120 protein-coding genes and 2 pseudogenes (2 of these 122 cut by a window edge) are annotated in these 108,418 nt (G+C 64.1%); 58 read left to right on the forward strand and 64 right to left on the reverse strand.

Going from position 1 to position 108,418, the window contains the following annotated elements; all coding sequences use genetic code 11:
• The 7 genes from ACZ89F_RS07510 to ACZ89F_RS07540 all read right to left on the reverse strand — a co-directional run.
• Positions 1-388, reverse strand: the beginning of a protein-coding gene (locus tag ACZ89F_RS07510) for a 3-methyl-2-oxobutanoate hydroxymethyltransferase (RefSeq protein WP_476091110.1). Its footprint begins 443 nt before the window's first position; the window shows 388 of its 831 coding nt (coding positions 1-388); the start codon lies at positions 386-388; the stop codon falls past the left edge of the window.
• A 1-nt stretch (position 389) separates the two neighbouring features.
• Complete coding sequence (rbsD, locus tag ACZ89F_RS07515; RefSeq protein ID WP_476091111.1) at positions 390-851, reverse strand: D-ribose pyranase; 462 nt, start codon at positions 849-851, stop codon at positions 390-392.
• A gap of 11 nt (positions 852-862) precedes the next feature.
• The gene (locus tag ACZ89F_RS07520; RefSeq protein WP_476091112.1) at positions 863-1,816 is read right to left on the reverse strand and encodes a ribokinase; all 954 of its coding nucleotides are present in this window, start codon (positions 1,814-1,816) and stop codon (positions 863-865) included.
• Positions 1,817-1,827: 11 nt separating this feature from the next.
• Positions 1,828-3,339, reverse strand: coding sequence for a sugar ABC transporter ATP-binding protein (locus tag ACZ89F_RS07525; protein WP_476091113.1), 1,512 nt, complete (start codon positions 3,337-3,339; stop codon positions 1,828-1,830).
• A 59-nt stretch (positions 3,340-3,398) separates the two neighbouring features.
• On the reverse strand, positions 3,399-4,367 hold the full coding sequence (locus tag ACZ89F_RS07530; protein WP_476091114.1) for a sugar ABC transporter substrate-binding protein: 969 nt from the start codon (positions 4,365-4,367) through the stop codon (positions 3,399-3,401).
• Positions 4,368-4,412: 45 nt separating this feature from the next.
• Positions 4,413-5,435: an ABC transporter permease gene (locus ACZ89F_RS07535; RefSeq protein ID WP_476091115.1), complete on the reverse strand. Its 1,023-nt coding sequence runs from the start codon at positions 5,433-5,435 to the stop codon at positions 4,413-4,415.
• A gap of 230 nt (positions 5,436-5,665) precedes the next feature.
• On the reverse strand, positions 5,666-6,421 hold the full coding sequence (locus ACZ89F_RS07540; protein WP_476091116.1) for a phytanoyl-CoA dioxygenase family protein: 756 nt from the start codon (positions 6,419-6,421) through the stop codon (positions 5,666-5,668).
• A 188-nt stretch (positions 6,422-6,609) separates the two neighbouring features.
• Here ACZ89F_RS07540 and ACZ89F_RS07545 point away from each other — a divergent pair, with 188 nt between their 5' ends.
• The 3 genes from ACZ89F_RS07545 (at position 6,610) to ACZ89F_RS07555 (ending at position 9,654) form a co-directional block, all read left to right on the forward strand.
• On the forward strand, positions 6,610-7,461 hold the full coding sequence (locus ACZ89F_RS07545) for an AraC family transcriptional regulator (RefSeq protein WP_476091117.1): 852 nt from the start codon (positions 6,610-6,612) through the stop codon (positions 7,459-7,461).
• A gap of 133 nt (positions 7,462-7,594) precedes the next feature.
• Positions 7,595-8,317 carry a gamma-glutamylcyclotransferase gene (locus ACZ89F_RS07550; RefSeq protein WP_476091118.1) on the forward strand — a complete coding sequence of 241 codons (723 nt, stop codon included), beginning with the start codon at positions 7,595-7,597 and terminating at the stop codon, positions 8,315-8,317.
• Positions 8,318-8,448: 131 nt separating this feature from the next.
• Positions 8,449-9,654, forward strand: a complete 1,206-nt coding sequence (locus ACZ89F_RS07555) for an acyltransferase family protein (protein WP_476091119.1) — start codon at positions 8,449-8,451, stop codon at positions 9,652-9,654.
• Here the strand turns inward: ACZ89F_RS07555 and ACZ89F_RS07560 are convergent.
• The 5 genes from ACZ89F_RS07560 to ACZ89F_RS07580 all read right to left on the reverse strand — a co-directional run bounded on the left by ACZ89F_RS07560 (position 9,594) and on the right by ACZ89F_RS07580 (position 15,934).
• Entirely contained in the window at positions 9,594-11,585 is a 1,992-nt protein-coding gene (locus ACZ89F_RS07560; protein WP_476091120.1) for a glycoside hydrolase family 127 protein, read from the reverse strand. The two genes, ACZ89F_RS07555 and ACZ89F_RS07560, sit on opposite strands and share 61 nt — an antisense overlap.
• Before the next feature lie 22 nt (positions 11,586-11,607).
• Positions 11,608-12,465: a carbohydrate ABC transporter permease gene (locus ACZ89F_RS07565; protein ID WP_476091121.1), complete on the reverse strand. Its 858-nt coding sequence runs from the start codon at positions 12,463-12,465 to the stop codon at positions 11,608-11,610.
• Positions 12,465-13,385 (reverse strand): carbohydrate ABC transporter permease, encoded by a 921-nt coding sequence (locus ACZ89F_RS07570; protein WP_476091122.1) that lies wholly within the window; start codon positions 13,383-13,385, stop codon positions 12,465-12,467. Before ACZ89F_RS07570 ends, ACZ89F_RS07565 begins: the two co-directional genes overlap by 1 nt.
• A 176-nt stretch (positions 13,386-13,561) precedes the next feature.
• Complete coding sequence (locus ACZ89F_RS07575; RefSeq protein WP_476091123.1) at positions 13,562-14,809, reverse strand: ABC transporter substrate-binding protein; 1,248 nt, start codon at positions 14,807-14,809, stop codon at positions 13,562-13,564.
• Positions 14,810-14,872: 63 nt separating this feature from the next.
• Positions 14,873-15,934, reverse strand: a complete 1,062-nt coding sequence (locus ACZ89F_RS07580; RefSeq protein WP_476091124.1) for a LacI family DNA-binding transcriptional regulator — start codon at positions 15,932-15,934, stop codon at positions 14,873-14,875.
• Between the two features lie 413 nt (positions 15,935-16,347).
• On the opposite strand from ACZ89F_RS07580, the gene ACZ89F_RS07585 reads away from it, so the two are divergent.
• From ACZ89F_RS07585 to ACZ89F_RS07600, 4 genes are all read left to right on the forward strand, one after another.
• On the forward strand, positions 16,348-17,424 hold the full coding sequence (locus ACZ89F_RS07585) for a diguanylate cyclase domain-containing protein (protein WP_476091125.1): 1,077 nt from the start codon (positions 16,348-16,350) through the stop codon (positions 17,422-17,424).
• A 171-nt stretch (positions 17,425-17,595) separates the two neighbouring features.
• Positions 17,596-17,802 (forward strand): hypothetical protein, encoded by a 207-nt coding sequence (locus ACZ89F_RS07590; RefSeq protein ID WP_476091126.1) that lies wholly within the window; start codon positions 17,596-17,598, stop codon positions 17,800-17,802.
• Positions 17,803-17,807: 5 nt separating this feature from the next.
• Positions 17,808-17,999, forward strand: coding sequence for a hypothetical protein (locus ACZ89F_RS07595; RefSeq protein ID WP_476091127.1), 192 nt, complete (start codon positions 17,808-17,810; stop codon positions 17,997-17,999).
• Between the two features lie 52 nt (positions 18,000-18,051).
• A complete protein-coding gene (locus tag ACZ89F_RS07600; protein ID WP_476091128.1) occupies positions 18,052-18,285 on the forward strand; it encodes a DUF6500 family protein in 234 nt (77 codons plus the stop codon).
• A gap of 19 nt (positions 18,286-18,304) precedes the next feature.
• Here the strand turns inward: ACZ89F_RS07600 and ACZ89F_RS07605 are convergent, their stop codons facing one another.
• Entirely contained in the window at positions 18,305-18,571 is a 267-nt protein-coding gene (locus ACZ89F_RS07605) for a DUF1488 family protein (RefSeq protein WP_183449972.1), read from the reverse strand.
• Positions 18,568-18,822 (reverse strand): hypothetical protein, encoded by a 255-nt coding sequence (locus ACZ89F_RS07610; protein WP_109660335.1) that lies wholly within the window; start codon positions 18,820-18,822, stop codon positions 18,568-18,570. The genes ACZ89F_RS07605 and ACZ89F_RS07610 overlap by 4 nt, the downstream gene beginning before the upstream one ends.
• Positions 18,823-19,071: 249 nt before the next feature.
• On the opposite strand from ACZ89F_RS07610, the gene ACZ89F_RS07615 reads away from it, so the two are divergent.
• The 4 genes from ACZ89F_RS07615 to ACZ89F_RS07630 all read left to right on the forward strand — a co-directional run bounded on the left by ACZ89F_RS07615 (position 19,072) and on the right by ACZ89F_RS07630 (position 22,172).
• Positions 19,072-19,401, forward strand: a complete 330-nt coding sequence (locus ACZ89F_RS07615) for a co-chaperone GroES (RefSeq protein WP_476091129.1) — start codon at positions 19,072-19,074, stop codon at positions 19,399-19,401.
• 95 nt (positions 19,402-19,496) lie between these two features.
• Positions 19,497-21,128, forward strand: a complete 1,632-nt coding sequence (gene groL / locus ACZ89F_RS07620; protein ID WP_476091130.1) for a chaperonin GroEL — start codon at positions 19,497-19,499, stop codon at positions 21,126-21,128.
• A gap of 149 nt (positions 21,129-21,277) precedes the next feature.
• Positions 21,278-21,436: a hypothetical protein gene (locus ACZ89F_RS07625; RefSeq protein ID WP_476091131.1), complete on the forward strand. Its 159-nt coding sequence runs from the start codon at positions 21,278-21,280 to the stop codon at positions 21,434-21,436.
• Between the two features lie 238 nt (positions 21,437-21,674).
• Positions 21,675-22,172, forward strand: coding sequence for a GAF domain-containing protein (locus ACZ89F_RS07630; RefSeq protein WP_476091132.1), 498 nt, complete (start codon positions 21,675-21,677; stop codon positions 22,170-22,172).
• Between the two features lie 52 nt (positions 22,173-22,224).
• Here ACZ89F_RS07630 and ACZ89F_RS07635 read toward each other — a convergent pair whose 3' ends face one another.
• The 3 genes from ACZ89F_RS07635 to ACZ89F_RS07645 all read right to left on the reverse strand — a co-directional run bounded on the left by ACZ89F_RS07635 (position 22,225) and on the right by ACZ89F_RS07645 (position 24,916).
• On the reverse strand, positions 22,225-23,280 hold the full coding sequence (locus tag ACZ89F_RS07635) for a YeiH family protein (protein ID WP_476091133.1): 1,056 nt from the start codon (positions 23,278-23,280) through the stop codon (positions 22,225-22,227).
• Positions 23,281-23,568: 288 nt separating this feature from the next.
• The gene (locus ACZ89F_RS07640; RefSeq protein WP_476091134.1) at positions 23,569-23,946 is read right to left on the reverse strand and encodes an ester cyclase; all 378 of its coding nucleotides are present in this window, start codon (positions 23,944-23,946) and stop codon (positions 23,569-23,571) included.
• 76 nt (positions 23,947-24,022) lie between these two features.
• The gene (locus ACZ89F_RS07645; RefSeq protein WP_476091135.1) at positions 24,023-24,916 is read right to left on the reverse strand and encodes a LysR family transcriptional regulator; all 894 of its coding nucleotides are present in this window, start codon (positions 24,914-24,916) and stop codon (positions 24,023-24,025) included.
• 150 nt (positions 24,917-25,066) lie between these two features.
• Here ACZ89F_RS07645 and ACZ89F_RS07650 point away from each other — a divergent pair, with 150 nt between their 5' ends.
• The 4 genes from ACZ89F_RS07650 (at position 25,067) to ACZ89F_RS07665 (ending at position 27,886) form a co-directional block, all read left to right on the forward strand.
• Positions 25,067-25,462 carry a (R)-mandelonitrile lyase gene (locus ACZ89F_RS07650; RefSeq protein WP_476091136.1) on the forward strand — a complete coding sequence of 132 codons (396 nt, stop codon included), beginning with the start codon at positions 25,067-25,069 and terminating at the stop codon, positions 25,460-25,462.
• Positions 25,463-25,478: 16 nt separating this feature from the next.
• Complete coding sequence (locus ACZ89F_RS07655; protein ID WP_476091137.1) at positions 25,479-26,462, forward strand: aldo/keto reductase; 984 nt, start codon at positions 25,479-25,481, stop codon at positions 26,460-26,462.
• 54 nt (positions 26,463-26,516) lie between these two features.
• The gene (locus ACZ89F_RS07660) at positions 26,517-27,080 is read left to right on the forward strand and encodes a flavodoxin (RefSeq protein ID WP_476091138.1); all 564 of its coding nucleotides are present in this window, start codon (positions 26,517-26,519) and stop codon (positions 27,078-27,080) included.
• Positions 27,081-27,145: 65 nt separating this feature from the next.
• Positions 27,146-27,886, forward strand: coding sequence for an SDR family oxidoreductase (locus tag ACZ89F_RS07665; RefSeq protein WP_476091139.1), 741 nt, complete (start codon positions 27,146-27,148; stop codon positions 27,884-27,886).
• Between the two features lie 37 nt (positions 27,887-27,923).
• On the opposite strand, the gene ACZ89F_RS07670 is transcribed toward ACZ89F_RS07665, so the two are convergent.
• A complete protein-coding gene (locus ACZ89F_RS07670; protein WP_476091140.1) occupies positions 27,924-28,514 on the reverse strand; it encodes a cation efflux transmembrane domain-containing protein in 591 nt (196 codons plus the stop codon).
• Positions 28,515-28,799: 285 nt separating this feature from the next.
• Between ACZ89F_RS07670 and ACZ89F_RS07675 the strand changes: the two genes are divergently transcribed.
• Positions 28,800-29,267 carry a GNAT family N-acetyltransferase gene (locus ACZ89F_RS07675; RefSeq protein ID WP_476091141.1) on the forward strand — a complete coding sequence of 156 codons (468 nt, stop codon included), beginning with the start codon at positions 28,800-28,802 and terminating at the stop codon, positions 29,265-29,267.
• A 149-nt stretch (positions 29,268-29,416) separates the two neighbouring features.
• Positions 29,417-30,850 carry an aldehyde dehydrogenase family protein gene (locus tag ACZ89F_RS07680; protein ID WP_476091142.1) on the forward strand — a complete coding sequence of 478 codons (1,434 nt, stop codon included), beginning with the start codon at positions 29,417-29,419 and terminating at the stop codon, positions 30,848-30,850.
• 303 nt (positions 30,851-31,153) lie between these two features.
• Here ACZ89F_RS07680 and ACZ89F_RS07685 read toward each other — a convergent pair whose 3' ends face one another.
• Complete coding sequence (locus tag ACZ89F_RS07685; RefSeq protein WP_476091143.1) at positions 31,154-32,092, reverse strand: IS110 family RNA-guided transposase; 939 nt, start codon at positions 32,090-32,092, stop codon at positions 31,154-31,156.
• Positions 32,093-32,432: 340 nt separating this feature from the next.
• On the opposite strand from ACZ89F_RS07685, the gene ACZ89F_RS07690 reads away from it, so the two are divergent.
• The 8 genes from ACZ89F_RS07690 (at position 32,433) to arsK (ending at position 38,594) form a co-directional block, all read left to right on the forward strand.
• The gene (locus ACZ89F_RS07690; protein ID WP_476091144.1) at positions 32,433-32,843 is read left to right on the forward strand and encodes an antitoxin Xre/MbcA/ParS toxin-binding domain-containing protein; all 411 of its coding nucleotides are present in this window, start codon (positions 32,433-32,435) and stop codon (positions 32,841-32,843) included.
• Entirely contained in the window at positions 32,837-33,535 is a 699-nt protein-coding gene (locus tag ACZ89F_RS07695) for an RES family NAD+ phosphorylase (protein ID WP_476091145.1), read from the forward strand. Before ACZ89F_RS07690 ends, ACZ89F_RS07695 begins: the two co-directional genes overlap by 7 nt.
• Positions 33,536-33,601: 66 nt before the next feature.
• Positions 33,602-33,934, forward strand: coding sequence for an ArsR/SmtB family transcription factor (locus ACZ89F_RS07700; protein ID WP_476091146.1), 333 nt, complete (start codon positions 33,602-33,604; stop codon positions 33,932-33,934).
• Positions 33,935-33,971: 37 nt separating this feature from the next.
• On the forward strand, positions 33,972-35,081 hold the full coding sequence (gene arsB / locus ACZ89F_RS07705) for an ACR3 family arsenite efflux transporter (RefSeq protein WP_476091147.1): 1,110 nt from the start codon (positions 33,972-33,974) through the stop codon (positions 35,079-35,081).
• Entirely contained in the window at positions 35,078-35,500 is a 423-nt protein-coding gene (arsC, locus tag ACZ89F_RS07710; RefSeq protein ID WP_476091148.1) for an arsenate reductase (glutaredoxin), read from the forward strand. Before arsB ends, arsC begins: the two co-directional genes overlap by 4 nt.
• Before the next feature lie 63 nt (positions 35,501-35,563).
• Positions 35,564-35,884, forward strand: a complete 321-nt coding sequence (locus tag ACZ89F_RS07715) for an ArsR/SmtB family transcription factor (protein ID WP_476091149.1) — start codon at positions 35,564-35,566, stop codon at positions 35,882-35,884.
• Between the two features lie 45 nt (positions 35,885-35,929).
• Complete coding sequence (locus tag ACZ89F_RS07720) at positions 35,930-37,360, forward strand: NAD(P)-binding domain-containing protein (RefSeq protein ID WP_476091150.1); 1,431 nt, start codon at positions 35,930-35,932, stop codon at positions 37,358-37,360.
• Positions 37,353-38,594, forward strand: a complete 1,242-nt coding sequence (gene arsK / locus ACZ89F_RS07725) for an arsenite efflux MFS transporter ArsK (RefSeq protein WP_476091151.1) — start codon at positions 37,353-37,355, stop codon at positions 38,592-38,594. Before ACZ89F_RS07720 ends, arsK begins: the two co-directional genes overlap by 8 nt.
• Positions 38,595-38,616: 22 nt before the next feature.
• Here the strand turns inward: arsK and ACZ89F_RS07730 are convergent.
• Positions 38,617-38,706 (reverse strand): annotated as a pseudogene (locus ACZ89F_RS07730) (polar amino acid ABC transporter ATP-binding protein); the annotation flags it as partial.
• Positions 38,707-38,786: 80 nt separating this feature from the next.
• On the opposite strand from ACZ89F_RS07730, the gene ACZ89F_RS07735 reads away from it, so the two are divergent.
• On the forward strand, positions 38,787-39,077 hold the full coding sequence (locus tag ACZ89F_RS07735; protein WP_476091152.1) for an ArsR/SmtB family transcription factor: 291 nt from the start codon (positions 38,787-38,789) through the stop codon (positions 39,075-39,077).
• A 38-nt stretch (positions 39,078-39,115) separates the two neighbouring features.
• Positions 39,116-40,231 carry an alkene reductase gene (locus tag ACZ89F_RS07740; RefSeq protein WP_476091153.1) on the forward strand — a complete coding sequence of 372 codons (1,116 nt, stop codon included), beginning with the start codon at positions 39,116-39,118 and terminating at the stop codon, positions 40,229-40,231.
• Between the two features lie 151 nt (positions 40,232-40,382).
• Here ACZ89F_RS07740 and ACZ89F_RS07745 read toward each other — a convergent pair whose 3' ends face one another.
• The 7 genes from ACZ89F_RS07745 to ACZ89F_RS07775 form a co-directional block, all read right to left on the reverse strand.
• Positions 40,383-41,141 (reverse strand): amino acid ABC transporter ATP-binding protein, encoded by a 759-nt coding sequence (locus ACZ89F_RS07745; protein WP_476091154.1) that lies wholly within the window; start codon positions 41,139-41,141, stop codon positions 40,383-40,385.
• 26 nt (positions 41,142-41,167) lie between these two features.
• Positions 41,168-41,842, reverse strand: a complete 675-nt coding sequence (locus ACZ89F_RS07750; protein ID WP_476091155.1) for an amino acid ABC transporter permease — start codon at positions 41,840-41,842, stop codon at positions 41,168-41,170.
• Positions 41,839-42,510 (reverse strand): amino acid ABC transporter permease, encoded by a 672-nt coding sequence (locus tag ACZ89F_RS07755; protein ID WP_127255906.1) that lies wholly within the window; start codon positions 42,508-42,510, stop codon positions 41,839-41,841. The genes ACZ89F_RS07750 and ACZ89F_RS07755 overlap by 4 nt, the downstream gene beginning before the upstream one ends.
• A 106-nt stretch (positions 42,511-42,616) precedes the next feature.
• Positions 42,617-43,405: an ABC transporter substrate-binding protein gene (locus ACZ89F_RS07760; RefSeq protein WP_476091156.1), complete on the reverse strand. Its 789-nt coding sequence runs from the start codon at positions 43,403-43,405 to the stop codon at positions 42,617-42,619.
• Positions 43,406-43,515: 110 nt separating this feature from the next.
• Positions 43,516-44,679 carry a saccharopine dehydrogenase family protein gene (locus tag ACZ89F_RS07765; RefSeq protein ID WP_476091157.1) on the reverse strand — a complete coding sequence of 388 codons (1,164 nt, stop codon included), beginning with the start codon at positions 44,677-44,679 and terminating at the stop codon, positions 43,516-43,518.
• On the reverse strand, positions 44,676-45,176 hold the full coding sequence (locus tag ACZ89F_RS07770) for an Lrp/AsnC family transcriptional regulator (protein ID WP_027035297.1): 501 nt from the start codon (positions 45,174-45,176) through the stop codon (positions 44,676-44,678). Before ACZ89F_RS07770 ends, ACZ89F_RS07765 begins: the two co-directional genes overlap by 4 nt.
• Positions 45,177-45,331: 155 nt before the next feature.
• The gene (locus tag ACZ89F_RS07775) at positions 45,332-46,204 is read right to left on the reverse strand and encodes a LysR substrate-binding domain-containing protein (protein WP_476091158.1); all 873 of its coding nucleotides are present in this window, start codon (positions 46,202-46,204) and stop codon (positions 45,332-45,334) included.
• A gap of 138 nt (positions 46,205-46,342) precedes the next feature.
• On the opposite strand from ACZ89F_RS07775, the gene ACZ89F_RS07780 reads away from it, so the two are divergent.
• Positions 46,343-46,555, forward strand: a complete 213-nt coding sequence (locus ACZ89F_RS07780; protein ID WP_476091159.1) for a hypothetical protein — start codon at positions 46,343-46,345, stop codon at positions 46,553-46,555.
• Positions 46,548-47,315, forward strand: a complete 768-nt coding sequence (locus ACZ89F_RS07785) for a sulfite exporter TauE/SafE family protein (protein ID WP_476091160.1) — start codon at positions 46,548-46,550, stop codon at positions 47,313-47,315. Before ACZ89F_RS07780 ends, ACZ89F_RS07785 begins: the two co-directional genes overlap by 8 nt.
• A 14-nt stretch (positions 47,316-47,329) precedes the next feature.
• On the opposite strand, the gene ACZ89F_RS07790 is transcribed toward ACZ89F_RS07785, so the two are convergent.
• The 3 genes from ACZ89F_RS07790 to ACZ89F_RS07800 all read right to left on the reverse strand — a co-directional run bounded on the left by ACZ89F_RS07790 (position 47,330) and on the right by ACZ89F_RS07800 (position 48,676).
• Positions 47,330-47,848, reverse strand: a complete 519-nt coding sequence (locus ACZ89F_RS07790) for a GNAT family N-acetyltransferase (protein WP_476091161.1) — start codon at positions 47,846-47,848, stop codon at positions 47,330-47,332.
• On the reverse strand, positions 47,845-48,120 hold the full coding sequence (locus ACZ89F_RS07795; protein WP_476091162.1) for a type II toxin-antitoxin system TacA family antitoxin: 276 nt from the start codon (positions 48,118-48,120) through the stop codon (positions 47,845-47,847). The genes ACZ89F_RS07790 and ACZ89F_RS07795 overlap by 4 nt, the downstream gene beginning before the upstream one ends.
• Before the next feature lie 106 nt (positions 48,121-48,226).
• Positions 48,227-48,676 (reverse strand): universal stress protein, encoded by a 450-nt coding sequence (locus ACZ89F_RS07800; protein ID WP_476091163.1) that lies wholly within the window; start codon positions 48,674-48,676, stop codon positions 48,227-48,229.
• A gap of 205 nt (positions 48,677-48,881) precedes the next feature.
• Here ACZ89F_RS07800 and ACZ89F_RS07805 point away from each other — a divergent pair, with 205 nt between their 5' ends.
• A complete protein-coding gene (locus tag ACZ89F_RS07805) occupies positions 48,882-49,463 on the forward strand; it encodes a histidine phosphatase family protein (protein WP_476091164.1) in 582 nt (193 codons plus the stop codon).
• Positions 49,464-49,559: 96 nt separating this feature from the next.
• Here ACZ89F_RS07805 and ACZ89F_RS07810 read toward each other — a convergent pair whose 3' ends face one another.
• On the reverse strand, positions 49,560-49,961 hold the full coding sequence (locus ACZ89F_RS07810; RefSeq protein ID WP_476091165.1) for a VOC family protein: 402 nt from the start codon (positions 49,959-49,961) through the stop codon (positions 49,560-49,562).
• Between the two features lie 436 nt (positions 49,962-50,397).
• On the opposite strand from ACZ89F_RS07810, the gene ACZ89F_RS07815 reads away from it, so the two are divergent.
• Positions 50,398-50,811, forward strand: a complete 414-nt coding sequence (locus ACZ89F_RS07815; RefSeq protein WP_476091166.1) for a hypothetical protein — start codon at positions 50,398-50,400, stop codon at positions 50,809-50,811.
• 39 nt (positions 50,812-50,850) lie between these two features.
• Here the strand turns inward: ACZ89F_RS07815 and ACZ89F_RS07820 are convergent, their stop codons facing one another.
• The 3 genes from ACZ89F_RS07820 to ACZ89F_RS07830 form a co-directional block, all read right to left on the reverse strand.
• Positions 50,851-51,636 carry a pseudouridine synthase gene (locus tag ACZ89F_RS07820; RefSeq protein WP_476091167.1) on the reverse strand — a complete coding sequence of 262 codons (786 nt, stop codon included), beginning with the start codon at positions 51,634-51,636 and terminating at the stop codon, positions 50,851-50,853.
• Positions 51,637-51,770: 134 nt separating this feature from the next.
• Entirely contained in the window at positions 51,771-52,214 is a 444-nt protein-coding gene (locus ACZ89F_RS07825) for a cytidine deaminase (RefSeq protein ID WP_476091168.1), read from the reverse strand.
• Between the two features lie 80 nt (positions 52,215-52,294).
• Positions 52,295-53,674, reverse strand: a complete 1,380-nt coding sequence (locus ACZ89F_RS07830) for a sodium:solute symporter family protein (RefSeq protein WP_476091169.1) — start codon at positions 53,672-53,674, stop codon at positions 52,295-52,297.
• A gap of 169 nt (positions 53,675-53,843) precedes the next feature.
• Here ACZ89F_RS07830 and ACZ89F_RS07835 point away from each other — a divergent pair, with 169 nt between their 5' ends.
• From ACZ89F_RS07835 to ACZ89F_RS07845, 3 genes are all read left to right on the forward strand, one after another.
• Positions 53,844-55,052: an adenosylhomocysteinase gene (locus tag ACZ89F_RS07835; protein ID WP_476091170.1), complete on the forward strand. Its 1,209-nt coding sequence runs from the start codon at positions 53,844-53,846 to the stop codon at positions 55,050-55,052.
• A gap of 105 nt (positions 55,053-55,157) precedes the next feature.
• Positions 55,158-55,943, forward strand: a complete 786-nt coding sequence (locus ACZ89F_RS07840; protein WP_476091171.1) for an IclR family transcriptional regulator — start codon at positions 55,158-55,160, stop codon at positions 55,941-55,943.
• Positions 55,940-56,386, forward strand: coding sequence for an SRPBCC family protein (locus tag ACZ89F_RS07845; RefSeq protein WP_476091172.1), 447 nt, complete (start codon positions 55,940-55,942; stop codon positions 56,384-56,386). Before ACZ89F_RS07840 ends, ACZ89F_RS07845 begins: the two co-directional genes overlap by 4 nt.
• A 41-nt stretch (positions 56,387-56,427) precedes the next feature.
• On the opposite strand, the gene ACZ89F_RS07850 is transcribed toward ACZ89F_RS07845, so the two are convergent.
• Positions 56,428-57,261 carry a helix-turn-helix transcriptional regulator gene (locus ACZ89F_RS07850; RefSeq protein ID WP_476091173.1) on the reverse strand — a complete coding sequence of 278 codons (834 nt, stop codon included), beginning with the start codon at positions 57,259-57,261 and terminating at the stop codon, positions 56,428-56,430.
• Between the two features lie 90 nt (positions 57,262-57,351).
• Here ACZ89F_RS07850 and ACZ89F_RS07855 point away from each other — a divergent pair, with 90 nt between their 5' ends.
• The gene (locus ACZ89F_RS07855; protein ID WP_476091174.1) at positions 57,352-58,242 is read left to right on the forward strand and encodes an SDR family oxidoreductase; all 891 of its coding nucleotides are present in this window, start codon (positions 57,352-57,354) and stop codon (positions 58,240-58,242) included.
• A gap of 89 nt (positions 58,243-58,331) precedes the next feature.
• On the opposite strand, the gene ACZ89F_RS07860 is transcribed toward ACZ89F_RS07855, so the two are convergent.
• The gene (locus tag ACZ89F_RS07860; RefSeq protein WP_476091175.1) at positions 58,332-59,030 is read right to left on the reverse strand and encodes a RibD family protein; all 699 of its coding nucleotides are present in this window, start codon (positions 59,028-59,030) and stop codon (positions 58,332-58,334) included.
• 219 nt (positions 59,031-59,249) lie between these two features.
• Here ACZ89F_RS07860 and ACZ89F_RS07865 point away from each other — a divergent pair, with 219 nt between their 5' ends.
• The 4 genes from ACZ89F_RS07865 to ACZ89F_RS07880 all read left to right on the forward strand — a co-directional run bounded on the left by ACZ89F_RS07865 (position 59,250) and on the right by ACZ89F_RS07880 (position 65,170).
• On the forward strand, positions 59,250-61,169 hold the full coding sequence (locus ACZ89F_RS07865; protein ID WP_476091176.1) for a diguanylate cyclase: 1,920 nt from the start codon (positions 59,250-59,252) through the stop codon (positions 61,167-61,169).
• A 292-nt stretch (positions 61,170-61,461) separates the two neighbouring features.
• Positions 61,462-62,409 carry a substrate-binding domain-containing protein gene (locus ACZ89F_RS07870; RefSeq protein ID WP_109660434.1) on the forward strand — a complete coding sequence of 316 codons (948 nt, stop codon included), beginning with the start codon at positions 61,462-61,464 and terminating at the stop codon, positions 62,407-62,409.
• Positions 62,410-62,597: 188 nt separating this feature from the next.
• Positions 62,598-64,163, forward strand: a complete 1,566-nt coding sequence (locus ACZ89F_RS07875; protein ID WP_476091177.1) for a sugar ABC transporter ATP-binding protein — start codon at positions 62,598-62,600, stop codon at positions 64,161-64,163.
• Positions 64,160-65,170, forward strand: coding sequence for an ABC transporter permease (locus ACZ89F_RS07880; RefSeq protein ID WP_476091178.1), 1,011 nt, complete (start codon positions 64,160-64,162; stop codon positions 65,168-65,170). Before ACZ89F_RS07875 ends, ACZ89F_RS07880 begins: the two co-directional genes overlap by 4 nt.
• Positions 65,171-65,222: 52 nt before the next feature.
• Here the strand turns inward: ACZ89F_RS07880 and ACZ89F_RS07885 are convergent, their stop codons facing one another.
• Positions 65,223-65,585: a hypothetical protein gene (locus ACZ89F_RS07885; protein ID WP_476091179.1), complete on the reverse strand. Its 363-nt coding sequence runs from the start codon at positions 65,583-65,585 to the stop codon at positions 65,223-65,225.
• Between the two features lie 180 nt (positions 65,586-65,765).
• Between ACZ89F_RS07885 and ACZ89F_RS07890 the strand changes: the two genes are divergently transcribed.
• The gene (locus ACZ89F_RS07890; RefSeq protein WP_476091180.1) at positions 65,766-66,068 is read left to right on the forward strand and encodes a hypothetical protein; all 303 of its coding nucleotides are present in this window, start codon (positions 65,766-65,768) and stop codon (positions 66,066-66,068) included.
• Positions 66,069-66,221: 153 nt separating this feature from the next.
• On the opposite strand, the gene ACZ89F_RS07895 is transcribed toward ACZ89F_RS07890, so the two are convergent.
• The gene (locus tag ACZ89F_RS07895; RefSeq protein ID WP_183450084.1) at positions 66,222-66,926 is read right to left on the reverse strand and encodes an XRE family transcriptional regulator; all 705 of its coding nucleotides are present in this window, start codon (positions 66,924-66,926) and stop codon (positions 66,222-66,224) included.
• A 26-nt stretch (positions 66,927-66,952) separates the two neighbouring features.
• Here ACZ89F_RS07895 and ACZ89F_RS07900 point away from each other — a divergent pair, with 26 nt between their 5' ends.
• Positions 66,953-67,417 carry a hypothetical protein gene (locus tag ACZ89F_RS07900; RefSeq protein WP_476091181.1) on the forward strand — a complete coding sequence of 155 codons (465 nt, stop codon included), beginning with the start codon at positions 66,953-66,955 and terminating at the stop codon, positions 67,415-67,417.
• Positions 67,418-67,533: 116 nt separating this feature from the next.
• The gene (locus tag ACZ89F_RS07905; RefSeq protein WP_476091182.1) at positions 67,534-68,220 is read left to right on the forward strand and encodes a GcrA cell cycle regulator; all 687 of its coding nucleotides are present in this window, start codon (positions 67,534-67,536) and stop codon (positions 68,218-68,220) included.
• Between the two features lie 263 nt (positions 68,221-68,483).
• On the opposite strand, the gene ACZ89F_RS07910 is transcribed toward ACZ89F_RS07905, so the two are convergent.
• Positions 68,484-68,792, reverse strand: a complete 309-nt coding sequence (locus tag ACZ89F_RS07910; RefSeq protein ID WP_476097236.1) for a DUF982 domain-containing protein — start codon at positions 68,790-68,792, stop codon at positions 68,484-68,486.
• A gap of 108 nt (positions 68,793-68,900) precedes the next feature.
• Positions 68,901-69,182, reverse strand: coding sequence for a DUF982 domain-containing protein (locus ACZ89F_RS07915; RefSeq protein ID WP_476091183.1), 282 nt, complete (start codon positions 69,180-69,182; stop codon positions 68,901-68,903).
• Between the two features lie 95 nt (positions 69,183-69,277).
• On the opposite strand from ACZ89F_RS07915, the gene ACZ89F_RS07920 reads away from it, so the two are divergent.
• From ACZ89F_RS07920 to ACZ89F_RS07935, 4 genes are all read left to right on the forward strand, one after another.
• Complete coding sequence (locus ACZ89F_RS07920; RefSeq protein WP_476091184.1) at positions 69,278-69,469, forward strand: hypothetical protein; 192 nt, start codon at positions 69,278-69,280, stop codon at positions 69,467-69,469.
• Between the two features lie 200 nt (positions 69,470-69,669).
• On the forward strand, positions 69,670-70,608 hold the full coding sequence (locus ACZ89F_RS07925; protein ID WP_476091143.1) for an IS110 family RNA-guided transposase: 939 nt from the start codon (positions 69,670-69,672) through the stop codon (positions 70,606-70,608).
• Between the two features lie 189 nt (positions 70,609-70,797).
• Positions 70,798-71,391 (forward strand): DUF6456 domain-containing protein, encoded by a 594-nt coding sequence (locus ACZ89F_RS07930; RefSeq protein WP_476091185.1) that lies wholly within the window; start codon positions 70,798-70,800, stop codon positions 71,389-71,391.
• 86 nt (positions 71,392-71,477) lie between these two features.
• Positions 71,478-72,473: an HNH endonuclease gene (locus tag ACZ89F_RS07935; RefSeq protein ID WP_476091186.1), complete on the forward strand. Its 996-nt coding sequence runs from the start codon at positions 71,478-71,480 to the stop codon at positions 72,471-72,473.
• 13 nt (positions 72,474-72,486) lie between these two features.
• On the opposite strand, the gene ACZ89F_RS07940 is transcribed toward ACZ89F_RS07935, so the two are convergent.
• The 10 genes from ACZ89F_RS07940 to ACZ89F_RS07985 all read right to left on the reverse strand — a co-directional run bounded on the left by ACZ89F_RS07940 (position 72,487) and on the right by ACZ89F_RS07985 (position 84,290).
• Positions 72,487-74,457, reverse strand: coding sequence for an acyltransferase family protein (locus ACZ89F_RS07940; RefSeq protein ID WP_476091187.1), 1,971 nt, complete (start codon positions 74,455-74,457; stop codon positions 72,487-72,489).
• Positions 74,458-74,901: 444 nt separating this feature from the next.
• Positions 74,902-75,207 carry a hypothetical protein gene (locus tag ACZ89F_RS07945; protein ID WP_476097237.1) on the reverse strand — a complete coding sequence of 102 codons (306 nt, stop codon included), beginning with the start codon at positions 75,205-75,207 and terminating at the stop codon, positions 74,902-74,904.
• 257 nt (positions 75,208-75,464) lie between these two features.
• Complete coding sequence (locus tag ACZ89F_RS07950; RefSeq protein WP_476091188.1) at positions 75,465-76,541, reverse strand: ABC transporter ATP-binding protein; 1,077 nt, start codon at positions 76,539-76,541, stop codon at positions 75,465-75,467.
• Complete coding sequence (locus ACZ89F_RS07955; protein ID WP_476091189.1) at positions 76,538-77,338, reverse strand: ABC transporter permease; 801 nt, start codon at positions 77,336-77,338, stop codon at positions 76,538-76,540. The genes ACZ89F_RS07950 and ACZ89F_RS07955 overlap by 4 nt, the downstream gene beginning before the upstream one ends.
• 1 nt (position 77,339) lies before the next feature.
• Entirely contained in the window at positions 77,340-78,200 is an 861-nt protein-coding gene (locus tag ACZ89F_RS07960) for an ABC transporter permease (RefSeq protein WP_476091190.1), read from the reverse strand.
• Between the two features lie 66 nt (positions 78,201-78,266).
• Positions 78,267-79,301, reverse strand: coding sequence for an ABC transporter substrate-binding protein (locus tag ACZ89F_RS07965; protein ID WP_476091191.1), 1,035 nt, complete (start codon positions 79,299-79,301; stop codon positions 78,267-78,269).
• Positions 79,302-79,383: 82 nt separating this feature from the next.
• Positions 79,384-80,862, reverse strand: a complete 1,479-nt coding sequence (locus tag ACZ89F_RS07970; protein WP_476091192.1) for an aldehyde dehydrogenase — start codon at positions 80,860-80,862, stop codon at positions 79,384-79,386.
• A complete protein-coding gene (locus ACZ89F_RS07975; protein WP_476091193.1) occupies positions 80,859-81,917 on the reverse strand; it encodes an LLM class flavin-dependent oxidoreductase in 1,059 nt (352 codons plus the stop codon). The genes ACZ89F_RS07970 and ACZ89F_RS07975 overlap by 4 nt, the downstream gene beginning before the upstream one ends.
• Positions 81,918-81,922: 5 nt before the next feature.
• Positions 81,923-83,710: an alpha/beta fold hydrolase gene (locus ACZ89F_RS07980; RefSeq protein WP_476091194.1), complete on the reverse strand. Its 1,788-nt coding sequence runs from the start codon at positions 83,708-83,710 to the stop codon at positions 81,923-81,925.
• Positions 83,703-84,290, reverse strand: coding sequence for an amino acid synthesis family protein (locus ACZ89F_RS07985; RefSeq protein ID WP_126069863.1), 588 nt, complete (start codon positions 84,288-84,290; stop codon positions 83,703-83,705). Before ACZ89F_RS07985 ends, ACZ89F_RS07980 begins: the two co-directional genes overlap by 8 nt.
• Positions 84,291-84,433: 143 nt before the next feature.
• Between ACZ89F_RS07985 and ACZ89F_RS07990 the strand changes: the two genes are divergently transcribed.
• Positions 84,434-85,105 carry a GntR family transcriptional regulator gene (locus tag ACZ89F_RS07990; RefSeq protein WP_476091195.1) on the forward strand — a complete coding sequence of 224 codons (672 nt, stop codon included), beginning with the start codon at positions 84,434-84,436 and terminating at the stop codon, positions 85,103-85,105.
• A gap of 27 nt (positions 85,106-85,132) precedes the next feature.
• On the opposite strand, the gene ACZ89F_RS07995 is transcribed toward ACZ89F_RS07990, so the two are convergent.
• Entirely contained in the window at positions 85,133-85,876 is a 744-nt protein-coding gene (locus ACZ89F_RS07995; RefSeq protein WP_476091196.1) for a helix-turn-helix domain-containing protein, read from the reverse strand.
• A gap of 237 nt (positions 85,877-86,113) precedes the next feature.
• On the opposite strand from ACZ89F_RS07995, the gene ACZ89F_RS08000 reads away from it, so the two are divergent.
• Positions 86,114-86,383 (forward strand): hypothetical protein, encoded by a 270-nt coding sequence (locus tag ACZ89F_RS08000; RefSeq protein WP_476091197.1) that lies wholly within the window; start codon positions 86,114-86,116, stop codon positions 86,381-86,383.
• On the opposite strand, the gene ACZ89F_RS08005 is transcribed toward ACZ89F_RS08000, so the two are convergent.
• Positions 86,384-87,109, reverse strand: a complete 726-nt coding sequence (locus tag ACZ89F_RS08005) for a Crp/Fnr family transcriptional regulator (RefSeq protein WP_476091198.1) — start codon at positions 87,107-87,109, stop codon at positions 86,384-86,386.
• 302 nt (positions 87,110-87,411) lie between these two features.
• Between ACZ89F_RS08005 and ACZ89F_RS08010 the strand changes: the two genes are divergently transcribed.
• Both ACZ89F_RS08010 and ACZ89F_RS08015 read left to right on the forward strand, forming a co-directional pair.
• Positions 87,412-87,777 carry a hypothetical protein gene (locus ACZ89F_RS08010; RefSeq protein WP_476091199.1) on the forward strand — a complete coding sequence of 122 codons (366 nt, stop codon included), beginning with the start codon at positions 87,412-87,414 and terminating at the stop codon, positions 87,775-87,777.
• 138 nt (positions 87,778-87,915) lie between these two features.
• On the forward strand, positions 87,916-88,146 hold the full coding sequence (locus tag ACZ89F_RS08015) for a hypothetical protein (RefSeq protein ID WP_476091200.1): 231 nt from the start codon (positions 87,916-87,918) through the stop codon (positions 88,144-88,146).
• Between the two features lie 48 nt (positions 88,147-88,194).
• Here ACZ89F_RS08015 and ACZ89F_RS08020 read toward each other — a convergent pair.
• Positions 88,195-88,534: pseudogene (locus ACZ89F_RS08020) on the reverse strand (low affinity iron permease family protein).
• Between the two features lie 116 nt (positions 88,535-88,650).
• Here ACZ89F_RS08020 and ACZ89F_RS08025 point away from each other — a divergent pair.
• Complete coding sequence (locus ACZ89F_RS08025; RefSeq protein ID WP_476091201.1) at positions 88,651-88,863, forward strand: hypothetical protein; 213 nt, start codon at positions 88,651-88,653, stop codon at positions 88,861-88,863.
• Between the two features lie 959 nt (positions 88,864-89,822).
• Complete coding sequence (locus ACZ89F_RS08030) at positions 89,823-90,188, forward strand: hypothetical protein (RefSeq protein WP_476091202.1); 366 nt, start codon at positions 89,823-89,825, stop codon at positions 90,186-90,188.
• A gap of 31 nt (positions 90,189-90,219) precedes the next feature.
• On the opposite strand, the gene ACZ89F_RS08035 is transcribed toward ACZ89F_RS08030, so the two are convergent.
• The gene (locus tag ACZ89F_RS08035; protein WP_476091203.1) at positions 90,220-90,462 is read right to left on the reverse strand and encodes a hypothetical protein; all 243 of its coding nucleotides are present in this window, start codon (positions 90,460-90,462) and stop codon (positions 90,220-90,222) included.
• 272 nt (positions 90,463-90,734) lie between these two features.
• On the opposite strand from ACZ89F_RS08035, the gene ACZ89F_RS08040 reads away from it, so the two are divergent.
• Positions 90,735-91,028 (forward strand): hypothetical protein, encoded by a 294-nt coding sequence (locus tag ACZ89F_RS08040; protein ID WP_476091204.1) that lies wholly within the window; start codon positions 90,735-90,737, stop codon positions 91,026-91,028.
• Between the two features lie 4 nt (positions 91,029-91,032).
• Here the strand turns inward: ACZ89F_RS08040 and ACZ89F_RS08045 are convergent, their stop codons facing one another.
• The 4 genes from ACZ89F_RS08045 to ACZ89F_RS08060 all read right to left on the reverse strand — a co-directional run bounded on the left by ACZ89F_RS08045 (position 91,033) and on the right by ACZ89F_RS08060 (position 93,814).
• The gene (locus ACZ89F_RS08045; protein ID WP_476091205.1) at positions 91,033-91,224 is read right to left on the reverse strand and encodes a hypothetical protein; all 192 of its coding nucleotides are present in this window, start codon (positions 91,222-91,224) and stop codon (positions 91,033-91,035) included.
• A gap of 296 nt (positions 91,225-91,520) precedes the next feature.
• The gene (locus ACZ89F_RS08050) at positions 91,521-91,994 is read right to left on the reverse strand and encodes a hypothetical protein (protein WP_476091206.1); all 474 of its coding nucleotides are present in this window, start codon (positions 91,992-91,994) and stop codon (positions 91,521-91,523) included.
• 526 nt (positions 91,995-92,520) lie between these two features.
• On the reverse strand, positions 92,521-93,198 hold the full coding sequence (locus ACZ89F_RS08055) for a Crp/Fnr family transcriptional regulator (RefSeq protein ID WP_476097238.1): 678 nt from the start codon (positions 93,196-93,198) through the stop codon (positions 92,521-92,523).
• Positions 93,199-93,415: 217 nt separating this feature from the next.
• Positions 93,416-93,814, reverse strand: a complete 399-nt coding sequence (locus tag ACZ89F_RS08060; protein ID WP_476091207.1) for a hypothetical protein — start codon at positions 93,812-93,814, stop codon at positions 93,416-93,418.
• Positions 93,815-94,144: 330 nt separating this feature from the next.
• On the opposite strand from ACZ89F_RS08060, the gene ACZ89F_RS08065 reads away from it, so the two are divergent.
• Positions 94,145-94,354, forward strand: a complete 210-nt coding sequence (locus ACZ89F_RS08065; protein WP_476091208.1) for a hypothetical protein — start codon at positions 94,145-94,147, stop codon at positions 94,352-94,354.
• 6 nt (positions 94,355-94,360) lie between these two features.
• Here ACZ89F_RS08065 and katE read toward each other — a convergent pair whose 3' ends face one another.
• The 3 genes from katE to ACZ89F_RS08080 all read right to left on the reverse strand — a co-directional run bounded on the left by katE (position 94,361) and on the right by ACZ89F_RS08080 (position 98,470).
• The gene (gene katE / locus ACZ89F_RS08070; RefSeq protein WP_476091209.1) at positions 94,361-96,472 is read right to left on the reverse strand and encodes a catalase; all 2,112 of its coding nucleotides are present in this window, start codon (positions 96,470-96,472) and stop codon (positions 94,361-94,363) included.
• A gap of 169 nt (positions 96,473-96,641) precedes the next feature.
• A complete protein-coding gene (locus ACZ89F_RS08075; protein WP_019859538.1) occupies positions 96,642-96,857 on the reverse strand; it encodes a CsbD family protein in 216 nt (71 codons plus the stop codon).
• 581 nt (positions 96,858-97,438) lie between these two features.
• The gene (locus tag ACZ89F_RS08080; protein WP_476091210.1) at positions 97,439-98,470 is read right to left on the reverse strand and encodes a hydroxyacid dehydrogenase; all 1,032 of its coding nucleotides are present in this window, start codon (positions 98,468-98,470) and stop codon (positions 97,439-97,441) included.
• A 143-nt stretch (positions 98,471-98,613) separates the two neighbouring features.
• On the opposite strand from ACZ89F_RS08080, the gene ACZ89F_RS08085 reads away from it, so the two are divergent.
• The gene (locus tag ACZ89F_RS08085) at positions 98,614-99,669 is read left to right on the forward strand and encodes a LacI family DNA-binding transcriptional regulator (protein WP_476091211.1); all 1,056 of its coding nucleotides are present in this window, start codon (positions 98,614-98,616) and stop codon (positions 99,667-99,669) included.
• 4 nt (positions 99,670-99,673) lie between these two features.
• Positions 99,674-100,543: a sugar phosphate isomerase/epimerase family protein gene (locus ACZ89F_RS08090; protein WP_476091212.1), complete on the forward strand. Its 870-nt coding sequence runs from the start codon at positions 99,674-99,676 to the stop codon at positions 100,541-100,543.
• 326 nt (positions 100,544-100,869) lie between these two features.
• On the opposite strand, the gene ACZ89F_RS08095 is transcribed toward ACZ89F_RS08090, so the two are convergent.
• Positions 100,870-102,054 carry an FAD-dependent oxidoreductase gene (locus ACZ89F_RS08095; protein ID WP_476091213.1) on the reverse strand — a complete coding sequence of 395 codons (1,185 nt, stop codon included), beginning with the start codon at positions 102,052-102,054 and terminating at the stop codon, positions 100,870-100,872.
• Positions 102,055-102,170: 116 nt separating this feature from the next.
• Positions 102,171-103,670 carry a glucosamine inositolphosphorylceramide transferase family protein gene (locus ACZ89F_RS08100; RefSeq protein WP_476091214.1) on the reverse strand — a complete coding sequence of 500 codons (1,500 nt, stop codon included), beginning with the start codon at positions 103,668-103,670 and terminating at the stop codon, positions 102,171-102,173.
• A 239-nt stretch (positions 103,671-103,909) separates the two neighbouring features.
• Between ACZ89F_RS08100 and ACZ89F_RS08105 the strand changes: the two genes are divergently transcribed.
• Both ACZ89F_RS08105 and ACZ89F_RS08110 read left to right on the forward strand, forming a co-directional pair.
• Positions 103,910-106,009, forward strand: a complete 2,100-nt coding sequence (locus tag ACZ89F_RS08105; protein WP_476091215.1) for a GumC family protein — start codon at positions 103,910-103,912, stop codon at positions 106,007-106,009.
• 1 nt (position 106,010) lies between these two features.
• Positions 106,011-107,327 (forward strand): VpsF family polysaccharide biosynthesis protein, encoded by a 1,317-nt coding sequence (locus ACZ89F_RS08110; RefSeq protein WP_476091216.1) that lies wholly within the window; start codon positions 106,011-106,013, stop codon positions 107,325-107,327.
• A gap of 32 nt (positions 107,328-107,359) precedes the next feature.
• On the opposite strand, the gene ACZ89F_RS08115 is transcribed toward ACZ89F_RS08110, so the two are convergent.
• Positions 107,360-108,418, reverse strand: partial view of a glycoside hydrolase family 5 protein gene (locus ACZ89F_RS08115; protein WP_476091217.1) — the 3' portion only. The gene runs 198 nt beyond the window's last position; the window shows 1,059 of its 1,257 coding nt (coding positions 199-1,257); its start codon lies beyond the right edge, outside the window; the stop codon is at positions 107,360-107,362.

Here is a 108,418-nt window from a genome sequence, read left to right on the forward strand (position 1 = left end):
GCGGCACAAAACCGAGATGGCCCATCACCGGGATCTGTTCGTTGGCGAGCATGCGCACGGTATCGAGACCGCGCCCGGTGATGACCGCGTCGGCGCCCGAAGTAATGGCGGAGAAGGCGGTGCGCAGGATCTCGTCTGAAGTCACCGCGTCGGCAAAGCCGAGCGCGGCGGTGACGAAGACGCGGCGCGATCCCTCCCGCACGCGGGGCACGTTGGCGGCGCGACAGACGACCATTTCGATGCCGGCGGCTTCAGCAGCGGCTGCCTCCTCGGCGGTTTCGGCCGTCACCTGGGCGGCGTGCCGTCCGCTGCCCTTCAGCGCGCGCAAATCCGCAACCGTCACGCTGCGCTCGACCTCGCGGCCGCCGAAGTCGAAGATGCGCGGCATCTCAGCCCTTCAGCTTCTTGGCATAGTAGTCGGGCGCGACGACACCGGGTTTGGAGAACCAGGCCGGCACGTCGACGCCGGAATAGAGCAGGATGTTGCCCCACGGGTCGAAGGCGCCGGTGCGCACGATGACCTTGGCCTTGGCCGCCATCTCGCCAAGGATGGTCTCGTGCGTCGTGGTCTCGAAATCGGCGTCGGGGAACAATTGCTTCAGCTTGGCCAGCAGCGGCGCATTGTGCACCGGCAGCGTGTCGGCATAGCCGACGCGCTCGGCGATCAGGTTGGCGGCGATCGGCGCCAGCACGGTTTCGAGGTCGGGGACGTCGGGCGAGATGGCGAGGTCAATGCGCCAGGCACTCGACGGGATCGGAAAGCCCGCGTCGCAAACGATCATCAAATCGCCATGGCCCATCGAGGCTATGGCGTGCGCCAGTTCGGCGTTGAGCAGCCGGTTCCGGTTCATATCTGTTCCTTTTATGTTGTCTTAGGGGGCCATGTTGTCTTGAGAGCTTCCGCGAACAGCGCGTCGGCCTGAGCGCGTTCGGGCAGGCCGGGAATGACGCCGAGCTGGGTGCAGGCGATGCCGCCGCAGACGACGCCGAAGCGGACCGCGTCGACGATGTCGCGGCCCTCGGCCAGCGCCACCGCGAAGCCGGAGTTGAAGGCGTCGCCGGCGCCGGTGGTGTCGACCACGGCGACGGGCACGGCTGGCACCATGACGTCGAGCTCATCAGTCAGGATCAGGGCGCCGCTGCGGCCGAGCGTCACCACCACGTTGCGCACGCCGCGCCGGCGCAGTTCGCCGGCAAGCTCGCGCGAGGAGCGCGGATCGTCGGCCGGCAGACCGAGCAGGATGCGCAATTCGCTCTCGTTCGGGGTGAGGTAATCGACATTGGTGAAGATCGCGTCGGGAAGCTGGCGCGCGGGTGCGGGATTGAGGATGGTGCGGGCGCCATGCTTGCGGCCAAGCTGCATGGCGCGGGCGGCGGCCGCGATCGGCACTTCAAGCACGGTCATGACGACATCGCTTTGCGCAATGCGCTCTTCGGCCGCGTCGACGGTCGCGGCATCCATCAGCTCATTGGCACCCATGTCGAGGATGATGAAGTTCTCACCCTTGTCGTTGAGGATGATGAAGCCGACGCCGGTGGCACGTTCGGTTCGCGTCGTGACCAGGCTCGCATCGACGCCCTCGGCGGCATAGAGGTCGGTGGCAATGCCGGCGAGCTTGTCGGTGCCGATAATGGCGACCAGCGCCGAGCGCGCGCCGAGCCTTGCGGTGGCCACCGCCTGGTTGGAACCCTTGCCGCCGGCGCCCATGTCGAAATCGGTGCCGAGCATCGTCTCGCCGAAGATCGGCAGTTTTGGCGCCCGCATGGTCAGGCCGACCGCGAAACTGCCGACGATGGTAATTCTGGGTGTGCTCATCAATGCCTCGTTCAGGACGCCATGGCACGCGCCAGGATCGCTTCCTCGTTGATGCCGGCTCCGGTCAGCTCGCCCGATATGCCGCCATTGCGCAGCACCAGAACGCGTTCGGCGTTCATGATCAATTCGGGAATCTCCGACGAGATCATCACCACCGCCACGCCTTCGCCGGCGATGCCGCGCAAAATGGCGTAGATCTCGGCCTTGGCGCCGACATCGACGCCGCGTGTCGGCTCGTGCAGCACCAGCACGCGCGGGTTGGTGACCAGGCTGCGCCCGAGGATGATTTTTTGCTGGTTGCCACCCGACAAGGTGGCTAGCTTTTGGCCGAGATGTGAAATGCGCGCGTCAAGCCGGGCGACCTGCGCGCGGGCCTCGCGGCGCACGGCACCGCGCCGCATGAAGCCGGCCATAGAGAAGCGCGGCAGCGAGGCCGAGACGACATTGTTGGCGACGCTCATCGACAGCAGCGCGCCGGCGCCGCGTCGGTCGGCCGGCACCAGCGCCATGCCGTTGCGGATCGAGGCCTGCGGGTCGGCGGCGCGCAATTCCTTGCCGTCTATGGTGACGCGGCCGCTGCGCTGGCACAGGCCGAACAGCGCCTCACCCAGCATGTCCTTGCCGGAATCCGGCAGGCCGCCAATGCCGAGGATTTCGCCGGCGCGGGCATGAAGGCTCAGCCCGTCCAGCCCCGGCGCGGTCAGCTTCTCGACGGACAGCACGATTGCCGCGTCATCCGACCGCGCTTCAGGCTGCAGCGACCATTGCGCCGCCGTGTCGAGGTCGCGGCCGACCATGGCGCGGATCAGCCGGTCCTCCGACAGGCCGTCACTGTCGATGGTCTCGATGGTGCGGCCGTCGCGCATCACGGTGATGCGGTCGGCAAGATCGAGCACTTCCTTGAGATGATGCGAAACGTAGATGACAGTGACGCCTTCGCCGCGCAATTGCCTGACGATCTCGAACAGCCGCTCGCTCTCGCGCTTGGACAGCGCCGAGTTGGGTTCGTCGAGCACCAGCACGCGGGCGCGCTGACGGATGGCGCCGGCGATCTCGACCAACTGCATCTCGGCCACCGACAGGCGCGAGACCCTGGTGTCGGGGTCGAGCGCGCCCATGCCGAGCCGCGTCAGTGCCGCGCGCGCCTCGCGCCGCATCTGGTCGCGCGGCACGAAGGACAGCGACGAGCGCGCGGCCACGTCCGACATCATGATGTTTTCGGCGATGGTCAGCGTCGGGCAGAGCGCCAGTTCCTGGTAGACCACGGTGATGCCGGCGGCGCGGCTGGCCAGCGGCGAGGCAATGGTGGCGCGGCTGCCGTCGATGCGGATTTCGCCGCCGTCCGGTTGCAGGTCGCCGGCCAGGATGTTCATCAGCGTCGATTTGCCGGCGCCATTCTCGCCGATGACGGCATGTACCTCGCCGGCGCGGAAGTCGACGGAAATACGGTCGAGCGCCAGCACGCCGGGGAACCGCTTGGTCAGGCCGGAGATTTCGACGATGGGGATCTGTTGCTCTGTCATTGGCTGGCTGGCACCGAGCGGCTGCCGGCAAAGGCCGGCAGCCGCTTCACGCGGGCTTGTTACTTCTTGGCCACCTCTGCGATGTTTTCCTTGGTGTAGATGCCGACGCCGGTGTCGACATTGTTGATCGGCTGGCCCTTGAGGAACTGCACGATCAGGTCGACCGCGGCAAAGCCCTGCTTCTCCGGCGCCTGGTCGATCGTGGCGTCGACATTGCCGTCCTGGACCAACTGCACCGTCTGGTCGAGCAGGTCGAAGCCGACCACCTTGACCTTGTCCGCGGCCTTGTTGCGTTCGACCCAGGTGCCGGCGGCCGGCGTCGAGCAGCATTCGAGCGACAAGACACCTGATATCGAAGGATTGGCGAGCATGGCGTTCTCGATCGCCGCGTAGATCTTCTGCGGGTCGGTGCCGGTGTTGAGCGTCGAGACCACCTCGATGCCGGGTTCGGCCTTCAGCGCCTCACGCGCACCCTTCTCGCGGTCGAGTGACCACTGAGCGGCGGCGTCGATGGTGGTGATCATCACCTTGCCCTTGCCGCCCAGCACCTTGGCCATCAGCTTGCCGGCCTCACGGCCGGACTGGACGAGATCCTGGCCGGCGAAGGCCAGGCGCTTGCTCTCCGGATTGTCGGTGTTGAAGGTGACGACCGGGATGCCGGCGGCGATGACGCGGTCGATCACTGGCGCCAGCGCGTCTGTGGAGACGGAGGAGATCGCCAGCCCGTCCATCTTGCCCATCAGCGTCTCGATCTCCGAGATCTGGCCGTCGGCATCGGCGCCGACGGGGCCGATGAACTGGGCGCCGACCTTGTCCTCCTTGGCGGCGCGCTCGACGCCGGCCTTCATGAACGGCGCGAATTCGTTGGAGACGTCATGGTAGGAGACGTAGATGTCGAGCGGCTGCCCGGCATCGATCTTGGCCTTGATGCGCGGCGCCAGCGTGAAATCGGCGAGCTTGGATTCGGCGTGCGCCGACAGCGGAAGCAGGCCGAGCGCGGCTGCGAGAATGACGTGTCTGATGTTCATGGATAGTCCTCCCTTTTTGGTTCTGGTTGCTTCTGTTTTCTGCGACTAACCCGTTCGGCGCGTGCTCCATTTGTCGATGCCGACCGCGATGATGATGACCAGGCCGATCATCAGTTCCTGCACGAAGGGCGATACGCCGAGCAGCACCAGGCCGTTGCGCATGACGCCGATGATCAGCACGCCCAGAATGGTGCCGAGGATGGTGCCTTCGCCGCCCGACAGCGAGGCGCCGCCGACGATGGTGGCGGCGATGACATCGAGCTCCAGGCCGAGCCCGGTGCGCCCGGCCTGGCTGGAGGGCAGGAAGGCGAGGCCCAGAATTCCGGCGAGGGCGGCGAGCAGGCCCATCAGGATGAAGGCTGATATCTTGACCTTGTTGACGGAGATGCCGGAGACACGCGCGGCCTTGGCGCTGCCGCCGACGGCATAGACGCGGAAGCCGAAATTGGAGAAGGACAGCACGATCCAGGCCAGAACGGCGACGATGACGAAGAACACCAGCTGCATCGGGATGATGGTGAACAGGTAGCCCTGGCCGATGAAGGAGAAGGTCTGCAGCACTTCCGGCAACGCGCCGTTGCGGGCGTTGACCGTCACCGGCTGGCCGTTGGTCAGGATGAGGGCCGCGCCACGCACGATGGAGAGCATGCCGAGCGTCGCGATCAGCGAGGGCAGGCGGCCATAGGTGGAAAGCACGCCGTTGATCAGGCCGATGGCGACGCCGGTGAGCAAGCCGACGCCGATCGCCGGCAGCAGCGTCCAGCCGGCAATGATCAGCATGCCGGTGGCGAGGCCTGAGAACGCGTAGGTCGAGCCGACCGACAGGTCGACCTCGCCGGCGATCAACACGAACGTCATGCCGACCGCCATGATCCCGAGCAGGGAGATCTGGCGCCCGACATTGAGCAGGTTCAGCGATGTCAGGAATCCCTCGGTGGCGAAGGACAGGAACAGGCACAGCACGAGCAGCGCGATGAACACGCCTGCCTCGCGCGCCCGCAACAGCCGCGCCATCGTGAATCGGTCCGTGGCTGGCGCGCGCGCGCCGGTCCTGACCGCATCGGCCATACAGCATCCTCCCTGCGCGTGGCCAGCCGGTCCTCACCAGCGTGGCCACTCCTCCGTTTCATCGACCCGAGCCGAGCTCATGCACGGGCCGTTGCTTCAGAGCCGGTCCCAAACTGATTCAGGATCAGGCTCTATCTCCCTGTTCGGCCATGATTTTTCGGGAGTCCGGTTGCGACTCCCTGGATCGTGGCCGGGCGTGGGCTGACCGCCCATACCCTGTGTTCGTGGCGTCAGGACGCCTTGCGGAAGGACCCGGCCGGCACCTTGCGCATCTCGTCGTAATTTCCGTAGTCGCGCACCTTCTTGAAAGGCGCGTTCTCGACGGCGTTGTAGGAGCAGATGTAGCCCCAGCGATAGGTGTCCGAACGGTTGGCATCGGAGCGGTGCAGCAGATTGCCGTCGAAGATCAGCGCGTCGCCGGCTTCCATCTCGACATAGATGTGCTCGAAGCGTTTCAGCGCCGCGTCCAGATGTTCCTGCTCGACATTGGTCTGGTCGTTCTCCCTGATGTGGTTGAGACGGCCGAGCTTGTGCGTGCCTTTCAGCACCTGCAGGCAGCCGTTCTCGCGCGTCGCCTTGTCGAGCGCGACATAGATGCTCATCATCTCGGGCGCCAGGCAGCCGTAATTGTACCAGTAGCCGAAATCCTGGTGCCATTCCCAGGCGCCGCCCTCATTGGGCTGCTTCATCGTCATCTTGTGGCTGTAGAGATAGATCGGCTTGCCGACGGCGGCCTCGGCCAGATCGACCATGCGTTCGTCGCGGGCCAGAAGACCGTATTTGTCGTCCTCGGCCTTGGTCCACATCTTCAGAAGTGTGGTCTTGCCCTCCTTGTCGCCCTTGGCCATCACGGCACCGCTCTTGTTCTCGGCCTCGAGCTGCTTGCGGGCGTGGTTACGGAAATCCTCCACTTCCGCGACGCTCAGTAGCCCCCTGCGGATAATGTACCCGTCGCGGGCGTAGAGCTCGGTTTCCTGCTTGGTCATCGCCAACATCGTCTTGCCTCCCTGGTCCATCGGGGCCGCCGCTGGCGCAAGGCGCCCGGAAAGCCCGCAAAACTTGGGGGATCCGGCCGCTGCCTGCCGAAATCCCGTCCTCTTGAGAGCGACCATAGCGACGCCTGGCAACGAACAAAATGGACAGCAAGGCACTTGTTTTGTATAAAACGCGCATCATGGCAAAGACGTCGGTTTTCGAGAGTTTCCACTATGTGCCGGCCGCCGGGTGGACGCGCACGGCGTTCAGCGTGCTGCGTGCCGGCAAGGTCGCAGCGGCGCCCGATTACCGCATCGAACGGCCCGTCTATCCCGGCCAGGACATCCTCTATTGCCTGTCGGGCCGGGGTTTCGTGGAGACGCTGGGGCAAAGGCTGGAGGTGCGCGCCAACCAGCTGGTGTGGATGGCCAACGAGGCGCCGCACGTGCACGCGGCCGATCCGGCCGATCCCTGGACCTTGCTCTGGTTCAGGCTCGACGGGCCCGATCCGGCCATCTTGCGGCGCAAATTGTTCGGTGAAGGGATATTGCGGACCGTGTTCACGGAAGGAAGCGGCCCGGCGCCATGGTTCGAGCGGCTGTTCGCGGCGTTGCGGCGGCGCGACGCCGGGCTCGACCTGCGCCTCAACCAGCTGGTCGCCGAATTCCTGCTTCTGGTCGACCGCGCGGTGAACGGCGCCGGCAATGACGATCTGCCGAAGCCGCTTGCCGCCGCACTCGACGCCATGCGTGCCGCGCCCGGCTCCGCCTGGACGGCTCCTGATCTCGCCACCGTCACCAGCCTCGGCGCCTCGCAGATAAGGCGGCTGTTCCAGAAGCATCTGCGCACCAGCCCGCACCAATGGCTGATGCGCGAGCGGCTGATGCAGGCGCAGTCGCTGCTGGTGCAGGGCGACCAGCCGCTGGCCGAAGTGGCCGAGGCCTGCGGCTTCTGCGACGTCTACCATTTCGGGCGCGAGTTCAAGCGCTCGGTGGGCATCTCGCCGGCGGCCTGGCGACGCAGCGAACTGAGCGCGGCGCCGGGGCGTTAGGACAGCCGATACTTACGAATCCTTTCAGGCGGTTGGGCGCGGCCGTTCAGATTTTGAGTCGGTGCGTCCGACTGGCCGGCCCTTGAGAATCTGCTTGCCTTGGGCAACATGGTGCGATGCCTGAGGCGCGAACATGAACAAGCCGATTTCTGCCGTATCGCCGCGCAAGGCGCCGATGGCGCTGACCGAAGCGCTTGTGGCGCGCACCATGCGCGCGGTCGAGGATGCAGGGCCGACGCCGGGCATGGTCCACATGACCGATGCCGACTATGCGCGCATCCGCGACGAGGTGCTGGCCACGGCTCCGGCCGGGCCTGTGAAACTGTTTGCCTATGGCTCGCTGCTGTGGAAACCCGCCGGCGAGGTGAGGGGCGGCGAGCGGGCGGTGGCGACCGGCTGGCATCGGTCGTTCTGTTTCACGGTGCGGCGCTTTCGCGGCACGGTCGAGCAGCCCGGCCTGATGATGGCGCTCGATCGCGGCGGCCAGTGCCAGGGCATGGTGTTCGAGATCGCCGAGCCGGTGGCCGCCAACCTCGAAGCGCTGCTGCGCCGGGAGATGACCATCCTGCCAGCCGTCAACGTGCCGCGCTGGCTGCAGGTCAGGACCGAAGGCGGCGCATGCCGTGCGCTCGGTTTCGTCGTCGATCCCGCCAATCCGCGCTATGCCGGCAAGCTCGACAAGCGGGCGATCGCGGCGACGCTGGCGACAGCCGTCGGCCATTGGGGGTCGGGTGCGGAATATCTGTTCGAGACCATCCGCCACCTCGAAGCCTGCGGCATCCGTGACCGCAATCTGTGGGCGTTGCAGGTGTTGGTGGCCGAGGAGATTCGAGGCATGCAGGCCAAGGATGCTTGAGGCCAAAGCATTTTGCGAAGCAAAGCTTTGATTTCGGAAGTCGAAGTAGCGAGAATTTAATGAATCGAAAATAGTCCTGTCCCAACGATGACTTGAACACCGGCGCCAGACTCGGTGCGCGTGGGCCAACTATGAAATCCTCCACCGGAGAGCATTATCCAGCGCTTGACCACATTCGAGGGCTTGCGGCCTTTCTGGTCTTCACCTGGCATTTTCTGATCCAGGCGCCAGAGGCGCCAGCTACCTATGACTTCGTACCGGCCTTACCCATGTTCAGCATTCTGGATGAAGGGCACACCGGCGTTTCCTTGTTCATGGCGCTCTCCGGCTATCTGTTTGCCAAGCTCCTCGACGGAAAACAGGTCAGATATCTGCCCTTCTTTGCCAACAGGGCGCTCAGGCTGCTGCCATTGCTGCTGGTCGTCCTGGGCATCGAGGCCTACCGCAGATATCTGGTCGGCCAGTCCCTGGATGAGTATGTCACGGATATCGCCAAGGGATTCATCTTCCCAACGCTTCCGAATGGAGGCTGGTCGATAACCGTCGAAGCCCATTTCTATATATTGCTGCCGTTTTTGCTGATGGCATCCAGGTGGTCCGTGTTCGCGCCCCTGCTGTTCATCGCGGCAGCCATTCTGCTGAGGTCCGCGCTGTATGTGGAAGTCGGCGAGGTGCAGTCGGTAGCGTACTGGACCATCATAGGACATGTGGATCAGTTTCTGGCCGGCATACTTGCCTTCCACCTGCGTGCCCACGCGAAGAACCGGCACTGGCTGGCGCTGGCCGTTCTCATAGCATTTTCGGGATTCTTCTCGTGGCTCGATGCCGCCGGCGGATTCTACCGGCTGGAGGGCTATCCGTCGCCTCATTGGATATGGATCATCCTGCCAACCCTGGAGGCGGCGGCCTATTCATTCGGCATCGCCTACTACGACATGAGCTTTTCCAAGAAGCGAACAAGTCTGCCGTTCAAGATCCTGGAGAAGGCGGGGGCCTACAGCTATTCGATCTATCTTCTGCACCTGTTCTTCATCGGGCCGTTGACTGCGTTCATAGACACGAATGTCATGAGCATCAGCAATTTCTACATTGCATGCCTCTGGTCCGCACTCTGCTTCGTGGCGGCAATTCCGATCGGCTATTTCAGCTACACATGGGTCGAAGCGCCATTCCTGCGCCTGCGAATGCGCTACGTGGACCACAAGCCGGAAACCGCGGAAACAGTCGAGCCCGGGATTCGATCGGTCGTCGCCGCCGCCGATACACCAAACATCGTTCACCCGTCCCTGAGCCACACCAGCATTTCGCCGGCCTCGCGGTTGTCCCAGGCGAAATAGGGAATGGCGGTCAGCCGCGTCTCGGCGGTGGCCGGCGGCTCGGGCCGGTAGAGCCCGCTTTGCCAGCCGTCGGCGGCGTCGGCAAGTGCTGTAGCCGACAGCGTCACCACGCCGCCGAGAAGCTCCGGCTGGTGCTGGGCTTCGACGCTGGCCGTCCTCGGCAGGGACAGGCGATGCAGCTGGCTGTCATTGTCGGTCGCCTCGACACAGTAGATCAGCGGACCGCGCGATAGCGCGACGCGGCCGGCATCCTGGCGAACCTGCGGGTTGGCGTAGAGCCGCTCGATCGGCATTTCGAGATCGAGCCGCACCTGGTCGCCTTTTTTCCATGTCCGCCGGATCGCGGCGTAGCCGTCGCTGGTGATTTCAGCCAGCTTGACCGCCTCGCCATTGATCTTCAACTCGGCGCCGGTGCTCCAGGCCGGGATGCGCAGGTGCAGCGTGAACGCTACCGGCGCCTGCGGTTCAACCGTGATCTCGACGTCGCCGTCCCAAGGATAGCGGCTTGCCTGCGTCAAGCTCACCGGTGTGCCTGATATATCGAAGCGAGCTGTCGAATCGCCATAGAGATGAACGGCCAGCGCATCGTCGGCCAGGCTGTAGAAATAGCTGCCGATCGAGGCGACCATGCGCCCGATATTGGGTGGGCAGCAGGGGCAGCGGTGCCATTTCCACCTGTTGTGCTTGCCGCGGCTTTCCAGCGGGTTTTCATAGAAGAACAGCGAACCGTCGAGCGACAGGCCCGAGATCGAGCCATTGTAGAGGGCGCGTTCCATCATGTCGGCGTAGCGGGTGTTCGGCCCCATGCCGAGCATGCGGCTGGCCCAGAACACCAGGCCGACGGCGGCACAGGTCTCGGCATAGGCGCTCTCATTGGGCAGGTCGTAATCGCTGGTGAAACCCTCATTGTGCGCCGACGGTCCCAGTCCGCCGGTGATGTAGAGGCTCTTGGTGGTGAGATCGTCCCACAACCGGTCGAGCGCTGTCCGCAGCGTGTCGTCGCCATATTCGGTGGCGATGTCGGCCATGCCCGAATAGAGATACATCGCCCTGACCGCATGGCCGACGACCTTGTCCTGCTCGCGCACCGGCCTGTGCGACTGGCTGTATTCATAGGTCTTGAAATGATAGGCCTTCGGGTCTGCGCCACGGGCACGCGCCTCCTCGTCGAAATAATGCGGTTGTTGGCCGCGCTGGTCGATGAAGTACTTCGCCAGATCCATGTACTTCTGCTCGCCGGTCACCCGCGCCAGCTTGACCAGCGCCAGCTCGATCTCCTCATGGCCGCAATAGCCTTTCTTCTTGCCAGGCTCCGGCCCCAGCACCGAGGCGATGTGGTCGGCATAGCGGCTCATTATGTCGAGCAGCTTGCGTTTTCCCGTCGCCTGGTAGTAGGCGACCGCGCCCTCGATCAGATGGCCGGCGCAATAGAGCTCGTGGCAGTCGCGCAGATTGGTCCAGCGCTTGCCCGGCTGGATGCGCTGGTACCAGCTGGAGAGATAGCCGTCCTCCTGCTGCAACTTCTCATACATGTCGATGACGGCATCGATCTTCTGTTCCAGTTCGGGGTTCTTGCGCCGGTAGAGCGAATAGGCCGCGGTCTCGATCGTCTTGCCGAGATCGGAATCCCAGAACATCTGCGTGGTCACCGTCGAGCCGGTGAATTCGGCGCCCTGGCGGTCGGCTTCGTCGGGAGAGGGCGAGTGGAACGGGATGACGATTCCGGGCGAGGGGCGGTCCGGATCGATCTGCTCCAGCATGCGGGACTCGACGCAGCGCTCGTAGAGGATGTCGGCGGTGCGCGCGGCGACGGCGTCGGCACGGTCGCCCCAGAAGCCGTGCACGTCGACCTGCGGCACCGGCAGCGGACGGAAGGCGAGTTTCGGCTTGGCTTCCGGCTTGGCCTTTTTTGCGGTTTGCGATGCGGTCATGAAACTTACTCCATTCGGTCGATTACTTAACGGCCCCGGCCATCAGGCCGCGGATGTAGAAGCGCTGCAAAGCGAGGAACAGGATCAGGCACGGCACCATCATCACGGTGACGCCGGCCTGTACCGCGCCCCAGTCGATGGCGCCGAAGCGGCCCGACTGCAGTGCGGTCATCATCACCGGCAGCGTAAATTTGGACTGGTCGGTCATCAGCACGAGAGCGGCGAGGAATTCGTTCCAGGCGCCGAGGAAGGCAAACAGCGCGATGGTGACGACGCCCGGCCAGACCAGCGGCAGCATTACTTTCACAAGCATGGTGAGATTGCTGGCGCCGTCCATGCGGGCGGCTTCCTCGATCTCGCGCGGCACCGCATCGAAGGCGTTGCGCATCATGAAGATGGAGAACGGCAGTTGCAGCGTCACATAGACGCCGACCAGGCCGGTCAGCGTGTTGTGCAGGCCGAGCTTGGTCAGCACCAGGAAGATCGGCGTCAGGATCGACTGGAACGGGATCATGATCGTCGACAGGATGAGGATGAAGAACAGGTCCTTGAACGGAAACCGGAAGCGCGAAAAGCCGTAGCCGGCCAGCACGCTGACGGCGACCGACAGCACCACGGTCATCACCGAGACATAGATGCTGTTTTGCGCCGAGACCCACAGACCGTCGCCGAAGCTGTTGAGCGTGGCATAGTTCTCCAGCGAGAAGCCCGATGTCGGCCAGGGCGGCAGCGGCGGCTGGCGCGCTTCCTGCGCCGGCTTGAAGGCTGACAGCATCGCCCACACGATCGGCGCCGCAAACAGCACCGAAGCGATGATGCCGGTAGAATGCTCGCCGATGCGGGCGGCGAGCTTGCGGTTGCGGGAGGCGGCCTGCGCCATCAGTCGAGCCCCTCCGGCTTGCGCAACAGCCACAGCTGGACGAGGCTGAGCGCCACCAGGACGACGAGCAGCACCATGGACAGCGCCGCGCCATAGCCGAGCTTGAACGACACGAAGGACTGGTTGAAGATCCAGTAGACCGCCGTCAGCGTCTGGTTGCGCGGGCCGCCGCGCAGGATGATGTAGAACTGGTCGAAGGCAAGGATCGAGCCGGCGACCGACAGGATCAGCGCCAGGGCGAGCGTACGGCGCATCAGCGGCAGGGTGATCGCCCTGAACCTGGCGAAAGGACCGGCACCGTCGATGACGGCCGCCTCCTGCAGGTCCTGCGGGATCGATTGCAGGCCGGCCATCAGGATGATCATGGTGAAGCCGGCGACCTTCCAGACGACCATGGCGATGATCGACCAGAAGGCCGGCTGGAAGGTGGCCAAAAGGTTGAACTTCTTGTCGATCAGCCCGAGGTCGTAGGCGGCCGGGCTGAACAGGCCGGAATCGACGTTCAAGAGCCACGACCAGAGCAGGCTGGCTGAGGCGAAACCGACAACCGCCGGCATGAAGAACATCGTCCGGTAGAGATTGGTCAGCGGCCGCGGCCGTTCGACGAACAGCGCCAGCGGAAACGCCACCACGAAGATCGCGATGGTGACGATCACGGTGTAGTAGGCGGTGAAGCGCAGCGCGTTCCAGAACCTGGTGTCGCGCAGGATGGCGACATAGTTGCCGAGGCCGATATAGCTGTGCTCGCCCATCAAGGGCCAATTGTGCAGCGACATCCACGCCGTCATGCCGAGCGGGATCAGGAAGAAGACGACGACCAGCGCGACAGCCGGCGCGACATAGAGCAGGCCGATCCACTGCCGGCGGCTAGCGAGTTTGCGGGCGCGGGGCGGGGCGGTGGCTGCTGCGATGGAGGTCATGGCTGTTCCCTTGGCGCTGCGTCCCCCTCCCCTCGAGGGGAGGGCCCGGCCGAAGGCCGGGGGTGGGGTCCTCTGCGAAGCATGCCGACGAAAAAGGAACGTCGAGCGCTGCCGAGACGACGACCCCACCCGGACCTGCGGTCCGACCTCCCCTCGAGGGGCAGGTGGGTTGGCGCTTATTTCTGCGGCGCCTGGTCGATGATCGACTGCATCGTCTCCTGCGCATTGGCGATCGCGCCGTCGACATCGTCGCCGAAGAAGACCTCGTTGATCATCTGCGTCCACGGCCCGTTGGCGGAGTTGATCAGGTCGTTGAACACCACCGAATAGGGCGTGCGGCCCTTGGCCATGGCCTCGGCGGCGATCTGGTAGCGCGGGTCGAGATCCTTCAGCGCCTCCTTGGCGATGTCGCCGCGCACCGGCAGGCTGCCGTATTTGGCGAGGATCGTCTGGCCTTCGAGCGAATAGGCGAAATCGAGGAACTCCTTCACCACGGGCAGTTTCGTGGTGCCCTTGGTGACGACGAAATTGTCGCCGCCGGCAAAGGACGACCAGCCGCTATCCTTGCCCGGCAGGAAGGTGACACCGTAATCGATACCGGGGTACTGGGTGTTGAGCGCGCCGATGGCGAAGGCGCCGGACGGCGAGATGCCGATATTGCCGGCGGCGAAGGCGGCAAAGAAGTTGGCGCCGGTGTCGGTCTGCGCGCCTGCCGGCACCAGATCCTTCTTGACCATCGAGCGGTAGAGATCGATGGCGCCGCGCAGCTGCGGGCTGTCCAGCGTCGCCTTCGAGCCGTCCTCCGAGAGGATGTCGCCGCCAGACGCCCAGATCAGCGGCGTGAAGGTGAAGATGTTGCAGCCGCCGCAATTGCCGGAGAAATAGAAGCCCTTGATGTTCCCGCCGAGCGCGTTGACCTTCTCGGCGTCGGCCGCGATCTCGGCCCAGTTGGCCGGGCCTTTTTCGGGGTCGAGGCCGGCCTGCTTGAACAGTTTCTTGTTCCAGATCAGCACCGAGGCGTCGGCGGAGAAGGGCAGGCCGTAGATGTGGTCCTTGTAGGTGCCGGTCTTCACATGCGCCGGCGACAGGCTGGCGAAATAGGGCAGGGACTTGGCCCAGTCGGTGATGTCCTCCAGCTGGCCGGCGGCGGCGAAGGAGGGCGTGTAGATCAGGTCGAGCGACAGCGCGTCGGGCGCGGTGCCGCCGGCGGCCGCGGCACCGTATTTCGGGATGATCTCGGCATTGGGGATGATGTCCAGCTTGACCTGGTTGGTGTGCGCCTTGTTGTAGGCGTCGACGATCCTCGGCATGAAATTCGAGCCGTCGGCGCGCACCCAGATGTTGGCCGTCTCGGCGGCGGCAGTGCCGAGACCGCTACCCAGAACGGCAGCGGCCAGGGCCAGTTTGGCAATCAGGTTCCTCATGTTCTCCTCCTCCAGGGTTGGCCGCGCTCCGCGGCTTGGCGCCGATCACGCGGCGCTTCGTCTTCAGCCATCCAGCGGATGGCCGCATGACTGTCGCACCACCAGCCGGCACGGCAGTTTTCGAATGCCCGGCGCGGCGGGCTTGCCGCCGACCAGCGAAAGCAGGGTCAGCCCGGCCTCGCGCCCGAGTGCGACCAGGTTCATGTCGACAGAGGTCAGCGGCGGGCGCGTCGCCTCGGCCACGATCTCCCAATTGTCGAAACCAATGACGCCGACATCGCCGGGAACGCTCAAGCCACGCTCGCGCAAGGCATCGATGACGCCGCGCGCGATCTGGTCGTTGCCGCAGAAGACGGCGTCCGGCCTCTCGCTCTTGCCGCCGTGAAGTCCTGGGCCGTCGAACAGCTGCGCCACCGCTTCGTGGCCCCAGGCTTCCGACCAGGAGCCGAGCAGCGGCTCGGTGACCGGCAGGCCGGTTTCGATCAGCACGTCGCGGTAAGCCTGGGCGCGGGCGTGCACCACTGCAAAGCTTGCCGGCCCGGTGACATGCGCAATGCGCTTCCAGCCCAGCCGGCACAGATGCTCGACGGCCAGCCGGGCGCCGTCGGCGTCGTCCGAAACGAAGGCGATGGCGTCGGGATCGGGCTGCGTGAAGGCATAGATCACGGGGACGCGCAGATTGGAGAGGTCGACGGGCAGATGGCGGTCGATGCGCTTGCCGGTGGCGATGATGCCGTCGACGCGCTTGTCGAGCATGGCGTCCACATGCATCTGGCCAAGACGCGGATCCTCCTCGACATTGCACAGGAACACCGAGACGCCATTGTCGACCAGCGCGTCCGAAATGCCCGACATCAGCGGCAGCGAGAAGCGGCCATAAGTATCGTTGGTGAGCAGGCCGACGGTGAAGCTGCGCCGCCTGAGCAGGCTCTGCGCCAGGCTGTTGGGCCGGAAGCCGAGACGCCGGGCCGTCTCGCGGATGCGCTCGCGCGTCTCGGCGGTCATGCGCCCCTGGTCGTTGAGCGCCTTGGAGGCGGTGGCGACGCTGACGCCGGCCTGCGCGGCCACGTCACGCAAGGTGACTGGCTTGGAAAAGACCGGGACAGGCAGATCGTCCGATGGCATGGCGCCGAGAATCCTTGGTTGGGAAAAGGTTTTCTCTTAAGGCCCGAAAAAGACCCAGCACAGCTAAACCCGATCGGAACTGTTTGGAAAAACCTTTTCTCAATCCAAGGCTAGGCCAGATCAGATGGTCGTTCAAGGGGAAAAGTGGTTGGAGCTCCATCGGCAGGACGAAGGCCTGAGGTAGCAGGGCCTGGGGTTCCTCGCCCGCAAAGCGGGGAAGGTGGCCGCGAAACGAACGGAGAGGGCGGCGTTGGCGTCTCACGCCGAGTTCATGAAAAGTCGAGCCGCTCGCCCTCTCCGTCTCGGCTGCGCCGAGCCACCTCTCCGTGGGGCGAGGAACCCACGGATTGTGAGCGAAGTGTTAATTGCTTGCGGGCCATGGTGGTCTCCCTCCAAGACAGCAGAGCTCCGTCATGTCCGATACGCCCTACAGTCCGAAAGGCCCGGCGCGGCCGAGCGCCGCGCCTCGCGCCGGCGTGACGGCGGCCATGCAAGGCGCTGACGACCGACGCCGTAACGCGGCCACCATCGCCCGGCTCAAGGCGGAACTCGCGGCTCAGGCGGCCCTGATCGCCAGCCAGGAGCTCTCGCTGGTGCACAGCCGCAAGATCTTCGACCGCGCCTCGGTCGCCGCGCGCCTCGGCGTGTGGGAATGCAGCCTGCCCGGCGAGCAACTGGCATGGACCGACGTGGTCTATGATCTGTTCGACCTGCCGCGTGGCTCGGTGCTCGATCGCTCGGAGATCGTCAAGTGCTACCCGGCGGAGTCGCGCAAGGCGCTGGACACGATGCGCGGCCGGGCGATCGCCGAGCGCAGCGGCTTCAATCTCGACGCCGAGATCACGACTTTCGCCGGCCGCAGCCGCTGGATCCGCATCACCGCGACGGTCGAGTGCGAGGCGGGCGTTCCCGTGCGCATCTTCGGTATGAAGCAGGACATCACCGAGGAAAAGATCCTGTCGGACCGGATGCGCTATCTCGCCGAATATGACGTTATGACGGGGCTGGCCAATCGCGGCCGCTTCCAGGCGCGGCTTGCGCATGCGGATGAGGGCCGCCCGCTCGGCGCGCTGCTCCTGGTCGACCTCGACGGCTTCAAGGCCGTCAACGATACGTTCGGCCATGTCGTCGGCGACGAATGCCTGAAGGAAGCAGCGAAACGGCTTGCCGCCGGCTGCGGCGAGGCCGATCTGGTGGCGCGCGTCGGCGGCGATGAGTTCGCGGTGCTGGTTGGGCCGCATCTCGACCGCGGCGCGGTCTCCGGGCTGGCGCGCCGCATCATCGAGGCGATGGGCAAGCCGGTCGCGGCTTGCGGCCAGTCGCTCGGGCTCGGCGCCTCGGTCGGCATCGCCTTCGCCGAAGCCGGCGCGCCCTGCGATCTGTTCGCGCAGGCCGACACCGCGCTCTATGCCGCCAAGGCGGCAGGGCGCAATACGTTCCGCATCTTCAAGGCCGAGGCCAGCGTGAGAGGCCGCAGCGCCGCGGCATGAGAGCTGGCGGCTGTTGTTGTATAGCGCTCGCCGACCTGGCGCGCACATCTTCCAACAATGCAATCGGTGGTGCCTTATTTGCATTTGGCATGCAGGGCGCTTGCGAAAAGAGTGCTATGGAAGGGCCAAGAGCGTCCTTGCTCCACTCTTCCCGACATTCGAGGTCTTTTCGTGCGTGAACCGCCGCTGCTGCCCGTCTTTGGAAAACTTGGCCTCAAGCCGCCTGTCACCTCGATAGCAGCGCCGGTCCGTTCGGCAGGCGTCGTGCCGCGCCTGCGGGAGCTTCTGGCGGTGCATGGCGGCATGGTGCTGAAACTGTCGGTCATCGCCTGGACGGTGCTGATCCTGGGCGCCGTGTTCTTCATGATGCAGGGCTGACCGACATGGCCAACCGCTACACGCTGCGCATGGAGCTTCCCCAGAGCTGGAGCATCATCGACGTCTTCACCGGCCAGCCTGCCGTGGTCCGGCAAAAGGTGATGGTCGGGATGGGCTCGCGTGAGGCCGAGGACATGGTCGTGCAGATGAATGTCCGCGACGTCAAACGCCGCGAGCGGGCTGAGCGCAAGGCCTGATCCGCAGCCGCCGCCGGCAGAAACCCGCCGCACCGCAAATCAAAGGATTCCCGTGAGAGCCAGCCTGAAGCAGAAGATACTGGAGGTCTGCGACCGCAAGATTTCCGAAAAGGGGGCCGGCGTCGGCGTGTCGTTCTATGCGTTCTTCGCCAACAGGAACGACGACCCCGAACTCTTGATGGAAGCCGCCGAATGGTGGATCAGAACGCACCGCCTCGACCATTTTGAAAAGGCCGCGAAGATACGCGCGATGGTCGAGGAGATGGATCTTCAATCTTCGTTTTGAGCGACATGCATTGCGCTGATCAGCCGAAATCGGCTGCCGTCAGCACATACATGCTCTTGTGGGTGCGGTCGTAGGCTTTCGACGCCACCTCGCGGATAGCGCTGCTCTCGGTGTCGAATGTCTGGAGGTAGCCGGCTTCGTCGGCCGCGGTTCCCGGCCGCATCTTGGCCATGGCGTCGGCGGCGACGGAGAAGGAGATCTGGAACATGCCGTCATGGCCGACGAAACGGATGCGCTTGCCAGCTTCGTCATAGCTGCGGCTGCGGTTGGGGAAGGTGAGGCTCATGTCTTGACCTCCGTCGCGGCGGCCTTCTTGGTCACCCGCTTCTTCTTCGGCGTCGGATTGAGGGCCTCGGCGACGCGGTCGGCCTCTTCCTTGGCCAGCCGCAGCTCCCTCAGCCTTGCCGTCTTGATCTCTCGGGCCCTTGCCTCGGACATGTATTCGGCGGTTGCCTTGTTTTTCTCCGCTGTCTTTTTCTGCTTGTCGACAAAGCGGGCTTCAGCTTTTTCCATGATCGTCTGATTGCCTTCGGCCATCGAAGAAATCTCCCTTGTGCCTGAAATCGTGAAAATGAACTTGTCCGATAAATAGGCACTCGATCGGCAAAATTCAATCTTTTGAAATATTTGACACTCTGCGGATAGCACGAAACGGCTGGCCGAAATAATACTTTTGAATATTTAATCTGGCTCGCGAATAATTTTTGGCACTCCTATCTATCGAGTGCCAACGCGTCTATAAAGGACGGGCGTGGCCGCCTGTGCCGGCCCCAGAAAGAAGTTCCCATGAAATTTCGGCCACTCCACGACCGCGTCGTCATTCGTCGCGCTGAAGGCGATATCAAATCCAAGGGCGGCATCATCATTCCCGACAATGCCAAGGAAAAGCCGCAGGAAGGCGAAGTCATCGCCGTCGGACCGGGTGCACGCGACGAGAACGGCGCGCTTGTTCCACTCGACGTCAAGGCCGGCGACTTCATCCTGTTCGGCAAATGGTCGGGCACCGAGGTCAAGATCGACGGCGAGGACCTTCTGATCATGAAGGAAGCCGACATCATGGGCGTTATCGACAAAACCGGCGTCGAGAAGACCGTGCCTGCCAAGAAGGCCGCCTGATTGGAGCGCTGCGTGTCCTTCGGGATGCGCAAGGGACGCTCCGGGCTTTGATCATGGAGGGCTCTGCCTTCCTCAACCGAACTGGATAAAAAATCATGTCTGCCAAGGAAATCAAATTCTCCACCGATGCGCGCGACCGCATGCTGCGCGGCGTCGAGATCCTCACCAATGCGGTGAAGGTCACGCTCGGCCCCAAGGGCCGCAACGTCATCATCGACAAGGCCTATGGCGCGCCGCGCATCACCAAGGACGGCGTCACCGTCGCCAAGGAAATCGAGCTTGCCGACAAGTTCGAGAACATGGGCGCGCAGATGGTGCGCGAAGTGGCCTCGAAGACCAACGACCTCGCCGGTGACGGCACCACCACCGCAACCGTGCTGGCCGCCTCGATCCTGCGCGAAGGCGCCAAGCTCGTCGCCGCTGGCATGAACCCGATGGATCTCAAGCGCGGCATCGACCAGGCGGTTTCCGCCGTGGTCAAGGAAATCCAGGCGCGCGCCAAGAAGGTCAAGTCGTCGGCCGAGATCGCACAGGTCGGCACCATCGCCGCCAATGGCGATGCCAGCGTCGGCGAGATGATCGCCAAGGCGATGGACAAGGTCGGCAATGACGGCGTCATCACCGTTGAGGAAGCCAAGACCGCCGAGACCGAACTCGACGTCGTCGAAGGCATGCAGTTCGACCGCGGCTATCTCAGCCCGTATTTCGTCACCAATGCCGACAAGATGCGCGTCGAGCTGGAAGAGCCCTACATCCTCATCCACGAGAAGAAGCTCGGCAATCTGCAGGCGATGCTGCCGATCCTCGAAGCGGTGGTGCAGAGCGGCAGGCCGTTGCTGATCATCTCCGAGGACGTCGAGGGCGAGGCTCTGGCGACGCTGGTCGTCAACAAGCTGCGCGGCGGCCTCAAGGTCGCGGCCGTCAAGGCGCCTGGCTTCGGCGATCGCCGCAAGGCGATGCTGGAAGACATCGCCGTGCTGACATCGGGCCAGATGATCTCCGAGGACCTCGGCATCAAGCTCGAAAACGTCACCATCGAGATGCTCGGCCGTGCCAAGCGCGTGCTGATCGAGAAGGACACCACCACCATCATCGACGGCGCCGGCACCAAGGCAACGATCCAGGCGCGTGTCGCCCAGATCAAGGGCCAGATCGAAGAGACGACCTCCGACTACGACAAGGAAAAGCTGCAGGAGCGGCTGGCCAAGCTCTCCGGCGGCGTTGCCGTCATCCGCGTCGGTGGGGTCACCGAGTCGGAAGTCAAGGAAAAGAAGGACCGCATCGACGACGCGCTGAACGCAACGCGCGCCGCGGTTGAAGAAGGCATCGTGCCCGGCGGCGGCGTGGCTCTGCTGCGTGCCCGCTCGGTGCTTGGTGGCCTGACCGGCGCCAATGCCGATGTCACGGCCGGCATCACGATCGTGCTGCGCGCGCTCGAAGCGCCGATCCGCCAGATCGCCGAGAATTCCGGCGTCGAAGGTTCGATCGTCGTCGGCAAGCTCACCGACAGCAAGGACCACAATCAGGGTTTTGACGCCCAGAACGAGACCTATGTCGACATGATCAAGGCAGGCATCGTCGATCCGGCTAAAGTGGTGCGCACCGCACTGCAGGATGCCGGCTCGATCGCGGCCCTGCTGATCACCGCCGAAGCGATGATCACCGACATCCCGGCCAAGGATGCCACGCCGGCAGGCGGCGGTGGCGGCGGCATGGGCGGCTACTAGGATTCAGCCGGCCTGCGAAGGTGGCTTCATGGAAGCCACCTTTCAGGCCTGACCTGAATCAGCCACGCCGGCTCTTCATTGGAGCCTGGGACAACTACCGCCGGGGGATTTCTCCCGGCGCGCAGGCCTCTAGCCCAGGAGACGGATCCATGATCACGTTCGTGCGGAAGCCAGAGACGGTCGTCACGACCGAAAAAACCGAGGAAAGCCGCTTCGACCGCATCCGCAGGATTGCCGCCGACAAGCACAAGAAATCCGATTCCGACACGGCAACGCCAGCAAAGAGCGAGCCCAGACGCCCGATGTGAGGCGGCGGCACGTACGTCTCTACTTTCCGCTCAACCTCAGCACCACGTCGCGTGTCAGTGGCGCGAGTTCGATCGCGGGCCGAGCATAGTCCAGCCAGACACCTTCCTGTCGGCGGTATCGGGATGTCTTCTCCCGGCTTTCGCGACGACCGGAATTCACGCTAGTATCGTCCGGTGGTCGTTTGGTGCAGAGAGCTTGCGGAAACGGAACCGCTATTCTCGATACGGAGACAAGTTCATGTTTGCGGCCAAGGCCATCGACACGTCAGACAAAGCCGCATTCTATCGCGACCTCGCCGCGCAACTGAAGGCGCTGCTCGACGGCGAGCGCGATTCGATCGCCAACGCGGCCAACACCGCGGCACTGATCTTCCAGATGGTGCCGGACCTCAACTGGGCCGGTTTCTATTTCCTGCAGTCGGACGAGGAAATGGTGCTCGGACCGTTCCAGGGCAAGCCGGCCTGCGTACGCATCGCCGTCGGCAAGGGCGTGTGCGGAACCGCGGTCGAACTCGGCACCTCGATGCTGATCAAGGACGTACATGATTTTCCCGGCCACATCGCCTGCGACGCCGATTCGCGTTCGGAACTGGTCGTGCTGCTCGAGGACGATGACGGTGTCTTCGGCGTGCTCGATCTCGACAGCCCGCTGCCCGCCCGCTTCGACAAGGCCGACCAGGCCGGTATCGAGACGCTGGCGGCGATCTATGCCGCGGCGAGTTCCTTCGAGGACTGAGCTGCTCGTTAAGGAATGACGGTCGTTCGCCGTAGAGGACTACCTTTGGGTTCTAGGCGAGCTTGACCAGCATCAGGCTGAAGCAGCCGATGAACAGGAAGGCCGAGAAGGCGAGCGCCAGCGGGCGCAGGCCGCGTGAGCGCAACTGCGAAATGTCGGCCTGCAGGCCCATGGCGGCCAGCCCCATGGTCAGCATGATGGTGGTGGCGAGCACCATTGCCGACTTCACCTCGGCTGGCACCGTGACCAGGCTGTTCAGTGCCACCACAGTGACGAAGGCGGCGACGAACCACGGCATGGGCGGCCTTGCGGCCGAGTGGTCTCTCCTCTTGCGGCGGGCCATCAGGCCGAGTGCTACGACCATCGGCGCCAGCATGGCGACGCGGGTCAGCTTGGCGACGGTGGCGATCTCGCCGGACTGGGTGCCGTTCTGGAAACCTGCGCCGATGACTTGCGCCACCTCATGGATCGAAGCACCGGCCCACAGGCCGAAAGCGTGCTGGTCGAGGCCGAGCATGGGCGCCATGAGCGGAAAGCCGAGCATGGCGACGGTGCCGAACAAAGTGATCGAAGCGACGGCGTAGGTGACGTCCTCGTCGCGGGCATCGGTGACGATGTTGGTGGCGACGATGGCCGAGGCGCCACAGATCGAGGTGCCGGCGGCGATCAACTGCGCCAGCTTGGCGTCGACGCCGATCAGCCGGCCGAGCGTGATGGTGAAAACGAAGGTGGCGCCAAGCGTCAGCGCAACAATGCCGACGCCGCCGGCGCCGATCGAGACGACCTGGCCCAGCGTCAGTTGGAAGCCGAGCAGCACGATGGCGAAGCGAAGCAGCCGCTTTTGCGAGAATGCGATGCCGGCCTTGGCATGGGCGTGCGTGCCGAGCACGTTGGAGTAGATCATGCCGGCGACCACGGCGAGGATCATCGGGCTGAACAAGGCGAAGCCGGAGACATTGCGGGCCGAGAAGGCGACGGCAGTGATCATCGTGACAAGGACGATGCCGGGGACGATTCCATTCCAATTGAGGGATTTTCGCCCTTGTGCCAGATCGGCAGGAAACGCGCTTTCCGGAATATCGTTCGCGAAGTGGGAAACGGAAGACAATGCAATGCTCCAGGCGGGTACGCTGGGAGAATGTCATTCCTACACCGATCTTTCCAACGAATTATTCTCGTTAGAACGATCGATTTTTACGAACGATTCCTCGGGCGCTAACGCCGCCCCTCATTGCCCTGCCGGGCATTCTCCCCGCAAACGGGGAGAAAAAAGCTGCGGCAACGACGGCAATTGGCGAAATCGTCGATGATGGCGTCCTTCTCCCCGTTCCACGGGGAGAAGATGGCGGCAGCCAGATGAGGGGCGGCGCAGACGTCGCCTTCTGGCCGATCTGCATCAAAGCTGCGCTTCGATGGCCGCCTTGTCGATGATCGACCAGACGTGCCTGATCCTGCCGTCGAGAAATTCATAGAAGACGTTCTCGCTGAAGGAGACCTTCCGGCCGTTGATGGGCAGGCCGAAGAAGGTTCCCTTCGGCGTGCAGTTGAACTGGAGCCGGCTGGCTATGAACGGCGGTTCGGCGATCAGCAGCTGGATGTCGAAATAGAGATCCGGGATTTCCCGAAAATCGCGCTCCAGCATTTCCTGGTAACCCGACAGCCCGACGCGGTTGCCGTTGTAGTGCACCTCGTCGTGAACGAACCGGTGCAGGTTGCGCCAATCCTGATCGTTGAGGCAGGCGATGTAGCCTCGGTAGAGGTCGGTCACGGTCACGGCGATTGCTCCGGTGCTGGCGTCCTTGGAAAAGACCTCGGTCGCGCAGGAAGATAGAACGACCAGTCCAGACGTTCTAATCCCGGTAGCGCAGCGCGTCGACCAGCAGGGAGAACGCGGGCGTCGCCTGCCGGCGGCTGGGGTAATAGAGGTGGTAGCCGGGGAAGGGCGGGCACCAGTCGGCAAGCACCCGCACCAGTTCGCCACCGGCAAGCCGCGTGCGCGCCTGGTCCTCGGGCAGATAGGCGAGTCCCAATCCGGCGACCACGGCATTCATGCGCAACGCGGCTGTGTTGAACACCAACTGGCCTTCGACCCGCACCTTCAGCTCGCGCCCGGCCTTCTCGAACTCCCAGGCATAGAGCCCGCCATAGGTCGGCAGCCGCAGATTGATGCAATTGTAGTCGGTCAGGTCCTGCGGCACGCGTGGCTTCGGCCGCGTGGCGAAATAGGCCGGCGACCCGACCACCGCCATGCGCATATCGGGGCCGATGCGCACCGCGATCATGTCGCGCGCCACCTGTTCGCCGAGCCGCACGCCGGCGTCGTAGCGCTCGGCGACGATGTCGGTCAGGCTGTAGTCGACGATGATCTCTATCCTGATGTCGGGATAGTCGGGCAGGAATTTCGCCAACGCCGGCCACAGGATCGCATCGGCTGCGTGCTCGCCGGCGGTGATGCGGATGGTGCCGGCGGGTTTTTCCCGCAAGGCGCTGAGCGTGGCGAGCTCAGTCTCGATCTCGTCGAGCCTTGGCCCGATGGTGCGAACCAGGCGCTCGCCGGCTTCGGTCGGTGAGACGCTGCGCGTGGTGCGCGTCAGAAGCCTCACGCCCAGCCGCTCCTCCAGTGCGCGCACCGTATGGCTGAGCGCCGATTGGGAAACGCCGAGCTTGGCCGCCGCCCTGGTGAAGCTCTGTTCGCGCGCGACGGCAAGGAAGGCGGTCAGCTCGTTCAGATTGTCTCGCGGCATTCATGAGCCCTTCTCATAAGTACATGCCGGCTATAGCAGCTAATCATGGGCAATCGCAGGCCCTAGATTGGCATCATCACAATTGGGCGGCTCGGCGACCCTGATGACCGGTCGCAGTGTCCTGCCCGGCGCAGACGAAGGGAAGAAACCATGGACATCAAGCGAAGCGGCTCTCAAGCTTCGGCCAAGGGACCGGGCGACTGGTTCACCGGTACAGTGCGCATCGACCCGCTGTTTGCGGCCATTGCACCAGCCCGTGCGGCCGGCAACGCCGTCACCTTCGAGCCCGGCGCGCGCACCGCCTGGCACACCCATCCGCTCGGCCAGTTGCTGATCGTCACCGCCGGCTGCGGTCGCGTGCAGCGCGAGGGCGGCCCAGTCGAGGAGATCCGGCCCGGCGACGTGGTTCGTTTCGAGCCGGGCGAAAAACACTGGCACGGCGCGGCACCCACCACCGCCATGACCCACATCGCCATCCAGGAAGCGCTCGACGGCAAGGCGGTCGACTGGATGGAGCATGTCAGCGACGCGCAGTACCAAGCCTGAACAAAGGAAGACGACAATGCAAAAGCGCACACTTGGAAACAACGGCCTCGAAGTCTCAGCCATCGGGCTGGGCTGCATGGGGCTGAGCTATGGCTATGGTCCGGCGACCGATAAAAAGCAGGCCGTCGAGCTCATTCGCGCCGCCGTCGACAGCGGCGTCACCTTTTTCGACACAGCGGAGGCCTACGGTCCGTTCGTCAATGAAGAGCTGCTGGGCGAGGCGCTGGCGTTGGTCCGCGACAGGGTCGTCATCGCGACCAAATTCGGCTTTGCCGGCGGCGAGGTGTCGCGCGGCATGGACAGCCGGCCGGAGCACATCAGGGAGGTCGCCGAGGCGGCGCTGAAGCGGCTGAGGACCGATCACATCGATCTGCTCTATCAGCATCGCGTCGACCCCAATGTGCCCATCGAAGATGTGGCGGGTGCGGTGAAGGAACTGATCGCCGAGGGCAAGGTCGGGCATTTCGGCCTCTCGGAGGCCGGCGCGCAGACCATCCGCCGTGCGCATGCCGTGCAGCCGGTCGCGGCCCTGCAGAGCGAATATTCGCTGTGGTGGCGCGAGCCGGAGAAGGAGGTCATTCCGACGCTGGAAGAACTCGGCATCGGCTTCGTGCCGTTCAGCCCGCTGGGCAAGGGGTTTCTGACCGGCGCCATCAGCGAGGCCACCACTTTCGCCAGCGACGATTTCCGCAACATCGTGCCGCGCTTCTCGCCCGAGGCGCGCAAGGCCAACCAGACGCTGGTCGACGTGCTCGGCGCCATTGCAAAGGCCAAGCAGGCGACGCCGGCGCAGATCGCACTGGCCTGGCTGCTGGCGCAGAAGCCGTGGATCGTGCCGATCCCCGGCACCACCAAGATCAGCCGCCTGAGGGAAAACATCGGCGCGGCCAGCGTCGTGCTGAGCGCCGACGAATTGCGCGACATCGAGAGCGCCGTGTCCACGATCACCGTGCAAGGCGACCGCTATCCGGCGCATCTGCAGGCGAGGGTCGGGCGCTAGAGCCAAGCGCAGGAGGGCGAGATGAGCCAACCGGTCTCAAGACGGAGTGCACTGATGACCGCGCTTGCATTTCCACTGGGTGTCGGTGCCGGATCGAGCCTGCCTGCCGCCGCGTCGAACGCGCGGCAGGCGGGTGGCGCAAAAATTCTGGTGGCATACTACACCCGCACCGGCAACACGCGTGTCATCGCGCGCCAGATCAGCCGGGCCCTCGGTGCGGATCTTTTCGAGATCCGGACCGTCGATCCCTACCCGGAAGACTACGAGCAGCAGGTCGCGGTGGCGGAGCAGCAGCGGGTGTCCGGTTTCGAACCGCCGCTCGCCGCCACGGTGCCCGACATCGAATCCTGCGAGACGGTGTTCCTCGGATTTCCGATCTGGGGCATGACCGCGCCTTCGGTGATCCGCTCCTTCCTGGCGACACACGATCTGTCCGGCAAGACATTGGTGCCGTTCATCACCCATGGCGGCTACGGCCTGGGGCAGAGCCTGAAAGCCCTCGCCGACCATGCACCAGCGGCGCGGCTCATCGAAGGTTTTTCCAAACAGTGCGACCAGGAGCGCGAGACGCTTGAAGAGGTCACAGGCTGGCTGGGCAAGATCAAAATGCCCGGCTGAGCCGCCAACTCGAACGCCGAGGGCTGCCGTGGGCAGCGAAGCTGAAGATCGGAAAGGACATCATCATGACCGAGAACATCAAGGGCAAGGTCGTCGTCATCACCGGCGCCAGCAGCGGGCTGGGCGAAGCTGCCGCGCGGCTTCTGGCGAAAGAGGGCGCAAGGCTGGTGCTGGGCGCGCGGCGCCTTGACCGGCTGCAGGCGCTCGCCGGCGAGTTGTCGCTTGGCAAGGACGCCATCCTGGCGACCGACGTGACCGATGTCGGCCAGGTCCGGCGTCTGGTCGACCATGCGGTCAAGATTCATGGCCGCGTCGACGTGATCATCAACAATGCCGGCCTGATGCCGCACTCGCCGCTGGAGCGCGGCAAGGTCGAGGACTGGGACCGGATGATCGACGTCAACATCAAGGGCGTGCTCTACGGCATTGCCGCGGCACTGCCGCACATGAAGACGCAGAAGAGCGGCCACATCATCAACGTATCGTCGGTCGCGGGCCACAAGGTCGGGCCGGGCGGGGCGGTCTATGCCGCCACCAAGCACGCGGTGCGTGTCATCTCGGAGGGCCTGCGGCAGGAAGTAAAACCCTACAACATCCGCACCACCATCATCTCGCCCGGTGCCGTGGCGACCGAGCTGCCCGACAGCGTCACAGAGGCCGATGTCGCCGAAGGCGTGCGCGCGCTCTACGACCGGGTGGCCATCCCCGCCGATTCCTTCGCCAAGACGGTGGTGTTCGCCATGAGCCAGCCCGACGAGGTCGACATCAACGAGATCCTGTTTAGGCCGACGGCGCAGGAGTATTGAAGCCGCAAGGATCGTGCCCGGATCGGGCGGTCGTGTCTCAGTTTGAAATTTGGCTTTCTGCGAACTCGCGTCTTGCGGCCGTGAAAACCTCGCGGGCAGCGTCCGCATTCATGACGGCGATTGCAAGGCCAATGACAATATCTGGCCAGGCCGAGTTCCACACAAATGCCGTGACCAGGCCGGCGGCAATGATTGCGACATTGGCCAGGACATCGTTGCGCGCCGACAAGAATGCTGCGTGGGTAAGGCTGCCGCTGTGATGGCGATAGCGAGCGAGCATCAGCGCGCACGACAGGTTGACGAGGATCGCGCCAGCCGCGGTAAGCGTTAGCGGAACGGGCGCTGGCGGGATTGGAACGTTGAACTTCTCCCAAGCCGTCCAAAGGGTCGCCAAAGCCGGGATCAGAAGTACCCCGGCCAGCGCCATTCCAAGCCGCGCTCGATTACGGATAGTCCAGCCCAGCGCAACCATGATCAGCAGGTTGACGGATGCATCCTCGAGAAAATCGATGCTGTCCGCGAACAGCGATACAGATCCGATCCAAACGGCGACGGCAAACTCGATACCGAAATAGCCAAGGTTCAGGATGGCGACCATCCGCACCGCCTTGCCTAGCGTTCCGGTCATATCCTGTCCTCATCAATTGCCGCTGCCGCAAGGCATATAGGGTTTCCATGACATGAGACATTTCCGATTTCAGCGGTCGCCTTGACAACGCTGCGTTTCCTGCTCCAGCTTGGCGCCATGTTCGTCTTTGCACCCGTCATCACCAAGCGACGCCGCACCTGCACAGTGCGGAGCGGCAAGCTGATTGCGCGACGAAAAAGACCGGCAGGATAGGCACGGTTCATTCGTTTCCAGCCCCGCTCACCTCAAACAGGTCGGCGGGGTTTTCATGTCTGGAGCACTTTGATGACCATCGTTTCTTCCATCCGGCTTCGGCCGGCCGCGGCGTCGGATGCCGCCGCGATCAGGGATATCGTTCGGGCGGCCTATGCCAAATGGGTGCCGGTGATCGGCCGCGAGCCGCTGCCGATGCGCGCCGACTACGACAAGGCCGTTGCCGAGCATCCGTTCGATCTCGCCGTCGAGGGCGATCAGATCGTCGGGATGATCGAAACCATCCTGGCCGACGACCACCTCTGGATCGAGAATCTCTGCGTCGTCCCGCAGGCGCAGGGCAGGGGGATCGGCCGGCTGTTGCTGGAGCTGGCCGAGCGCAAGGCGATCGAAGCAGGACGTCCCGAGCTTCGCCTGCTGACCAATGGAGCGTTCGAAGCGAATGTGTCGCTCTACAAGAGGCATGGCTATAGCGTGGATCGGGAAGAGCCGTTCCTGAATGGTGTGACGGTCTATATGAGCAAACGATTGGCTGGCTAACGCACATAGATCGCCGCTGGCCGCTCTGGCTCAACGACTGCCGCGCTGGCTTAACCACTTCGGGGGTTGCGTTTGACAGCGGCGTTTGTGCATCGTTATCTCCAGCCAGATATGACGGCCGGCACGGCCATGCGGCCAAGGAGAAAACCATGTCACACAATCTGCAGTTCTATATCGATGGCGCGTGGGTCGATCCTGTTGTGCCCAACACGCTCGACGTCATCGATCCCTCGAACGAGGATGCCTTCGCCCAGATTTCGCTCGGCTCCAAGGCCGATGTCGACAAGGCGGTGGCCGCCGCCAAGCGCGCCTTCAACAGCTTTGGTTTCACCGAGGTTGGCGATCGGCTCGAACTGTTGAACCGCATCATCGCGGTCTACAAGAAGCGCAGCGCCGATCTTGCTGTCGCCGTGTCGCGCGAGATGGGCGCGCCGCGCCAGATGGCGTTGGACAGCCAGGTCGGCATCGGCCTTGCGCATCTGCAGAAGATGGCTGACGTGCTGAAGACCTTCGAATTCCGCCACGTCAAGGGCAACCATCTCGTGGTCAAGGAGCCGATCGGCGTCGTCGGCCTGATCACGCCGTGGAACTGGCCGCTCAACCAGATCACCTGCAAGGTTGGTCCGGCGCTCGCCGCCGGCTGCACCATGGTGCTCAAGCCCTCCGAGATCGCGCCGCTCGACGCCATCATCTTCGCCGAGATCCTGGACGAGGCCGGCGTGCCGAAGGGCGTCTTCAACCTCGTCAATGGCGACGGTCCCGGCGTCGGCCAGGCGCTTTCCAGCCACCCTGACATCGACATGATGTCGTTCACCGGTTCGACCCGCGCCGGCATCCTGGTGGCCAAGGCCGCCGCCGACACGGTCAAGCGCGTGCATCAGGAGCTTGGCGGCAAGTCGGCCAACATCCTGTTCGGGGATGTCGACCTCGCAAGCGCCGTCAGCAAGGGCGTCGCCGGCTGCTTCAGCAACAGCGGCCAGTCCTGCAACGCGCCGACGCGCATGTTCGTGCCGCGCGACCGCCACGACGAGGCGGCCGGCTATGCCAAGGCGGCTGCGGAAAAGTTCACCGTCGGCCCCGCCGACGCTGCCGGCACCAAGCTTGGCCCGGTCGTCAGCCAGGTCCAGTTCGACAAGATCCAGGACCTGATCCAGGCCGGCATCGACGAAGGTGCGACGCTGGTCGCCGGCGGCCCCGGCCGTCCGGCCGAACTCAACCGCGGCTATTATGTCCGGCCGACGGTGTTCGCCGACGTCACCCACGACATGCGCATCGCGCGCGAGGAGATCTTTGGGCCGGTACTGGCGATCATGCCCTATGACAGCGTCGACGAGGTGATCAACACCGCCAACGACACCGTCTATGGCCTCGCCTCCTACATCCAGGCCAAGGACATGAAGAAGGCGCGCGAAGTCGCGGCGCGCATGCGCACCGGCAATGTCTACATCAACTATCCCACCTGGGACGCCGGCCTGCCGTTCGGCGGCTACAAGCAGTCGGGCAATGGCCGCGAATACGCCGAATACGGGCTCGAGGATTTCCTCGAGATCAAGGGCATCGCGGGGTATGAGGCGGCGGAGTAAAACTGGTCAGGGGCACGCCACGATACGTGGCGCGCCGTCTGCCCGGTATTGCCGAGGTCCGCGCCGCCCCTCATTGCCCTGCCGGGCGTTCGTCATTCGAAAAGCCAAGCAATTGGCTTTTCGTCCGCTTGGCGGACCATCCCTCAACTCCCCGTATAGTGACGGGGAGAAAGACGCCGTCATGGACGGTCTCGCCAATCTTCAATGTTGCAGAATAGGCGCCAGCGATGCGGCCATCTCCCTTCTCCCCGTCACTATCCGGGGAGGAGGTGCCGGCAGGCGGATGAGCGACTATCTGGGGTGTCAAGTTGCATTTGCGAAATCGATGCGCGCGTCGCGTGCTTTTGCATTGAGAATGACGAGCAGCTTGCGGGCGAGCGCGATGCGGATGACCATCTTCTCCTTTCCCGCGCCCTGCAACCGTTGATGGAAGGCAGCAAGGTGAGGATCGTATCTGGCGACGGTGCGGGCAACGAGGAAGAGAATGGAGCGCGGGCCTTCGCGACCACCGCGCACCGACCGGCGGCCACTGCGCTTGCCACTATCATTGGCGATCGGCGCGAGGCCCGCGAGCTTGGCGATGGCTTTGTTGGAGAGGATGCCGATCTCGGGCAGTTCGGCCATGAGGCGGGCCACGGTGCGCGAGGCGACGCCCTTGAGCGATCGGAAGGCCTGGTCGAGACAGGCCCACAAGGGATCGTCGTCGATCAGCGAGGCGATCTCGCCTTCGAGCCGGCGGCTCTGGCGCTTGAGCAGAGCAATGACCTCGTCGAGGCTGATGATGGTCTCGGCATCGCGAGCCGCGCTACGGCGCTGCTTCTGGATGGTGAGGTCGCCGGTGACCTGGGAAAGCCGGGCGACCAGCGCCTTGAGCCGTTGCTGGGCCACGCTCGGCGGCGGCGTCGGCTGCAACCGCTTGACCTGCCCGTAACGGGCGATGACGGCGGCATCGATCCTGTCGGTCTTCTCCAGATACCCCATCGCCTCGGCGAAGTAGCGAACGCTCCTCGCATTGGCCATGCCGCAGGGTTGCCCCATCTCCCACAACAGCAGGAAGGCCAACCGTTCGTAGCCGCCACTGGCCTCCATGACGACGAGTTCGACGTCATTGGCCTGACACCAGGCGGCCAGATCGGCGATGCCTCCCGCATCGTTGGCGAAACGGCCTGCCGTTCCGATCGGCTCGATATGGACGTCGAGCCAGTCTTTCGAAATATCTATTCCACAGAGGGTCTTGTTCACGGTAACCTGCCTTGTGCGTGCGATTGGAGCCAAGCGACTATTCGGTCGTGCGTGACGAAGGCGAAGATCCCAGGCTCATCCACGGTTGTAGCCGCAGGGGTAACGGGCGACTTCGCCAAGCCTCGGGCCGGACGGCCATCCAGCCCGAGGCTCAGTCGCTTCCATCGCACAAAATCATCCCTGTGCAGATACAAGGGGCAGCGCTGACCTCGGCGATTGGTGGTCTCAATCACGGGTGGGAATTATCGCCGGCTGAAGCGATCGTTTGTGCTGCTTTGGTCTCATTTCTTGCCATTTGGCAAATACATGCTATATCTCTGCCAATAGCGAGGGAGCGAAAATGCAGCTTCAGCCCATAGTCACCACACCGGCCACGGTCGGAGCCGCCATCACTGATGACGAGGCGGGCGCCTTGGCGCGCACCACTGTCAACCTGTTCAAGGCCTGGAACCTCACCGACCTCGAGGCCTGCATCCTGCTCGGCGGCATATCGGCGCGTACCTGGGCCCGCTGGAAAGAAGGCGGCATCGGCAGGATCGACCGCGACCTGCGCACCCGCATGGCGCACCTGATGGGCATCCACAAGGGCCTGCGCTATCTGTTCACGGAGCCGGCGCGCGGCTACGCCTGGATCCGCAAGCCCAATGCCGCCTTCGGCGGCCAGTCGGCTCTCGACCTGATGCTGCGCGGCGAAATCTCCGATCTCTCGGCGATGCGGGAATGGCTCGATGCGGAGCGTGGTGCATGGTGAGTGGGCTTGCGGTCCGTCGCCGCGTCGACTGGCACCAGACCTTCCGCATCATCCGCTCCATCCATCCACCGATCGACCTCTTCGAGGACATTGCCGACCCGCGCGACTGGGAGGCGCTGGCCGCCGTCGAGGCGAAGACCAACCCGCGCATAAGGTTCGAGATAGGCGACCTCGGCAAGGTGTCGGCCGCAAGGCGGGTTTCCGGCCCCGGCGCCAGCTTCGTGATGGCGCCCTTCGTGCATTGTTCGACGCTGCGACCCGGACGCTTCTCGGATGGCAGCTACGGCATCTACTATGCCGGCGACAGCGAGGAGGTGGCGCTGGCCGAGACCATCCACCACCATCAGAAATTCATGCGCGCCACCAACGAGGGTCCGGGCTGGACGGCTGACTTTCGCGTGCTGATCGGCAGTGTCGACCGCGACCTCGATGACGTGAACGCCGTGCCCGGCGTGCTCGATCCGGACGACTACACCGCCTCGCAGGCGGAAGGGCGGGCGTTGCGGGCTGCCGGCAGCGATGGGCTGGTGTGGAACAGCGTGCGCATGCCGGGCGGCGGCTGCATCGGCATGTTCTGGCCCGACGCGATCACCATTCCCGTCCAGGGCCGCCATTACAGCTACCACTGGGACGGCGCCCGCGTGGATTTCGTGCGTCAGCACGACACGGGAAAGGTGCTGGCCGTCACCTGATGGCGGGCGATCACCCTTTACAGATCGCGGAGAAGCCGATATCCATAAATCCAAGGATTTGGATGTATGGATAAGATAGACAGTTTGAACGCGCTGGCGGCCCTTGGCCAGGAGACGCGGCTGGATGTCTTCCGGCTGCTCGTGCGCGCCGGACCGGAAGGCATTCCGGCGGGCGAGATCGCGACAAGGCTGGACACAGTCCAGAACACCATGTCGGCGCATCTGAAGGTGCTCGCCCATGCCGGGCTGATCCGCCCCGAACGCGACGGCCGGATCGTGCGCTACGTCGCCGACATGACCGGCTTGCGCGACCTGCTGGCCTATCTGATGGAAGATTGCTGCAATGGCGCGCCAGAGCTCTGCCGTCCGGTCATCAACGCCGTGACCTGTGACTGCTGACTGTCCGCCGCGCGTCGTCAAAACAAGGAAGGCCATCATGACCGATCACGCTCTCAACGCGAACGATACGGCGCGGCCCGGCATCGGCTTCGTCGAGAAGTATCTGACGGTGTGGGTGGCGCTGTGCATCGTCGCGGGCATCGCGCTCGGCCATCTGCTGCCAGGCGTGTTCGGCGCCATCGCGTCGGCCGAGATCGCCAGGGTCAACATTCCCATCGCCGTGCTGATCTGGCTGATGATCGTGCCGATGCTTTTGCGCGTCGATTTTGCCTCGCTGGCCAGTGTCGGCACCTACTGGCGCGGCATCGGCGTGACGCTGTTCATCAACTGGGCGGTGAAACCGTTCTCGATGGCGCTGCTGGGCTGGCTCTTCGTCGGCTGGCTGTTCCGGCCCTGGCTGCCTGCCGCGCAGATCGATTCCTACATTGCCGGGCTGATCATCCTTGCCGCGGCGCCTTGCACGGCGATGGTGTTCGTCTGGTCGAACCTGACGCGCGGCGAGCCGAATTTCACGCTGTCGCAGGTGGCGCTCAACGACGCGATCATGATCGTTGCCTTCGCGCCCATCGTCGGCCTGCTGCTCGGCCTGTCGGCGATCACCGTGCCATGGGGCACGCTGATGCTGTCGGTCGGGCTCTATATCGTCGCGCCGGTCATCGTCGCGCAGCTGGTTCGGGGCCGGTTGCTGGCGGCAAGCGGGCAAGGCGGGCTCGATGCGTTGCTCGCCGCGCTGCAGCCCCTGTCGATGGTTGCGCTTTTGGCAACGTTGGTGCTGCTGTTCGGCTTCCAGGGTGAGCAGATCATCGCGCAGCCGCTGGTGATCGTGCTGCTGGCGGTGCCGATCCTGATCCAGGTCTATTTCAACTCCGGCCTTGCCTATCTGCTCAACCGCGTCAGCGGCGAACGCCACTGCGTGGCCGGACCATCGGCGCTGATCGGCGCGTCGAATTTCTTCGAGCTGGCGGTGGCCGCCGCGATCGCGCTGTTCGGGCTGAATTCGGGCGCTGCCCTTGCCACTGTGGTCGGCGTCCTCATCGAGGTTCCGGTCATGCTGTCGGTGGTGTGGATCGTGAACCGCAGCAAGGGTTGGTACGAAGAGGGCGGCGCCGTCAGGAGTACCATGTCGACTGAGAGGATCGCCAAATGACCATCACCATCTATCACAATCCGGCCTGCGGCACGTCGCGCAACACGCTGGCCATGATCCGGCAGTCGGGCGAGGAGCCGGAGGTGATCGAATATCTGAAGATGCCGCCGTCGCGCGAAAGACTGGTGGAGCTGATCGCGGCGATGGGCATGATGCCGCGCGACCTGCTGCGCGAGAAGGGCACGCCCTATGTCGAGCTCGGCCTTGCCGACCCGAAATGGTCCGACGAGCAAATCCTCGATTTCATGCTGGCGCACCCGATCCTCATCAACCGGCCGATCGTGGTCAGCCCGCTCGGCGTCGTCCTGGCACGGCCGTCGGAAAAGGTGCTGGACATCCTGCCCAACCCGGAGATCGGCGCGTTCACCAAGGAGGATGGCGAGGTGGTCACCGGCGCCTCGGGCAAGCGGGTTGGCTGACGCTATTTCCATATTTTTCGAAATTGAGTTGACGGCATGAAAGATGTCGCCTAGCTTATTTCCATGAAACTCGAAAAAGCAGCCGCCCAACTCGAAGCGCTCGGCAATCCGACGCGGCTTCAGCTCTATCGCATCCTGGTGCGCGCCGGTGATGACGGGCTTGCCGTCGGCAGTGTCCAGGGCAAACTCGACATTCCGTCCTCGACGCTGTCGCATCACCTCAAGCGGCTGGTCGATACCGGCTTGGTGACGCAGGAGCGGCAGGCGACGACGCTGATCTGCCGCGCCAACTATCCCGGCATGAATGCGCTGATCGGCTATCTCGCCGACGAGTGCTGCGCCGATGCCACCTGCGCGCCCGCCGCCAGCAAAACATTGGCCTGATTTTTTTTGGACGTATAATTCGAAGATACCGGAAGGATCGAATCTATGGACATGATGACAGATCTCCCCGTCGCGGTGATCGGCGCCGGCCCGGTCGGGTTGGCCGCCGCGGCGCATCTGGTCGAGCGCGGCATCCGTCCGCTGATTCTGGAGCGCGGCGAAAACGTGGGTGCGGCACTGCTCGAATGGGGCCATGTGCGGGTGTTTTCGCCATGGGAATACAACATCGACGCGGCGGCGCGGGCGCTGCTCGACCGCGCCGGCTGGACCGCGCCGGACTGCCAAGGACTGCCGACGGGCGGCGAGATCGTGCGCGATTATCTGGCGCCGCTTGGCCGGCTGCCCGCGATCGCCGCCAATCTGAAGCTTGGCGCCGAGGTCACCGCGGTCACCCGTCAGGGACATGACAAGGTCGCCAATGACGGCCGCAAGGACGCGCCCTTCGTCATCCGCTATCGCGATGCCGGCGGCGAGCACCGCGTTCTCGCGCGTGCCGTCATCGACGCATCCGGAACATGGTGGCGGCCAAACCCGATCGGCGTCGACGGCCTGCCGGTTCCCGGCGAAAGCGCGGCTTCTCGGCGCGTCGCCTATGGCATTCCCGACGTGGTCGGCAAGGCGAGAGAAGACTATGCGGGCAAGCGCGTGCTGGTCATCGGCGGCGGACACTCGGCCATCAACGTTGCTCTGGCGCTGATGGAACTGCAGGACGCGGCACCTGGCACCGAGATCTTCTGGGCGCTGCGCCATGCCAGCGTCGACAGATTGCTCGGCGGCGGGCTGAACGACCAGTTGCCCGAACGCGGCGCGCTCGGCCTAGCAGCCAGGCAGGCGATGACGGATGGCAGGCTGAACATGCTGGCGCCTTTCGCCGTAAACCGCATCGAGACGCAGGGCGAGGGGCTCGTCGTCGATGCCCACCTCGCCGGCGAGCCGTTCAGCCTGGCCGTTGACCGCATCGTCGTCACCACCGGCTTCCGGCCCGATTTGTCGTTCCTCGGCGAAATCCGCATCGCGCTCGATCCCGTCGTCGAAGCGCCGCCGGCGCTGGCACCGCTGATCGATCCGAACTTCCACTCCTGCGGCACGGTTCCCGCGCATGGCATCGCGGAACTCGCACATCCCGAACCCGGCTTCACCATCGTCGGCTCGAAATCCTACGGCCGCGCCCCGACCTTCCTGATGGCGACTGGCTACGAGCAGGTCCGTTCGGTGGTCGCCGACATTGCCGGAGACCATGCCGCGGCCCGCGAGGTGCGGCTGGTGCTGCCGGAGACCGGCGTGTGCAGCGCCGTCGGTGTCGTGACGGCACCGGAAAGCGCCGGCTGCTGCGGCGGGCCAGCGCTCGCCACTGTCGATGCCTGCTGCGTCGAGGATGCGCACGCCAAGGCCAAGGGCGGGTCGGGCTGCGGCTGCGCCACCGCGCCGGCCAGCACCGAGGCGCGAGAGAATATGGCAGCCAGCGTCGATGCCTGACCGGTCGGTCCTGCGCAAGGCGATCTGGGCGCTGGGGCTGACCCAGATCATCGGCTACGGCACGCTCTTCTACAGCTTCTCGATCCTGGCGCCGGCAATGGCCAGGGAGTTCGGCCTTAGGGAAGGCTGGGTGTTCGGCGCCCTGTCCGCCTCGCTGTTTGCCGGCAGCCTGTTCGCGCCGACGGCCGGGCGGTGGGCCGACCGCTTCGGCGCCGGCCGCATCATGACCATCGGCTCGGTCGCGGCGGCGGTGGCGCTGGCGCTGTGCGCCATCGCGCCCGGCCGCGTGACCTTCGCTCTCGCATTGCTGGCAATGGAGCTGGCCTCCAGCTTCGTCCTCTACAGCGCCGCCTTCGTGGCGATCGTGCAGATTGGGGTTCCCCGGCCGCAACGCAGCATCACCCACCTGACGCTCATCGCCGGGTTCGCCTCGACCCTGTTCTGGCCGCTGACCTCGGCGCTGCATGCGCAGCTGACATGGCGCGAGGTCTATCTTTTGTTCGCCGCACTCAATCTCGGGCTCTGCCTGCCGATCCACGCCTGGCTGATGCGCCTGTCGCGCCGCCACGCCACGGCCGCGAGCCAAGAGCGCGGGCCGTCCCATGAAGCGGGCGCGCCGCTCGGTCCGCGGCGCGGCCGGGCCGCGTTCCTGCTCATGCTGGCGGGGTTCGCCACCGAGGGCTTCGTGCTGTCGGCGATCCTCATCCACATGGTGCCGCTGACGGCGGCCCTTGGGCTCGGCACCGCCGGCCTGTTCGTTTCGACCCTGTTCGGACCGGCGCAGGTCGCCAGCCGGTTGATCAACATGCTGTTTGGCGGGCGGCTTCAGCAAACGCATCTTGCCGTCATTGCAGCTTTGCTGCTCACCGCCGGGTTGTGCGCGCTGCTGCTGACCACGCCATGGCTACCCGGCGCCTTCCTGTTCGTGTTGCTGTTCGGCCTCGGCTCCGGCCTCACCAGCATCGTCGGCGGCACCTTGCCGCTCGAACTCTTCGGACGCGAGGGCTATGGCGTGCGGCTCGGCTGGGCGAGCGCTGCCCGCCAGTTCACCTCGGCCTTCGCGCCGTTCGCGCTTGCCTTCATGATGGCGCGGACATCCGTCGCCAACTCGCTATGGGTGCTGGTGGTCGTCGCCGCGAGCGGCGTGATCGCCTTCCTCGCCATCGCGCTTTTGAGACGGCGCGCTGGCCGGGTCGCGTTCGCGATTGGCGGCAGCCCGGAAGAGGCGACCTGAAGCGCGTTGGCATGCGGTGCCTTCAATGCCTGAGTATCTTGCTGAGGAAGGCGCGGCTGCGGTCGGTCTTGGGGTACGAGAAGAACTCGTCCGGGGTGCCGCTTTCTCCGATCACCGGCAAAAATGGAATGGTTTTCCTGCCATATCGTCTCTACCCGATCTATATATCGGTTGAGATCGATGCAGGTGAATATGGACCAGGACATCATATTGAAGGCGCTGGCGCATCCGTTTCGACGGGATGTCCTGGCGTGGCTGAAGGAGCCTGAACAGCACTTCGCCGCGCAGGCGCATCCGCTCGAGATGGGTGTCTGCGCCAGCCAGTTCGACCGTCGCGGCCTGGCGCAGTCCAGCGTCTCGGCGCACCTGGCGACGCTGGCGTCGGCCGACCTCGTCACGACACGGCGGGTCGGCCAATGGGTGTTCTACAAGCGCAACGAAGAAACCATCGCGGCCTTCCAGGCCTCCCTGTCCGGTCTCTAACGATCCTCCCCCGTCCTCCCCCATGAAAGGCTTTTCTCATGACTACACTCTTTGATCCGCTGCAGGCCGGCGACCTGGCGCTGGCGAACCGCATCGTCATGGCGCCGCTGACGCGCAATCGTTCACCCAATGCGGTCCCCGGCGACCTCTCGGTCACCTATTATGGTCAGCGCGCCACGGCCGGGCTGATCGTGACGGAGGCCACCGCCATCAGCCATCAGGGCCAGGGCTATGCCGACGTGCCAGGTCTCTATGGGGCGGATCAGCTTGCCGGCTGGAAGCGTGTCACGGACGCGGTCCATAGAGCCGGCGGCAAGATCGTGGTCCAGCTCTGGCATGTCGGACGCATCTCGCATGTTTCGTTGCAGCCCGGCGGCGGCAAGCCGGTGGCGCCGTCGGCGATCAGGGCAAACTCCAAGACTTTCCTGGTCAGGCCGGATGGCAGCGGCGAGTTCGCCGAAACGTCCGAGCCGCGCGCGCTCGATGCGGCCGAAATCCCCGGCATCGTCGATGATTTCCGCCGCGCCGCCAAGGCGGCGATCGAGGAGGCAGGTTTCGACGGCGTCGAGATCCATGGCGCCAATGGTTATCTCGTCGACCAGTTCCTGCGCTCGGGCACCAACCATCGCACCGATGACTATGGCGGTTCCATCGAGAACCGGACGCGCTTCCTGTTCGAGGTGGTCGACGCGGTCGCGGGCGCCGTCGGCGCCGGCAGGACCGGAATCCGGCTGTCGCCGGTGACGCCCGCCAACGACACTTCGGATGCCAATCCGCAGCCGTTGTTCAACCATGTGGTGGCGGGCCTGGGCAGCCGGGGCCTGGCCTATATCCATATCGTCGAAGGCGCGACTGGCGGCGCGCGCGACTTCAGCCAGGGCGACAAGCCGTTCGACTACGCGGAACTCAAGGCCACCTATCGCAAGGCTGGCGGACGCGGTGCCTGGCTGGTGAACAATGGCTACGACAAGGAACTGGCCGAAAAGGCCGTTGCCGACGGGAAGGCGGACCTTGTCGCGTTCGGCAAGCTGTTCATCGCCAATCCCGACCTCGTGAGCCGGTTGAAGCGGAATGCCGAACTCAACGCCCCCGACAAGGCGACGTTCTATGGCGGCGACGCCAGGGGCTATACGGACTATCCGACGGCAGCCTGAGCCACCCGGACGGTTTGCCCTTTCGCCCGCAGCGGAAGGGCAGCCGGTCGGCGTACAGATCCGTTGCAAGGCAACGCTATTCTTCGATTGATACAATGGCCGCCGGACAGATTGACGGGAAGCGCCGAGAAGGCGCTCCCTGTCGCCGCCCTCAATGCCTCAGAATCTTGCTCAGAAAAGCGCGGCTGCGGTCGGTCCTGGGATGCGAGAAGAACTCGTCCGGCGTGCCGCTTTCGACGATGGCGCCGGCGTCCATGAATACCACGCGCTGGGCGACCTTGCGGGCAAAGCCCATTTCGTGCGTCACCACCATCATGGTCATGCCTTCCTCGGCGACCGCGACCATGACGTCGAGCACTTCGGAAATCATCTCGGGGTCGAGCGCGGAGGTCGGCTCGTCGAACAGCATGATCTTGGGCCGCATGCCCAGGCAACGCGCGATCGCCACGCGCTGCTGCTGGCCGCCGGAGAGCTGTGCGGGATAGGCATTGACCTTGTCGGCCAGGCCAACCTTGGCCAGCAATTCGCGGCCGGCTTTTTCGGCTTCAGTGCGCGGGATCTTGCGGACATGGATGGGGGCGAGCGTCACGTTCTCGAGCGCGGTCTTGTGCGGGTAGAGGTTGAACGACTGGAAGACGAAGCCGATCTCGGTGCGCAGCTGCGTCATGTTGGTGGCGGGGTCGCCGAGGCGTTGGCCGTCGACGACGAGGTCGCCGTCCTTGATCGCCTCCAGGCCGTTGACGCAGCGGATCAGCGTGCTCTTGCCCGAGCCGCTCGGGCCGCAGACGACGACCACTTCTTTCGGTTCGACGCTGAGCGTGATGTCCTTCAGCACATTGAGCGAGCCGAACCATTTGTTGACGCCGCGAAAGTCGATCATGCCGGTTTTGGTCAAGCCCGTTTTGGTCATGTTTTCTGGACCTTTGGGGTTGGAGGTCACAACTGCACCTCGCCATGCGCCGCACCCATGCGGCGTTCGAGCCGGCGGGCCAGCATGATCAGGGGATAGCAGACGATGAAATAGCCGACCCCGACCAGGAAGAAGACCAGCAGGCCGTTGGGCACACGCTGCACCACCAGCCAGCCGACGCGGGTGAGGTCGGTCAGTCCGATCGCCGAGACGACGGAAGAATCCTTGATCAGCAGCACATATTGCCCGACCAGCGGCGGCAGCACGATGCGCATCGCCTGCGGCAGCACCACCTGGCGCATGCGCTGCCAGCGCGACAGGCCGGACGCGAGTGCCGCCTCGACCTGGCCGGTTGGTACCGAGCGGATGCCGGCGACGACGATCTCGCAGATAAAGCAGGCGGCCAGATTGGTCAGCGCGATGATGCCGGCGGTGAAGGCGTCGAGCTCGATGCCGAACTCCGGCAGGATGAAGAAGATCAGGAATATCTGCACCAGGAACGGCGTGCCACGGATGAGATCGACCCAGGCCCCGATCAAGCCCGAGATCAGACGGTTGCCGCCGGTGCGCAGGATGCCGAGGCCGAAGCCGAGCATGGTGCCGAGCATCAGGCTGATCAGCGACAGCACCACGGTCATGCCGAGGCCGCGCAGGGCCAGCGGATAGGAGCCGGCGAGGCTTTGCAGCTGTTGCCAGATCATGTCCGCGCTCCCGCCGTGCCGAGCCAGCGGCTGGAGAGGCCAGCCAGTCCCTTCAGTCCGTAATAGAGCAGCAGATAGAAGGCGGCGATGGTGAGAAAGCCTTCCGCCGGCATGAAGCGGTCGGAGGCGAGCAACTGGCCGGCGCGCGTCAGTTCGGAAACCGAGATCAGCGACAGCAGGGCGGAATCCTTGACCAGCACGATCGCCTGGCCGAGCAGCGGCGGGATCGTCACCTTGAAGGCCTGCGGCAGGACGACCAGGCGCATGCGCTGGACATAGGTCATGCCCGAAGCGACGCTGGCTTCGACCTGGCCGCGCGGGATCGACAGGATGCCGGCACGGATGATTTCAGCGATGTAGGCGCCGCTGTTGAGCGACAGCGCCAGGATACCGACGACGAGCTCCGGCAGGACGAAGCCGAGCCGGGGCAGGCCGAAATAGAGGAAGTAGAGCTGCGCCAGCAAAGGCGTGGCGCGCACGGCATCGATATAGGCCTTGGCTGGCACGCGAAACAGCCAGCCTCGCTGCAGGTTCATGGCGCACAGCACGATGCCGACGATGAGCGCGCCGACAAAGGACAGCGCCGACAGCCAGACGGTCGTGACCAAGCCCTGCCCGAACAGCGGCAGGTATTCGACGATGGTGCGGAAACTGAAATTTTCGAGCATCGTTGGGTGAAATCCCCAGAGTGCAGGAAACGACGGATGAAGCGAAATTCCGGGCGGTTTCGCGGCGCTTGAGGCGCGCGCGAAACCACCCGGATTCTATCGCTGCTTAGTGATCCTTCTTCCAGGCGTCGGAATTGACCCAGTAGTCGAGGTTCTTCTGCAGGCGGCCGTCGATAGTGACCTGGTTGAGGAACAGGTTCATCCAGATCAACAGGTCCGGCTCGTCATAGCGGGTGGCGAAGGCAAGCGGCTCCTTCGACAGAAGGTCCGGCATGATGGTGAAGGTGCCGGCCGGATAGGCGGTCGACTGGCCCTTGACCGCCGAGACGTCGTTGACGCCGCAATCGGCCTGGCCGTTGTTGACGGCGTCAAGCAGCAGCGGACCGCCGCCCTTGTAGCTCTTGATGTCGGCATCGGGGAAAGCGGTCTTGGCTTCCTTCTCGCCGGTGGCGCCGAGGAGCACGGCGATCTTGGTGCCCTTGGCCTTGCAGTCCTCGGTGGTCTTGAACTTGCTGTCGGCCTTGGTGAAGACGGTGCTGCCCGTGTACATGTAAGGCGTGGTGAAGGCGACCTTCATGCCGCGTGCCAGCGTCGGTGTCATATCGGCGACCAGCAGGTCGGCCTTTCCGGACAAGAGCGCCGGGATCAGGCCATCCCAGTCGAAGTCGAGGAAGGTGATCTTGACGCCCATTTCCTTGGCCATCAGTTCAGCAAGTTCCACCGAGCTGCCGGTGCGTTCGCCATTGGCGCCGACCAGCGAGAAGGGGGGACCTTGGGTCTGCACTGCGACGCGCAGTTCGCCGCGCTTGGTGATGTCGTCGAGCGTACCGGCGCTGGCAGCAGTGGTGAGCCCGGCGAGTGCAAGTCCGGCGATGAAAAGTCTGGCAATCTTCATTTCGTATTCCTCCTTGTTTTATTGTTCCACGTTGTTTTTCACCCCTGGGGGTGCTTTTTGAGCGGCAGCGCCGTTGCCGGCGGCAGCCACCGTTCGAAAATCTTTTCTCCTCAGTCCCGTGCCACCGTCTCGGAAACCGTGATGCCACGCTTGGCCAGTTCGTCGAAGAACCTGATGTCGGGCACATCCAGCAGCGGGTTGAGCAGGCCGGGTTTGGTGATCTCGCCGCGCGCCAGCATCTGCGCCACGATGCTGGCGGGGTAGCCGACACCGAGGCTCATGCCGAACAGGCCGGAAGCCAGGTCGCGTTCGATGATCAGGTCCGACGTCACCGTCTTGGCGCGGCCGCCTTCGAGGCCGGAAAAGACATTGCGCATCACGCACAGATCCTTTTCGCCCGGGCCATATTGCAATTGCGGACCGAGCAGCCGGCCGAGGAATTCGCGCGGACTGTTGGAGGTGCCGGGCACCTTATCTTCGGAGAGGAAGCCGAGCTCCTTCAGCGGCGCCCAGAAGGCCGACCATCCCGGCCAGCGCAGCGTGTAGCGGCCGGAGCGGCGCAGCCCCTTGGCCGCGTCCAGCATCTCGACATAGTGCAGCGCATCGCCATTGGGGAAGGCTTCCAGCCTGCCGAGGCCCGCGACCTCGATCTCATGGATGAACGGATTGTCGTGCTGCTGGCCGGCCGGCACAGCGACGCGTTTTCCGTCCTCGATCATCACGCTGTCGCGGTTCTGGCTGACCAGGACCATGTCGAAATTCCAGCTCACCTTGTAGCAAAGCGGCTTGGCCATCGCCTTCGGTTCGGGGATGCCGCCGCAATAGGAATCGATCGAGGAAATCGAAGAGAACTGCCTGGCTGCGCGCGCGTAGAGCACGAGGTCGATGCCGGGGTCGAGCCCGCATTCGGTCATGATCGAGACGCCCGCCTGTTCGGCGGCCGGCGCCAGGTCGGCGATCGACTTGGCGTAGTTGGTGGTGACCAGCGGCGTGCATGTGGCGATCGCGGCCTGCACCGCCTCGCGCATCAATGGCTGCGGCAACAGGTCGATGGCGGCGTCGACCTCATCAAGCACGTTGGCCAGCGCCGGGCCGATCGCGCCGTCAGGCACCACGAAGCGCACGCGGACAAGATCGGTCAGGCCGGCAAGCCGGGCCGGGCCGTCCGCTGCGGTGTCGACGCAGACGATTTCCTCGACACCGTCGCTCGCGACGAGGTCGGCGATGGCCGCCCGGCCTTGCAGGCCGAGGCCGCCGAGTACCGCGATCTTCATGCCGGCTCCTTGCGGTCGTCCGACCAGCAGCCTTCCGGCAGGCTGACCCATTTGTTGCAGGACGCCATGACGACGAAGGTCTCGCTGCGCACGACTTCACCCGGCTCGCCGGCACCCGGGATCAGCTCGCTGGTGACGCGGTAGAGGTCGGCGACGTCACCGGCCACCGTCACGTCGACGATGATGTCGAAGCGCCCGGTGACGACCGAGGCTGAATTGACGAAGGGCAGTTCGGAAATTCGCTGCGCCAGCTCGCGGGCCCGGCCGCGCCCCTGGGCGTTGATGCCGACAATGGCCGAGATCAACTCGGGCCGCTCGGTCAGGTTCAAGAGCCCGACGATCTTGAGCAGGTTGCGATCGAGCAGGTTGCGCAGCCGCGTGCGCACCGTCGGCACCGAAATCGCCAATATCTCGGCGATGCGGTTGATGCCCGGCTGTGCATCCTGCGACAGCTGTTTGACCAGCCGCCGATCGGTCAGATCGAGATGTTCCCGCAAAGTCCCCGTCTTTCATAAAAGGAAAAAACTTCGGCAATTTTTTTGCCAATGTGCAAACAAGCTACGTCACGAATATTTGAAAAGCAAGGCCATGATTCAACGCTGATGGGGATGGCGGCGCCGGTTGGCTCAGCCTTGCGGTCGCCGGTCCGGCTTCAGACCAGCGCTGCCGCCAGCAGTTTTGCCTGTGGTGTCAGCTCGTCGAAGCGGCGGGCGCAGAGGTTGAGCTGGCGCGTCGCCCAGTCGTCGGTCAGCCGTAGTGTGCGCAGCGAGCGTGCCGAGTGGCGCGCCGCACTTTCCGGCACGATGGCGATGCCGGCGCCTTGCGCGACCAGGCGACAGACATTGTCGAGGCCGGGCACGCGGATGCGAAAATGCAGGTGGCCGCCGAGACGGGCGGCCTGGCGGGTGATGTGCTCCTGCAGCGCATGACCGGTGCTGAGGCCAACGAAGGATTCGCCGAGAACCTCAGTGAGGCTGACGGTTCTGCCTTCGAGGCCTGGCCGGTTCCGCGCGGCGATCACCACCAGCCGGTCGATGAAGAACGGTTTCTGCTCGAGATGCGACAGGCCGGCCCAGGTCGCGGCAATGCCGAGATCGGCGGCACCGCTGGCCACGGCCTCGGCGATCTCGTGGCTGGGGCGCTCGTCGAGGTCGATGTCGATGGCGGGGTGCGCGACAAGGAAGGCGGGCAGGATGTCGCGCAGCAGCTCGGCTGTGGCGGCGGTGTTGGCCATCAGCCGCACGCGGGCGCGCAGGCCCGTGGCATAGGAGGCGAGGTCGCCGGCCATCGCCTCGACCTGGTTCTGCACGGCGCGCGCATGATGCAGCAGCGCCTGGCCGGCGGCCGTCGGCACCACGCCACGGCGGCGGCGCTCCAGCAGCGGCGCGCCGAGCCGCTCCTCCATGCCCTTGATGCGGGCGCTGGCCGAGGCCAGGGCCAGTCCGGCAAGCTTGGCGCCATGGGTAATGCTGCCGCGTTCGGCCACCAGCAGGAACAGCCTGAGATCGACCAGATCGAAGCGCATTTTTTGCTCCTGCAAATGCTCCGGCGACCGCAGCCGGCTCCTTGCCTCAGCCTTCGTCCTGGCCGAAGGCTGGCAGCGCAACTTCCACATTGTGATCGGCCGAGATGTTCGTCAAACAGTTTTGCGTGGAGATCTGTGATGAATGAACGAACATCAGGCCGGCTCGGCATTCTTGAAAGCACGGCGATTGTGCTGGCCGTCGCCGTGGCTTGCCTTGCCATGGCGCGTGCGGAGCCAGGCCTGCGGGGATGGACGGCGACGGTCGCACCCACCAGCCGCGATGCGGCGCCGGCAAAGGCGGAGGCCGCTAACCCGGATGCCGACGCAACCGACATGCTGCTGCATGACTGATCCCGCCCTGAGCATGAGCGCCGGCGTCCTCGCCTGGATCGGCGCCGTCTTCCTCGCCGCCGGTTTCGTCAAGGGCGTCGTCGGCATGGGGCTGCCCACCGTGGCGATGGGCTTGCTGGCGGTGACGATGCCGCCGGCGCAGGCCGCCGCTTTGCTGCTGATCCCGTCGCTGGTCACCAATCTCTGGCAATTGCTGACCGGCCCGTCCTTCAGCGGCCTGTGCAAGCGGCTGTGGACGATGATGGCCGGGGTGGTGCTCGGCACCGTCACTGGTGCCGGCCTGCTGACCGGCGCGCATACGGGCGCGGCCTCGGTGGGGCTGGGCGTGGCGCTGGTGCTCTATGCGATCCTTGGCCTCGCCAAGGCCGGCTTCACCACGCCGGCGCGCCATGAGGCCTTGATGTCACCGCTGGTCGGCGTGGCGACCGGCCTGGTCACCGGCGCCACCGGCATCTTCGTCATTCCGGCGGTGCCCTATCTGCAATCCCTGCGGCTGGAGAAAGAAGACCTGATCCAGGCGCTCGGCCTGTCCTTCACTGCGTCAACGGCAGCGCTCGCCATCGGCCTGTTCAGGACCGGCGCCCTGGCGTCGCCGACGGCGCAACTGGCGGGGTCGCTCGTGGCATTGGCGCCGGCGCTGGCCGGCATGTTCGCCGGTCAGGCGCTGCGCCAGACGATGAGCGTTGAGACCTTCCGCACGGTGTTCTTCGCCGGGTTGCTGGTGCTGGGGGGCTATCTGGCGGGTGACGGTATTCTGTAGCTTGCGGCAGGCGTTCAGAACACAGCCATCGCCTTGGCGATCACGGCGAAAGGCAGGACTAGGGACAATGGCGCGTCATCGAGACGGACCGCACCGTAGCCCTCATACCAGTGTGCCGCCTGGTCCCCTTTGGCATCGATAAGCAAGGCAACGCCGCCGACTTCTTCCGCGACTGCCATACAGCGCTTGCCGGCGGCGAGCAGCAAACCGCCGCCTAGGCCGCGGCCTTGTATCGTACGGTCTACGGCGAGCCGACCTAGACGGTAGACCGGCACATCATAGCGGCCAAGGCCGCGCCTGGCGATTGCCGGGGTCCTGGCAAAGTCGATCGAGGCTGGGCTGAGAGAATAGAAGCCGAGGATGTGCAAAGGATCTTGCGCCGTCACGGCGACGAAGGTTTTCGCGCCACCGCTTTCATGGTTTTGACGCGCGAAGCGCTGCAAATAGGTGTTGAGGTCCGCGTCGCCGCAGTCGAAGGCGGCACGGTCATGTCGTCTACCGATCGGCACTTCTTGCCATGTGACGGAGTTCACGCGAGAGTCTGACCGGCCTTGGCGGCACGGATAAGGCGATTGGTCGGGGAGGGCGGGTTTTCAAGCAGGTCGAGGATGCGCAGGCTGTCCCGTTCTGACAGCGCAAGATGTTCTGCGCGCTCGATCGCGGCCTGGGCGTCACGCAGTGCGGAACGCGTAATGAACTCGGTCAGGCCGACATTCGACAAGGCCGCCGCACGTGCGATCACGGCTTTCGCTTCGGGCGGAATCCGGAAATCGATTCGAGCGTTGTCACTGACGTTGCGAGGCATGGCTATCTCCCTTGCCCTCCATTATACGGTACGGATTGAATCCGTACAACACAAATCCCGTCGCTTTAGCCTCACTGGCATGTGAGGCGCGCGCTGGGCCAATCTATTACCGCACCACCAGAACCGGGATCTCGGTGTAGGATAGCACTTCCGCCGTCTGGCTGCCGAGAAGCAGCTTGCCCAGTCCGCGACGGCCGTGCGAGGCCATGACGATCAGGTCGCAACCCAGGGCCTGCGACAGCTCCAGGATGGCTTCGGCGGGCCTTTTGTCCTCGACATGCACGACCTCCGCGGAAACGCCGGCGGCTTCTGCCGATGCCTTGCATTTGTCCAGAACCTCCTTGGCGTATTTGCGCGCTTCTTCCTGATAGGCGGCCAGTTCATCGCCGGCGGCATAGCCGGCCATGGCGCCGCCCCAGGCGAAGATCGGGAATGGTTCGGAGACGGTAACGAAGGTGACGGAGGCGCCGAGGCCCTTGGCCAGCGTCAGGCCGTGGGCAACGCCCTTGTCGGCCAGTTCCGATCCGTCGGTGGCAATAAGCAGATGTTTGTACATGATGACATGACCTGTTGTGCAAGGGCCAATGCCCTTGAGGGCGGGGAGCCTTGTGGAGGCTGACCTTGATATAGTTGCGGCATCGGGCCGATCACAGGGCCAGTTCGACGCGGATCAAGGCCAGGCGGCCACGCAGTTTTGTACCAGGCGGATTCCCCTTTGCCGCATCGTCGCTTAAGGTGCCGGCGACATTGAAAGGCATCCCATGAGCAGCGCGTATCCCCAAATCCATCTGGTCCGGCATGGCGAGACGGCGTGGAGCCTTTCGGGGCAGCATACCGGCCGCACCGACATGCCGTTGACGCCGGCCGGCGAGGTCGCCGCGCGCGGCGTCGCCGAGCGACTCAAGGGCCTGTCGTTTTCGGCCGTATGGTCGAGCCCGTCGCAGCGCGCCTACAACACCAGCGTGCTGGCCGGCTTCGGCGCGCAGAGCGTCAAGAAGGATGATCTGCAGGAATGGGACTACGGCGCCTATGAGGGGCTGACCACGAAACAGATCCTGGCCGAACGGCCCGGCTGGACTGTGTTTCGCGACGGTTGCCCGCAAGGCGAGATGGCGGTCGATGTCGGCGCGCGGGCGGATGCGATCGTCAGACAGCTTCGTGACGCTGGCGGCTCGATCCTGGTGTTTTCCAGCGCACATTTCCTGCGCGTGCTGGCAGCGCGCTGGATCGGGCTGCCGCCCGAAGGCGGCGCGCTGTTCGTGCTGGATACGGCCAGCATCAGCGTGCTCGGCTATGAGCATGATCTGAGCGAGCCGGTCATTCGCAAATGGAACCAGAAGTAAGGCGGCAGTAACGCCGGCTCGGCGCGGAAACGCCGTCCTTCGCTCCTGCTCCGACCGTCGATGACGAAGTTGGGAGGCTTCGGCGTCCAAATGTCTCTATTTATCGAACTTCCGGATAGCCTCTGCGGTCACCGGCGTGAAGAAGTTCACCAGATTGCCATCGGGGTCGCGGAACAGCAGCGAGCGATTGCCCCAAGGCATAGTGGTCGGCTTCTGCACGGTGACATCCCTGAGGAGGTCCGAGAGCCTGGCGAATTCCGCATCGACGTCGCCGACGCGGAATTCGATGATTGCGGTGTGGTTATCGGCGGGGCGCGCGATGTCGCCGCCGAACAACATCAAGGTCCGCGTGCTGCCGATCGCCAGCGTGCAGGCCGGTGTCGCCAGTTCGGCGAAGTCCTCCGTGTAGACCGTCACGGGCATGTCGGTGATCTCACCGTAGAAGCGCACGAGGCGCTGGACGTCCGATGTGATGATGCGGACAGAGACGAAATTCATTCCTATGGCTCCTTGATCGTTGAAGCCGTGGCCGGCTTCCAACCGATCTATAGGCCAGGCCTCCTGACAGCTTTCTGTCAGGAGATGGACCCGCGCCCTACAGCAATGATCAATCCCTGGTTCCGGCCAACCCTGATCGGTCACGCTTCTGGTTGGGCCAGGCCAACGGCAGACCGAAGCAAGAAAACGGCCGTGGCCATGGCCGCTGGAGAGTTGCAATTGTCGGTTTGTGCTTCGGTGCGGGCGACGTTCTCCGGCGCGTATCGCCTGGTGTCGTGCGGATTGATTGTTGAAACAAGAGACCATCGGCATAGAAGCCGATTCCATTCTGATAACCGTGAATTGATGGGCCGGGCCGCTTCCGTGATTGGTGCCGTTCTTGAGGTTGCCATAGAATTTCGTGCGGGAGCATTCTCATTGTCCGAGGGGAGCAGACATGAATTACCGCACGACAGGCGTCATAACGGTGGCAGCGTTTCTGGGGTTTTCGGCCTGTCCGGCGGCCGCGTATACCCACTCGTTCAGCTATGAAAAGACGGCACTCTCCGGACACGAGATCTTTCTCTACGGAGGATCAACTCTCAATCCCGACTGTTCGAAGGCGGGCAGGGATGATGTGAGGGCAACTTCCGGACCAAGTCATGGAAAACTCATGATCGTGAACGGGAAGACCTATGCGCACTATTCCAAGAAAGATGTGCGCGTGAAATGCGATGCGCGCAAGGTCGATGGGATCAAGGTTATGTATCGGTCGAACCCCGGATTCAAGGGGCGAGACGAGGTGACTTTATCTCTCCACACGTACTACGGATATGCTTCCAAGACGGTCATAAACATCAACGTCGAATAGCAAATCCGTTTTTCAGCTGATGGCGCTGCGACCCGCCGATCAGCCGTCCAGCAGCGCCAGTTCCTCCGGCGTCAGGTGCCGCGCGGTGCCCTTGGCGAGGTCGTCGAGCGGCAGGCCGCCGATGGCGATGCGGATGAGACGCTTGACTTCGACGTCGTGCGCGGCGAGCAGCCGGCGGATGTGCCGGTTGCGGCCTTCGTCGAGCACGATCTCCAGCCAGGCGGTGCGGCCGCCGCTGCGCAAGAGTTCGATCGAGCTGGCGGTCAGGGTCTCGCCGTCGACGGTCACGCCGGCGCGAAACTTGTCCAGCATCGCCTCATCCGGCACCGTGCCGATCTGCACGTGGTAGGTCTTGGGCAAATGCGAGGCCGGGTTCATCAACCTGTTCGCAAATTGTGTGTCGTTGGTCATCAGCAGCAGGCCTTCGCTCGCCTTGTCGAGGCGGCCGACCGGCGAGACGAAGGGCAGGTCGAGCCCTTCGAGGCAGGCATAGACGGTGTCGCGCTGTTGCGGGTCGTCGCGGGTGGTGACCAGCCCTCGCGGCTTGTTGAGGATGAGATAAACCTTGCGCTCGGCAACCACCGGCCTGTCGTCGACGACGATGCGGCCGCGGTTGAGATCGACGCGCAGTGCCGCATTGCGCACCACCTTGCCGCTGACGCGCACGCGGCCTTCGGCGATCAGCACCTCGGCCTGCGTGCGCGAGCACAGGCCGAGCTTCGACAGTGCGCGGTTCAGGCTGACGCCCAATGGCTTGCTGGTGTGTGGTTTGCCGGCGGGTGGCCTGCCGTTAGGCGGTTTTCCGGCGGGTGGTCGTGCTGCCATGCTGCTGCGGATCGCTCCGTTGTGTGAGACAGATGCCACGGGCGGTGACGGCTTCGCAAGCTGGATACGGCGAGCGCCGGCAACCCGAGGCCAAGCTTGATCCAGGTCCGCCGTGCATTGGAAGCCGATGAGGGTCAGAACTTTCGCGGGTCGATGCCCTTGGTTCCCGGCCCGTAAGGGCTCGGATAGATCTCGCCGATGGTCATCAGTTCGATCTGGCCATCGAGTGTCGAGCCGATGATCTTCACGTCGGGATCATCGCAGCAGAATTCCCAGATCACCTGCCGGCATTCCGCGCACGGCACGCCCGAATAGGGGCCGTGGCAGACGATGGCCTCGATCTGCCGCTCGCCCGCCGCCGCCATCTGCATCACAGCGTTGCGCTCGGCATGCACCGATTGCTGCAAGGTGACGATCTCGACATTGCAGGCGGCGAACAGGCGGCCAGATGCGGTGCGAACGGCCGAGCCGACCTTGTGGTTGGAGTAGGGCGTGTAGGCCTTGTCGCGCGCTTGGGCGGCGGCTGTGACAAGCGCCTGGTCGGCGCTTGAAAGCTTGTCGAAGCTGGTCTTCTTCATCGGTCTCTCCACATCCATGCCCCATCCCGCACTGATTCAGGATAGGGCGCTATCTCTTTGCTTCCTTGCGACCTTTTGGCTCAAGCGGCCTGCCGCTCCGACCGGGTAACGAGCCCGGCGGCGAACGGTACGACGGAAAGGAAGAGGCCGACCAGCGAGGCTGGAATGCCGCCGGGTTCGCCCATCAGCACGAGGATGGCGGTCGAGCCGGCGCCCAGCACGATGGTCGCCAACATCGACCAGGAGGGAATGCGCCAGCCGAACGTGGCCGATAGTACTGGCAGCAGTAGGCCCGGCACATAGACCGAGAAGCCGAGCATCAGGATGGTGACGATGCCAGGCACGCTGAGCGCCACCACCAGTGCCACCAGGCCGAGCACGAGCAGCAGGATGCGGCTGGTCCACAGCCTTTCCCTGTCGCTGGCGTCGGGGCGCAGCCGCGAGATCACGTCCCGTTGCAGGGTGGTGGCGGTGATCAGCAATGTCGTGCTGGCCGTCGACATCGCCACCGCCAGGAAAGCGGCCACCAGCACGCCGATGATGCCATGCGGCAAGATCTGCACCATCAGGTCCGGCATGGCGTTGACCGGGTTGGTGCCGGCCGGCAGCAGCGCCTTGGCGGCGACGCCAAGGAAGGTGAGGATGACGCCGAACACGGCCATGATGACGAAGCCATTGATCAGGCCCTTGCGCGCCGTCTCCGGCGAGTTGGCGGAAAAGACACGCTGGAAGCCGATCGTGTCGATGAAGCCGGCGGGCAACAGCAGGAACCACACGAACAGCGTCGCGGGCGGCACGTTGGCGAACAGATTGTAGAAGCCGGGAATGTCCCTGGTCGCCTCATAGACATGCGAGACGCCGGGTCCGAAGATGACGAACAACGGTGCCACCACGCCGATGACGACGAGGAAGATGACCGCCTGCAGCACGTCGGTCGCCACCACGGCGAGGAAGCCGCCCAGCATGGTGTAGACGATGACGACGAGGAAGGCGACGATGGCGCCGGTGGTCGGGTCCATCCCCGAAAACAGCGTGAACACCATCGAGATGCCGAACACCTGGGCTGCCGCCCAGGCGAGGTAGTTCCAGCTGGTGACCAGCGAGGCGGCGACCCGCACCGAGCCCGGATAGTCCTGCGCGACGATGTCGGGCGTCGTCACATGCATGCGCTGGCGCACGATCTTGGCCAGGAAGATGCCCATCAGCAAAAGCCCGATCGGGAAGGTGAACCACCACCATGTGCCCGAGATGCCATAGCGGACCACCATTTCAGGCGTGCCGAACAGGCCGGCAAGCCCGGTCCACGAGGCGAAGGCCGAAATGGTCAGCCACAGCGGCCCCATGCGCCGGCCGGCGACAATGTAGTCTTCCTCGGTCTTGATCGAGCGGGCGAAGAACAGCCCGATGGCGGTGACCGCGACGAGATAGACGGCGACAACCGCGATATCCAGATTTCCCATTTTCTACCCCTTCAGGTGCAAAGCCAAATGGCGCGCCACGCCTTGGCGCGGCGCCGTTCTGTCCGTTGCCCCGTTTTTTGGTGGGGGCTTGACGACCCTCTGCAAGATTTGTCACATGCAAAAAACTTTTTTGCAAGTGCTGAATCTGAACCGTGATCGGAGACCTCGAATGACCCAAGCCCAGGCAAATCCGGCAAACCCGGAGCTGGTGGAGCGCGGCCGCGCCCGTGTCGCCTGGATCCGTTCGTGCATGGCGATGCTGGCAGCGCTGCGCGCGGAGTTCCGCGACACCCAACCTTTCGCCGGCCGGCGCATCGGTGTGTCGCTGCATGTCGAGCCGAAGACGGCGGTGCTGCTCGAGGTGCTCGCCGAAGGCGGCGCCGAGATCGTCGGCACCGGCAATCATGGCTCGACGCAGGACGATGTCGTCGCCTTCCTGCAAAGCCAGGGCATCGGCGTGTTCGGCAGCCGCGCCGACACGCTGGCCGACCATCACGCCAATCTGGCGCGGGTGCTGGATGCCAAGCCCGACATGCTGCTCGACAATGGCGCCGACCTTGCCGCCGGCATCACCGAACGCGGCCGGGCGACCTCCATTCTCGGCGGCACCGAGGAGACGACGTCCGGCGGCGACCGGCTGCGCGGCGAGCTGGCCGGCAAGGTGCCGTTTCCGTCGATCGTCATCAACGACAGCCCGCTGAAGGCGATCGGCGAGAACAAGCACGCGGTCGGCCAGTCGGTTGTCGAAAGCTTCATGCGCATCACCAACCTGATGATCCCGGGCCGGCGCTTCTGCGTCATCGGTTATGGCTGGTGCGGACGCGGCATCGCGCAGTACCTGCGGGCGCTGGGCGGCCGCGTGGCGGTCGTCGAGGTCGACGAGATCAAGGCGCTGGAAGCCGCCCTCGACGGCTACCGGGTGGCGCCGCTGGCGGATGTGGCACCATGGGCGCAGGTGTTCATCACCGCCACGGGACGCGCCGGCGTGCTGCCGGTCAGCGCGATTGCAGCCATGGCGGATGGTGCGGTGCTGGCCAATTCAGGGCATTTTCCGTGGGAGATCGACACCGAGGGGCTGCGTGCCATGACGACCGGCAGCACCGATCTCGACGGCACCTTGCAGCGTCTCGACCTTGCCAATGGCCGGCATGTCATCCTGGTCGCCGACGGGCGCATGTTCAACCTTGCCGGCAGCGAGCCGAAGGGCAATTCGATCGAATCCATGGATATCGGCTTCATGCTGCAGGCGCTGTCGCTGGAGCGGGTGGTGAAGGGCGTTGGCGACGAAAGACTGGCGCCAGGCGCGCAGCCGGTGCCCGACGACATCAACCGGCGCATCGCCAGGCTGATTATGGCTACGATGGGGGCTGCCTTGTAACTATAGTAAGCCCCTGATTCTATCTCTCTGTTTTGACGCAATTCCTGCCGGAAAACCGTTTCACACTTTTCCTGGAATTGCTTTGGTCCGGGAAGGATTGTGGGCATGGCTGGCAAGATCGCGGACGCACCGGACTATTCGGTTCCGGCCCTGGAAAAGGCGTTCGACGTCATCGAGCTCCTGGCCGAGCAGAAGGACGGGCTGAACCAGGGCCAGATTGCCGAGGCTGTCGGCCGCTCGATCCACCAGATCTACCGGGTGCTGCAGGCGCTGGAGCGGCGCGGCTATATTTTCCGCGATCGGCCGGCCGGGCTCTATTTCCTGTCGACCCGCCTGTTCGAGCTGGCGCACCGGCATGAGCCGCTGCGCGGCCTCGTCCAGGCTGCGCTGCCGTCGATGCGGCGGCTGTCCGACGCCATCCAGCAGTCCTGCAATCTTGGCGTCCACAATGCCGGAAGGGTGCTGATCCTGGCGCAAGTGGAAAGCCCCGCGGCCTTCGGCTTCCGCGTCCGCGTCGGCGCCGAGTTCCCGCTGTTTGCCACCGCCACGGGCCGCACGCTGATGGCGTTCCAGCCGCAGGACAGAGTCAACCAATGGCTGCAAGTCTCTGGTGTTGTTGATGAAAAGGTCGAGGTGGAGCGTGCGCTTGCCGGCATCCGCGCCGCCGGCCACGAAGAGGTGGCGGACGGGCTGCAGCCAGGCGTCATCGATCTTGCCTTTCCGGTCATCGGGCCGTTCGGCCACTCCGTCGCCGCGCTCACCGTGCCTTATGTGGCGACCACCTACAGCATGCTCGACCTTGCCACCGTGCGCCGCCACGCCGCGCAGGCGGCGCAGGAGATCCGGCTGGTGCTGGCGCCCGAGCCATCAGGCCAAAGCGAGGCTTCGTGACCGCTTCGTCCGCGCCGATCATCAAGACCGTCGTCATCGGTGCCGAGCCGGCCAAGGTCTGGCGGATACTGACGACGCCAGAAATGATCCCGCAATGGATGTCCGACGAGGAGTTGACCGTCAGCCTGCAAGGGCATACCGGCGGCGCGATCGTGATGCGCGGACTGCTGCACGGAATGCCGTTCGAGAACCACGGCACCATCCGCGCCTTCGCGCCGGAGCGGGCGTTCGCCTACGGTTATTGGAGCACATTGTCGGCTGCGCGTCTGGCGGATTTGCCCGAGAACCACACCGTGGTCAGTTTCGATCTGGCGCCGGCGGATGGGGCAACACTGCTGACGCTGACGCTCAGCGACTTCGCCGAACCGGCGATCCGTCCGCATGGAGATCTCTACTGGGGTCCGACCTTGCAGATCCTGAAGGCGGTCTGCGAGCGCGCTTGAGGGTGGGCGGGCGTCATCGCAGCGGACGGGTCGTCCTGCCCTTACTCTCTGGGGTGTCGGGCGAGGGCCAGCGCGCGAATACGGTCGGCGACGGCGCTGTCGACCGGGTTGTAGACGGTCAGGCTCAAATCCGGGCGGCCGTCGACAGCGAACCCCGAATACTCCAGCTCGATATCGCCGAGTTCCGGGTGCTTCAGGCGCTTTGTCCCGTCGCCGTGGCTGAGCACGTCGTTTTCCCGCCACAGGGCGGCAAACTCGGGGCTGACGCTGCACAGTTCGTCGACGAGCTGGGCGACCTCTGAAACCGCGCCGGCGCGCGCCGCATCGGCGCGGAACGAGGCGACCACGAAGCGGGCCAGGTTTTCCCAATCGTGCTGCTTGGCGCGGATGACAGGGCTGCGGAACATAAAGCGCAGGATGTTGCGCTCGCCCTCGGGCAGGGCGCTGTAGTCGGTCAACACGACCCGCGCGGCGCGGTTCCAGGCAACGACATCCCAGGTCGCGGTCCTGACTATTGCGGGGCTGGCATCGAGCGTGTCGATGAGGCGCTGCAGGCGGGGGCTGACGCCCTCGACGCCTCGGTAGCGAACCTCGGGCGGGCGCCCGAGCCCGAGCATGAAAAGATGTTCGCGTTCCGCCTCGGTCAGCAGCAGTCCCTTGGCGATGCGGTTCAGGACATCGGCGGAGGGCGCGCCGCCGCGGCCCTGTTCCAGCCATGTGTACCAGGTCGGGCTGATGTTGGCGCGTTGGGCGACTTCTTCGCGGCGCAGTCCCGGCGTGCGCCGGCGGCCCGAGAAGCCGAAGGACGCCGGATCGAGCCGCGTGCGCCGGTCTTTCAGGAACGCTGCCAGTGAGCCGGCGGAATTGGAAGGCATCCTGTTAGCCATTATACCATGATAAGATCACTACTTTAATAGAATAATAGACCAGCAATATTACGCAGGCAACTGTGCAGGAGATTTTGCATGCGTATCTTTCTCACCGGCGCGACCGGTTTCATCGGTTCGGCGCTGGTTCCCGAACTCATCAAGGCGGGCCATCAGGTGGTCGGCGTGACCCGCTCCGACGCCGGAGCCGAGGCGCTGGCTGCCGCGGGTGCCGAGGTGCACCGGGGGACTCTCGAAGATCCCGAGGGGCTGCGCGATGGCGCGGCCAAGGCGGAGGCCGTGATCCACACGGCATTCGACCACGACTTTTCGCGGTTTGCCGAAAATTGCGAAAAGGACAGCCATGTCATCGCGGCACTCGGCGCCGCCCTTGCCGGTTCCGACCGGCCACTGGTGATCACCTCGGGCGTCGGCATGGGCAGCCCCGGGCATGGCCAGTTGGCGGTCGAGGACGTCTTCAACGCCAGCCATCCCAATCCCCGCATCGCGTCGGAACTGGCCGGCAATGCCTTGCTGGAGGCCGGCGTCAATGTGTCGGTGGTACGCCTGCCGCAGGTCCATAACCCGGTCAAGCAGGGGCTCATCTCGCCGCTTATCGAGATCGCGCGTGAAAAAGGCGTCTCGGCCTATGTCGGCGAAGGTCGCAATCGCTTCTCCGCGGGCCATCTCCTCGACGCGGCGCGCCTCTACCGGCTCGCCGTGGAAAAGCGGCAGCCGGGCGCGCGCTATCACGCGGTTGGCGAGGAAGGTGTCGACGTGCGTGCAATCGCCGAGGCGCTTGGCCGGGGTCTGAAATTGCCGGTCGTTTCCATCGCGCCGGAAAAGGCGGCGGAGCATTTCGGCTGGATGGCCATGTTCGCGCCGATGGATCTGCCGGCCTCCAGCGCGCTGACACAGGCACGGCTAGGCTGGCATCCGACCGGCCCGACGCTGATCGCCGATCTCGACGCCATGCAATACGCCGATTGACGGGCTGAAGCATCGGCGCTGAAGCGGGCCACATAGGGCCGGTAATCTCAGTCAGATTGCCGGCCCTTCTGTACGAGGCGGTCAGCGCATCATTCAGGGGTGACTGCGTAGCGCAGGTGGACGAGCCCATGCGCCAGCGCTTCGCAGCTCTTCAGGGACAGTTGCACCTTGCCCGGCAGGCCGCTCTCGCCGAACTCGACGAAGGCCTGGTTGCCGGCGCGCCCATCGATCGCGGGTGCGACGAGAAGGCTCAACTCATCGACAAGCCCGGCCGCAAGGAAGGAACCGTTGATGCCGGCGCCGCCCTCGAGCAGCAACCGGCGGATGCCGAGTTCACGCCCGAGCACCTCGAGCATCGCGGCGAGATCCATGTCCACCGTTTCCGCGACGATATAGGACACGCCGTCGGCGGTAAGCTCGGCCAGATGGCTGTCGGCAACGTCGCGCCCAAGCAGCACCACGACGTGATCGCCGCCGATGTCGGGTTTGGAAAAGTGAAGCTTGCCCGAGGCATCTAGCGCCACGGCATAACTGCCCGCATCCCTTTGCGCGAAATGACAGGGCCGGTCGACCTTGCCGGCATGCGCCGGCGGATGCGCGCCGGCCTTGCTCATCTCGGCCATGGTGACGCGGCCGACGATCCAGGCGTCAGCCGCGAGATCCCCGTGGATCTGCTCATAGAGGCTTGACCACTCGGCCCGGGTGCCATCGGGGCTCGTGGTGTAGCGGCTGGGGTGGAGGCCGCCGTCAAGGGATGCCAGCATATGGCAGATGATTTGCGGCTTCATGCGGGTTCTCATGTCAGGGGTTTCGAAAGCTCAGCTGAGTTTAAAGTAGCGCTGGGCCGAAGAAATGAAAGCAGCGAACAGGTTATCGGCCCCGGTCACGCAGCCCTTGTGCGCATATCGCGACAATTCAAACCCGCGCCGTAACCCTTTGTTTTCTTGCGCGGCGTATCCACAAGGGCCGCGTCGCCTATGGTCGACGCACCAATGGACGCGTGAAGCATGGGTTCACCCTGGTCCGAGTTGCTGGCCAATCTCGCCGTCGTGGCGATGTTCGTTTCCGTCTGGATCCACACCCATGTGTGGCTGGACCGCAAGGCGGCTTTGACTCGGGCGACGGCTTTCGGCCTGCTGATGGGAGCCGGCGCCATCATTCTGATGCTGACGCCGATGCAGTTGCAACCGGGCGTCTTCGTCGATCTGCGCGGCACGATGATCGCATTGGCGGGCTTCTTTGGCGGCCCGGTCGCCTGTGTCATCGCCGGGCTGCTTGCGGTTGCTTTCCGCTTTCATGAAGGTGGCATCGGCGTTTTCGCGGGCGCCATGGGCATTTCTATCTCCACCTTGATCGGTATTGCCGGCCATCTCGCCCTGAGAGGGCGTGCGCCCGGCCGCGTTGACATCCTGATCCTGGCCGCAACGGCCGCCGCCAGCTCGCTGCTCAGCCTGCTCGCCCTGCCACGGGAGATCATGCGGGCGGTGCTGCCGCAAGTGGCGCTGCCGACGTCGCTGCTGATCTTTCTTTCGATCATGCTGTCGGGACTTGCGCTCTACCAGGAACGGCGCCGCATCGAGGCACTGCAATCGCGGCGCATCTACAAGGCGGTCGTCGAGGCGCTACCCGATTGCCTCAATGTCAAGGATCTGGAGGGCCGGTTCATCGCCGCGAATCCGGCTACCGCAAGGCTGATGCGGGCCGTGGATGCCAACGCGCTGATCGGCAAGACCGATTTCGATTTCTATCCGCGGGAAACGGCCCGGAAATTCCACGAGGACGAGCTCGCCATTCTCGCGGCCGGCGTGCCCTCCACCATCGAGCAGCGCCTTCATCACGAAGACGGCCCCGACGGCTGGCTGTCGACGCTGAAAGCGCCGTTCCGGGATCAGAGCGGAACCATCGTCGGGCTGATCACGCACAATCGTGACATCACCACGCGCAGGCAACTGGAGGACGAACTGGCTGAAAGCCGTGTCCGGCTGGCGGACGCCCTGACGCATATGGCCGACGGCCTGGTGATGTTCGATCGGGATGGCAAACTGGTGCTCAGCAACGCCCAATACATTGCCATGTTTCCGCAGACGACCGACATCCGGATACCCGGTGCCGATTATCGCGATATCCTGCGCATCTCGGCCGCGCGCGGCGAACAGATTGTGCCGCCGGACAAGATCGAGGATTGGATCGGCGGCATCGTGGCGTCACGGAAGCTTCCCAGCGACCGCCAGGAGATCAGGATTTCCGACGGGCGCTGGCTTGACGTCAGGACGAGGCCGACCAGCAATGGCGGCAGCCTCAGCGTCTATTCCGACATCACCGAGGCCAAGCATGTCGAGGCTGAGTTGCTGGCGGCCAACGAGAAGCTGAACCTGCTGGCCAACCGTGACGGCCTGACCGAACTGCTGACGCGCCGGGCCTTCGATGAAGCGCTGGCGCTAGAATATGCGCGCGGCAAGCGGAGCATGGCGCCGCTGAGCCTGCTCATCATCGACGTCGACTGGTTCAAGCGGTTCAACGATCATTACGGTCATCCGGCCGGTGACGAATGCCTGCGCGCCGTCAGCGGCTGCATCAAGGCCACGGCCCGGCGGGCGGCCGATGCGGCCGCCCGCTACGGGGGCGAAGAGTTTGCCCTCATCCTGCCTGAAACCGATGCGCGCGGCGCATTCGTGATCGCCGAAAATCTCAGGAAAGGCGTGCGCGACCTCAAGCTCGCACACGCCGGCAGCGAAAAGGGCATCGTCACCATCAGTGTCGGGGTGGGGACCTTCGATCCGGGCGGCGCCTCGATCGAGATCGCCGATCTGCTCAGGCGTGCCGACGAGGCCCTCTATGGCGCCAAGGTGGCGGGGCGGGACCGGGTCCACGGCTGGCGCCCGCATGTCAGCGAGCCGCACGCGACAGGCGCACGACGCCGGTCGTAAGCAGGGGCGGGCCGGCCTCCGGTGGTGGCGCCCATGCCCGCAATCCAAAAATCCGACAATTCCGATAATTTGCCCGGCAGCTCTGTTATATCGATGTTGCACAAATGGTTGACCCTGGGCTAGCATCTCCGCGCAGGCGTCGGTGGGAGGCTCTTTTTACAGCGGCGGCCAGCTGGAGCGGCATGCGTTTTCGGGCGCAGGGAGGATGCTCCAACACTTTGAACCGACGCATGATCCTTCCTGAAACCGATCCCGGTTTTCGGGGTCGTGCGTTCTTGTGGAGGAGGATCCCATGAACAGACGCGAATTCCTGCTGTCGTCCGCGGCCTTTGGCGCCATGATGCTTGCCGCACCTTCGGTGTTTGCGCAGGACAAGCTCACCATCCTGGGCTCGGTGCCCAATCTCGGCTTTCCGTTCTTCGTGCACATGCTGAACGAGATCAAGGCCGAGGCCGCCGCGCAAGGCGTCAATCTGACCGAGAGCGACGGCCAGAACTCGGCCACCAAGCAGACCGCCGACATCGAGGCGGCGCTGGTGCAGAAGGTCAACGCCATCGTCATCTCGCCGCTCGACGTCAATGCGCTGGCGCCGGCCATCGAGGAAGCGGTCAAGGCCGGCGTTCCCGTGGTGACGATCGACCGCCGCGTCGACGGTGTGGAGGGCATTCTGGCCCATGTCGGCGCCGACAACGTCAAGGGCGGCGAGGCGGAAGCCAACGCCATGGTGGCGGCATTCCCCAACGGCGCCAAGATCTTCCATCTGCAGGGCCAGCCAGGTGCTGGGCCCGCGATCGATCGCAACAAGGGCGTGCACAATGTGCTCGATCCCCTGAAGGACAAGTACCAGATCGTCTTCGAGCAGACCGCCAACTTCGCCCGCGCCGAGGCGCTGTCGGTGACCGAAGCCGGCCTTGCCGCCAACGGCAAGCCGGACGCCATCGTCTGCGCCAATGACGACATGGCGCTCGGCGCCATGGAGGCCTGCGCGGCGCGCAACTTCACCGACGTCAAGATCTACGGCTTCGACGCGCTGCCGGAAGCGCTGGTCGCGGTGCGCGACGGCAAGCTTGCCGGCACCGTCGAGCAGTTCCCCGGCGAGCAGTCGCGCACCGCGGTGCGCATCGCGGTGGCCTTCGCCAAGGACAAGACCGAGCCGAAGGAGAAGCTGGTGCTGCTGACGCCGATCGTCATCGGCAAGGACAATCTCGACAAGGCGGAGCGGATTGGCGAGACGAAGTAGGGGCTTGGGTTGAGCACCGACTGTCGAGGTTGGCGCCGCCCCTCATCCGCCTGCCGGCACCTTCTCCCCGTATAGTGACGGGGAGAAGGGAAGCGCTCCAACGCTGGCGACCCCTCTCTCCGTCTCTGCACGGGGAGAGGGTAAGGGTGAGGGGCAGCGCTGACGTTCCATGTCTCCGGGAGCAACCATTGCCCACAGCTGAAGCCGCATCGCCCGAACCCGTCCTGCTCGCCGTCGAGGGCATCACCAAGCATTTTGCCGGCGTGACCGCGCTGAGCGACGTTTCGCTCGACATCAGACCCGGTGAAATCCTAGGCCTGCTCGGCGAAAACGGCGCCGGCAAATCGACGCTGCTGAAGATCCTGTCGGGCGTCATGCCGCCGTCGAGCGGGCATATCATTTTCGACGGCGCCGACTATCAGCCATCCAGCCCGCAGGACGCCAAGCGGCTCGGCATCGTCACCATCTATCAGGAGCTCAGCCTGATCCCGACGCTGACGGTGGCGGAGAATATCTTTATCGGCCGCGCGCCGGTCGGTCCGCTCGGGCTTGTGAGCTGGCGCAAGATGGAGGCGGCGTCTCGCGATATCATCGCCCGCGTCGGTCTCTCCATCGATCCGATGACACCGGTGTCGGCGCTGTCGGTGGCCGAGCAGCAACTGGTCGAGATCGCGCGGGCGCTGTCGCTGAAAAGCCGGCTGATCATCATGGACGAGCCGACTTCGGCGCTGACCGAGACCGAGGTGCAGCGCCTGCTGTCGATCATGGACCGGCTTCGCAAGGACAAGGTCGCCATCATGTTCGTCACCCACCGGCTGGAGGAGGCCTCCGCCATCTGCGACCGCATGACGGTGCTGCGCGACGGACGGCTGGCCGGGCATCTCGACCGTGAAGGCGGGCCGATCGCGCTGCCAAAAATCATCGAGAAGATGGTCGGCCGTGCGGCGTCCGAACTCTATGCGCGGCCAGCGCAGCGCGCGGTTGCCGGCGATGTCGTGCTGTCGGTGCGCGGTCTGCGCACCGTGCGCGACCCCGAGGCGCCGCATGCCATCGTGCTCGACGGCGTCGACATCGACCTCAAGGCCGGCGAAATCCTCGGCGTTGCCGGCCTCGTCGGATCGGGCCGCACCGAACTGGCGCGCGCCATCTTCGGCGCCGACCGCATCGCTGCCGGCACCATCACGCTCGATGGCAAGCAAATCGCACCGGCATCACCCGCCGATGCCATCGCGCTCGGTATCGGCCTGGTGCCGGAGGACCGCAAGCACCAGGCGATCTTTGCCGCGCTCGGCATCCTGCCGAATTTTTCCGTCGCATCGCTGGGCAGCTTCAGCAACGGTTTCGGCTTCATGGCCGAGCGGCGCGAGCGCGATGCGCTGGCCGGTTTTCGCAAGATGCTGTCGATCCGCATGGCCTCGGCCGAGCAGGCGATCGAGGGCCTGTCGGGCGGCAACCAGCAGAAGGTGATCCTGGCGCGCTGGCTGGCGCGCGATCCCAAGGTGCTGATCGTCGACGAACCGACGCGCGGCGTCGATGTCGGCGCCAAGACCGAGGTGCACCAGATCCTGGTGCAGCTTGCGGCGCGCGGCATTGCGGTGATGATGATCTCGTCCGAACTGCCCGAGGTGCTGGCGGTGTCGGACCGCATCGTCACCATGCGCCGCGGACGCATCACCGGGCAGATGCCGGGCGTCGAGGCAAACGAGGAAAGACTGATGGAACTGATGGCACTCGACCGCAAGGAGACACCATGAGCGTGGCGGAGGACCAGCGCGGCGGCATCAATTTCGCGCGGCTTTTGATGAGCTTCGGGCCGCTGCTGTTCCTGGTGGCGCTGATCGTCGTCTTCACGGTGCTGAAGCCGAGCTTCATGGACCCGATCAACCTGTTCAACATCACCCGGCAGATCTCGATCACCGGACTGATCGCGCTCGGCATGACCTTCGTCATCCTCACCGCCGGCATCGACCTGTCGGTCGGCTCGCTGCTCGCCTTCTGCGGCATGGTCGCCGCCGTGGTCGCCAAGGGCGGCACCGCCAACACGCTGTCGCTGTCGACGAGCGGAACGCAAGGGTTCGGCTGGTTTGCGGCGCTGCTGGCCGCCGTCGTGGTGGGTGCTGCTGCAGGCGGCGTGCAGGGGCTTGTCATCACCCGGCTGAAAGTGCCGCCCTTCGTCGTCACGCTGGGCGGGCTGACGGTGTTTCGCGGGCTGACGCTGACCATCTCCAATGGCGGCCCGATCTCGGGCTTCGACGCCTCGATGCGCTGGTTCGGCACCGGGCTGATCGGCCCCGTGCCGGTGCCGGCGCTGATCTTCGCGGCGGCCGCCATCCTGTGCCACATCGTGCTGCGCTACACCCGCTATGGCCGCGCCGTCTATGCCGTCGGCGGCAATGCCGAGGCAGCCCGGCTGTCGGGCCTGCGCGTCGACCGCATCCTGGTCTCGGTCTATGTCATCGTCGGCTTCTTTGCCGGCCTTGCCGCCTTCGTGCTGTCGGCGCGGCTGAACTCCTCGGAAGCGGTGGCCGGCATCGGCTATGAGCTGACTGTCATTTCGGCCGTCGTCATCGGCGGCACCTCGCTGTTCGGCGGCATCGGCTCGGTCGGCGGCACGGTGGTCGGCGCGGCTCTCATCGGCGTGCTGCAAAACGGGCTGCAGTTCAACAACGTCTCGTCCTACACGCAAAGCATCGTGATTGGGCTGATCCTGATCCTGGCGGTGGCGTTCGACCGGTGGCTGAAGTCGCGGGTGCGACGGTGAGGGAGGCGGAAGGACGGCTTTAACTGGAGCTGTCGATCAGCTACTGCCCACCTCACGCCGCTTCCCTTGCCCAGAACCGCTGGCCGTACCGTCGGAAGAAGCGCGCCACGAGCCGCTGCTGCTTGGCTCTGATCAGGTCGGGCAGGCGCCGCTCCTGGCGCCAGCGCGGCATATTGCGCCAGCAGACGATGAAACGGGCGGCATCCTCGATGGCTTCCTCGGCCGACAGCGCCGGGCCAATCGCCGCCAAAAACAGCGCCTCCGACTGCTTCAGCTCGTCGATGACAGTCTTGCGCCTGATGTGATCCAGGCGGGCGTGGGCGATGCCGTTGCGGCGGATGGCTTCGAAGGCTTCGAGGAGGGCAGGGCTGTCGCCGGTGTAACCGCAGGCTCGGGCGAAATCGGCGGCGTCCATCGTCACTCCCGGGCTTGATGTGGCGATGGGTTCGCGCCCCGACTCACATTTGCGAGTTATATAAGCATAACTCAAATATATGTAGAAGAAAAACTTTTGAGACTGTTTGAAAACTGCGACTCGACTCCCGGCGCAAAACACAGGAATATGCGAACAAATCAGGAACAAAGGCGAGGGGCGATGGCATTGCCGGGCAGGGAACCAGTGATCGCGCATGTCGCCTCGATCTCGGTCGAGTGCGCCGATTGCGGCCGCAACCGTTGGTGGCGGCCCGATCAGCTGAAGCGGTTCGGGGTGACGGGGAACACGCCGCTGGCCGCCTTGTCGGGCCGCATCGTCTGCTCGGCCTGCCGCGCCGACGGGCTGCCGGGCGCGGCGGTCTCGATCCAGGCGGCGTTCATCGACGAACGCCAGCGCGTGCGCAGCGAAGCGCGGATGCTGAATGAGCGCGAGGTGCCGCTGGAGGGGTCGAAGCGGGCTTGAAGGTCTGGGGGAGGGTGGGGCTGGTTTTACCTTCTCCCCTTGTGGGCCCGTCTGCTTCACCGCCATCGTCATTCCCTCCGAGCGCTGCTCTCGGAGAATCGCAACCAGCAAATTACGCAACAGGCCCACAAGGGGAGAAGGGAAGGATCTGCTCTAATACCCCAGCAATTCCTTCAACGGGATCACCCGCCAGACATGCTTGATCGCGTAGCGGTTGAAGGTCAGGGTCTTGGGCGGATTGTACTGCTCGACGACCAGCTCGGCTGCGGTGCGCTTGACCAGCTTCTTGATGAAGGCCTTGCCGTTGCGCTCGTTTTCTTCCGGGAAGGTCTCGATCACCACATGGTCGCCAGGCACGGCGTCGCGACCGCCGCAATAGATCAGGTCGCCGGGCTCGTAACGCGGCACCATGGAATCGGAGAGCACGTGCAGCGCGAAGACCTTCGGCAGGCTGCGCACGCCCGGCGGGCGCTGGACGTAACCGGCCGGCTCGCCGTTGAAGGTGAAATCGCCATCGTCGCCGCCGACGGCCGCGCCCAGCACCTCGATGTCCATCGAGCCGGCCGGTAGCGGACCGGCATCGGTGACGATCTCGGCGTCGGCGACCGGGCCGGCATCGTCGAGGAAGACGACCTGCCCTTGGCCGAGCGCCACCGGGTCGACGCGCAGGAAGGCGGCGGTCTTCAACAGGTTCTCGGTCTTGGGCAGATTGCGGCCGGTTTCCCAATTGCCGACGGCGGCGACATCGGTGTCGTTGTGCTCGGCAATGTGGCGCATGACCAGGCCGCGCTGCTTGCGCGCCTTGCGGATCGCCGCCCCGACCTTGATCGACAGTTCCGTTTTAGCCATGGCGCCCATGTGAGCGATGAAAGCGGCTCTCGTCTATGAAAGAATGGCTTGCATCTTATTTTGAGTTATGCTTATATCTGGTCATGCAAAACCTGTCCAGCTTTGATGGCGCAACGGCGCCGGCCTCACGCGAGGCGCATCCGGCGGCAAAGGCCGCCACCCATTCCCTTCCGCTCCGGCCGTCCTCCTCCCCGGCCGGGGTGAAGCCCGAGGCTCAGTGCCCCAAGGCACCAGTCTCGGATCCGGTCCGCCCATCACCGGCGACCGGAACGGCCGGAGCCGCCGCTCCCAGCGGCTCCGGCCCCCAATTCGACCGGCCCCAATTCGATCGGCATGGCGCCGGTCTGCCCGCCAGGTCGTGCATCCGCACCGAAGACGGCACCGTCATCCTGTTCGACAGGCTGACGGGCAGGGCGGTTTCCGCTCCTGACAGAAAGACGGCCGAGGCGCGACTTTCGCGCTTCGTTGAATCGGCCGGGCTGCAAACCCGGCCCGGCTGAGCCGGCGCCAGCCGGCCCTCGAACCACACAACCCCGACTGCGGCCCGGTGGGCCCAAACCTTGACGCTTGCCTGACGGCGCGCGGCCGAAGGCAGAACCTTGGATGGAGCCTGGACATGGCAAGCTATACCGACGCGGAATTGCAGGAGATCGCCCGCTGGCTGAAGGACGGGCTTTCCGCCTCCAGGATTGCAGCCGCGTTCAGCGCGCTGCGCGGCGTGCGCGTGTCACGCAATGCCATTATCGGCATCGTCCACCGCAACGCCATGCTGGGCGCGATCGGCTTTGCCAATGGCAAGGGACTGCCGGTCGGAGCCAAGCGGGCTGCCGGCAAGCGCACGGTGAGCGAGCGGGCAAATGGAACACTCGCGAAGGGCAAAGCGAGCATCAGGCCGGTCGCCGGCACGATCAACGCCGTGCTCGCCACCGGCGGCGCCGGCATGCGCAAGGCGGCGACCAAGCGCGACGCTTCGCCGGCCTGGCTGCCGCCGCGCCTGTTCGTGCGCGAGGTGGGCGTGCTGATCGCCGACGGCGAGGCCTATCGTTTCAAAGTCCCGGTGCCGCCGCGCACGCCCGTCGGCCGGCAGCCGCATGGCGTGGCGATGCGCTTCATCGACTGCTTGTTCAACCGCTGCCGCGCGCCGCTGGACCTGACGCTGGAAGAGAATCCAGACAACGATGCGCCAGGCAGCCGCCCGGGCGCCGACATGCTGTGCTGCGGCATGCGAACCAAGGCGCTGAAAAGCTATTGCACCTACCACCAGGCGCGCTTCCAGCGCCGGGTTTTTGTGGCGGTGGGGTGAGGCCGCTCTCCCATTGCTGTTGCCGCCAGCCCCCTCATCCGGCCGCTTCGCGGCCACCTTCTCCCCGTGGGGGAGAAGAGGAAGGCGACGGCGCTGCAAGTCTCCTCTCCCCTCGGGGGTCCGAAGGACGGGCGAGACACGCGGCTCGCCCCGGAATGGTCAGCCGAGCGAAGCGGAGGCTGGGTGAGGGGGGCTGCCACGCCGTCACCACCAGAGGTGAAGGATTTGAAATGAATCAAGCCCGAAACAAAATCGCCAAAACCCTATTTCGGCATCTGCCGGCCCTGTTTGGGCGTGCGGCTTTGCACGCTCTTTGCGTCCATCACGATGGCCGGGCCGCCTCCGTCAACCAATATGTCGGCCACGCGGGCGAAGCCGGTGAACACTTTCATCGCGTCGGCTTCGGAAATCTGCGCGGCCATGGCCGCGCTGCAGGCGTTCAGCGCGCTACGGTAGACATGGCCGCGCCGCTCGAGCGGCCAGCGCTGCAGGAAGTCGGCGGCTTCGCTGACGCTGTCGATCTCTTCGATCTGCTCGTCCATCCGCACCTTGAGCGGCAGTCCGGTCTTCATCGTACCCACGGCGTTCACCTTCGCTCTGCGCGCGGCCTAATCTACCGCCTTCATAAACGCGCCGCTCCGCCGCGCGGTTGCATCAATTTTTCGGCCGGCGCGCGCCTCTCACGGGCTGGCCACGGCGTCCAGCCAGTCATGGGCGCGGCTTTTCGGCTTGACCACCATTATGTTCTGTTGCCTGGCCGCCTTGGTGAGAGCCTCGAAGGCGATGCGCTGGCAGCAGGTGCCGTCGACGGCGAGCGCCACCAGTCGGGCTGCTTGGACATAGGCCGGCGAGGTCTTGTCGGGCCATTGCTGGCTCAGCGCCTTGGCGGCCTCGGCCACCGAGCCGACCAGCATGGTCGTGTTGTCGCAAAAGCGCAGGGTAACCGGCATGAAGGCTGTCATCGGCATCTCTCCCGTGTCCGTGGACGCCGCATAACGTCGAAAATTCGCGCTGGTTCCATCGGCCTGGATGCCGGCTTGGCTGGGCGGGTACTGCCATGAGCGAGCGGCCCTTCATGCAGCTCTACGTCTCCGATTTCGTCGGCGACACGTTGAAGACCGGCAACGCCCAGTTCTGCCCCTCCAGCGCGCAGCTCTGCATCGAACTGCGCGAACGCCGCGCGATACGAGAGCTGCTGGCAAGGCGGGCGGCCGGCACGCTGGGGCAGGCTGCCATCAAGAGGAGCTAGACCCCCTTGTATCTGCACAGGGATGATTTTGTGCGATGGAAGCGACTGAGCCTCGGGCTGGATGGCCGTCCGGCCCGAGGCTTGGCGAAGTCGCCCGTTACCCCTGCGGCTACAACCGTGGATGAGCCTGGGATCTTCGCCTTCGTCACGCACGACCGAATAGTCGCTTGGCTCCAATCGCACGCACAAGGCAGGTTACCGTGAACAAGACCCTCTGTGGAATAGATATTTCGAAAGACTGGCTCGACGTCCATATCGAGCCGATCGGAACGGCAGGCCGTTTCGCCAACGATGCGGGAGGCATCGCCGATCTGGCCGCCTGGTGTCAGGCCAATGACGTCGAACTCGTCGTCATGGAGGCCAGTGGCGGCTACGAACGGTTGGCCTTCCTGCTGTTGTGGGAGATGGGGCAACCCTGCGGCATGGCCAATGCGAGGAGCGTTCGCTACTTCGCCGAGGCGATGGGGTATCTGGAGAAGACCGACAGGATCGATGCCGCCGTCATCGCCCGTTACGGGCAGGTCAAGCGGTTGCAGCCGACGCCGCCGCCGAGCGTGGCCCAGCAACGGCTCAAGGCGCTGGTCGCCCGGCTTTCCCAGGTCACCGGCGACCTCACCATCCAGAAGCAGCGCCGTAGCGCGGCTCGCGATGCCGAGACCATCATCAGCCTCGACGAGGTCATTGCTCTGCTCAAGCGCCAGAGCCGCCGGCTCGAAGGCGAGATCGCCTCGCTGATCGACGACGATCCCTTGTGGGCCTGTCTCGACCAGGCCTTCCGATCGCTCAAGGGCGTCGCCTCGCGCACCGTGGCCCGCCTCATGGCCGAACTGCCCGAGATCGGCATCCTCTCCAACAAAGCCATCGCCAAGCTCGCGGGCCTCGCGCCGATCGCCAATGATAGTGGCAAGCGCAGTGGCCGCCGGTCGGTGCGCGGTGGTCGCGAAGGCCCGCGCTCCATCCTCTTCCTCGTTGCCCGCACCGTCGCCAGATACGATCCTCACCTTGCTGCCTTCCATCAACGGTTGCAGGGCGCGGGAAAGGAGAAGATGGTCATCCGCATCGCGCTCGCCCGCAAGCTGCTCGTCATTCTCAATGCAAAAGCACGCGACGCGCGCATCGATTTCGCAAATGCAACTTGACACCCCAGATAGTCGCTCATCCGCCTGCCGGCACCTTCTCCCCGTGGGGGAGAAGAGGAAGGCGCCGGCGCTGCAAGTCTCCTCTCCCCTCGGGGAGAGGGTGGCCGAGCGAAGTGGAGGCCGGGTGAGGGGGAGCCAGACGCCAAGCTAACCGGCCCATCACCAACACCCCAACCGAGGACCCCAACCATGCCCAGGAAAACCAAACCCGCCAAACCCCAGGCGCCGAAACTGCCCAAGGGTGAGGCCGAGCAGGTGCGTATCCGCCGCGAGGTCGGCCATGATTTCGCGCTCAGGGATGACGCCTTCGGCCGCAAGCGGCTGGCCGCCGGCACGCTGGAAGCAAGGCGCGTCTACGAGGTGTCGAATGACGGCTTCACCTCCACCGGCGGCATCGTGCGGGTGCGCACGATCGACCCGCTGCTGGGCATCACCTCGCTGTCGCGCCAGCAGCGCGAGGCCGGCTTGCGCTACCGCGAGGATTTCCGCTGCAGCCAGCAGGCTGATGTCAAGCCGATGCGCTGGACCGAGCGCGTCGACAGCGGCCGCCATGGCGGCGGCATCGCCGACAGCGTGCTGGACGCCGGCCGCGCGCATGCAGCCGCCACAAGGGCGCTAGGCCATTGGGAGGTGGCCGCCGTGGTGCGACAAGTCTGCTGCGCGGAAGGCTCGATCAAGGGCGTCGCGGAGCAGACCGGCGAGGGCCGGGATGTTGTGACGAAGCTGCTGAAGGTGGGGCTGGATCTGCTGGCGGTGCATTATGGGATGATGATGGGGCGGTGAGGGGGCGAAATCTCATCTCAAGTTGATTACAAGGAAGTGCTCGAATAGATGATATTCGGGCTACAGCAATTAATTAGCCGTTTGAAATGATGTCGCGATTTTGGTGGGTTAATCACAATCAAACGGCCCGCCAAGAGATCGACGGGCAGTACCTCTGGTCTCCTAAGACCGAGAGCAACGGCGCACGGAGCGAGTTCTACAACAATATGCGTCGGGCCACGCCCGGCGACGTCGTGTTGTCCTATTCCGAGCAAGCGGTGCGTTACGTTGGCAGGGTCACGGATTTCGCATTCACAGCGCCGAAACCTGAAGAATTCAAAAACACTGGGGCCTATTGGAACCAGGAAGGATGGCTGCTTCCTGTGTACTGGACGCCGCTTGCGCCGACGGTTAGTCCGAAGGCGCTGATCGGCAAACTAGGTCCGCTTCTGCCCACCCGTTATTCGCCGATCCATCAGACCACTGGCTCGGGCAATCAAAAGGCCTATCTCGCGAGCATTTCGCCGGATGTGTTTCGTACTATCGTCGCTGGTGCGGCTTTCAACCATGACGCTCTTTTACGCGGAGGCGCCAATAGCCTCACTTATGAAGTCGTCAACGAAATGCTGGAGGATGCGGTTGAGCGCCGTATCCTGGAAGACATGCAACTCGAAGAGACTGTGAAGAAAAGTGTCATTCAGGCGCGTCGCGGCCAGGGGAAATTTCGCACGAATGTTGAGACTATAGAGCGCTCGTGCCGCCTCACTGGCGTCACCAACCCCGCGCTCCTAATCGCTAGCCACATCAAACCTTGGCGCCTATGCAGGTCCGCCCAGGAGCGCCTTGATGGCATGAATGGCCTTCTCCTCACGCCAGACGCTGATCATTTGTTTGATCGTGGGTTCATCAGTTTCGCAGATGATGGCGAGGTTCTTGTCTCCTCGCGCGTCGACAAAACAGATTTGCAGCGTCTCGGGTTCGAACAGTTGGCAATGCAGCGCTTTGGCTTTGCAGAAGCCCCTGCCGTCTGGCGCGCCGGAGCCTTCTCGCCGCCGCAACAAGGCTATCTTGCCCAACATCGGGCAGATGTATTCGTGATGTAATCCCACCGCCCCCCTAAAACAGCGCCCGCTCCAGCGGCCCCTCCAGCGTCTCCGCAAACGCTGTCGCCAGATGGTGCCTGTCACGAAACGCGAGCTTGCCGCCGATGACGACGTGGCAGGCGGTTGGGCCGCAGAAGTGGTTGGTGAGGTCGACATAGAGCGTGTCGGGCACGCTTGCCACGATCGCGCGTTCGGTGGCGGCGGTGCTGTCGTTGGCGGCGTCCGCCCTTGGCGTGTCGCAGTGCGGCGAAGGTGCCTCGCGCCACCACAAAGCGCGCGCCACGCAGGAGTCGGCGAAGCTGGCGTTGATCGGCGTGTCGCGGATGACGGCCGTCTCGACGCCGGCCCGGCTGAAGGCCTGCAAGGTCGAGCGCAGGCCGGCCTGCCAGCGCGTGGTCTCGGCCTTGCGGCCGGCGGCGGGCATGTCGCGCGTCAGATTGCCGATGGAGAATTCCGAGATCACCACCAGGCGCGGCCTGGCCTGGATGATGTCTGCTATCGCCTGCTCGCGCCAGGCGTCGCATTCGGTGTAGTCGCGCTTCAGCACGGTGTTGAAGGTGGAGAGCCGCGAGGCGCGGCACGATGATTTGAGATAGGTGACCACCTTGGTGTCGTCGCGCCTGGCTGCTTCGATCAGCGGCGTCGACCAGTGGTCGGCATGCGAATCGCCGAACAGCACGATGGTGTGGGCGGCGTCGGTCGCGCCGAACACGCAGGGTTTGGGCGTCACCGTGTGGAAGTCGGCCAGGCAGTTTTTGTTCCTGGCGCGCGCGACGGAGGGTTGTTCGGCCGCCTGCTCGATGCCGCGCTGCTCAGGACCGATGTTGCGCGTCGCCAGATGCGCGTTGGCATAGGCGACCGCCACGCCGGCACCGGTCAGGGCGAGCCCCGGAGCGAGCGCGCGGGCGCCCACCGTCAGCCAGGCGCCGCGCCGCGCCGGGTTCTCGATGAGGTGATAGGTGAGCACCGACAGCGCCAGCGCCAGCACGCCGCAGCCGAGGCGCTGCGGCACGGTGAGATCCGGCGCCAGCATCCCGGCATAGACGATGACCGGCCAGTGCCACAGATAGAGCGAATAGGAGAGCGTGCCGATCCATTGCAAAGGCGGCAGCGACAGAGCGGTGGCCGGGCCAGGGGCCTGCCTGCCGGTCCGCCCATCGGTCTGTTCCACGCCGACACCGCTCAGGAGCACCAGCACGGTGCCGGCGACCGGCAGCAGTGCATACCAGCCGGGGAAGGGCAGGTCCTCGCTGAGAAGGAGATAGGCCGTCGCGATCAGCGCCAGGCCGAACCAGCCAAGGGTGGGCCGCAGCCAGGCGCGGTGCCGCAGCAAAGCCACCGGGACCAGTGTCGCCAGGCCGCCGGCGGCGAACTCCCAGGCGCGCAGCGGCGAGAAATAGAAGGCCCAGGCCGGTGCCGCGCTGGTCAGCCACAGGCAGGCGGCGAAGGAGGCGAGGCCGGCCGCGCCAATCACGGCCACGGCCGTTCGCCGGCCCGGACGCAGCCAGGCGGCCAGCAGAAGCAGCGCCGGCCAGGCCAGATAGAACTGCTCCTCCACCGACAGCGACCAGAAATGGATGAAGGGATTGGCGGTGGCGTCAGCGGCGAAATAGTCGAACGACCAGCGCAGCAGCCACAGATTGATGGCATAGGCGGAGGCGAACATGGCGCCGCGCGAATAGAGCGCCTGTTCCTGCGGCGCCAGGATGAAGTAGCCGGCGGCCAGCGTCGCCAGGATGACGAACAAGGCTGCCGGCAAAAGCCGCCGCGCGCGCCTGGCATAGAAGCGCCAGAGGTCGAGCCGGCCGGTGTCGTCGATCTCCTGCATCAGGTGGGTGGTGATCAGCCAGCCGGAGATGACGAAGAAGATGTCGACGCCGGCAAAGCCGCCCGGCAGAGCGGTGAGGCCGAAATGATAGGCAACGACGCCGCCGACAGCGAGCGCGCGCAATCCTTGTATGTACGGCCGGAACGATGCTGCCACGGAGACTCCTTCGTGTAAGCCCGACCCCCAAATCCACCCGCTTGGCAGTGTTGGCGGGGCAGACTGATATCGCAACGCAACAAATCTATCGCAGTGCAACATGACCAGAATGGGACGACGCTGTTGGGAGTGGGAGACGATCCAGGTCTGGCGACGCTCACCAAGACGTTCTTGGCCGCAGCTTGACAGGGCGGGCACGGCTGATGCCTCTTGGCCTTATCATTTGGGCCATGGGGACATCGATGAAGAAGATTCATGAGAAGCCGACGCTCGACAAGCGCGGGAAGCTGTCCACCGTGACAGCGGGCCTACCCAGTTCCGGGAGATAACAAACACCCTTCGACCTTTGGCTGCTTTCTGTGCCATCCCGGGCTTGCCCGTTTCGAAGCCCGAACGCAAAACAGCCCCGCGACGGGGCTGTTTTCTCGTCGGTCCGGTGGACTGCTACTTGCTGCCGCCGTTCGCTTTCACGCTGCTGCAGAATTCTGGATGGGCGTTGGCCGCAGTGGCGTCCTTGGACTCGTCCTCGCAGGCCTTCATCATCGCGGCCTGGTCGTCGGGCGACAGGGCCTTCCAAGCCTTCACGAAGTCGTCGTTGCTGACCATCGTCTTCATGCCGGTGTCGGTGTAGAAGGGCTGCATCTTGGCCGGATCGTCGAGAGCCGACGTACCGGTGTTGCCGGCGGCAAGCGCCGAGCCGGCAACCATCGAAAGCGCCATCGCGCCAAAACAGATCATCTTGATATTCATGGTATAATCCTCCTGTTGCTTTGAGATCGTCGAGCAACGATCGTCTGGAAAAACGACAGGTTTGGATGAAAGTTCCAGGAAACAGGCCAATCCCGGGTAAAATATAGTCGAAAAAATCTTGAAACTTTTTCGGATTTTGCTCGTTTCGGCCAAAGTGGGATTCCATGACAGGAATCATTTGCCGCGCGATCAAGATTGCGCGGCGACTTGCTGATGCTCAGCTGCCGCTCTGCAGCCACAGCCAATCAACCGGCATGTCAGGCGGGAAACAGGAACGCCGCTGCCGGATCGAAAAAGACCTGCCGGCTGCAGGGCGTCAGATCCTGCGACTGCATGGCGGCGGAGGTCGGCCTGATGTCGACCCCCTCGCCGCCGGCGGTGCGCGCGACGATGCGCCGGCGCTCGCCGTAGAAGGCGACATCGACGATCTCGACGTTGAGCCCCGCGCTCGCCGGGCTCCGCTCCATGCCAAACGCTTCCGGCCTGATCATCAGCCTGGTCTTCTGGCCCTTGCCGAACGTGCCGTTGGCCCTGACGCCGGAGACGACTGAACCGTCGGCCAGCCGGATCGTTGCCGTGCCATTTCTGGTGTCGAGATGTTCGGCGGCGAGGAAATTTGAATTGCCGATGAAGCCGGCGACGAAATCGGTGGCTGGCCGGAGGTAAAGGTCTTCACCGCTGCCGGTCTGCTCGATGCGGCCGTCCTTAAACAGGGCGATCCGGTCCGACAGATGCAGCGCCTCCTCCTGGTCGTGCGTGACGTAGAGGATGGTGACGCCGGTCTCGCGATGGATGCGGCGGATCTCGCCCTGGATTTCCTCGCGCAATTTCTTGTCGAGCGCCGACAAGGGCTCGTCCATCAAAAGGATCGGCGGATCGTAAGCCAGCGCGCGGGCCAGTGCCACGCGCTGCTGCTGGCCGCCAGACAGGGCACCCGGCAAGCGCTGGGCGAAGCTTTCGAGCCGCACCAAGGCCAGCATGTCGGCGACCTTCAGCTTTACCTCGGCCTCCGGCCTGCGGCGAACCCGCAGCGGAAAGGCGACGTTCTCGGCCACCGTCAGATGCGGAAACAGCGTGTAGCGCTGGAAGACCATGCCGATGTTGCGCTTGTGCGAAGGCACGGCAAGCAGCGACTTGTCCTGCAGCAGCACATCGCCGGAACTCGGATCCTGGAAGCCGGCGATGGCGTAGAGCGTCGTCGATTTTCCTGAACCCGAAGGCCCGAGGAAGGTCAGGAACTCACCTTTGGGTATCTCGAGCGTGACGTCGTGCACGGCGGTGATCGCGCCGAACACCTTGCGCAGATTGCGGATGGAGAGGAAGGGCTGGGTCATGTCCGGACCTTTCGCTGCAGCAGCGCCGTCACCACCATCAGGGCAAGCGTCAGCCCGACCAGCAGGCTGGAGGCGGCGGCGATGACCGGGCTCAGATCCGAGCGCAGACTGCCCCAGATCTTGACGGGCAGGGTTTGCAAGGAGGGGCTCGCCATGAAGATCGCCACCACGACTTCGTCCCAGGAGGCGAGGAAGGAAAAGATCGCAGCGGAAAAGATGCCGATCCGGATCGACGGCAAGGTGATCCTGAGCCTGGCCTCGAGCGGGCTGGCGCCGCAGACGATGGCCGCGTCCTCGATCGACTTGTCGAAGCCTTCCAGTGCGGTCGCAATAGGAATGATGGCGAAGGGCAGCGCCAGCACGGTGTGGGCGATGACGAAGCCGATCGTGGTGCCGCCGAGGCCAAGGCGCAGGAAAAAGGCGTAGATGGCGATGGCGAAGACGACGACGGGCAGCACCATCGGCGTCAGCAGCAGGCCGCGCAGGATCTCGCGCCCGGCAAACTGTCCACGAACCAAAGCGAAGGAAGCGAGAAGGCCGATCACTACGGACAGGATCGCCGTCATGGTGGCGATTTTGGCGCTGGTCAGCGCGGCGTCGAGCCATGCCGGGTCGGCAAACAGCTCCTGGTACCATTTCAGCGTCCAGCCGGGCGGCGGAAAGGCCAGCCAGCGCGACGAGCCGAAGGAGAGCAGGACGATGAAGACCACCGGCAACAGGAGAAAGCCGGCAACCAGAGCGGTGAAGCCGAGCAGGGCAATCTTCAGCCAGCCCATGCGGTCATAGTCGAGCAGCATCTCAGGCACCTCCGCTCATGCGCCTGGCGCCGACAAGGCGCAGCTGCAGCGCGTAGAGCGCCATGGTGACAACCAGCAGGATGAAGGCGGCCGCGCTGCCGAGCCCCCAGTTGAGCAGCGACTGGATCATCTGCGCGATCATTTCGGCCAGCATCATGTTCGAGGTGCCGCCGAGCAGGGCCGGGGTGACGAAGTAGCCGAGCGACATGACGAAGACCATCAGGCCGCCGGCAGCGATGCCGGGCAGCGACAGCGGCAAAAGGATGCGGCGGAATGCCTGGAAGGGACTGGCGCCGCACAGTGCGGCGGCACGCAGCGTCATCGGATCGATCGCCCGCAACGTGCCGACCAGCGGCAGGATCATGAAGGGCAGCATGATGTAGACCATGCCGATGGTGACGCCGGTGAGGTTGTTGATGAGCGGCAGCGGCTGATCGATGATTCCAGCGGCCATCAGCGTCCGGTTGATGACGCCGGTGCGCTGCAGCAGCACCATCCAGGCATAGGTGCGGGTCAGGAGATTGGTCCACATCGACAGGATGATGACGCCGAAGACGATCGAGGCCAGCGCCGAGGGCATGATCGCCAGCATCCAGGCGACCGGAAAGGCGACGAGGACGGTGACGATAGTGACCACCGACGCGACCAGGAAGGTGTTGAAGAACACGCGCGCATAGGTGCCGTCGCCAAGCAGGGCCGCGTAGTTCTGCAGGCCGGGTTCGGGCTCGGTAACGCTGCGCAAGAGCAGGGCCAGGACCGGAACGACGAAGAACAGCACGATCAGGACCAGGGCCGGCAGCAGGCCATTGAAGCCTGCCGGCATGCGAAATGTTGGTAGGCTCTGGCGTGTTTCGACCGACATGGCAGGGATCCGGCTATGGGACGAGACGGCGTGCGCCGTCCCGTCGCTTGCTGTTCAGAGGCAGACTTATTTCGCCTGCCAGGCATACCAGCGCGTGGCGATCTCGTCGCGGTGCTCGGCCCAGTAGTTCATGTCGAGATTGATCTGCCCGTCGACATGGGCGTCCGGCAGCGCCTTCACCACGTCGGCCGGCATCTCGGCCTTGGCCTTGGTGTTGATGGGCGCATAGCCGCTGGCTTCGGCGAATTTCGCCTGGCCGGCCGGGCTGCTCGCCGCGGCGAGGAACTTCATCGCTGCATCCTTGTTCTTGGCGCCCTTCGGCACCACCAGCACGTCGGCCGCGGTCAGGTTCTGGTTCCAGGAGACGCCGACGTCGGCGCCGTCCTTCTCCAGCGCGAAGACGCGGCCATTCCACAGCTGGCCGAACGTCGCTTCGCCGGACGCGATCAATTGCTGCGACTCCGCGCCGCCGCCCCACCAGACGATGTCGGACTTGATGGTGTCGAGCTTCTTGAAGGCGCGGTCGAGATCGAGCGGATAAAGCTTGTCGACGGGCACGCCATCGGCGAGCAGCGCGATCTCGATGACGCCGGGCGCCGACCATTTGTAGAAGGTCCGCTTGCCCGGGAATTTCTTGGTGTCGAACATGTCGGCCCAGCCGGCCGGGTCGCCCGAAACGGCGCCCTTGTTCCAGGCGAGCACGAAGGAATAGTAGAAGCTGCCGACGGCATGATCGGTGGTGAAGCGCGGATCGAGATCGGCCTTCGGCACGGCGGTGAAGTCGATCGGCTCGAGCAGGCCATCCTTGGCCGCCTTGATGGCGAAATCCATCTCGACGTCGACGACATCCCAGTTGACGCTGCCGGCGTCGACCATCGCCTTCAGCTTGCCGTAGTCGGTCGGGCCGTCCTGCATGACCTTGATGCCGGATGCGGCCGTGAAGGGTTCGGCCCAGGATTTGGTCTGCGCTTCCTGGGTCGTCCCGCCCCAGGAAGTGAACACCATGTCCTCGGCCTTTGCGGCCGTCGTTGCCAGAAGTGTCGTTGCCAGAAGTGTTGTTGCAAGAAGGCGGGCAAGGACGCCGGCGGTGATCAGTTTCATGTCGTTCTCCTCTGTTTGTTTTCGTTGTTTCTGTTTGCGACCGGCGTTTTCGCCTTGATCGCGTTTCCCCGGCCTGCGGCGCTTACCGCATGACGAAAGGATCGGGAATCGGGTCGTCCGAGGTGCGTATCCAGACCGATTTCGAACGCGTGTAGTCGCGGATCGCGTCCATGCCGCCTTCGCGGCCGAGGCCCGACTGGCCATAGCCGCCAAACGGAACCAGCGGCGAGACGGCGCGATAGGTGTTGACCCAGACCACGCCGGCATGGATGCCGCGCGCCATGCGGTGGGCTTTGGCGAGATTGGTGGTGAAGACGCCGGACGCCAGGCCGAACGGCGTGTCGTTGGCAAGCGCGAGCGCTTCGGCTTCCGTATCGAAGGCGATCACGCTGAGCACCGGCCCGAACAGCTCCTCGCGCACACAGGGCAGGCCGGTGTTGTCATTGGCATCGATGATCGTCGGCGCGTAATAGAGGCCGCCGTCGTGGCCGGCGGGCCGTTTGCCGCCGGTGACCAGCCGTCCGCCCGCGGCAAGGCTTGCCGCAACGATCTTCTCGATCCAGTCGCGCTGCCGTGACGTGGCAAGCGGCCCCATTTCGGTTGCGGGATCCTGCGGATCGCCGATCTTGATCGCTTCTGCCTTGCGCTTGAGCCGGGCGAGGAATTCGTCCTTCACGCAACGCTCGACCAGCAGGCGCGAGCCGGCGACGCAGCTCTGGCCGGTGGCGGCGAAGATACCGGCCACGACGGCGTTGGCGGCACTGTCCAGATCGGCATCGGCGAACACCACGACCGGGCTTTTGCCGCCCAGTTCGAGCGTCGTGTAGGCGAGATTTTCAGCCGTGTTCCGGACGATCTGCCGGGCGGTTGCCGGGCCGCCGGTGAAGGCGACGCGGGCGACGAGCGGATGGCTGGTCAGGCGGTGGCCGCAATCATGGCCGAAGCCGGTCAGGATGTTGACGCTGCCTGGGGGAAATCCGGCCTCATGGACAAGTTCGGCGAAGGCGAGCAGCGGGGCAGGGCCATCTTCCGATGCCTTGAGGACGACGGTGCAGCCGGCGGCCAGCGCCGGCCCGAGCTTGACGGCGGACAGGAAGAGCTGCGAATTCCACGGCACGACGGCGGCGACGATGCCGATTGGCTCGGGCCGGACCGTCACTTCCATGTCTGCCTTGTCGATGGGGACGAACGCGCCTTCGTGCTTGTCGGCCAGTCCGCCATAGTAGCGGTAGTAGTCGCCGACATAGACGATCTGGGCGCGGGTCTCGCGGATGATCTTGCCGGTGTCGCGCGTCTCGAGTTCCGCCAGCCGGTCGGCATTGGCGACCACCAGGTCGCCGAGCCGCACCAAGAGCTTGCCGCGCGCTGTCGCCGTCATCGCCGCCCATGGGCCGGAGCGCAGCGCAAGGTGCGCGGCTTCGACGGCGCGGTCGACGTCATCAGCCGATGCGGCGGGCATTTTTGCCCATGCCGTGCCGGTCGACGGGTCGATGCTGTCGAAGGCCGCTGCTGCGCCCACGAAGCCGCCGTCGATATAGTTCTTGAATTCGCCGGTGCTCATCGCGATCCCGCTTTCGGCTCGGAAAAGGCCGGCATCACCTTGTCGATGAATAGCTGCAGCGATTTCTTCTTGCGCTCATGCGAAATGCCGCTGTCGATCCAGATCGAATACTGGTCGTAGCCGAGCGCCTCATAGGCCTTCAGCCTGGCAATCACCTCTTCGGCTTCGCCAATGACGAGGTTCTGCCGGATCTTGTCCGGCGCATATTGCGGCATGGCCGCGATCTCGGCCTCGGTCAGCGGCTCCAATATGCCCTGGCGCACCGGCTTCTTGTTCTGGAACCAGGCGCCGAACTGGCAGTAGAACTGCGACAGGTCCTGCGCCAGGCGCTCGGCATCGGCCGCGTCCTCGGCGACGAATGTGTGCATCAGCAGCATGATTTCCGGCCGCGCTATGTCGGGGTGGGCAGCACAGGCGGTGTTGAAGCGCTCCATCAGGCTGGTCACCTCGCTGTCGCCGGAGGCCAGCGGCGTCACCTGCACATTGCATTTGCTGGCCACCGCGAAGTCATGCGAATTGGGATCGCGCGCGGCCACCCAGATCGGCGGATAGGGCTTTTGCAGCGGCTTGGGCGACGAGGTGGTCGGCGGAAACGACCAGAACTCGCCTGAGAGTTCGAAATCGCCATCCCACAGGCCGCGGATCGCCGGCACCATTTCGCGCATGCGCTGACCGGCGCCCCAGGCCTCGAGGCCGGGAAAAAGCCGCTGGTATTCGTAAGCGTAGGCGCCGCGCGCAATGCCGATGTCGAGGCGGCCGCCAGAGATCACGTCGGCCATCGCCGCTTCGCCGGCAAGCTTGATCGGGTGCCAGAACGGCGCGACGATGGTTCCAGTGCCCAGCCGGATGCGCCTGGTCTTGGCGGCGAGCCAGGCGATGTTGATGAACGGGTTCGGCGAGATGGTGAATTCGATGCCGTGATGCTCGCCGATCCAGGCGGTCTCGAAGCCTGCCTCTTCGGCCTGCACAACCAACTCTTCCAACTCACCGACAAGCTCGGAATGCGGCTTGGCCAGATCCGAACGCTCCATATGGACGAACAGCGAGAATTTCATCAGCGTCACCCGCGACCGGAAAGAAGAACTGGCGAGGGCTTGGCGAGCGGCCGGACTTCGCCTTCGACCTCGTTGCCGACATAGACCCCGAACGCATCTTCCGTGCGTTCGCGAACATAGCGGGCAAGCATGGAACGCACCGCAGGGTCGGCGATCCTGAGATCGGTTATCTGCTCGATGTCGACAAGCCGGATCCGGCGATCGTCGGAACACGGGCCGTCGATCGTTCCGCGATAATAGACATGTGTGCGCGATGGAGCGGCTGCGTCGTCCCAGACGGCGAACAGGAAGCCGAGTTGCGCGTCGATGGTCTTGGCGGCAAGGTGCCCCTTCAGGCTGCGCGGATCTTTCGGCGTGCCCAGTCCCCGTCCGGCCGGCAATTCGTGGAAGCCGTCGGATGTCTCGAAGAACAGCACGCGGCCGTCATTCTCGAGAATGGCGCCGACTTCCGTATCGGGCGGCACGGCCGCCAACGCCTCCTGGCTGAGGCCGGGCGTCACATAGGTGCCCCGGCAATAGCCGAGAGGCTGCGCTCCGTTGTGGCTGAAATCGCGGACGCGGCCGATCAGGATCGAGTGATCGCCGGCGTCGACCAGCTGCTGCATGGCGCAATCGAACACCGCGACGGAACCGTCGATCAGCGGATTGCCGGTCCGGCCCGGTTGCCAGGCCACGCTCGCGAACTTGTCGGCGGCCTTGGAGGCAAAGATGCCGGATTGCGCCTTCTGGCTCTCCGACAGGATGTTGATGGCGAAGCCTTTCGATGTCGAGAAGGTGCTGTGTCCCAGCGCCTTCTTGGCGATGCAGACGAGCACCAGCGGCGGTTCGAGCGAGACCGAGGTGAAGGAGTTGGCGGTGAAGCCGCGTGGCTCACCTTCCGCACTGACCGTGGTGACGATGGTGACGCCGGTCAGGAAGGAGCCGAGCGCGCGCCGGAATTCGCCGCTGTCGAAGACGGGATCGTCCTGCGGCGTCGCGGCTTCGCCAGCGTCGAGAAAAGCGCTGATGTGGTGAGTCACTTTTTCGGGTGAAGCCATTGCCATCATGTGCCTTTCTGCGCCGAGCACCAGGCATTGGCCGCGCGGCGCCAGCCTCGCCATCGCCGCCGACATGGCCGGGGTCGAATTGCTGTCGTCGGACCCGGTCATGAACAGGGCTGGTGCGGCCAGCCCGGCCAGGGCATCGGCATGCTCGGCATCGGCATGGGCAAAAAGGCGATAAGTGCGCGCGTAGCCCTCTGGGTCGACGCCTTCAAGGGCTGCGCGCGCCGTTGCCGCCGCACCCGCCAGGCTCTCCGGCAGCGGGTCGCCGAACCAGCGCGCAAGCGTTGCCGCGATGGCGGAAGGATCGCCATGAGTGCCGAGGGCTGCCGCACGCTCGCGCACGGCCTGAGCCAGGGCTTCGGGGCGGCGGAAGACTGCGTTGAGGCAGACGATGGAGCGGATGCGCGACGGCGCGCGAAGGGCGATTTCCAGGGCGACCAGCGCGCCCATCGAATGGCCGACGATCGACACCGAGGCGAGACCGAGATGGTCGAGCAGGCGCAGCGCCTGCTCTGCGAAATCCGAAAGGGCGGCATCTTCCGGCGGCAGGGGCGAGGTGCCGTGGCCGAGCATGTCGATGGCGATGAGATCGTGGCGATCTTGCATCGACGCGATCTGATCCTGCCAGATCGTTGCGTTCATGCCGACGCCGTGAATGAGCAGAACCGGCGCGCCGGAGCCGGCGCGGATGAAGCCGGTGCCGTCCGGCGCCGTGTTGCGGACCCTTGCAGGGGCGGCGACATCAGCCATGCAGGTCTCCCACCTCCTTGAGGTCCTGATAGCGGTCGCCGATACGGTGGTGCGGACGGCCGCCGATCGAAGCGCCGAGCGCCACAACCAACTCGTCGGGAGCAGGCGCGTCGCCGATCTGGAAATGCACGGTCAGATAGTGGGAGCGGCGGCCCTCGTCGTTCTTGTCCATCAGTGGGATCATGATCGGCGTGTTCGGCCCGCCGCGCAGATTGGTGAAGGCGAGATAGGTCTTGGCGCCCACCGCTCGACGATAGTGATTGCCAAAATGCAACGTATGGATCAGCGCCGACGCATGCTCGATCTCGCCCGCCGTGCCGCAGATGGCGGCCTTGCCGTAGCCTTCGATCGCCTCGCCTGAACCGGCGACGGCGATGATCTCGCGGGTCAGAAGTTCGCCGAGCACGGGAGCGATGGCGCGAATCTCCGGAGACAGGTCTTCGGTGAAACCGCGGCCGGCCCAGGGGTTCGTCAGCACTGCGGCGACGCCGATCAGGCGCAACGGCCTGGGCGCGGCCTTGCCGCCCTCGATAAGCGTGTTCTCGATGTAGGTGACGGTCTTTCGAATGGCCGGTTTCATCAGCAGTCCTTGGTCGCGATGGCGCGGTGCAGCGCCGTCATCCCTGTATCGTCTTATGGTATACCATGCTATGGAGCGCCAAGGACCTTGTCAATCGGCTGCGGAATCTGTTTTGTGGCGGCGCAAGCGAAGGCGGAGAAAAAATGTCAGACGATACGCTGCGGATCGACCGCTCCGCCAAGACGTTGCGGACGCTGGCGCTGGAACGCATGCGCGATGCGATCATGGGCTTCCACTTCCAGCCCGGTGAAAGGCTGGTCGAGCGGCCGCTTTGCGATCAGCTCGGGGTGAGCCGTTCCGTGGTGCGCGAGGTCCTGCGGCAGTTGGAGGCGGAGGGCCTGGTGCAGATGATACCCGGCCATGGGCCTGCCGTGGCCAAGCCGGATCTCGGCCGCACCGATGAAATCTATGAATTGCGGGCGCTGCTGGAGGGGATCGCGGCGCGGACTTGCGCCTTGTCGGCCACCGACGCGCAGATCGCTTCGCTCGATGCAGCCTTGGCGAACCTGCTTGACGCCTGGGCGTCAGGCGCGCCGGTCGAGGTGATGCGGGCGACGACCAGATTCTATGAAACGCTGTTCGGGGCGGCCGACAAGCAGATTGCCTGGGAAATCGTGACGGGGCTGAATGTGCGCATCAACCAGCTCCGCTCGATGACCATCGCGTCGGAAAACCGCCGCGAGCCGGCGATCGCCGAAATGACGGAAATCATGGATGCCATCCGCTCGCGCAAGCCGGACGAGGCGGAGGCGGCGGCCCGGCGGCATGTCGAATCCGCCTGGCAGATCGCACGCAACACGCTTCGCCTTGGCTGACTGCGAACGCCGCCGCCGCTGGGTCAATCAGGCCTCACGCGCGAGACTGACCACCAGCTGATCGACGCCGGGGTCGTCGAGGCTGACGATGTGGGCCATCTGCATCGCCCGTCTCATGCTGATCCTGGTGACGTCCTGGCGCATGATGACCGATACGCAGGTTGGCCCCGATCCTGTCAGGACGAAGGCGCTGCCGACCAGAACCGGCTCCGAGATGGGGGCCCACTGCACGGTCATGATCGAAGGCTCGGCGGTCTGGCGGCGGTTGATGCCGCTGAAATAGATCCAGTTCAGGCGCGAGATCGCCACGCCGTAATGGTTGCCGGGCACTCTGGCTCCGCCCTGGCCATCGCCCGGGTCCCACCGCGTCACCCGCCTGAAGGTGACCAGCTCGGCCTCACGCCGCATGAAGGTGACCGAGCGCATCAGAAGGTCGGGGCGGTCGGGGACCGAAAAATAGGTGAAATAGGTGCCGCCGGCGATGGCGGGCGAGGGGGGCCGTACCATGTTCTCATACAGTGTCTGGCGCAGCGATGCGTGGCCGTCGTCTCCCACTACCCCGGCCGCGGGCTCGCGATACAGCTCATTCTCGTCGATCTTGAAGTAATCGCAGATCAGCTTGGCGGTGGCTTTGTTCGGAACGGTCCTTCCTTGCAGATAACGCTCGAACTGGGTGCGGTTGACGCCAAGCTCACGGCACACCGCGCTCACGGAAGCGTGGCGCCGGATCAGCCGCCTGAGGTTGGCGGCGAGATTCTCGCGAATTGGCACGACATCTTCCCCGCGACAGACGTACGAACCAGATTATTCAAGCGATAGCTTATATAATTGCAATCTCTCACACGGCAAAGATGGCGCAAAGAGAGACCTTTGACCAATGCCGGACCCGGCTGCGCGAAGACTGTACGTTTTTGACAGTTTGGCTATGCAAGACCTGCAAATGGGCGTATTTTAGCAGCCAAGAGCGACCTCAGATCGGCCTCTCGACATCCTATGATGGAGGGCGGTTTGGATCATACCGACCTGGTCGAGCTTCTGGACTACACGCAAGCGCAATTGAGCAAGATACGCCAGGCGGTCGCGGCGAGCGATCATGCCGGTGCTATGTTCGCTATCGATTGCCTTGTCGGAGCGGCAGCCGAACAGACAAAATGCAAGCTCGCAAGCCTGGAGCATGCCGGGTTGCCGATTGGCCGGGATGCATCTGAAGGCGGTGCGGCACTGCCCGGCAAGATGACACCACCGGGCAAGTCGGCCGCAGGCGGCAACCGCTCTTGATCAGGCCTGGCGGATCTCGCCGATCAGCCTGACATATTCGGCCTCGGCTTCGCCGTAACTGCCATTGGCGAGCTCGATCAGCCCGACGCGGTCGCGGATGACGATCTCGCCCCGGCGCGCCCGGATTAGCGCGCGGCCTTCGAGCAGCTGGAGGGCGACAGTGACGCCCGGCCGCCTGACACCAAGCATGATGGCCAGGAATTCGTGGGTGATGGCGAGGCGTTCGCCAGGCACCCGGTCGTCGCACATGAGCAGCCAGCGCGCCAGCCGCTCCTCGAGCTTCAGCCGCGCGTTGACGAGCGCGGTGCAGCCTGTCTGGGTCAGCAACGCGTTGACGAAGCGCAGCAGGAACATGCGCAAGGTCGCACTTGCCGCGAGGGCTGCGTTGAAAGCGCCGGCTTCGATGCGGATGGCTTCGCCTTCGAGCTGTACGAAGCACGCATGCACCGCACGGTCGTCACCCATCACCAGGGAGGACCCGGTCATGCCTTCGAAGCCGATAAAGCCCACTTCGGCCTCGTGGCCGCTTGTTGTGCGGGCGACCACCGAACCAATGCCCTGTTCGATGAAGTAGACGGCCTCGATCGGAACACCGGGGGTCACCAGCATCATGCGCAACGGCAATTCGCAACGCCGCATATGCGGCTCGAGCAGTGCCAGATCATCCGCGAGCATGCGGCGCAGCAATTGATTTCGATATTGAAGGTTTTTATCGGGGTCAGTCATGGCGTGGCCCTATGCAGGGCAAGAGCCATCCGATCTCCCAGCCGTCCGCGCCCGTATCAACGTGCCGACGATTGCCTGCATATAGGATCTTTGAACGAAAGAACCTAGGAATACTGTATGAAATGCGATGCACGGCGTCCCCCAATGCCGTTCGCATACGAAAAGATCGACTTCAACGTTAGTGTCGGAAACGTACCAAGTGCTTCTTGGTACAAAACCGACATTTTGCCGGGAGGCGCCAGATCGGGGGATGGTGGATAAAATCCGCCGGCTAACCGTTAAGCGCATGTCACGCCTGCCCTGTGACCGGCGCGAAAGCGCGTCCAATTCCAGCCGGAGAATTGTACGATTTTTACGCTGATGTCGCCGATATTGACTCTTCCTGCGGTCAAATTAATTTTTCGATCCACAGCGTCAGGCAAGTGGGTCGCTGCTCCGAAAAGGGGCATCTCATGTCGAGCCGTCACAGGACCAATTCAGCCTTCCATCCTTCTGATCTGCAACTGTGCCAACGCGTCTTCGATCAGGTCTGCTCCGATCGCAAACTTGACCCGAAATCGTTGGAGCCGGATGTGCAGCGGCTCGCAGCCACGGTGTTCTCTCTGTTCGAGAATGGCTACAGCAATGAAGCCGAATTGCTCTACAGTTTCAGGCGGCCGCGCCAATGACCAAGGTCAGGGTCACTTCCTCCACACCGGGGACTGAAAACGAGCCTTACGATACGGCGGTCTTTGCCAGGAAACACGGCATGTCGGAGAAGGCCGCGGAGGTCGTGCTGTTTGCAAACGGACCGTCCAGGACGGCTTGTGACGCTGCCGCACGCTCCTTTATGGAAGCGGTCGCCCGCAGATCAAAAAAGCAGCCATGAAGCTGACGATATGCCGAGGCCGACCGGCGTTTCCATCGAGCCTATCGATGGCCAATGGGCCGTTCGGATCGTCGAGAACGGTGAAACCATACAGCGCCTGTTCGAGGAAAAGCTGCTCGCCCGGAACTTCGCCGCTGGTCGGCGGCTCCGCCTGGGCTCCTGCCAATGAATGCCGAAAATGCCGAGATCATTGGATGCCAATGATCGGGAAGGCCGGCTAGGCCTCGGGCGCGGTTCGCGCTGCCTCTTCCTCGAGTTTGCCGAGCTTCGCCCTGATATCTTTCGGGTCGGCATGCTCCAGCCCGACGACATCGTTTCTGGTGTCGTTGAGGGCGACGATGATTTCGTCGAGCTTGGCATGGATCGCGGCGGTGTCGGTAGCCCTGGATCAGGACGACACCGGTGATGATGATGGCCGCGACCGAGAGCGCGTAGGTGACGGCGTTCGTCAGGCCAAAAGGCACCAGGGCGGTGCACACCACCATGGCTATGATCATCACGTAGAAGCCCGGCGGGCGAGACAGAAAATCAGCGGCTGCGAAAAGGAACTTGTTCATGGTGCCGACCAACCTTGCAAATGCTCAGGCGCTCATGACGCCAGCAAGTTCAAAAAAGGGATTTCGTTCCAGGAACCTAGGTGGCTTCCCAGGGTTTCGCTGACAGGAGGCCAGCCATGCCGCGTTACCAGATCGACGAAATGGACGGAGAGTCACTGTCTGCTTCGCACGTTGCCAGCGGGGCCACGGCTCTTGAGGCGCTGCAGAAAATCACGGGCAAGGCCATTTCGCCCCGCGCCCTGCAGAGCCATTGGTTTCGGGTGGTCGACGAAAGCGAGGGCAGCGTGTTCGAATACAGCGTCGATCCGGAGACCGCGTCACGGCTCTAGTTCCGGGTGTCACCTTCCGCCGGCCTGCTGGCGCGGACGCTGCCAGATTTCACGATCGGCAAATCTGTGCCGAGGCGATTGTCGTTTTGACAGGCCTCGTAAATGACCAACGCGGCTGCCGGGAAAGCATTGGTAAGGCGGCTACTTTTCAAGGCATACGTCAGGCTTCAAATTCCCGACCCGCTGTATCTGGCGGCTTCCTTCCACAATGCGAGCGCAAGGGCAGGTGTCCGTCCCTTCACCTCATATTTGCGATCCCGGTAACTTCCCGCTGCAATCCACACGGTCTTTGAGCGTCGGTAGACAACAATGCCTCGTGCGCTCGCCCAATTGCATAGTTTTTCATCATTCCGATACATCGCTTCGGCTCCCGTTACCCCCTCAAGTTCTTGGATGCATCAAACGTGCCACAATTGCGTGTAGCTAATGTTACACATTTGGTTGTGCCGCTATTAGCGGCGGCGCATAGTTTGGATCGTGCGCAAATAGGCGCGAGATGCTTGTCGGATACGGCACATTGGGAGCGTCACTCCAACTCGATAGTCTTGCGGGTCGCTTTTCGGGCGCCAGGCGTGCGCTTTGTCATGGCGGTCCCTGTCGAGATTGGCGCCTCTGAGGAAAGTCGCAGTTCTCGCAGCCGGGCCGTCTTTGCCTCACGCGCCTGACGTTCGATGGCGATGATGGATTGAGCCTCGCGGGTGGCGCGTTCAATCCGTTCTTTGTCCTGAGGCAATCTGGTCAAGGGAGTCTCTCCTGTCTTTCGATGGCACTCAAAATGCTGGCCGGGAGAAAACGTTCCGACCCGCAGCGCCTTGGTACGGAAAAAACACCATCCCGCTCCGATCTCATTTGTTATTGAGCGCGTGCGCAAAGCCACTATGTGCGAGGCGTCATCGGCCACGAAATGGGCGCTGGTGCTTGAGAGTGCGATGTACTCCCGCCCCGCCGGGAGACTTCAGATGGAAGACGACCAAAGCCCAAGCAGCATGATATCCGCTCTCGATACCGATATTTTACGGAACGCCTTCAAGGCGTCGATCGCCGAGCTGCAACTGCCCGAGGTGAAATGGGCGGAGCACGCGACGGCGATGATGCGCGAACTCATGGGCAATCGTCACGTCGACACCGGAATCATCGAGTTGATCATCACGCAAGTGAAGCCACCGGCCGTCGCTAAGTTCACGAACGACAACGATAGGCCGGAGGATCACCTGGCAGCGGTTACGTTGGGCTTGCATGCCACCCTCAAGGGCTTGGCAGCTCCCGTCGAATTGCTGGTCGAGGCTCTAACCTTCGAGGCCCCCGTGGATGTTATCAAGCCATAGGCAAGGGTAGCTCGCGCCGTACACCACCAGGTCAACTCTTCGCCTGGCGGGCAAGCTTGTCGTCCTCGCCTTTCAGCAGGCCGAAGTCGGCGGACCGTGTTCCGCTGCTGGCGTGCAGGAAGCCCTCAGCGGCCAGTCCGCGACGAAGCAGTTCACGCACGGCGGCTGCACGGCTCGGCATGCGCTTGTCGAAGCGCCATGTGTCCAAAGCCGCGAATTCCTCCTCGTTCAGCATGACCTGCAGCCGTTCGGGGCGCTCAAGATTATCAGTCATCGTGGGCCTCCTTGTGCCGGCGATCCAGGCCGGTGAGCCGAATGAGTAAGCGACTTATCTGCCTCACAATTTGCCAATGGCCAGTTTGGTTCCGAAACAGTCAAACGCTTTTGTTGCGCCACGTACTCACAGTGCTCGGTTTGCTGTACTGGCTAAACATACTAACTAATTGATTTTATTAATGAATTTTTACGAATTGTCTTGCTTTAACGGGGTGTGTGGGCGCATGGTCAAGGTGAGGGAAAACCCAGTCCAAAGGACAGGAGTTTGCCATGAACAACTACCCGATCGAGCTGCGTGACGATCTTAATTACACGCTGGTCAAGACAATCTACGAGTATGGAATCGTCAACATTCCGGTGCTGGCGGCACAGTTGGTCGGCCGACACAGCGATCTGTCGCTGGCTGACGCCGAACGGCTGGTGCTCGGTTTCGCCGAATTCTATTCCGCACCCATCGAGTTCGACCGGTCGGGGTGCGATTGGTCAATGAGGGAGCCTGTCGATCGAGACAATGACGGCCTGCTTCTCGACATCGTCGAGAACGAGTTTGGCCGCGCCGCCTGACCTGTCACTTGCGAATGATGCGCAAGATGATTTCAGGGTCGACAACCCTCGATCCTGTCAGATCTCTGATCATTTCCTCGGCATGGTCGACCCACATGGATTCAGGCAGCAAGCCTTCGGCGACCAAACTTTTGAATGCGCTGCGAAGGGTATCGAAATCGAGTGCGGAGACCGAGCTGCCGGCATCGTCATTCATCGTCTGGCTCCCACAGGGGCGGGAGTACGATGTACACTCTCAAGCGCCAGCGCCCGTTCAGTGGCCAGCGACAACAACGCTGTATGCTTCCGACAATCGGATAGCGAGTCTTGGTATGAAATCAACAAATGTAAGCCCACCACCGAGGGGTCAGTGGCGGGGCTCAATGAAAGCTGTTTGACCAACTTTCCGGCGCCGTGTCGGCCGGGGGGCTTCCGAGGCGCCTCCAAGAACGGGCTGTCGTGTTCCGTCTGCGCGTGAAAAGTACGAGAGAGGTTCGTTCCGGCGCCCGGTATTCAATACCGAGGCCGTTTGTCGGACACCACAACCAGCCTCCCTCCAACATTTTGGCACCGTTTGCATACCAGCTTCGATACCAGCCGCCTTTCGGTTATGAAATCGTAGTGGGTACCGTAAATCTCGATCAGGCAATCGAGATCCAGCGAACGCAAATGACCGCAGCGCGCATTGCCGCAATATACGCTGAGGCCCATGCCTTGTTCACGAAGCTCAGCGAGCTTGCTGGGCAGCGCGGCTGGAACCAGGATGTCTTCGGGCATCGTAGGGTTCGCCACCGCCACGAGAATGGGTTTTCGAAACTCGGCCCGGTCGATGTCGCCGATCGCGTGGACTGCCTTTTCTTCCGCGACGCCTATGAGGGAATCGATCTCCTCCATCGCTTCGATATGGCCACGAACAAACAAAGACCGTCGCAGCACATGCAACGCATCTCTGGTTTCGCAAAGTGTCGTCCGCAGGGTGACGGGCATTTCGCGCTCACTTCTTCATGTAGCTGTCGGGGAGACAATCGGCTTCAACCGCTGCCGCTATGAAGGCTCGATGGACATCCCTTGTGCTGCAACATCCCACCCTTTCCCCCACCAGGGCAGCAAGCGCAGCCAGGAACATTGGGCCATCCGATGGCCAGCCGTCCGCCAAAGCGTCGGCCATTTGAGGAAGTGTACATAGGACCAGGATGGTGCCGTCACTTCTCTCAATGGGGATTCCGGAAAACATATTTTGCTGGTTGACTGTCATCGCATAGCTCCCGCTGGGGCGGGAGAACGGTAATCTCTCTCAAGCACCAGCGCCCGTGTCATAGCTGATGACGATTTTACTTAATCACCTAAACAAGTCGCCGTCTATTAACTATGACACATTGGGTGATTAATATTCAGTTTTGATCACTTTAAAATTTACTTATAGAACGGTACGATTCCGACATTTCTTCATCGAGTATTGGTACAAAGCCGACAATGTTGAGCCACAAAAGGCAACAGACGCCGTGCTCGGTCATCAATCCCCCGAGCTGGTCTCTCCCAAAAGCCTGCTATATTCAGCTTCTGGCTCCCCATATCCGCCATTGGCCAGCGCAATCAGCCCAGGGCGGTCCAGTATGATGACCTCACCCCGGCGCGACCTGATAAGTGCAAGGCCTTCCAATTCTTGAAGGGCGATGGTGACGCCTGGTCGTCTCACGCCCAGCATCGTGGCGAGGAATTCGTGGGTAATGGAAAATCGTACCCCCACCACGCGGTCGTCGCACATCAGCAACCACCGCGCCAAGCGGTTCGCCAGCCGCAGCCGCGCATTGACAAGCGCGGTACATCCGGTCTGGATCTGCAGAGAATTGACGAAGCGCAACAGGAACAATCGCAAGGTGGAACTGGTCGTCAAGGCCGCATTGAAGCTGCCTGCGTCCATGCGCATCGCTTCGCCTTCGAGTTGAACGAAGCAGGCTTGCGGTGCGCGATCGTCGCCCATCACCAGCGAGTATCCAGCCATCCCTTCATTGCCGATGAAGCCGATCTCGGCCTCGTGTCCACTGGACGTGCGCGCGACGACCGACGCAATGCCGCGCTCGATGAAATAAACGCATTCAATCGGCACGTCGGGCGTCACAAGGGGCATTCTCAGCGGCAGGGCTACTCGGTGCAAACCCGGTTCGAGCAACGCAAGGTCGGCGGCGGTCATCTTCCGCAACAGTTCATTTCGGAACTGGGAAGAGGAGTCGAGAGCCAGTGCCAGGCCGGTGACAGTCGATTTGGGGATTTCGTAGTTCAATGTGCAGCTCCCGCAGGGGCGGGAGCACGATCGACACTCTCAAGCGCCAGCGCCCGTTAAAGTGGCTAGCGACAGATGAACCGTACGCTTTCGACAATCCGATAGCGAGTCATTCCGTGCCTTGTTGCTATTCGGGATCTTTTCCGTGGAGGGGGCGTGGCGACGAATTGGCGGAGTGCTCCACCGCATTCGCTTGAGGGAAGCGCGATGCTCCGCCGCCACCCGAACCAACTGTCTCGGCAAGGGTTGGTTCCGCCTGGGCTGCCTCGACCGCCCACAGGGCGGGCTTTTGTGAAGATGACGACGGCAGATCGACTTCATCAAGCCAATCGTCGTAGCTGGAGTTCAGGGCTGCAAGCAGGTCCTCGGCCTTGTCCATGCCGCCCTGGAACAGCTCCATGACACGGCGTCCAAGACGTTGCCTGGCCGGATGGCCCGCATCTATGCCGGCCTGACGGCAATAGTCATCGAGCACCTTGGCCAAGCTCGAAAGCTGATCCGAATCCGCTGAGCCGTTGAAAATCATCGCGCTTCTCCCATCGTCGGGGCGAAAGCGCGATCGGCTCTTTCAAGCGCCAGCGCCCATTCAACGGCCAGCGACAAACGGACTGTACGCTTCCGACAATTGGTTAGCGAGTCCCATGAACCGTCCGAAAGCGTACCAAGCGACTCGCGCAATTGTTCCCCTGGCGGTAACTCGCTAGCCTCGCAACGCGGCGGACCTCAGGAGCCGCCTTGGCCGACTCGGGACCCGGCCCCCCGCCCAATCCAACCTCGGCGTCGGCAATCGATAGAGGTGCCTCGATTGGGGGGCCATGCGAACAGGATACTTGATGCCGGGAGACGAAATCGCCTGATGCCGAAAGACAGATTCGAATGCCTGCAGGAAGCGCCTGGCAGATGGATGGTGTGGGACCATACGGGTGGCACTCCGGCAAGGCTCGGCGGCGTCGAGTTACGCGGCCAGGACAAGCACCGGGCCGAGATCGCGCGCGACATCCTCAGGCGGATCTTTCGAACCGGCCGGGATGTCGACTCCGCGAAGAGCGACCCTTCGGACGCATGAGGCGGCCTAGCCAGCCAGCTTGACCTTCGGCTCACGTGCCCACCAGCGCAACTCGCCGAGCCTGGTCACAAAGCCTGCAATGTCCTTGGCTGACGCGAGCGGGATCACCGCCTCGTCTTCGGCCACGCCTGCCTTCGACAACAGAGGCGATGCCGCTTCGACGAAGCCGATGAACTTGCAATGGGCGAAGGCATCCGCAACGAAGTCGCGGGCGGTCGATTCCTTCAGCAGGTCGGCCATTGCAGGCTTTGCCGGCAGGAGCGCTACGGCGTCGTAGAGAACCGATGGCGCGCCCGCGATCATCTGTTGTGCGTCGATCCAGCTGCCGTCGCTGGCCTTGGCCCCGCCGACCTTCGGCGCGATGATCTCGAAGCTGGCGCCGGCCTTTGTCAGCGCCTGCTTCAGCGCATTCAGCAAGGCGGCATCGGTTCCGTCTGTCACCAAAATCCCGAGCTTGCGGCCCTCGAACCGGCCGGGGCCGTTCTTGAGGATGCTGAGAGCGTCCGACGCGGGGAGATCCCTGCGCGTCGCCACCGCTGCATCGGCAGGCTTCGGCATCGCCTTCAGGCCGAGCGCATCCGCCACCTTGCCGGCCAGGCCGTCATCGATGTTGAGAAGGTGGGAGACGATGCGCTCGCGGATCACGGGGGTCTGCACCTTGCTCAGTTCGAAGGTCAATGCCGAGGCGATGTGTCTTTGCTCCACCGGCTGCTGGCTGATGTAGAACTGGCGTGCCTGGCTGTAGTGATCGGCAAAGGTCTCCGAGCGCAACCGGGCCTTCGGTCCGGCTTCGACTTCGGCAAACGACCGGAATCCCTTGGCCGGAGATTCACGCGGACCTTCGTCCCATGAATTCGGCTGGTAGTTGGCGCGGCCGACCGGGTTGCGCATCGCCATGTGTCCGTCCTGCTGGAAATTGTGGAAGGGACATTTGGGCGCGTTGATCGGAAGGTGGGTGAAGTTGGTGCTGCCCAGCCGTTTGATCTGCGTGTCGAGGTAGGAGAAGTTCCGACCCTGCAGCAGCGGATCGTTGGAGAAGTCGACGCCGGGCGGCACGTTCTGCGTCATGAACGCGACCTGCTCGGTTTCGGCGAAGAAATTGTCGGGCATGCGATCGAGCACCAGGCGGCCGACCGCTATCGGCGGCAGAACCTCTTCGGGGATGATCTTGGTGGGATCGAGGATGTCGAAGTCGAAGCTGTCGGCGAAGGCCTGATCGAAGAGTTGAAGCTGCAGTTCCCATTCGGGGAAATTGCCGGCATGGATCGCGTCCCAGAGGTCGCGGCGATGGAAGTCGGGGTCGGCGCCGTTGATCTTGACCGCTTCGTTCCAGGCCACGGACTGCAGACCGAGCTTCGGCTTCCAGAAGAATTTCACGAAGGTCGATTCATCCTTGGCGTTGAGCAGCCGGAAGGTGTGGACGCCGAACCCTTCCATGAAGCGCAGCGAGCGCGGGATGGCACGGTCCGACATCGCCCACATGATCATGTGCATGCTTTCAGGCGTCAGCGAGATAAAATCCCAGAAATTGTCATGCGCGGTCTGCGCCTGCGGGAAATCGCTGTCGGGCTCGGCCTTGGCGGCGTGGATCAGGTCGGGAAACTTGATCGCATCCTGGATGAAGAACACCGGCATGTTGTTGCCGACAATGTCCCAGTTGCCTTCCTGCGTATAAAGCTTGACGGCGAAGCCGCGCACATCGCGCGCAAGGTCCGCGGAGCCCTTGTTGCCGGCAACGGTCGAGAAGCGCACGAAAGCCGGCGTCTTTTCGCCGGCGCGCTGGAAGATGTCGGCACGCGTGTATTTGGCCAGCGATTCGTAGGTTTCGAAATAGCCGTGGGCGCCGTAGCCGCGCGCATGGACGACACGCTCGGGAATGCGCTCGTGATCGAAATGGAAGATCTTTTCGCGGAAGTGAAAGTCCTCGAGCACCGTCGGCCCACGGGCGCCGATCCTGAGCGAGTTCTGGTCGTCGGAGACCGGTCCGCCCTGTGCGGTGGTCAGCACCGGCGTCGAGCCGGATGCTGTCTGGTGCAGCTCGCCACCTGCGCCGCGCTCGAGTTTCTGATCGTGTATGGTGGCGGCCGTTCCCGCCGATTTTGATGCTTGCTTCGCCATGCCGTTAATCCTTGAGCTGAATGCGCGGGCTGCGCTGGTTCTCAATCTCCCGGATGGCGATGCGTTCCCTTGCTGGTTTCAGATCTTGACAGGTTCCAGATCCTGGAATGACGAAGGCCGCCCGTTTGCACGGACGGCCCTTCAGCTGCCTTCAAAGAGCTGGAAGCCTTCAGAGGTTCTTGTTGATCGCCGCCGCCGTCTTGTTGGTGGCGTCCTTGACGGCGGACTTTGCGTCGCCAACAGCCTTCTGGACCTTGCCCTTGGCTTCCTGCGCGGCGCCCTCGGCCCGCAGGCGATCATTACCGACGGCCTTGCCGACGCCTTCCTTGGCTTTGCCGACCGCCTGATTGGCGAGGCCCGAAGCCTTGTCGCTGGTGCTTCCCATGGAATTTCCCTTTCGCGGATTGTTGCCTGACCGGCGAGGACCAACGTCGCTTTGTTTGGAAAGTTCCGCCCGTCGCGGGGGCCCAAAACGAAAAGGCCCGCCACCGACGCGAATCGTGACGGGCCTTCTGGAGTAGGCCGGGCGTCCCACCGCCCGGCCGTTTGCAAAACCCGTCAGCGGGACGATCGTTCCATCAGAACCGGAACGGTGCGTTCCATGGGAATGAAAAACCCCGCCGGCCGGAGCCTGACGGGGCATTTGATTGGAGCGGATCGAATGGGAGACGATCCGGGGGAAGAACGCAAAGGCCGCGCAAAGGTTCCAGACGGTGCTGAAGTGCGTCGCGGGAATGCCCTGTGGCGGCGTCAGCCTGACGGGCCTATCGGGCCCGACGACGGGATTGCCTGCGCCGCCAAGGCCGACAGCTTCTGCCGTTTGACCAGCACCGGCTTTCATAGGTCCTCTTCATGGCTTGCCCCTCCGTAGAGTCCGATTGCGGCAGCGTCGTCGCCGGCCCCGCGCCTTGTCAAGCCGAGGCGGTCAAGGCCGGCCAACCGGATGGCGGCTAACCGGCTGCCCTTTCAGTTCCTGTCGGCGGGCTTGGAGCGCATGCGCGAAACCGTCTCGCGTTCGGCGCGCTTGGAGCGCAGCGGCGGTAGGCCGCGGTCGATCAGGTCCATGTCCTCCAGCACCATGTCGCCCATGCGCTTGAAAGCGATGTCGAGCGCCCCGGCGCGGTGGGCCGAGCGCAGGAAGCCGGGCAGGGCGCGCACGGGGTGGTCCGACGCCAGCGGCTCCTCCGGGAAGACGTCGCTGGCGGCGACGATATGGCCGCTCTTCACCGCCGCCATCAGTGCCGGGAAATCGACGACGCCGGCGCGGCTGAGCAGGATGAAGGCGGCGCCCTTGCGCATGCTGGCAAAGGCCTCGGCACCCAAAAAGCCCTGGTTCTCGCTGGTGACCGAAGCGACGACGAAGACGAAGTCGCTTGACGTCAGCACTTCGTCCAGCGAGGCCGGCTCGACGCCATTGTCGATGAGGATCGACGGCGGCAGCCAGGGGTCGAAGACTTTTGTGCTGACACGGAAGCCCGACAGAAGCCGGTTCAGCGCGCGGCCGAGATCGCCGAAGCCGATGATGCCGACATCGGCTCCGGACAAGAGCCGTGCCGTCTGGTTGCCATCGCCGCCCCACAGTTCCTTGCCGTTCCGGAAGGCGAGGTCGGCATCGACGATGTTGCGGGCGAGGTTGAGCGCCATGGCAAGGCCAAGTTCGGCCACCGGTTCGGCAAAGACGAGGCCGGTGGTGACGACATGGATGCCCCGCGCGAACAGCGTCTCGTAAGGCATGTTGTTGATGAGGTTGGTCTCGACATTGAAGACGCAGCGCAGCGCCTTCATCTGGTCGAGCGTTTCCGGCGTGATCGGCGGTTGGCCGACGATGTAGCGGGCTTGCGCCAGCACATCGGCCGGCAGTTTTGCTACCCCGTCGGCGGTGGTCTCGACTATGCGGTATTTCGACCTGAGGCGCGCCAGTTGCGGCTGGGTGAAGATGAGGTCGAGCGCGCGTGGTTCCGGCGCGCTGATGACCAGCGGCAAATCCTTGTTTGACATGATGGTTCCTCCCGGAGCGATCCGGATCGCGTTTTACAGGACAAATTACCTCCAATTAAACGATTTACAATCGCGAAAAATCGATTTACCCATTTCTCCAGCGGACGAGAAATGCTGACGTCCCCGCCTCGGGAGGAGGACCAATGGCGCATCGGCAAGGCCAGCAGCGGCGTGCCTCAATCCACGACGTGGCAAGTCATGCCGGCGTGTCCGCCGCCACCGTTTCCAAGGTCATGGCCGGCGTCACCACGGTGAAGCCCGAGAATGCGCAGCGCGTCTTCGATGCTGTCGAGCTGTTGGGCTACCGCGTCGATCCGCTGGCCTCCGACATGCGCAGGGCCAAGCGCCGCATCATCGGCGCCATCATGCCCGAATTCGAGAGCGAGTTCTTCGGCCAGATGGTCACGCAGCTCGAGAGCCTGGCCGAGCAGCGCGGCTACACGCTGGTGGCGGCATCGAGCCGCGAATCCGAGGCGCGCGAAACCGAGATCCTGGCCCGCATGCATGACTGGCGGGTGGCCGGCGTGGTGCTGGCGCCGGTTCGCAACGAGCATGGCCCGGCGGCCGCGTTCATGAAGGCCAACGGCATGACCGGGGTGTTGATCGACCGCGTGCTGTCCGACGATGCTTTCGACACGGTGTCGGCCGACAGTGCTTCCGCAAGCGCCGAAGTGGCGCACGAACTGATCGGCAAGGGCCACCGCCACATACTGGTCATCGGTCTTGGCGAACAGGCGGCGACAGTGCGCGCCCGCCTCGACGGGTTCCGCGCCACAGCGCTCAAGCTGGCGCCGGATGTCCGCATCGACGTCGTGCTCGCCGAAACCGATGTCGAGCCGCTCAGGGCGCAATTGCGCGACTATTTTGCGAAGGGAGAGCGGCCGACGGCGGTCTATTCGCTGTTCCTCAAGGGCACGCTCCTGGCGCTCTCGGAATTCCGCCGGCGCGGCTGGCACTGCCCCGACGACATTTCGCTGATCGGCTTCGACGATGCCGAATGGATGCAGGTGACATGGCCGGCCATCGCCACCGTGGTGCAGCCGGTGCGCCAGATCGCCAGCCACGCGATGGAGGCCTTGTTTGCCAGGATCGACGGCGGGGAGGGGCCGCCGATCGCGCGGCTCGAGCCTTGCAAGGTTTTGATGCGGGAATCCGTCGGCCTCGCGGCGGCGTTCCTGGCGCACGAACATAGAGGCTGAGCCGATGAATGTTTTTGGATTGCACACGTTCGCCATTGCCCCGGTCTGGGACCTCGACCTGATCGAGCCGCAGATTGAGCGGTTGAAGGAACTGGGCATCGGCCTGCTCGAAATCCCGCTGCTGCGCCCCGAGGAGATCGACACGCTGCGCACGCGCGCCTTTGCCGAACGTTGGAATGTCGAGCTTATTCCGTCGCTTGGCCTGTCGGCTTCGCTCGACGTGGTGACGCGGCCGGACGAGGCGCTGGCCTTCCTCGAGCCGGCCTTCGGCGTGTGCGAGGCAGTCGGCAGCGAAGCGCTCGGCGGCGTCACCTACGGCACGATCGGCAAGACCTCGGGCCGTGCGCCCACGTCGGAGGAAATCGACGGCATGTGCGGTTTTCTCGGGCGCGCCGCCAGGGCGGCCAAGGCGCATGGGCTGAAGCTCGGTATCGAGCCCTGCAACCGCTACGAGACGCATCTGATAAACCGCGGCATCGACGCGACGCGGATCATCGAGCGCGTCGGCGCCGACAACATCTTCATCCATCTCGACACCTATCACATGCATATCGAGGAAGAGAGTTTCGAGGCCGGCTTCAAGGCCGCCGCGCCCTATCTCGGCTACGTCCATGTCTCCGAAGCCAATCGCGGCGTGCCGGGGCGCGGCATGCTCAACTGGGCGGCCTGCATGAAGGCGATATCGGAGATCGGCTACACCGGCGCCATCACGCTGGAAAGCATGAACCATGTCGATGTCGACATTGCCGGCGGGCTGGCGGTGTGGCGGCCGGTGGCGGAGAATCCCGACGATGTCATCGCGATCGGTCTGCCGTTCCTGCGCGAGGAGGCGCGCAAGGCAGGTCTGACGCTGGGGTGCGCCGCGAAGTTGTGAAACTGCCCACGACACAATTGACACCAGGCAGCGGATTGGCTCTTGTGGTGCCGTATTCGAACGGGGAGCGCTATCCATGAAGAAATACGAGAAGCCGACTTGGCAGAAGCGAGAAAGGCTTTCGGCCGTCGCGGCCCAGACCAGTCCGTCGTCGCCGCCCTGAGCGGCCTGATACCTTCGCCCGGTGGGCGATAACACAAAGGCGCGATTGGTTGATCGCGCCTTTTGCTTTTGCTGAGCTGGCTCCCAGGCCTCGACGCTCCCGTTCGCCGCAGGGAGAGGAGAAGGGACAACGACGTCGAGCTGGATGTGCATGAGGGTGGCCCTCACGCCATGCCGGGTGCCCGCCGCTGTCCGAGATGCCGCACCTTGCGGCCAATGATCATCAGCCGGCGCGCCGTGTTGTTGCGCAGGCGCCGTACACGCCATTCCAGCCCGGTTTCGGTGGTGATCGACTTTGCATAGTAGCTCACCCGCATGCCGTCCTCGTCGGTAGCCACCTTGACCGGGTCGTCATAGAAGGCGTTGATCTTGTCAGCCGCCATGCCTGGTGTTTCGAGCCAGCGCGGAATGTGAACCGAATGGAGCTGATCGACATCGGTCATCACCCGCCCGATACCGACGCCCGGCGTCGGACACGTCGTGCAGAAAGCGTCGCCGATGAAGACGACCCCGTCGCGGCGATGGCCTTGTGTCGTGCTCAGGCTGACCTGCCTGACCTCGACGGGACTTGCCACTTCGAAGTTGCCGCATAGCGCCGATATCTCGGGCATCAGTTCGCAAAGCATCTTTTGCGGCTCCTGGCGAAACGCCCACGTCCACGGCTCGGCCACGGTGCGATAGACGAACATGTTCGCCCGCATCTTGTTGCCGAGAGGAAAGATGCTGATGTAGGCGACACGGTCCGCGGCCCGCCTGCCGTAGCAGGTGAGAGACTGATAGCCGAATTCACGCTGAGAGATGGCGAGGTCGAATCCCATCGACAGCGAATGCGCCTTCGATTGCTCGACACGCTCGACCCCGACGGCGCGCCGCAGCGCTTCGCCTTGGCCGGTGGCCACCACCAGCAGGCGGGCATTGATGACGGTGCCGTCGGCCAGCACAAGCCGCTGCCGGTCCGGTCCGGTCGAGACCTCGGTCACCTTGCCGACGGTCAGCGGCACTTCTGCCGGCAAGGCGTCGCGCAGGCCATTGATCAGCGCGCCATAGGAAAATGTGAATTCCGACTTCTTCTCATGGGCGAAGAATTCGCCGAGGCGGAAGACATGCGTGTCGGTTGTCGAGGTGACGAGACGCTTGACCGTCGCATCGAGGCCGAGCTTTTCGAACAGCAGCATCTGATCCATGCCGATTTTCTCGGCCCTGAACTCGTCGTGATGGACGCGGTGCGGATCGATCAGCGCCACCTTGCGCCCGGCCTGTCCCAACACCGTTGCCAGGGTGGTGCCGGCCATGCCGGCGCCGACGATCGCCACGTCGACTTCGATTTGGCCAGCCTCTGCGATACTCATCCTGCTGCCCTTTCTGGTGCAACTTCCGGAGTGCGACTGCGGTAGAATATATCTCCCCGACCTAATTCAACCTCAAGCAACCGGAGCATGTATCTGGTGGTAAAGCAGTTTTTAGGTTAATCGCGGACCCGTCGTTTCCAGCGCGGCGCGATCGCCGAGCCATCGATGAACTCAAAACCGCCCGCCTCGTTGAGTGTGTGCAGTTTGCGCCCACTCCATAGCGCACCTGGATTTAAGATGGTTTCAACGACTTGCTCCATGCCGATCAAATCAAGGTGAGAAATGCGTGCGATGCCGAGAGCCGCGCCATAGCTCCTGCGGCAGTCCTGAACCGGGCGCAGCAGGTCGTTGCCGCGCTTGACCATGCGCCCGGCCGGCCGCGCCGAAGCGATGTCGATCAGCACGGGATTGTTCGGATGCGGCGTCCAGGGACCGCGAAAATCCGGCGCCGACCACAGATGCAGCGCGTCGGAGAAGGCACCGCCGCCATCGCGGACAGTGGCGAACAGCCACCAGGCGCCGCCGTGTTCGACCAGGGTGGCGTCGCTGGCGATGATGCCGGACAGAAGCGTCGCCTCCTTGACCCATCCGCCGGGAAAGGCGGTGGCCCGGTAGAGATCGACGGTAGCGTTGGCGCAGCTTTCCGGCACCATCCAGACCTCGCCGTCGCGCTCGAAGACGAAGGGATAGGAGAGATGGTAGGGCAGGTCGAGCACCGGCTCAGGGCGGCCGAGCGGACCCGACGGGCCGAAGGGCACGGCGGAGATGATGGCCCGGCCCAGCCGATGGATATAGTCCTCGACGAACAGGGTTAGCTGGCCCTGGTAAAGGATCGGGAACGGATCGGCGTAGAAGCGGCTGCCGTCGTCCGGCAGCTCTTGCCAGCCCGATGCCGGATGCGCGCGCAGGTCGAACAGGTCGCGGCCCCCGGTCTGCCGCCAGCCGACTTTCCAGTGCGGCGCGTTGTAGCAAAGATGGTAGATCTTCTGGACGATCCGCCGCGCCAACGCCTTGCCGGCTCTGACGCCAAGCTTGCCGGCTGAAGGCATCGGCGGCGGGCCACCTGCCTGCGACGGTTCGGGCAGATCGGGCACCGACTTTGCCGCGCCTGACAGGGCAGCTATGATCAGGCTTGCCGTGCGCGCCAGCATGTCCTGGAAGGACGCGAGCGCGATGCCGCCATATTCGGTTCCCAGGCGCCCGGCGGCAATCGCCACACCGTTCTCCTCGATGCGGGCAAGCGGCGTGCGGCCGGCGAGGATCAGGGCCAGCAAGGCCGCTTCGCCGCTGGCGCCGTCATAGGTGACGCGCCAGACCCGCGTGCCCTCCAGCCTGACATCGCCGCAGAGGTCGATCACCAGGTCGGGCGAAGCGGGGAACTGTGTCTTGTAGGGAGCGAGTGCTGAAAGTGGCACACGCTTCGCGAGCCCATCATGGGACAGGCCGTGTATCGCCGTTTCGAGTTGAAACAGGGCTGCGGCGCTGCGCGGGATGCCGCCGCCCGCGGGCCTGATATCGACGGACAGCTCGACATCGCCAAGCGCGGCGAGACGTTCCAGCAACGCGACATGGAAGGCACGCACGCAGTCGCCGTCCAGGCGCAGGCTTATCCGCATGTCGGAGACCTGAAAAGGCGGTATCCGGCCTTGCCGGTCCGGTCAAATTGTAGCCCCATCCGCACACGTCTCCGCTCGCTGTGCACCCAGCACCTCGGTATGTATATTTTTAAGCAAACCGCGTGCCAAAATTCACATGACTTCTCAACATAATTAACAAACTTTTAACAGTTGGAGGAATAGCTAGGTTAGTGCCGCAATCTGATCTTGCCGGCATATGAGTATTGTCGGAGGCAGCCATGCAATCATCTCTGCCCATGGTTCCTCAGCAACACGCTCCAGATGCGGGACAAGCGGGATCATACGCGGCTTCGACTGTCGAACTGGGCGATCTGAAGCGCATCCTGGTGCGCCGCCGGTTCTGGATCTTCGGCACCGTCGCGCTGCTGACGCTGGTCACCTTGCTCTACGGTCTTTTCACGCCCGCGCTCTACAGCTCGGCGGCGGAAATCCTCATCGATCCGCAGGACCTGCAGGTGGTCACCAACGACGTCAATCCCAGCCGTATCTCACCCGACGGTGGCATCACGCAGGTCGAGAGCCAGGTCAGCGTGGTCCAGTCGACAGGTGTGCTGATGCGGGCGATCGCGGCGACAAACCTGACGCAGGATCCGGAATTCAACGGACAGGGCCTGCTGTCGCGCCTGCTCGGTTCGGCATCGGCCGAAGGCGACAGGTCGGCGCAGACGCTCGACGCGCTGCGCCGACGCCTGGCGGTGAAGCGGGCCGACAAGGTCCTGGTCCTCGACGTCATCGTCACCGCCAAGAGCGCCGACAAGGCCGCCCTTCTGGCCAACGCCATCGCCCAGGCCTATCTGGTCGACCAGGCCAGCGCGCGGGCGCAAATGGCCAAGGACGCTTCCGAGTCCATCACCGCGCGGCTGGACGAACAACGCAAACGCGTCCAGCAAGCCGAAAACGCCGTAGAGGCCTACAAGTCGGCCAACAACATGGTGATGGCGGCGGGCAATCTGGTCAGCGACCAGGAACTGACCGAGATCAACACGCAGCTTTCGGCGGCGCAGAGCCGCACCGCGGCGCTGAAGGCGCAGGTCGACCAGATGCGCCGGCAGAGCGGCACGGCGGACGCAACCTCGGAAGCGATGCGCTCTGCGGTGATCTCGAGCCTGCGGGCACAGGAGGCGACGCTGGTCGACCAGGTCTCGCAGCTCGGCACGGAACTGGGACCGCGTCATCCCTCGCTGATCGCAGCCCAGCAGCAACTGCGCGACACGCGCCAGCTGATCGTGCGCGAAATCGGCCGCATCGCCACCGCCACCGAGACCGACTACGAACGGGCGCTGGCCAACCAGCAGGCCCTGGAAGCCAAGGTCGCGGGCATGAAGAGCAAGTCGCTCGACACCGACCAGGCCTCCGTGCGGTTGCGCGAACTGCAGCGCGACCTCGAGGCGCTACGCTCCGTCTATGCGAACTATCTCCAGCGCGCCCAGGAGACGCGCGAGCAGATCAATGTCGACAGCACCAATGCGCGCATCATCTCCAACGCCATGCCGGCCCTGAAGAAGAGCTGGCCGCCTTTGTCGCTGCTGCTTGTCGGCGCGATCTTCGGCGGGCTGGGGCTCGGCACCGGCCTGGCGCTGATCGCCGAATATGCCTCGCCCACGGTGCTTTCCAGCGCCCAGATGCAATCGGCCATCGAGGCGCCGGTGCTGGGCGTGGTGCCGGCAAGGTCAGGCACTGGCCGGCGCTGGTGGCCGTTCGGCGGGAGTGCAGCCGCCGCGGCCAGCCAGAAGACCGATGCCGTCGTCGGCCTTGCGCTGAGGCGCATGTTCAGTTCGGGCCAGCGGCCGCCGGACTGGCCGCTGGTGCCGTCCATCCTGGTGACATCGTCGCCGGGCGAGGGTGCGCAGCGCAGCCGGGTGGCACGGTTGCTGGCCAATACCGCGGCGTCCAGGGGCAGCCGCGTGCTGTTCATCGATGCCAATGGCGGCGGCAGCCAGAAGGATCCGCAGCCGGGAATCCTCGACGTGCTGCGCGGCGAATACGCGTTTGAAGCCGTCAGCCACTACGCGGCCGGCAGCAACGTAGCGCTGCTGGGCAGGGGCCGCTCAAAGGCGGTCTTCCAGGAAGCGCATGGCATCTACTTCGCGCAGCACATGCTGGCCCAGGCCAGCCGGAGCTTCGAGCTCGTCGTCATCGACGGCGGCGCGCTGGCCGACAATCTCAATGCCTCGCCGCTTGTTGCGATGGCCGACGAAATCCTGCTCGTCGCCACGCTGAACGCCACGCCGATGCGCGACGTCACCGCGACGTCGCAGGCCGTCTCCGTCATGGGGCGGTTGCCGACAGGCGCCATGCTGGTCGACGAGGCGGCCTGATATGGCTGCCAGTTGGAGCGGAAGTGCTTCGAACTACGGTGCTGCCGCGCCCCGCGCCGGCACGTCGGTCGATGCGCTGACGCGGTTCGGACTGATCGCGGCGGTGGCGGTGCTGTTCAGCGTCTCGGGCGGCATGTTGTGGCTGGTGGGCTACAATTACGACGGCCTGTTCGGCAATCCGGCGACCAAGATCCACCCGTCCACCTATCTCATCGTGCTGCTGCTTGCCTGGCGCTCCTGCACCTTCGGCAATCCGGTCGGCTATCTGGTGCATGTCGCCGACAGGCGGCCGGCCAGCGCGCTGATGGCGGCCATCTCGATCGTGCTTCTGGTCGTCGTCATCGCCAGGCAGCGTCCAGGCATGGCCGGCATGATCGATACGTTCGTGGCCGCTGCACTTGTCGTGCTGATGCTCAGCGAGGATGATGAACGGACGTTCGCCGGGCTGCAGACCGTCATTCACGTGGTCATGACGGCGAATGCGTTGCTTGCGCTTTTCGAGTTCGCCACCAAGACGCTGATTTTCCCCTATCGCCTCGACGGCGTGGCGTTTACCACCGATCTGCGCTCGAGCGCGCTGCAGGGGCATCCGCTTGCCAATGCCATGGCGACAGCGATCTACGTGCTTGCGCTGCTCTCCGGTGCCAGATCCCTGTCGATGCCTGTGCGGATAGGGCTGATCGGCCTGCAATGCGCGGCACTCGTCGCCTTCGGCGGCCGCACGGCGATGGTGACGACGGTGGTGCTCGGCGGCTTCTATCTGCTTTTTCAGGGCATTACCAAATTGCGCCGGGGCCGCGTCAACCTGCTGGGAGCAGCGCTCGGCTTCATGCTTGCCGCGCTGTTGCCGGTCGTCATCGTCGTGGCGGCATATCTGGGCTTTTTCGACGCGCTGCTGGAGCGCTTCGTGTCGGACAGCGGCAGCGCCAATGCCCGCGTCGAGATGTTCGAACTCTTCAAGTATCTGGAATGGCGCGATCTGATCGTGGGGCCGGATGTCGACCTGGTCGACAGCCTGCGCCGCATCAACGGTCTCGAACAGGGCATCGAGAACCCGATCATCCGCACGATCGTCTACCAGGGCGCCTTCTTCACCCTTTTGCTGACGTTTGGCTTCGTGCTGTTCTTGTTTGAGGTGGCGCGGCGCTGCCATCCCGGTATCTGGCTGCCGATGCTGGGCTGGATCATCCTGATCAACACCTCGGAAAGCGTCGCGTCGAAGACGACGCTGCTGACCAAATTCGTGGTCCTGGCGCTGGTGCTCTACCGGCCGGCGCGGGCGGTGGTGCAACGAAGGCCGCAGTCGGCGCAAACGTAGCACTCTACGGCGGATGCCGGGATGGCGGGTGCCTATTCCGGCATAACCAGCCCAAGCGCCTCGATCATCGCCGGGTCCAGCGCCCGCGTGGTGTCGTCCATCATGCCCATGCCGTCGAAGAGATCCCAGAAGGCCCAGGGGAAGCCGAACGACTCGGCGCTCTGCCTGACATCGGCGATGTAGCGCGCGCGATCCGGATTGGGCGCGGCGACATAGCGGGCGTCGGTGCGCAGCGCGCCGAACTCGCCCATGATGATGCGTTCCGGCGCAAGGCCGTGGCTATCGGCCCAGGCGCGAGCCTCGGCAAGATATTTGTCGACAAACCAGCGGTCGGGCTTGGCGTCGAAATAAACTTTCAGCACGCGCTCGGTTTCGGCATAGGCGGCCTGCTTGGTGTCTTCAGGGGTTTCGGTGTCCTGCGCCATGCGCGCCCTGACCGACGCCAGCGTCTGTTCCAACGAGCCGGCGGATGCCGGCCACGGCACATTGTTGAGCGACCGGTAGACGGGCTCGCGCATCCACGGCGCGCCCTGATGGCTGAACAGATAGGGCTCGTAGAAATGGAAGGTGAACAGGATCGGCTCGAACGGCGCCAGGGGTGCCGGATCGAGCGCGGTCAGTCCGCCTACCATCGAGCCGCAACCGCCGGTGACGACCAGCGGCAAGGTTGCCGCCGACGCCCTTGCGGCGGCCAGGAGTGAAAGCTGGATCTGCGACCAGACGTTCGACGCGCAGGACTGCGCCGGCTCGTTGACCGGTTCGAGCGCTATCTTGCCGGGCTGGAACCGCTCCAGCCTGCCGGCAAGCTCGGCGACCAGCCCGCGATAGAGATCGAAGGCGGGTGCTGCGGTGCCGGAGACCATGCGGTCGGGGTTCCAGTAATGGGTGGCGCCATTGGCCTGCACGTTGACGATGATGCCGAGGCCGGCGTCGAGCGTGGCGGTGACGGCCGCGTCCAGCATGTCCAGCAACCGGCCGCGCGTCTTGGCGTCGGCGGCTAGGAAAGGACCGGGATCGACGGGCAGACGGATGAAATCGAGCCCGGTCTGGCGCAGCCGACCGAGGTCGTCGAGGGTCGGCACCGGCCGCTG

The organism is Mesorhizobium sp. USDA 3734 (genome assembly GCF_056279665.1).

Bases quoted from the DNA above. Each gene is read 5' to 3' on its own strand.
- rbsD (WP_476091111.1), bottom strand. From the start codon at position 851: ATGAACCGGAACCGGCTGCTCAACGCCGAACTGGCGCACGCCATAGCC.
- ACZ89F_RS07520 (WP_476091112.1), bottom strand. From the start codon at position 1,816: ATGAGCACACCCAGAATTACCATCGTCGGCAGTTTCGCGGTCGGCCTG.
- ACZ89F_RS07525 (WP_476091113.1), bottom strand. From the start codon at position 3,339: ATGACAGAGCAACAGATCCCCATCGTCGAAATCTCCGGCCTGACCAAG.
- ACZ89F_RS07530 (WP_476091114.1), bottom strand. From the start codon at position 4,367: ATGAACATCAGACACGTCATTCTCGCAGCCGCGCTCGGCCTGCTTCCG.
- ACZ89F_RS07535 (WP_476091115.1), bottom strand. From the start codon at position 5,435: ATGGCCGATGCGGTCAGGACCGGCGCGCGCGCGCCAGCCACGGACCGA.
- ACZ89F_RS07540 (WP_476091116.1), bottom strand. From the start codon at position 6,421: ATGACCAAGCAGGAAACCGAGCTCTACGCCCGCGACGGGTACATTATC.
- ACZ89F_RS07545 (WP_476091117.1), top strand. From the start codon at position 6,610: ATGGCAAAGACGTCGGTTTTCGAGAGTTTCCACTATGTGCCGGCCGCC.
- ACZ89F_RS07550 (WP_476091118.1), top strand. From the start codon at position 7,595: ATGAACAAGCCGATTTCTGCCGTATCGCCGCGCAAGGCGCCGATGGCG.
- ACZ89F_RS07555 (WP_476091119.1), top strand. From the start codon at position 8,449: ATGAAATCCTCCACCGGAGAGCATTATCCAGCGCTTGACCACATTCGA.
- ACZ89F_RS07560 (WP_476091120.1), bottom strand. From the start codon at position 11,585: ATGACCGCATCGCAAACCGCAAAAAAGGCCAAGCCGGAAGCCAAGCCG.
- ACZ89F_RS07565 (WP_476091121.1), bottom strand. From the start codon at position 12,465: ATGGCGCAGGCCGCCTCCCGCAACCGCAAGCTCGCCGCCCGCATCGGC.
- ACZ89F_RS07570 (WP_476091122.1), bottom strand. From the start codon at position 13,385: ATGACCTCCATCGCAGCAGCCACCGCCCCGCCCCGCGCCCGCAAACTC.
- ACZ89F_RS07575 (WP_476091123.1), bottom strand. From the start codon at position 14,809: ATGAGGAACCTGATTGCCAAACTGGCCCTGGCCGCTGCCGTTCTGGGT.
- ACZ89F_RS07580 (WP_476091124.1), bottom strand. From the start codon at position 15,934: ATGCCATCGGACGATCTGCCTGTCCCGGTCTTTTCCAAGCCAGTCACC.
- ACZ89F_RS07585 (WP_476091125.1), top strand. From the start codon at position 16,348: ATGTCCGATACGCCCTACAGTCCGAAAGGCCCGGCGCGGCCGAGCGCC.
- ACZ89F_RS07595 (WP_476091127.1), top strand. From the start codon at position 17,808: ATGGCCAACCGCTACACGCTGCGCATGGAGCTTCCCCAGAGCTGGAGC.
- ACZ89F_RS07605 (WP_183449972.1), bottom strand. From the start codon at position 18,571: ATGAGCCTCACCTTCCCCAACCGCAGCCGCAGCTATGACGAAGCTGGC.
- ACZ89F_RS07610 (WP_109660335.1), bottom strand. From the start codon at position 18,822: ATGGCCGAAGGCAATCAGACGATCATGGAAAAAGCTGAAGCCCGCTTT.
- ACZ89F_RS07615 (WP_476091129.1), top strand. From the start codon at position 19,072: ATGAAATTTCGGCCACTCCACGACCGCGTCGTCATTCGTCGCGCTGAA.
- groL (WP_476091130.1), top strand. From the start codon at position 19,497: ATGTCTGCCAAGGAAATCAAATTCTCCACCGATGCGCGCGACCGCATG.
- ACZ89F_RS07625 (WP_476091131.1), top strand. From the start codon at position 21,278: ATGATCACGTTCGTGCGGAAGCCAGAGACGGTCGTCACGACCGAAAAA.
- ACZ89F_RS07630 (WP_476091132.1), top strand. From the start codon at position 21,675: ATGTTTGCGGCCAAGGCCATCGACACGTCAGACAAAGCCGCATTCTAT.
- ACZ89F_RS07645 (WP_476091135.1), bottom strand. From the start codon at position 24,916: ATGCCGCGAGACAATCTGAACGAGCTGACCGCCTTCCTTGCCGTCGCG.
- ACZ89F_RS07650 (WP_476091136.1), top strand. From the start codon at position 25,067: ATGGACATCAAGCGAAGCGGCTCTCAAGCTTCGGCCAAGGGACCGGGC.
- ACZ89F_RS07655 (WP_476091137.1), top strand. From the start codon at position 25,479: ATGCAAAAGCGCACACTTGGAAACAACGGCCTCGAAGTCTCAGCCATC.
- ACZ89F_RS07660 (WP_476091138.1), top strand. From the start codon at position 26,517: ATGACCGCGCTTGCATTTCCACTGGGTGTCGGTGCCGGATCGAGCCTG.
- ACZ89F_RS07665 (WP_476091139.1), top strand. From the start codon at position 27,146: ATGACCGAGAACATCAAGGGCAAGGTCGTCGTCATCACCGGCGCCAGC.
- ACZ89F_RS07670 (WP_476091140.1), bottom strand. From the start codon at position 28,514: ATGACCGGAACGCTAGGCAAGGCGGTGCGGATGGTCGCCATCCTGAAC.
- ACZ89F_RS07675 (WP_476091141.1), top strand. From the start codon at position 28,800: ATGACCATCGTTTCTTCCATCCGGCTTCGGCCGGCCGCGGCGTCGGAT.
- ACZ89F_RS07680 (WP_476091142.1), top strand. From the start codon at position 29,417: ATGTCACACAATCTGCAGTTCTATATCGATGGCGCGTGGGTCGATCCT.
- ACZ89F_RS07690 (WP_476091144.1), top strand. From the start codon at position 32,433: ATGCAGCTTCAGCCCATAGTCACCACACCGGCCACGGTCGGAGCCGCC.
- ACZ89F_RS07695 (WP_476091145.1), top strand. From the start codon at position 32,837: ATGGTGAGTGGGCTTGCGGTCCGTCGCCGCGTCGACTGGCACCAGACC.
- ACZ89F_RS07700 (WP_476091146.1), top strand. From the start codon at position 33,602: ATGGATAAGATAGACAGTTTGAACGCGCTGGCGGCCCTTGGCCAGGAG.
- arsB (WP_476091147.1), top strand. From the start codon at position 33,972: ATGACCGATCACGCTCTCAACGCGAACGATACGGCGCGGCCCGGCATC.
- arsC (WP_476091148.1), top strand. From the start codon at position 35,078: ATGACCATCACCATCTATCACAATCCGGCCTGCGGCACGTCGCGCAAC.
- ACZ89F_RS07715 (WP_476091149.1), top strand. From the start codon at position 35,564: ATGAAACTCGAAAAAGCAGCCGCCCAACTCGAAGCGCTCGGCAATCCG.
- ACZ89F_RS07720 (WP_476091150.1), top strand. From the start codon at position 35,930: ATGGACATGATGACAGATCTCCCCGTCGCGGTGATCGGCGCCGGCCCG.
- arsK (WP_476091151.1), top strand. From the start codon at position 37,353: ATGCCTGACCGGTCGGTCCTGCGCAAGGCGATCTGGGCGCTGGGGCTG.
- ACZ89F_RS07735 (WP_476091152.1), top strand. From the start codon at position 38,787: ATGGACCAGGACATCATATTGAAGGCGCTGGCGCATCCGTTTCGACGG.
- ACZ89F_RS07740 (WP_476091153.1), top strand. From the start codon at position 39,116: ATGACTACACTCTTTGATCCGCTGCAGGCCGGCGACCTGGCGCTGGCG.
- ACZ89F_RS07745 (WP_476091154.1), bottom strand. From the start codon at position 41,141: ATGACCAAAACGGGCTTGACCAAAACCGGCATGATCGACTTTCGCGGC.
- ACZ89F_RS07750 (WP_476091155.1), bottom strand. From the start codon at position 41,842: ATGATCTGGCAACAGCTGCAAAGCCTCGCCGGCTCCTATCCGCTGGCC.
- ACZ89F_RS07755 (WP_127255906.1), bottom strand. From the start codon at position 42,510: ATGCTCGAAAATTTCAGTTTCCGCACCATCGTCGAATACCTGCCGCTG.
- ACZ89F_RS07760 (WP_476091156.1), bottom strand. From the start codon at position 43,405: ATGAAGATTGCCAGACTTTTCATCGCCGGACTTGCACTCGCCGGGCTC.
- ACZ89F_RS07765 (WP_476091157.1), bottom strand. From the start codon at position 44,679: ATGAAGATCGCGGTACTCGGCGGCCTCGGCCTGCAAGGCCGGGCGGCC.
- ACZ89F_RS07775 (WP_476091158.1), bottom strand. From the start codon at position 46,204: ATGCGCTTCGATCTGGTCGATCTCAGGCTGTTCCTGCTGGTGGCCGAA.
- ACZ89F_RS07780 (WP_476091159.1), top strand. From the start codon at position 46,343: ATGAATGAACGAACATCAGGCCGGCTCGGCATTCTTGAAAGCACGGCG.
- ACZ89F_RS07785 (WP_476091160.1), top strand. From the start codon at position 46,548: ATGACTGATCCCGCCCTGAGCATGAGCGCCGGCGTCCTCGCCTGGATC.
- ACZ89F_RS07795 (WP_476091162.1), bottom strand. From the start codon at position 48,120: ATGCCTCGCAACGTCAGTGACAACGCTCGAATCGATTTCCGGATTCCG.
- ACZ89F_RS07800 (WP_476091163.1), bottom strand. From the start codon at position 48,676: ATGTACAAACATCTGCTTATTGCCACCGACGGATCGGAACTGGCCGAC.
- ACZ89F_RS07805 (WP_476091164.1), top strand. From the start codon at position 48,882: ATGAGCAGCGCGTATCCCCAAATCCATCTGGTCCGGCATGGCGAGACG.
- ACZ89F_RS07810 (WP_476091165.1), bottom strand. From the start codon at position 49,961: ATGAATTTCGTCTCTGTCCGCATCATCACATCGGACGTCCAGCGCCTC.
- ACZ89F_RS07815 (WP_476091166.1), top strand. From the start codon at position 50,398: ATGAATTACCGCACGACAGGCGTCATAACGGTGGCAGCGTTTCTGGGG.
- ACZ89F_RS07820 (WP_476091167.1), bottom strand. From the start codon at position 51,636: ATGGCAGCACGACCACCCGCCGGAAAACCGCCTAACGGCAGGCCACCC.
- ACZ89F_RS07825 (WP_476091168.1), bottom strand. From the start codon at position 52,214: ATGAAGAAGACCAGCTTCGACAAGCTTTCAAGCGCCGACCAGGCGCTT.
- ACZ89F_RS07830 (WP_476091169.1), bottom strand. From the start codon at position 53,674: ATGGGAAATCTGGATATCGCGGTTGTCGCCGTCTATCTCGTCGCGGTC.
- ACZ89F_RS07835 (WP_476091170.1), top strand. From the start codon at position 53,844: ATGACCCAAGCCCAGGCAAATCCGGCAAACCCGGAGCTGGTGGAGCGC.
- ACZ89F_RS07840 (WP_476091171.1), top strand. From the start codon at position 55,158: ATGGCTGGCAAGATCGCGGACGCACCGGACTATTCGGTTCCGGCCCTG.
- ACZ89F_RS07850 (WP_476091173.1), bottom strand. From the start codon at position 57,261: ATGCCTTCCAATTCCGCCGGCTCACTGGCAGCGTTCCTGAAAGACCGG.
- ACZ89F_RS07855 (WP_476091174.1), top strand. From the start codon at position 57,352: ATGCGTATCTTTCTCACCGGCGCGACCGGTTTCATCGGTTCGGCGCTG.
- ACZ89F_RS07860 (WP_476091175.1), bottom strand. From the start codon at position 59,030: ATGAAGCCGCAAATCATCTGCCATATGCTGGCATCCCTTGACGGCGGC.
- ACZ89F_RS07865 (WP_476091176.1), top strand. From the start codon at position 59,250: ATGGGTTCACCCTGGTCCGAGTTGCTGGCCAATCTCGCCGTCGTGGCG.
- ACZ89F_RS07870 (WP_109660434.1), top strand. From the start codon at position 61,462: ATGAACAGACGCGAATTCCTGCTGTCGTCCGCGGCCTTTGGCGCCATG.
- ACZ89F_RS07880 (WP_476091178.1), top strand. From the start codon at position 64,160: ATGAGCGTGGCGGAGGACCAGCGCGGCGGCATCAATTTCGCGCGGCTT.
- ACZ89F_RS07885 (WP_476091179.1), bottom strand. From the start codon at position 65,585: ATGGACGCCGCCGATTTCGCCCGAGCCTGCGGTTACACCGGCGACAGC.
- ACZ89F_RS07890 (WP_476091180.1), top strand. From the start codon at position 65,766: ATGGCATTGCCGGGCAGGGAACCAGTGATCGCGCATGTCGCCTCGATC.
- ACZ89F_RS07895 (WP_183450084.1), bottom strand. From the start codon at position 66,926: ATGGGCGCCATGGCTAAAACGGAACTGTCGATCAAGGTCGGGGCGGCG.
- ACZ89F_RS07900 (WP_476091181.1), top strand. From the start codon at position 66,953: ATGAAAGAATGGCTTGCATCTTATTTTGAGTTATGCTTATATCTGGTC.
- ACZ89F_RS07905 (WP_476091182.1), top strand. From the start codon at position 67,534: ATGGCAAGCTATACCGACGCGGAATTGCAGGAGATCGCCCGCTGGCTG.
- ACZ89F_RS07910 (WP_476097236.1), bottom strand. From the start codon at position 68,792: ATGAAGACCGGACTGCCGCTCAAGGTGCGGATGGACGAGCAGATCGAA.
- ACZ89F_RS07915 (WP_476091183.1), bottom strand. From the start codon at position 69,182: ATGACAGCCTTCATGCCGGTTACCCTGCGCTTTTGCGACAACACGACC.
- ACZ89F_RS07920 (WP_476091184.1), top strand. From the start codon at position 69,278: ATGAGCGAGCGGCCCTTCATGCAGCTCTACGTCTCCGATTTCGTCGGC.
- ACZ89F_RS07930 (WP_476091185.1), top strand. From the start codon at position 70,798: ATGCCCAGGAAAACCAAACCCGCCAAACCCCAGGCGCCGAAACTGCCC.
- ACZ89F_RS07935 (WP_476091186.1), top strand. From the start codon at position 71,478: ATGATGTCGCGATTTTGGTGGGTTAATCACAATCAAACGGCCCGCCAA.
- ACZ89F_RS07945 (WP_476097237.1), bottom strand. From the start codon at position 75,207: ATGAATATCAAGATGATCTGTTTTGGCGCGATGGCGCTTTCGATGGTT.
- ACZ89F_RS07950 (WP_476091188.1), bottom strand. From the start codon at position 76,541: ATGACCCAGCCCTTCCTCTCCATCCGCAATCTGCGCAAGGTGTTCGGC.
- ACZ89F_RS07955 (WP_476091189.1), bottom strand. From the start codon at position 77,338: ATGCTGCTCGACTATGACCGCATGGGCTGGCTGAAGATTGCCCTGCTC.
- ACZ89F_RS07960 (WP_476091190.1), bottom strand. From the start codon at position 78,200: ATGTCGGTCGAAACACGCCAGAGCCTACCAACATTTCGCATGCCGGCA.
- ACZ89F_RS07965 (WP_476091191.1), bottom strand. From the start codon at position 79,301: ATGAAACTGATCACCGCCGGCGTCCTTGCCCGCCTTCTTGCAACAACA.
- ACZ89F_RS07970 (WP_476091192.1), bottom strand. From the start codon at position 80,862: ATGAGCACCGGCGAATTCAAGAACTATATCGACGGCGGCTTCGTGGGC.
- ACZ89F_RS07975 (WP_476091193.1), bottom strand. From the start codon at position 81,917: ATGAAATTCTCGCTGTTCGTCCATATGGAGCGTTCGGATCTGGCCAAG.
- ACZ89F_RS07980 (WP_476091194.1), bottom strand. From the start codon at position 83,710: ATGGCTGATGTCGCCGCCCCTGCAAGGGTCCGCAACACGGCGCCGGAC.
- ACZ89F_RS07985 (WP_126069863.1), bottom strand. From the start codon at position 84,290: ATGAAACCGGCCATTCGAAAGACCGTCACCTACATCGAGAACACGCTT.
- ACZ89F_RS07990 (WP_476091195.1), top strand. From the start codon at position 84,434: ATGTCAGACGATACGCTGCGGATCGACCGCTCCGCCAAGACGTTGCGG.
- ACZ89F_RS08005 (WP_476091198.1), bottom strand. From the start codon at position 87,109: ATGACTGACCCCGATAAAAACCTTCAATATCGAAATCAATTGCTGCGC.
- ACZ89F_RS08025 (WP_476091201.1), top strand. From the start codon at position 88,651: ATGCCGCGTTACCAGATCGACGAAATGGACGGAGAGTCACTGTCTGCT.
- ACZ89F_RS08030 (WP_476091202.1), top strand. From the start codon at position 89,823: ATGGAAGACGACCAAAGCCCAAGCAGCATGATATCCGCTCTCGATACC.
- ACZ89F_RS08035 (WP_476091203.1), bottom strand. From the start codon at position 90,462: ATGACTGATAATCTTGAGCGCCCCGAACGGCTGCAGGTCATGCTGAAC.
- ACZ89F_RS08040 (WP_476091204.1), top strand. From the start codon at position 90,735: ATGAACAACTACCCGATCGAGCTGCGTGACGATCTTAATTACACGCTG.
- ACZ89F_RS08045 (WP_476091205.1), bottom strand. From the start codon at position 91,224: ATGAATGACGATGCCGGCAGCTCGGTCTCCGCACTCGATTTCGATACC.
- ACZ89F_RS08050 (WP_476091206.1), bottom strand. From the start codon at position 91,994: ATGCCCGTCACCCTGCGGACGACACTTTGCGAAACCAGAGATGCGTTG.
- ACZ89F_RS08055 (WP_476097238.1), bottom strand. From the start codon at position 93,198: ATGACCGCCGCCGACCTTGCGTTGCTCGAACCGGGTTTGCACCGAGTA.
- ACZ89F_RS08060 (WP_476091207.1), bottom strand. From the start codon at position 93,814: ATGATTTTCAACGGCTCAGCGGATTCGGATCAGCTTTCGAGCTTGGCC.
- ACZ89F_RS08065 (WP_476091208.1), top strand. From the start codon at position 94,145: ATGCCGAAAGACAGATTCGAATGCCTGCAGGAAGCGCCTGGCAGATGG.
- katE (WP_476091209.1), bottom strand. From the start codon at position 96,472: ATGGCGAAGCAAGCATCAAAATCGGCGGGAACGGCCGCCACCATACAC.
- ACZ89F_RS08075 (WP_019859538.1), bottom strand. From the start codon at position 96,857: ATGGGAAGCACCAGCGACAAGGCTTCGGGCCTCGCCAATCAGGCGGTC.
- ACZ89F_RS08080 (WP_476091210.1), bottom strand. From the start codon at position 98,470: ATGTCAAACAAGGATTTGCCGCTGGTCATCAGCGCGCCGGAACCACGC.
- ACZ89F_RS08085 (WP_476091211.1), top strand. From the start codon at position 98,614: ATGGCGCATCGGCAAGGCCAGCAGCGGCGTGCCTCAATCCACGACGTG.
- ACZ89F_RS08090 (WP_476091212.1), top strand. From the start codon at position 99,674: ATGAATGTTTTTGGATTGCACACGTTCGCCATTGCCCCGGTCTGGGAC.
- ACZ89F_RS08095 (WP_476091213.1), bottom strand. From the start codon at position 102,054: ATGAGTATCGCAGAGGCTGGCCAAATCGAAGTCGACGTGGCGATCGTC.
- ACZ89F_RS08100 (WP_476091214.1), bottom strand. From the start codon at position 103,670: ATGCGGATAAGCCTGCGCCTGGACGGCGACTGCGTGCGTGCCTTCCAT.
- ACZ89F_RS08105 (WP_476091215.1), top strand. From the start codon at position 103,910: ATGCAATCATCTCTGCCCATGGTTCCTCAGCAACACGCTCCAGATGCG.
- ACZ89F_RS08110 (WP_476091216.1), top strand. From the start codon at position 106,011: ATGGCTGCCAGTTGGAGCGGAAGTGCTTCGAACTACGGTGCTGCCGCG.